We start from the raw sequence: 109764 nt of genomic DNA, 5'->3' as shown, positions 1-109764 counted from the left end.
GCGAAGAACTCCCGCGGGTGAGGTTCGAAGGTCAGGACCCCGAGCGGCGCCTCGGGCACAGCGTCGCGGGCCAGGTCGATGACCGATTGATGGCCGCGATGGACACCATCGAAATTGCCGATGGCGGCAGAGGCCCCACGATCCTTTGGATCTACGAATTGAAAGTCACGGATAATGCGCATGGCCACTGCCTAGCCGCGCCGGGGCGCGCTTGCAAGAGCCATGCCACGGGGCGCCACAGCTTGGCGGCCATCGCCTCAGTCGAACTTGCGTGACGGCGCCATCACCATGGCTTCGCCGACCAGCACCTTCTTGCCCTCCACCATGCAGCGGCAATCCAGCTTGACCCGGCGTTTGTCGATCTCGATGCCGGTCACCTCGACCTCCGCAAGCACGAGATCGCCGGGGCGGACGGGGGCAAGAAACTTCAGGGACTGGCTCATGTAGATGGTGCCATGGCCGGGCAGTTGCTCGCCAATTACGGCAGAGATCAACCCGGCAGTCAGCATCCCATGGGCGATGCGCCCCTGAAACATGGTGTCCTGCGCGTAATCTTCATCCAGATGCACCGGGTTATGGTCCGTTGAGACCTCGGCAAACATCTCGATATCCTTGTCCGTCACCTCTTTGCGCAGATAGCGGACCATCCCCATTTCGATATCTTCGATGCAGATCGTTCCGCGCGGAAAATTGTCCAACATATGCCTCTCCTGTTGCCGTTGCTCTGCGAAAAATTGCGCGGTGCTGTCTATGGGTTGCGGGTCGAACCTGAAACAATCGGGCAAATGCAGACTTGTTACGGCAACTTTATTACTTTGCAGTCGCAGAAAGGCAAGTGTTTTCTCCGTTAGCGCAATCTGCCGATAGAATAGGTCGGTGCAGATTTTTCCTTTTCCAAATAGGTGCTTAGAGCGGCTTCATCGGGCTGGTGGTCGGTTTTGGTCTCTTTTGCTGCAAGTCCACCTGTAATGAAGAGTGAGTCCAGACCTTCGCCCATTGCGCCCGAGATATCGGTGTGTGGGCCGTCACCGATCGCCAATATGTCACGGTCGGCGATATCCAGGCCCAGCTCCGCCAGACGCCGCCGCGCCAGATCGTAGATCGGCGGGTGGGGCTTGCCGAAGTACAGGCTCTCGCCGCCCATTTCCGTATAAAGCCGCGCCAGCGCCCCGGCGCACCATTCGCGCGTCTCGCCGCGATCAACCACGATATCGGGATTGGCGCAGAGTAGTTTCAGCCCCATCTGCTTGGCATAAAGGAAATCCGGGCGGTTCACATCCGGGTCGGCCTGAGTATCGAAGGGGCCGCAGCAGACAATACCCTCGGCCTCCTTCAACGGAACGCGGGTCACATCAATCGGATCGTCCAGCATCTTCAGCGGCTCAAAGAAGCCGGCATCGCGTTCCCATTCACCCATGAAATAGACCTTGCGGCCAACGGCACCGCTGAACATGGCGGCGCGTGCGGAATCGCCGGAGGTGGCAATGGTGTCATAGGCATCCTGAGGGACGCCGAAGTCGCCAAGCTGTGCCGCAACTCCCGCCCTTGGCTTTGGCGAGTTGGTCACCAGCACAACAACACCGCCTGCCGCGCGAAAGCCCTGCAAGGCAGCGACGGCCTCGGGGTAGGCGGTGATACCGTTGTGCACACAGCCCCAAAGATCGACAAACAGGGCTTTGTATTGGCTTGAGACCTCGGCGAGGGAGGCAATGAGTCGGGTCATGGGACAGGTCTTTCACATGGGATTTCGGCTGTTCAAGCTATGCCAGAGCCTGCGGAATTTGACCAGATCGGCGATGTTTCCGGTTTTTTAACAACAGAGGCGTAGAACAGGTCGAGGCTACAACCCAGAGGTGTGCGGTAATGTTTCGAACGATGTCAACAAAAACCCGATTTATTATTTCGGGTGCGGTATCCGTTTTTGCGATTGTTATATTGGCTCTGATATCTGTCTACAGCCTGTGGCAAAGCGAACTGGAGCTTGAGCGGCAGATTGATGTAACCAAAACGGTGCGCCACGAGCTGAAGGTCGACCTCCTGCATGAAGAGTTGCACGCGGAAGTGATCTATCTCGTGTTTGCCGGGGATCATGCGACCGCAGCCGAGAAAGAGGCGCTGCGCGCACGAGTGGTCCAGGCCAGCGAGGAGCTTCGCAAGAATCTGGAATTGCTGAAAAACGATTCCTTGCCACCAAAGGCGCTGGCGCAGGTCGAGGGGATGGTGGCGGAGGTTGATACCTTTGTCGGTCAGGGCGTCGCCCTGGCAGAGCTGGCCGTCACCGACCCGGTCGCCGCGGAGGCTGCTGTCGATGCCTTTCAGGACAGTTACGCGGCCCTCAATGAGAAATTGCACCCGTTGAGTGACTGGATTGAAACCTCGGCGGTCGAAACCGCAAAGGCGGCGCGGGCACATGACATGCTTCTGCTTTATGTCCTCCTGGGAACATCCGCCCTGTTGGTCTTGGTGACGCTCTATAACGCGCGCAAGATGACCATGAACATTGTGCGCCCGATTGATCGGCTGCGCGAAGCCCTGCGCGAAGTCGCAGAAGGGGATTTTGGCATCAAGGTCGCTGAGCGGATGCGCGGTGACGATTTTGGCGAGATTGCCCGCGATATCGACCGTGTGTCGGCCCGGGTCATCAGCGAGCTGGAGAAACAGAATACCCTGCGTGTGGAGGGTGAGCATGTCATCGACCGGCTGCGTCAGGGCCTGCAGGCGCTGGCGTCCGGGAACTTCAGCGTTCGCATCGCAGAGAGCTTTGGCGAGGCCTATGATCCGCTGCGGATGAATTATAACGAAACGGTCGATAAACTGAATGAGGTGATGGCCCAGGTGGTCAAGGCAAGCGCCGCGATCCAGGCGCAATCCGATGAAATCCGGTCCGGTGCTGAAGACATGTCTGCCCGCACCGAAAGCCAGGCGGCCACGCTGGAGCAAACGGCTGCCGCACTGGAAGAAATGACGGTCAGTGTCAACAACTCCGCCCAGAACGCCAAAGCCGTCGAAAGCGCTGTGGATTCCGCGCGCAAGGATGTTGAAAACAGCGGCCGGGTCGTGGAGGGCGCGATCGAGGCGATGAATGAGATCGAACGCTCGTCCGGGCAGATTTCGCAGATCATCGGCGTGATCGACGACATTGCCTTCCAGACCAACCTGCTGGCATTGAACGCTGGTGTCGAGGCGGCGCGGGCAGGTGAGGTCGGGCGCGGTTTTGCCGTCGTCGCCTCCGAGGTGCGCGCTTTGGCGCAACGGTCATCGGATGCCGCCAATGAGATCAAGTCGCTGATTTCGGCCAGCACCAGGACGGTGGAAGAGGGCGTGGAGAAGGTCGATAGCGCCGGCAAGGCCCTGTCGCAGGTTGTCGGCGAGGTGGTCAATATCGCCACGCTTGTCTCTGGTATCTCTTCGGAATCCGGTGAGCAGGCGCAGGGGCTGAACGAAATCAACATCGGTGTTGCCCAGCTGGACAATGTCACCCAGCAGAATGCCGCGATGGTTGAGGAATCCGGCGCTGCCATCCTGAAGATGAACAGCGAGACCTATGGTCTGAACCAGATCGTCAGCCAGTTTGTCCTGCTCTCAGCAGATGGTGCCGCAGGCCGCGCACCCTCAGCGGCGGAGCGCGCAGCGGCCGTTGTCGAAGCAGGTCACCCGGATGAGGAGCGTTGGGAAGACTATAACGAAGTCTCCGCCCATGGGCCTGTTTCCGGCGACGGTATCGATGATTGGGACACCGACCGCGCATCGCTGCACAAGTCCGTGGGGTCGAAAGCAGGGGGTGCCGGTGACGATTGGGCGGATCGGGATGCGGTTGCCAATTTCGCCTGATGGCCTGACGGCCTGAGCGCCTGATAGTCGTCTGTGGGGCACGGTAGGCAGCTGACCACGCGCCGGTTTCAGGCTTGCCGCCTGCCGCGCGTGGCGGCCTGTCACCTGGGATCGGGCGTCAGCTTCGCCTGGTGCAATCTGAACCGACCGGCCTCGGTCAGCCGATGCCTGTGAGCGAATCGGGCGCCCGCGACTTTATGGCAGGATTGCCTGCGCCAATGCCTTTGCATGACGGAAATGCCAATGCCGGTCGATAGATCCACGTCACCTCTGGCGGTGCTGTCTCCTTTGCCGAGGCGCTGACGCCGGTCGCGGCGCTTTGGCCCCTTTTGCACCGGGGCGGGCTGGGATGACTTAGGTATCCGTGGCTTACTTTCGCCCTGAGGCGTGATTTGCTGGAGTGTCATCCGGGGACCGCGACACGGGCAACCACAGCAATTGGTCAATGCGCACCGCAGATGCGGCAAACAGAGGTCCGCGGGGATCCGCAAGAGGGTGGCGATCGCTCTGCGCGTGCTACCAGCACCTGGTTGCCGGTCGATCGAAACGCGCGGTGGTATCACCCGGAGATCGGACTGCCGGATACTGCGGGTCCATCATAAAAGATGCGGGCCTCCTTAGAAGACCCGCATCTTTCGCATTTCATAGGCTCGAAGGCGCCGGGCCTTAGATTGTCAGATTGGGGATGATCTGTTTCTTGCGGCTCATGATCCCCGGCAGCACAACGCTATCGCCCTCCGCTGTGGCGCCAAAGCTCTTGGCCGCGAGGGTTTTCACCAGGTCGTTGGGCACCAGAAGGGTGGCTTCTTCCTTCAGGATATCCACCACAAAGAGCAGAACCTGATCAACGCCATCTTCGGCAGCGACAGTTGTCATGGTTTCCATCAGCGACGCCTTGCGATCCAGCACCACGGCGGGAGCGGTGGTTTCCAGAACCGAGACCCGGAATTTGGTGCCTTCGACCGCGTATTCCTTGGAATCCATCCGCAGCAGCTCTGCGTCGGAGAAGGCCGAAACATCGGATTTCGCGGCAAACATCTCGGCGGCATAGGTGGCGATATCGACGCCGAGATCTTCGGCCAGGCTATAGGCCACGGCTTTGTCTTCCTGGGTGGTGGTCGGCGAGCGGAATTCCAGCGTGTCGCTCAGAATGCAGGTCAGCATCGCGCCTTTGATCTCGCGTGGTGCCTGCGCCAGATCGCTGCCGATCATTTTCAACATGATGGTCGCGGTGCAGGCGACCGGCTCGATGCGGATGTCGATGGGGCCTTTGGTTTCCAGCCCGCCGACCAGTTTATGATGGTCGATGATCGCACGAACGTCAGCGCCATTGATATTGGCGGGCAGTTCAGCCGGGTTGTTGGTGTCGACGATGACGACAGGCTGATCATCGGCCACATCGCTGATGATCTCCGGCTTTTCCAGCCCCCAGTGTTGCAGCATGAAGGCCGCTTCGGTGTTGGGCTCGCCCAGCAATTTCGGAGCGGCTTCGACGCCTTTGATCTGGTTCAGATACCACGACCAGATGATGGCGGAGCCGGTGGAATCGGTATCGGGGGATTTATGGCCGAAGACGAAGGTAGTCATTGAAGTGTGTCCTATGCAGATGCCGGAATTTTGCGCGTCTTATAGGTGGGGGCGACGATCTTGTCACCCCGGCCCGTTGTCTCGTCAATGCAGCTATGCCGTCCGTGCAGATCAGGGCAGCGCAGGCGCGCCAAGAGCGCCAATGGCTGCGGATCATTGCCCTGATTTGGCGAATGGCTTTTCCTCGGCTGCGGCTGGGGGTAGCATTGCGCCATGACCCGCGAAGATCAGCTTTATCCGCCCGTGAAGGCCCTGTTGGAACAGCAGGGGTATACCGTGAAGGGGGAGGTGGGGGCCGCTGATGTGGTTGCCTGCCGGGGCGATGAACCACCGGTCATTGTCGAGCTGAAGTTGCGGTTTTCACTGTCGCTGTTCCATCAGGCGATCACGCGGCTTGCGCTGAGCGACCTCGTTTATATCGCTGTGCCGAAACCCGCTGGCCGCCAGGCGCGGCGGGTGCTGAAGGACAATCTGGCGATGTGTCGGCGTCTGGGGCTGGGGCTGATCACGGTTCTGCCGGATGGTCGGACGGAGGTCCAGTGTGATCCGGGGCCTTATGCGCCGCGAAAATCGGCCAAGAAACAGGCGCGGCTGCTGCGCGAATTCCAGCGCCTGCAGGGGGATCCGAATGCCGGTGGGGCCACTCGCCACGGGATCGTGACCGCCTATCGCCAGGACGCCCTGCGCTGTGCCGCCCATCTGGCAGACCACGGGCCGAGCAAGGGGGCCGCAGTGGCTAGGGCAGCGGGCGTCCCGCAGGCCACCCGGATCATGGCGAGCAATCACTATGGCTGGTTCATGCGGGTCGCCACCGGCATTTATCAACTGACCGAGGCCGGTCAGGCGGGGCTGGTTCATTGGGCGCATAGCTGGGAAGCGCTGGGGGCCGACGATGGGACAGCGGCCGAGGTGGGCCCTGCGTGATGGCCGCGGCAGAATATTGCCATAAAATTTCCCAACCAACCTGTTGACAGGACCGCACGCCCTGCCTAGCTATTCCTTCGTTAGCACTCGGCAGTATTGAGTGCTAACACCCTCTGCGGGGAGCAGGGGGGCGAGACAACAACCTTTGAGCCTTTAAGGAGCTACAAAGATGGCATTGAAACCGCTTCATGACCGCGTGCTGGTCCGTCGCACCGAAAGCGAAGAAAAAACCGCCGGTGGTCTGATCATCCCTGATTCCGCCAAGGAAAAGCCGAGCGAAGGCGTTGTCGTCGCAACCGGCGAAGGCGCACGCAAGGACAGCGGCGAGCTGATCGCAATGGCTGTTTCGGCTGGCGACAAGATCCTGTTCGGCAAATGGTCCGGCACCGAGGTCACCGTCGACGGCGAAGAGCTGCTGATGATGAAGGAAAGCGACATCATGGGCATCATCGAGTAAGACACCGGGTTTTTCCCAAGTCTGCTCTGATCTCTGATCGCCTAAACCCACAGAATTTCTCTAGGAGAGTAAAAAATGGCTGCTAAGGACGTCAAATTCGACACCGATGCCCGCAACCGTATGCTGCGTGGCGTCAACATTCTGGCCGACGCCGTGAAAGTGACCCTGGGCCCGAAAGGCCGCAATGTGGTTCTGGACAAATCCTTCGGCGCACCGCGCATCACCAAGGACGGCGTGTCCGTGGCGAAGGAAATCGAACTGGAAGACAAGTTCGAGAACATGGGCGCCCAGATGGTGAAGGAAGTTGCTTCCCGCACCAACGACGAAGCCGGTGACGGCACCACCACCGCAACCGTTCTGGCCCAGGCCATCGTCAAAGAAGGCCTGAAGCAGGTTGCAGCCGGTCTGAACCCGATGGACCTGAAGCGCGGCATCGACCTGGCAACCTCCAAGGTTGTTGAAGCGATCAAAGCCTCGGCCCGCGACGTGAAAGACAGCGACGAAGTTGCGCAGGTTGGCACCATCTCCGCCAACGGCGAAGCAGAAATCGGCCGTCAGATTGCTGACGCGATGCAGAAAGTCGGCAACGAAGGTGTTATCACCGTCGAAGAAAACAAGGGTCTGGAAACCGAGACCACTGTTGTCGAAGGTATGCAGTTCGACCGTGGCTACCTGTCGCCCTATTTCGTCACCAACCCCGACAAGATGGTTGCAGAACTCGACGACTGCATGATCCTGCTGCACGAGAAGAAACTGTCGTCGCTGCAGGCAATGGTTCCGCTGCTTGAGCAGGTGATCCAGTCGCAGAAACCGCTGCTGATCATCGCTGAGGACGTCGAAGGCGAAGCGCTGGCAACCCTGGTTGTCAACAAGCTGCGCGGCGGTCTGAAAATTGCTGCTGTCAAGGCACCGGGCTTCGGCGATCGCCGCAAGGCCATGCTGCAGGACATCGCAATCCTGACCGGCGGCCAGGTCATCTCCGAAGATCTGGGCATGAAGCTCGAGTCCGTCACCATGGACATGCTGGGCACCGCCAAGAAAATCGAAATCACCAAAGACGAAACCACCATCGTTGACGGCGCTGGCGAGAAGGCCGAGATCGAAGCACGCGTTGCCCAGATCCGCACCCAGATCGAAGAGACCACCTCTGACTACGACCGTGAGAAGCTGCAAGAGCGCGTTGCCAAACTGGCTGGCGGTGTTGCCGTGATCCGCGTCGGTGGCATGACCGAAGTGGAAGTGAAAGAGCGCAAAGACCGCGTCGACGATGCTCTGAACGCAACCCGCGCAGCCGTGCAGGAAGGCGTCATCGTTGGTGGTGGTGTTGCTCTGGTTCAGGCCGGCAAGGCACTGGACGGTCTGGAAGGTGCAAACTCCGACCAGAACGCCGGTATCATGATCGTTCGCAAGGCCATCGAAGCGCCGCTGCGCCAGATCGCCGAGAACGCCGGTGTTGACGGTGCCGTGGTTGCGGGCAAGATCCGTGAGTCCTCTGACAGCAGCTTTGGCTACAACGCCCAGACTGATGAATATGGTGACATGTTCTCCTTCGGCGTGATCGACCCCGCCAAAGTGACCCGCACCGCGCTGGAAGATGCAGCCTCGGTCGCAGGCCTGCTGATCACCACCGAAGCCATGGTTGCCGACAAGCCCGCCAAAGAAGGCGCGGCAGGTGGCGGCATGCCCGACATGGGCGGCATGGGCGGCATGGGCGGCATGATGTAATCACAAATCCCCTTGGGATTTGGGATGAGGCTAAAGGCGATTGGCTGCAGGTTTGTTATCTGGGCCAATTCGCCGGAAGCCCACCGCTGATGACTGGAAGAATTAGGGGCTGCCTTCGGGCGGCCCCTTTTCGTTTCGCGGGGAGAGAGAAGGCCCGCCTTGCGGGCCTGCCTCCGGCGGGAGTATTTTTGGAAAGGTGAATGAGGGGGGGGGCGTCGCAGCGTCGGCATGTTTGGCCAGAAAGAGGGGATGATGCCTCTTGTCTCTTCTCTTTTCGTTTTCGAAACAAAGGCCTAAAGTTGCCGCCATGGTCAAAGCAGTTTTTATTCAGTCCTCGCATTCGGGTTATGACGACCAGCCTGGAAAAGCGTATCATTTCCCGAAGAAGCTCTATTTGAGCCGGGTCGAGCAAACCGTGGGCGACTGGGTCATCTTCTACGAGGGGCGGCGCGGCGGCGGTAAAGGGTACCATGCTGTACAGCGTGTCCTGAAGGTGCAGGATGACCCTGAGGACCCAGCATTTGCCTATGCGCTGCTGGACACAGGCAGCGAGCTGTCCTTTGAGAATTTTGTTCCCCGATGGGTAGAGGGGCAGGGACCCTATGAAACCGGGCTGCCACGGTCGCGCGGCAGCAACACAAGCGCGGTGCGGCTGATCTCCGACGCGGATTTTGCGCGCATTATCAATGCCGGCCTGACTGCGCGCGAAGAGCCGAATGCCATTCCGCGAACCGGGGATTTCACCGCAGAGCCTGGTTTTGCCGAAGCACAGGTCGCTTTTGAATCCCCAAATGGACCTCGCGAAATGCTGCTGTCCCAGCGGGCCTTCCGGGATCGCAGTTTTGCAAGACAGGTCAAACATGCCTATGGCGGCCGCTGTTCGGTGTCGGGGCTGGAGTTGCGCAATGGCGGCGGGCGGCCGGAGGTCGAGGCCGCCCATATCGTGCCGGTTTCGGAATCTGGTCCGGACACGGTGCGCAATGGGCTGGCCCTGTCGGGAACGGTGCATTGGATGTTCGACCGAGGTCTTTTGTCGATCAGTGACGACAATGAGGTGCTTGTTGCGAAGAAGGCGGTGGATGACGCGACGCTGGATCGTTTGCTGCTGCCGGACCGGCGATTGATTGAGCCTGTGAACCCCGCATTCAAACCACACAGATCATATCTCCGCTGGCATCGGGAGAATGTCTTTAAGGGTTAGAGGCGCTTCGGGGGACATGTTCAGTCGAAGATAGATCTCTGACACGAAAATATCACTGGTCCGAAGTTGGTTTGCACGATAGCAGCCAGTTCATGCGCCTGTTTCTTCTTGTCTTCCTCACCATGGTGGCCTTTGCCGCCAATTCCATCCTCAGCCGACTGGCGATCGGAGGCGGGCATATGGAGGCTACAAGCTTTGGCCTTTTGCGCGTGCTGTCCGGGGCGGTCACGCTGGTTGGGCTCTGTGCCCTCAGCGGGCTGTCGCTGAGACGTGATCGACGCCAGACCTTCTGGGGGGCGGCGGCGCTTACGACCTATATCGTCGGGTTCTCCATCGCCTATGAGGACCTGGATGCAGGGCTTGGCGCGCTGATCCTGTTCGGCGTGGTGCAGGTGTCGATGTTCCTGTGGGGGGCGCTGCGGGGCAGTCCGGTCGCGCCGGGGCAGGTCGCTGGCGCGGCAATTGCTCTGGTCGGGCTTGCTGCGGTGGTCTGGCCGACCGACGGTGTGCCAGCGGCGCCGCTGGGGGCCTCATGCCTGATGGCGCTGGGCGGTCTTGGATGGGCGGGCTACAGTCTGCTCGGACGGGGCGCAAAGGCACCACTGGCGGCAACGGCTGTGAATTTCGCGGCGGCGAGCGTGATCATGGTGCCCGCGGTGCTGATCTTCGGCGCGGACATCGTCATCTCTCCATGGGGCGTGGTGCTGGCCATTGTGTCCGGCGCAGTAACCTCGGGCCTTGGCTATGCGCTCTGGTATCACGTCTTGCCACAGCTTGCGCCCGCCGTGGCTGCCACGGTTCAGCTGTCGGTGCCGGTGATCGCGATCCTCGCCGGTGCGGTTGTGCTGGGAGAGGTGATTGGCCTGCAGCTGACCATTGGCGCGATCGCTGTTCTGGCCGGTATTGCAATCGTCGTCCTGTCTGGGCCGGGGCGCAGGCGGGCGGCGGACATCCCGGCGGGCAAAGAGGGCTAAGGCGCCGCGTCACGGCTCCGGGAATCGCGGTCTGCTCTTTCCGTTGAGGTGAAATGCCCCTATCTGCGGTGTCACGACCCCTTGAGACCGCGAGCACAATGACCCGACATTCCACCACCTTCTTAGCCAGTATTTCGGCATGTGTCGCCGCGATCCTGTGTCTTGCTCCGGGATTGGCCCGTGCAGATTGCGCGATCCTGCTGCACGGTCTGGCGCGCAGCGAAATCTCGCTGGCGGTTATGGGGCAGGTGCTGGAGGCGCGCGGCGTCAAGGTCGTGACACCCGGGTACCCGTCAACCGACAAACCGGTGGCGGTGCTTGCCGCGGAGACGCTGCCGGATGCGGTCGGGCAATGTGCGGAGCAGATATCGCAAGGCGAGCAGATCCACTTTATCACCCATTCGATGGGCGGCATCCTGCTGCGCCACTGGTTGCGGGAAAACCGGCCAGAGGCGCTGGGGCGGGTGGTTATGCTGGCTCCTCCCAACCACGGCAGCGAATTGGTGGACGAACTGGGCGACTGGGAGGTCTTTGGCCTGTTGAACGGGCCTGCGGGGCTGCAGCTGGGAACCGGCGAGGACAGCCTGCCCAACCAGCTGCCTGCTGCCAGTTTCCCGGTTGGGGTCATCGCCGGGCGCTTCTCGCTCAACCCGGTGTTTTCGGCCATCATTCCGGGGCCGGATGACGGCAAGGTGTCGGTGCAGAGCACATATCTGGAGGGCATGGCGGATCACATCGTGTTGCCCGTGACCCATACTTTCATGATGAATAATCCGCAGGTCATTGCGCAGGCGTTGCATTTCCTCGACAGGGGGCGCTTTGACCCCGATCTGACATGGTTTGAGTCCATCACGGGTGAAATAGAGGAGGCCTGTGCCGGTGGTCGGTGCAGCGCCGATGGGGATCAGCTGCAAGAGGAGGCCCGGCCATGAGCACGCTTGAACTGACATTGACCGGTGCAGATGTACTGCGCCCGGACGGGATGGAACGCGGTGGCGTGCTGGCGCTGGCAGCAGGTCGGATCCAGGCCGAGCGGGCGGGGCGGCAGATTGACCTGACCGGATATCGGATCCTTCCGGGGATCGTTGACTGTCACGGCGATGGGTTCGAACGTCACCTCGCGCCCCGGCGCGGTGCCATGAAACAGATGGTCGAAGGGGTGATCGCCACAGAGGCAGAACTGGCGGCAAACGGCATCACAACCGGTGTTCTTGCCCAGTTCTACTCCTGGGAGGGGGGGCTGCGCGGTCCCGACTTTGCAGATCAGGTCTTTGAAGGGATCAAATCCGCAAAACCCCGTGTCGTTACCGATCTGATTCCGCAGCTGCGGTTTGAAATCCACCTGCTGGAGGCCTACGATGATCTGCCGTCACAGATCGCGGGGTGGCAGGTCCCCTATGTCGTCTTCAACGATCACCTACCTCATGACCGGCTTGCGCAAGGAAAAAAGCCCCCCCGGTTGACCGGCCAGGCGCTCAAGGCAGGGCGTAATCCGGAGGTTCACTGGCAGATGTTGCAGCAGATGCATGCCCGCAGACCCGAAGTGCCCGCGGCGCTGGATCAGCTGGCCGCAAAGCTTCAGGCCGCAGGCGTCTGTTTGGGCAGCCATGATGACCATACAGCGGATGACCGCATCACCTGGCGCCACCGCGGCGCGCGGATCTCGGAGTTTCCTGAAACAATGGAGGCTGCAGAGGCCGCGACATCAGCGGGCGACCCTGTCATCCTCGGCTCACCCAATGTGGTGCGCGGAGGCTCACACAAGGGCAATGCCTCGGCGCTGGATCTGATCGCCATGGGGCTCTGTGATGCGCTCGCCTCCGACTATCACTACCCCAGTCCGCGCCGGGCGGCTCTGATGCTTGAGAAAACCGGTGTTCTGGATTTTGCCTCAGCCTGGAGGCTGGTTTCAGCAGGCCCGGCGCGTATCCTCGGGCTGGAGGATCGCGGAGAGCTAAGGCCCGGACAACGCGCCGATCTCGTGATCCTTGACGCCCAGGGTGGTGTTGCAGCCACGCTCTCGGGCGGCAGGGTCAGCTATATGAACGGCGATGTGGCAGGCCGCTTTCTGGTCTGACAGATCCGCCGCGTCGCCGGGAGGGGAGCGCCGCGCATCAGGCCGGATGGCCCTCTTTGCGGCGCGTAAAACCGGCGGGGCCGCTTTTACTGCCCTGCCGCCATCTTCTGGCTCAAAATATCCCGGGGTTTGGGGCAGAGCCCCAATTGGTCAGGTCTGTGGCAGCTGCACCCGGTTCACATGGCCCATCTTGCGGCCCGGCTTGGCTTCGGTCTTGCCGTAGAGATGGATGGCGCAGCGGGTTTCCTGAGCCAGCTCAGGGATCCGGTCCACATCGGCACCGATCAGGTTCTCCATCACCACATCGCTGTGCCGCTGCCCATCGCCAAGGCTCCAGCCAACAATTGCGCGGATGTGTTGTTCAAACTGATCCACGGCGCAGCCATTCTGCGTCCAATGGCCGGAATTATGCACCCGGGGAGCGATTTCATTCACGATCAACCCCTGTGGCGTGACAAAGAGTTCGACCCCGAGGACGCCCACATATTCCAGCGCGTTCAGGATCTTGCCTGCCATCAGGACCGCGTCCATACGCTGTCCGGCGCTGAGGCGCGCGGGCACTGTCGTTGTATGAAGAATGCCGTCGCGGTGAACGTTCTCACCGGGATCAAAACAGGCGATCTCGCCGCTGACGCCGCGCGCGGCGATCACTGAAATCTCATGGCTGAAGGTGACAAACCCTTCCAGGATCGAAGGGGCGCCTGCCATCTCGCTCAGCGCGGTGGCTGCGTCTTCAGGCGCCTTGATCCGGGCCTGCCCCTTGCCGTCATAACCGAAGCGGCGTGTTTTCAGGATCGAGGGGGTGCCGATTGTTGCCAGCGCCGCGTCGAGGCTGGCCTGATCGGCAATATCGGCAAAAGCTGCGGTGCTTAGGCCGAGATCTTGCAGAAAGGTCTTTTCGGTCAACCGGTCCTGGCTGATCCGCAGGGCCTCACGGCCGGGGCGGATGGGTTTGTGCTGTTCCAGCAGGTCCAGCGCCGACGTCGGGATGTTCTCGAACTCATAGGTGATCACATCAACAGAGGCGGCAAAGCCTGCCAGCGCGGCCGCGTCCTCATAGCTCGCGGTTGTCACCTTATGGGCGACATCTGCGGCCGGGGGATTTGCACTCGGCTCGAAGATATGGGTGCGAAAGCCGAGGCGGGAGGCGGCGACCGACAACATGCGGCCCAGCTGGCCACCACCGAGAATGCCGATGGTGGCGCCTGTGTTCAAACGATCAGTCATCAACCGGTTCCTCTGGGATCGAAGCGGAAAGAGCCGCGCGCCAGTCGTCGAGACGCCGGGCAAGTTCGGGATCCTGCAAGGCCAGAATTCCGGCAGCCATCAATCCGGCATTTGCTGCACCGGCGGCGCCGATGGCCATGGTCGCAACCGGGAAGCCCTTGGGCATCTGCACGATGGAATAAAGCGAATCAACACCGGAGAGGGCGCGGGTCTGAACCGGCACACCAACCACCGGAACGCGGGTTTTCGACGCGACCATGCCGGGGAGGTGGGCGGCCCCGCCGGCGCCAGCGATGATCACCTGCAGACCACGTTCGGCGGCAGATTTGCCGTAGCTCCACAGCCGGTCCGGGGTGCGATGGGCCGAGACGATCTTTGCCTCATAAGGCACGCCCAGTTCGTCGAGGAGGGTGGCGGCTTCTTTCATGGTTGGCCAGTCGGACTGACTGCCCATGATGATGCCCACTTTGATGTCGGCGGTATGCTCTGGCATAGGCTCGGATCCTGTCATGCCGCGGGCCTGCGAACCCGCTGGGTTGGAGGAAGCGCGCACTATAGAGAACCCTGTGCATCGCGCAATGCGGCATTGGAGCTGTCGGGCGCGTTGGCTGGATGGGGGATCAGGCGATGATATCCGGTGTCAGCCGGTCTTCGATCAAGGCTATCTTGTCTTTCAGGATCAGCTTCTGCTTCTTCAATCGCTGAATGGTCAGCTGATCGCTGGTCCCGCGCTCCTGCAGGGCCACGATTGCTTCGTCCAGATCGCGGTGTTGCCTGCGAAAGACCTCCAGCTCCACCTGTAAAACATCATCGGTTTTCATGGAGATATCGGTTGGTGCGTTCATTGGCGACTCGTCGGCTGGCGGGTTAATCTTTGGCGAATATTACGCTTTTAGAGGCTTTTGCGCCAGCGCCGCGGTGCCTTGGGCTTGTGAAAACAGATAAAACATCCATATTCTTAGGGAAGCGGTCGCCATAATGGGGCCGTCGCCATACGTCGCTTTAGAATCAAGGACGAAACCCGTGTCTAAACTCACACTTGGCTCGTATCCGCATATGTTGGGATTTGAGCAGCTGGAACGCCTCTTGGAACGCTCGGCCAAATCCGGGAACGAGGGCTATCCTCCCTATAATATCGAACAAACCTCAGATCATTCCTATCGCATCACGCTGGCGGTGGCCGGCTTCGGCGAGGCGGATCTGGCGATCACTGTCGAGGACCGTCAACTGGTCATCCGGGGACGCCAGAGCGATGACAGCGATGGCCGGGTGTTTTTGCACCGGGGCATTGCCGCGCGGCAGTTTCAGCGCATGTTTGTGCTGGCGGATGGGGTCGAGGTGGGGGAGGCCATTATGGAAAATGGCCTCTTGCATGTCGACCTGACCCGATCGCGGCCCGAAACCGTGGTTCAGACGATCAATATCAAAAAGGGGTAAGACAGATGCATACAGCCTATCAGTTCAACGATGCCGACAGCCGCATTGTCTATGTCAAGGCGGTTGATGTCGCGGATCTCCCTGCGGAGGTTCAGGCCGGTGCCGCCGGTCGCAGCCACCTCTATGCGGTGCATGATGCCGCTGGTGAACAGCTGGCCCTGGTCAGCGACCGGAAAATGGCCTTTGTTCTGGCGCGGCAGCATGATTATGCGCCGGTGCCGGTGCACTAATAGATATTGCCGCACGGCGTGAGCAACGCCAGCGCAGGTGATTGCAAGCGGATCGGGCGCCATACCCATGGCGCCCTTTTTGTTGGGCGGGTGACAGCTGCGGCGGGGCTCTCAGGCTGTCCGGCAGGCGCTGCGCGCAGGTGCAATCAAAGGGGCAGGCGGCAACTCCGGACCCAAATCCGCTTGCGATGCCGCGTGCGGCGTGATCTTGCTGACGCAGGACCGTGATCACGCCGGGGAGGGTACATTGCGATACGATTTTGACTGGGTAGATGCCTTTTCGGGCCGGGCCTTTGGTGGCAACGGCTGCGCGGTGGTCCATGGCGGCGCCGGGCTGAGCGATGAGATCTGCATGGCCTATGTGCGCGAGACCTCGCTGGTGGAATGCACCTTCACCGGCCCGTCACAGGTTGCCGATGTGCGGGTGCGCTATTTCCTCGCCAGCCGCGAGATCCCTTTTGCAGGCCATCCGACCATTGCCACCGTGGCAGCCTTGCGCGACCGTGGCCTGATGGAGGGCGATGCGATCACGCTGGAGACCGGAGCCGGTCTGGTGCGGGTGAGCATGGCGGATGATCTCATTGAAATGACCCAGATCGCGCCAGAATTCGGCGCCTTTGCCGATCCGCAGCTGGTCGCGGCGGCGGTTTCGCTGCCGGTGGAGGCGATTGTTGGCCGACCGCAGCGGGTGTCGACCGGATTGCCGTTCTGTATCACGGTGTTGCGGGACCGTGCCGCGCTTGAGGCCGCGACGCTGGATGTGCCGGCGCTGGCCCGGCTGGGGACGGCAATGGGTGCCGACGGTATCGACATGATGGAACCGTTTCTGGTGACCTTGAGCGGTGCCACCGCCGAGGGGGACACATTCTCGCGGCTGCTGATGGCCCCGCCGAGCCCGCCGGAGGATCCATTTACCGGCTCGGCGACCGGCGCCATGGCCGCCTATCTGTGGCACCACGGTCTGATGGAGCGCGACCGTTTCATTGCCGAGCAGGGACATGGCCTTGGCCGTCCCGGTCAGGCTGTGGTGACGCGGGTTGGCCCGGCGGATGCGATTGAGGGCGTGCGGGTGGCGGGCCGGGGCTATGTTCTGATGCGCGGCACCGTAGATCTGCCAGACCTCGGCTGACAGAGGGCGGACTGTGACGCGCGAGCCTGCCATTGCGGTGGTGCCCTATGGGGCAAAGCTGAACCGGGCCTTTGCCAATCGCGAGCTTGCAAGCCTGCACTGGCCGTTCGGTTGCCCCGGCGATCTGATCGGCGGGCGGGTCTCGGATCTTGCAGCGCAAGACCATCTGATTGTCTGGGCAAAAACCGGAATGCACCTGCCGGGGCGCTGGCCCTGTCGGGCGGGGATCTCCATGATGGTGATGGAGCCCAAAATCATGTCGTCGTTGCACCACCGGCTGCTGCCCTGGACCTGGCGGCGGTTCTTTCGGGTGTTCAGCTATAATGAGGACTTGCTGGCGGGCATTGGCAACGGGCTTTTCCTGCCCTTCGGCACCACATGGGTGCCTGAGTGGCAGGAGCTGGCGATAGAGAAACGTGCCGATCTTTCGATCATCGCCTCAGCCAAGCGGGACCATCCGGGCCACAAGCTGCGCCATGACGTGGTCGAACATCTGAGGTGCAGCACGCCCGAGGTGGCCATCCTCGGGCGGGGATACCAGCCGTTTGAGACAAAATCCGACGGGCTGGCGCCCTACCGCTATAGTGTGGTGATCGAGAATGTCCGCGAACGGAATTATTTCTCAGAGAAGCTCATCGACGCGATCCTCTGCGAAACGGTGCCGATCTATTGGGGCTGCCCGAATATCAGCGATTTCTTCGATCCTGCCGGAATGATGATCTGCTCTACCGGCGAAGAGATACGCGCGGCCATCGCGATGATATCGCAGGATGATTACACGGCGCGGCTGCCGACGCTCAGGGCGCTTAAGCCGGAGGCTGCGCGATATGGCAGTATCGAGCGTCGCGCGGCGGAGGCGCTTCGGGCCAGCCTTTAACCCCATGCGTGAGTCGAAAAAGGCCGCCCGATCGGGCGGCCTTCTGTGAGTCTTGCGGGTGGATCAGCCTGCGATCAGCCCCATGTTCTCCAGCTTCAGCAGAACCTGATGAGCGCAGTTGTCGACGTCGACATTCTCGGTCTCGACACGCAGCTCCGGATCAACGGGGACATCATAGGGATCGGAAATCCCTGTGAATTCCTTGATCTTTCCTTCGCGAGCCAACTTGTAGAGACCCTTGCGGTCGCGGCGCTCGCATTCCTCGATCGAGGTCGCGACATGCACCTCCAGGAAAGCACCGAACTGCTCCACATCCTCACGCACGGCGCGGCGGGTAGTGGCATAAGGCGCGATCGGCGCGCAGATGGCGATGCCGCCGTTCTTGGTGATCTCGGAGGCCACATAGCCGATGCGGCGGATGTTGAGGTCGCGGTGCTCTTTCGAGAAGCCCAGCTCGGAGCTGAGGTTTTTCCGCACGATGTCGCCATCGAGCAGCGTCACCGGACGGCCGCCCATTTCCATCAGCTTGACCATCAGAGCATTTGCAATGGTGGATTTGCCGGAGCCGGAGAACCCGGTGAAGAACACGGTGAAGCCCTGCTTGGAACGTGGCGGCTTGGTCTTGCGCAGCTCGTTCACAACCTCGGGGAAGGAGAACCACTCGGGGATCTCCAGGCCTTCCTGCAGGCGACGGCGCAGTTCGGTGCCGGAGATGTTCAGGATGGTGACATTGTCGCGATCTTCAATCTCGTCGTTGGGTTCGTATTGGGCGCGTTCCTGCACATAGACCATGTGTTTGAAGTCGACCATTTCGATGCCGATTTCTTCCTGATGCTCGCGGAACAGATCCTGCGCATCATAAGGGCCGTAGAAATCTTCACCGGCGGAGTTCTTGCCGGGGCCTGCGTGATCGCGACCAACGATGAAATGGGTGCAGCCGTGGTTTTTGCGGATCAGCCCGTGCCAGACCGCCTCGCGCGGGCCGGCCATACGCATTGCCAGGTTCAAGAGCGACATGGATGTGGTGGCCGCCGGATATTTGTCCAGCACCGCCTCATAGCAGCGTACGCGGGTGAAATGATCGACGTCGCCCGGTTTGGTCATGCCGACAACCGGGTGGATCAGCAGGTTGGCCTGTGCCTCGCGCGCAGCGCGGAAGGTCAGTTCCTGATGTGCCCGGTGCAGCGGGTTGCGAGTCTGGAAGGCCACGATGCGGCGCCAGCCCAGTTTGCGGAAATAGGCGCGCAGCTCGTTCGGAGTGTCGCGACGTCCGCGGAAATCATAGTGGACGGGCTGCTGGATGCCGGTCACCGGACCGCCCAGATAGATCTTGCCTGCGGTGTTATGCAGGTAGTTGACCGCCGGATGGGCGTCATCATCAGCGCCGAACACCTTTTCGGCTTCGCGCGATTTGTTCGGCTCCCAGCGATCGGTCACGGTCATGGTGCCAAGGATGACACCTTCCTGATCGCGCAGGGCGATGTCTTCGCCGATTTCCAGCGATGCGGCAAAATCCTCGGACACATCCAGCGTGATCGGCATCGGCCAGAGGGTGCCGTCCGCAAGGCGCATGTTTTCGACAACGCCGTTGTAGTCTGCTTCGCTCAGAAACCCTTTCAGCGGGTTGAAGCCGCCGTTCATCAGCAGCTCCAGATCGCAGATCTGGCGCGGGCTCAGGTCATGGCTCTTCAGCTCTGCGGCCTCGACCTTCAGCTTTTGGGCGGAGTCATAGGAGACATAAAGCTCCGGGATGGGGGCAAGATTATTCTGCATCAACTTGGTCCTGTACTTGAAGGGGACGAGGCCACTGGTGGTCCCAGTGAGTTCAGCGTGAAGCGCGTCGTATTCGGCGAACTTGCGGGCGAGAAACTGATCGGTGAGCCGGATTTTTTCGGCAGCACCTCGGGTGGTAAGCGCATAGGCGAAGCGTTGACGTTTGTCGGGACCTGCGCGATGGCTGACCTTGACAAGACCGGCTTCTGCGGCTGCGCGTAGATGTGCATTGAGCCGCCCAAGTGATATCCCGACAGCCGTCGCCGTCGCCCGCTGCGAGGCGTCTGGCGCCTTGTCGAGCTGGCTGAGGATACGAAAGAGCAGGTCTTCGTCCTCATGGCTGAGTGGTGTGGATCGGGATGGCATCGGGTCGACTCAAAGTGTGTTCACGGGTGAACGCATGTCATGCTTTGCAGTCGCAGCAAAGTCAAAACCCTTTTGAGTTTCGTGAAAAAGACCGCCGTTCCCCTATTGCAACGCAAGCGGAACGGGCGGTCTGTTGTCTCCGGCGGGCCGGGACAGGGGTCTGGCAGCCGGGGCTGCCTTGGGCTCAATCCTCGGCAAATCCCCAGCCGTCTGGCCGAAACCCATGGTCAAGTGCAGTCCGGGTTGCGACCTCTTCGACCATCCAGATCGCTGCTGCGGACAGGATCTGTTCGGGCATCGTCGCGATCAATGTGGCGGGATCATCGCCCTCGGCCTCTGCCCATTGGGTATAAAAGCCCAGATCGGCCAGTGCCTCGGCAAGGGGCATCCAGTCCTTGGCCTCTTCAGCGACAAAGAACAGATCAAGATCCGCCTCAAACGGCAGGTCACCCTCGGCCTGCAAATCGGAGAAGGCCGAGAATGTCTCGGCCTTCTGGGTGTCGAAATCATGCGCCACCGCGCTCACTCCTGCTCTGCGAGGAAGCGTTCGGCATCCAGCGCCGCCATGCAGCCCATGCCGGCGGAGGTCACCGCCTGACGATATTTGTGATCGGTCAGGTCACCAGCGGCAAAAATGCCGGGGATGGAGGTTTCGGTGGTGCCGGGCGTTACCTTCACATAGCCGCCATTGTGGGTTTCCAGCACGTCCTTGACCAATTCATTGGCAGGCGCATGGCCGATGGCGACAAAGACGCCCTTGCAGGGGATTTCGGTGATTTCGCCGGTCTTCACGTTCTTCACCCGCACGCCCTCGACGCCCAGCGGGTTCTCGGTGCCGATCACCTCTTCCAGCTGGTGGAACCACAGCGGCTCAATCTTCTCGTTCTTCATCAGGCGGTCTTGCAGAATTTTCTCTGCGCGCAGCTCGTCGCGGCGGTGGATCAGCGTCACCTTGGAGGCAAAATTGGTCAGGAACAGCGCCTCTTCCACAGCGGTATTGCCGCCGCCGATCACCACAATCTCCTGGCCGCGATAGAAGAAACCATCGCAGGTCGCGCAGGCGGAGACGCCAAAGCCCTTGAACTTCTCCTCGGACGGCAGGCCGAGCCATTTGGCGCGCGCGCCGGTTGCCAGAATGACCGCATCGGCGGTGTAGACGGTGCCGCTGTCACCCTTGGCCACGAATGGGCGCGAGGTGGTGTCGAGATCGGTGATGATGTCCCCGATGATCTCGCAGCCCATCGTCTTGGCGTGCTCCTGCATCCGCACCATCAGATCCGGGCCCTGAACCTCGGTGTCGCCAGGCCAGTTCTCTACCTCGGTAGTCGTGGTCAGCTGGCCGCCCGGCTCAATGCCCTGAACCAGAATCGGCTCCAGCATGGCGCGGCTGGCGTAGACGCCGGCGGTGTAGCCTGCCGGGCCGGACCCGATGATCAGAACCTTGGTGTGGCGCGTGTCGCTCATCTCATTTCCCCAGTCGATGAAAGGGCGGTCTTGCCGCCGTCAGGCAATGCATATAACTGCACCCGGCGATGTCTTAAAGCCCCGGCTTCAGCGATGTCGGATGCCCCCGGTTTTGATGCCTGGGCTAAGATGCTGAGGTCTCATCTTATCAACGGCAAATATTGTTGCGCGCGTCTGAAATAATATTGCGTGCGCTACGGATGCTGGTATAACAAACGGAAAATTCAACAGGAGCTTCCAGATGGTCACAACACGCCTTGATCCGATTGATCGCAAGATTTTGTCGGAGTTACAGGCCGACGGTCGTATGACCAATGTTGAACTGGCCAAGCGTGTGGGTATTTCCGCACCGCCGTGCCTGCGCCGGGTGCGCTCGCTTGAGGAGGCCGGGCTGATCCGCGGATACCATGCCGAGGTCAACGCACGCGAATTGGGGTTCGAAGTGCAGGTCTTTGCCATGGTGGGGCTGGAAAGCCAGGCCGAGGCCGAGCTGAGCGCCTTTGAAGCGAAATGTCGCGACTGGCCGCTGGTGCGCGAGTGCCACATGCTGAACGGCGAGGTGGATTTCATCCTGAAATGCGTCGCGCCCGATCTCAGCACCTTCCAGAGCTTTCTGACCGGCGATCTGCTGACGACGCCGAATGTGGCCAGCGTCAAGACCTCGCTGGTGATCCGAGGGGCCAAGGACGAACCCGGCGTTCCCTTTGATGTGCTGGAGCAACGGCTCGCGCGCGAAGCCTGAGGGGCAGAGCCTCGCAGAAATCGGTCAGGCCAGTCTGATCAGAAAAAGCGCCTCGCAATGCGGGCGCTTTTTTCGTTTGGGGCGACCGCCGCAGCGGTCGGCGGACCCGGCTTAATTCATATCGGGATCTTGCAGCAGGATCCGGGGATAGGCCAGCGGGCCGAAGCCTGCGATCGATTCGACATGCGAAAACAGGTTCAGATAGAGCGTGCGGATGGCATGGCTCACCAGTTTCAGGGCCTCCGGGCCGGGGTGATAGGTTTCGAACGGCAGACCGCCGACACTGATCGCCGCATGGCGCGGCAGGCACAGATGAAAGAGGTCCACGGCGGTCGGGGGCGCGGTTTCGAAAATACTCATCCCGTCATGATATTGCTGCACCGGAACCAGCGAGGCGGCATTGTCCAGCTTGATCCCCGGCAGAGGTGCTCGTTGCAACAGCCGCGCGGCGGGGCCTGCGACAACCGTCGACATCGGCTTTGCCTCGCCAAGGCTATCGGCGGTAAAGCTGGTCAGCCGGTGGCTGCGACCGTGCTGCCCGCTGCGCGATGGGACAAGGCTGGTGCTGCCTTTCCACAACAGGGGGAGGGGATCGCCATCAAAGGTGATCAGCTCATCGCCCGGCAGCAGATCCTCGATTGCAATGGGCCCCTGCGTGGTCTCGATCAGGGATCCGCGGCAAAAGGCGGTAAAGGCGTCTTCGAACAATGGCAGCGACGGTGCGACATGGCGTGTCTCGGCGATCTGGCCGTTTGGCAGCAGGCTACAGACATCGTAACGGCGCAGCTGTGGACGCGTCCCGCCGCGCTGGGCAGCAGGGTCCTGTAGTAGAGCATTGGCTTCGACCGCATTGGCAGCTGCGCGTCGCAGCGACTGGGGTATGGTCATGGCGAACGTGCCTCTCTCATGACTGTACTTGCATCAACCCCGGCAGCGCGATGAGCAGAAGGCGCGCCGGAATCGCTTGGTCCCTGTCGGGCGCCCCGGTCGCAATACGCGCGGTCCGGGGCAATGCGCCCAATCGGGCAGGTAAATGCGGCGGTCCTGTCTTGGGCAGAGGCCGCCGCCGGAGGTGATCACCGGTGGACGGTGTCAGGCGGGTATTCCGGGCCCCGTCGTGAGAGCGGGCCGTCGAGATTGCAGGGACGCCTCTTCAATGATCTCAGGCGCTCTTGGCCTGGGCCGGGCGCCGGAGAGTCTCGCGACGCCGCTCAATCGCGATCTGCCGGGTGGCGCCACGCGTCCAGGGTAGGCGCACCTCTTCGGTCTTGGCGGCAGCTACAATGGATTTGATGAAGCGCGATTTTGGTTTCATGAGGCGTCTCCTGTAGGAGCGGGGCAGCATTCTGCGGCCCGCGCTTTAGTCCCGTCTTTTGTCGCCTGCCAATGCGCCGGGAATGTGGCCGATCTGTGGAAATCACAGGAACGCCGCAGTGATCCGCGCGCACTCAGCCCCCGCGCGGGCGCGCTTCGGTGGTCACATTGGGCCGCGAATTGCAGGTCGCGGCGCCTACAGGCGAATGCAGGAGATCAGGCGCCCGTAGTCGACCTCTTTTTGATGGGTCGCGCGGCGGAAGGAATAGAACCGTTCCGGGTCGGAGTAAGTGCAATGCCCGGTCCATGCGGCCTCGGCCACGCCGGCGCTGCGCAGTTTGTGCAGACCCAGAGAGGGCAGATCAAAGAGGTAGCGATCGCCCTCGCCATTGGCAAAGAACCGTGCGTTTTCCGGATCCTGCATCATGAAGTCGTCAAAGAACTCAGGGCCGACCTCATAGGCGCGCTGCGAGATCGACGGGCCGATAACCGCGCGGGTGGCCTGCCGCCGCGCGCCCAGCTGTTCCATCGCGTCCAATGTGGCCTCCAGCACGCCATCAAGCGTGCCGCGCCACCCGGCATGAGCTGCGCCGACCACATTGGCCTCCGGGTCGTGAAACAGAACCGGCTGGCAGTCGGCGGTCAGGATCGACAGCACCACGCCGGGCACATTGGTGACCATGGCATCAGCCTGAATATCGCCCTGAATATTGTCCTGCCGGGGATCGGAGATGGTCAGGACATTGGCGGAATGCACCTGATTCACCCGGCCAAGCGCCTCGGGCGATGCTTCCATCGCTGCGGCGACGCGCATCCGGTTGATCTGCACCGCTTCGCGCTGATCCGACGAGCCAAGCCCGCAATTCAATCCGGCAAAAATACCCGAAGAGGCCCCGCCGCGACGGGTAAAGAAGCCGTGTTTGGTGCCATTGAGCAGCTCGGAGATGAGAATTTCCAGCGTCATGCGTTCAATCCCGGTGGGGGTGCGGTCTCTTCGGGGAAAATCCCCAGTATCTTGAACAGGTTTCCCATTTCCTCAGGATGCGTCAACCGTCGATGCGCCGCAATCAGAGATTGCAGCGCGTCGCCGTTTAGCCGCGCCGCCAGCGCCTGTGCCCGATCGGTGATGCCCAGACGCTCCAGAAACACGCCTTGCGGGGTCAGCCGACTATAGGCACAGCCCGCAGATTTCGCAGCCAGTGCAAGCGCTTCGAAATCGACATGGGTGGTCAGATCGGCGCTGCCCGGATCCTTCAGCGGATCGCTTGGCGCATGGGCGCGCAGGGCCTGCAACGTATCCCCCAGCGACCGCCAATCGCCGTAATCGACAATAAGCGCGGTTCCGCCGTAGCGGGCGATCCGGGTGGCGATGGTCTGAACCATCGGTTGCGCGGCTTCACACAGCTCGACCAGATCACCGTCGCGGGTGTCCTCAAGGCGATGCGCCAGTGCAGGCTGTGGCGCCACCGCGCCAAGGCCAAAGCTGAGCGTGCCATCCTGAAGACCCACTGATTTTTCGCGCCAGCCATCGCCATCGCGCAGAAATTGCCGCACCGGCAGCGCATCAAAGAACTCATTTGCGATTAGAAACAGCGGTTGCTCGGGCAGTTCGGCGATATTCGGGTACCAGACCGGGTCATGGCCTGCCAGTTGCCTCGCCTGACGGGCGCGCAGGGTGGGGGAGGCCTCCAGCAGGGCAATCTGCATGGCGGCGTGAAACCCGGGCACGCCTTTTGTGGCGCGCAGCAGATCAGCCATCAGCGTGCCGCGACCGGGACCCAGTTCGGCCAATGTGAACCGCTGAGGTTGGCCCTGATCCAGCCAGCATTGTGCCAGCGCCAGCCCGATCAGCTCTCCGAACATCTGGCTGATTTCCGGGGCTGTGGTGAAATCCCCCTTGGCCCCCAGCGGGTCGCGGGTGGTGTAATAGCCATAGCTTGGATGCAGCAGCGCCTCGGCCATGTAATCCGCGACCGAAATCGGACCCTCGGCACGGATGCGGGCAGTGATATGGTCGCTCAGGCTCATGCCGGAATCACCGCCATGCGTCGGCTGCGCAGCACCAGAATGAGGCCGATGGCGATCATCGGCAGCGACAGCAGCTGTCCCATGGTCAGACCGTAGCCGCCTATATGCCAGGCCAGCCCCAGGGGGTTCTCTGCGGTTACGAATTGGGCGTCGGGCTGGCGCATGAATTCAACCGCGAAGCGCGCCGCGCCATAGCCTGCCAGAAACACGCCGGTCATCCGGCCTGGGTGGGTCAACGCCGCGCGCCGGTAGACCAGCCACAAGAGCACCGCACCAAGGATCAGCCCTTCCAGCAGTGCCTCATAGAGCTGGGACGGGTGGCGCGCACAGATCTCCCCCAGCGCCTGCCCGCAGGACTGCGCCGCGCGCCCGGGAAAGGCGACCCCCCAGGGCAGATCGGTTGCCCGCCCCCAGAGCTCGGCGTTGTTGAAGTTGGCAAGTCGGCCCAACAAGAGGCCCGGCGGCACCGTATGTGCCACCAGATCAGCGATCTGAAGGCGCGGGATCCGGTGGCGCAGCGCATAGATCCAGGTGGCAATGATCACCCCCAGGAGACCGCCGTGAAAGGCCATGCCCCCCTGCCAGATGCGCAGGATCTCGGTCGGGTTCTGAAGGTAGTAGCCGGGCTGATAGAACAGCACATAGCCAAGCCGTCCGCCCAGAATGACGCCGAGGATGATCCAGGTGAGCAGGTCTTCGACCTGTTGCGGTTTCATCGGGGGCTGTGTGTGGGGCCAGAGCGCGGGGCGTTGCAGCGCCGCGACCGCCAGCCGCCAGGCGATGACAATCCCGACGATATAGGCCAGCGCGTACCAGCGCAGCGCGAATTGGCTGCCGAACAGCTCAATTGTGAAGATTTCCGGGGTCAGATCGGGGAATTGGAGGATGAATGCGTGCATGTGCCGTCAATGCCTTTGCGGGGGCTGCGGTGTCAACGGCTTGCCGCCGCCGGTGTTGATGACCATATAGGGGTCAAGGCAGACATGGAGAAGACAATGCAGACGCGCAACAAGATCATGGATGATATTTCCCAGCTGATGACCAACGCGATGGGTGTGGCCCATGGCGCGCGGGAAGAGGCAGAGACCGCCATGAAGGGGCTGATCGACCGTTGGCTGGCCGATCGCGATTTCGTGACCCGCGAGGAGTTCGACGCCGTGCGCGCCATGGCCCAGAAGGCGCGTGAAGAAAACGAAGCGCTGAAGGCCCGGCTCGACGCGCTGGAAGCGGATAAATCCGCGTGATCCGGTTCCAGGGCTGAGCGGCAGGCACAGCCCGCCGCCCGGCGCTGAAATATCCGATCTGCAACATTTGCTGGCGTGCGGCCCGGTCCGGGTGGCGCGCCATTTTTGCGACCAAGCCCGCGTCGCAGACTCCCACCCGGCGCAGCAGGATCCCGCCGCGGCCTCTCTTCACAGCACTGTCACGATATTTTGAGGGTCATCGCCTTTCGTCCACAACTTATTGCAGTTATCCCCAAATAAAGGGTTGCCAGACGGCCTTGGTGCCTCCACCATATCTGGTAGGAGGACGGGTAAATCCCTCTCCTTATTGAGCAGGCCGCTAGCAATTGGGGGTGCCCCGCATCTCTTTTGCTAGAGATCAGAGAGGTGGCAACATGGCTCTTTCCGAACATTTTCTGGAAGACGAAATTCACCCTATCGACATCGTCGAACACTTGGCCTCGGACCACGATTGGGACTTTGACCGCATAGGCGACGATCAGATCGCCATGGCGGTGGAAGGCCAGTGGCGCACCTATTCGCTGACATTGGCGTGGTCCGGCTATGAAGAAACCCTGCGGATGGTATGCAGCTTTGAGATGGAGCCGCCGAAGGAACAGCTGCCGCGGCTCTACGAGCTGATCAACGAGATGAATGATCAGTGCTGGGCCGGTGGCTTTACCTTCTGGCCCGATCACAAGCTGATGCTGTATCGCTATGGGCTGGTATTGACCGGCGGACAGGTGGCAAGCCCGGAGCAGATCGACACGCTGATCAACTCCGCTGTCGCCAATTGCGAGCGCTACTATCCGGCAATCCAGCTGATGGTCTGGGGCGGACAATCGCCGCGCGACGCGCTTCAGGTCGCCATTGCAGAGGCTTACGGGCGCGCGTAAACCTTTCCCCGAACCGGCGCTGCATGGTGCCGGAGATCCGATCAGGGGAGGGGAAAGATGCAGGTATCACAGATCGCAGCGCGGGGCATCGCGCTCTTGGGCTGCGGCAAGATGGGGTCGGCAATGCTGGCCGGATGGCTTGACCGGGGTGTTGACCCGGATACCGTCTGGGTGATTGATCCCAATCCTTCCGACTGGCTGCGCCAGACTGGTGTGCATCTCAATGCGCCCTTGCCAGAGGCCGGTGACCGGGCGCCGGGGATCGTGCTGATTGCTGTCAAACCCCAGATGATGGGAGAGGCGCTGCCGCAGCTGCAACAGCTGGGCAATGGCGAGACGCTGTTTATCTCGGTTGCTGCCGGAACCTCGATCGCTACCTATGAATCGCTTCTGGGGGCGCAGACGCCGATCGTGCGCGCCATGCCGAATACGCCTGCCGCCGTCGGGCGTGGCATTACCGCGCTCATCGGCAACATGCGCGCGACCGAGGCGGATATAAATCGCGCCGATGCGCTGTTGCAGGCCATCGGCCAGACCGTTCGATTGCAGAGCGAGGCGCAGATGGATGCGGTCACCGGCGTCAGCGGCTCCGGCCCGGCCTATGTTTTCCATCTGATCGAAACCCTCGCCGCCGCTGGCGAGGCTGAGGGGCTGCCTGCCGATCTGGCGATGCAGCTGGCCAAGGCCACCGTCGCAGGGGCCGGTGCCCTGGCAGAAGCCTCCGAGGAAACGCCAACGCAGCTGCGGGTCAATGTCACCAGCCCCAATGGCACGACCCAGGCCGCGCTGGAGGTGCTGATGGATGAGACCGACGGCTTTCCGCCGCTGCTGCGCCGCGCCGTGGCGGCAGCCACCAACCGGTCGAGGGAGCTGTCCCGTGGCTGACATCAGTTTTGACGAATTTCTCAAGGTCGATGTGCGCGTGGGCGAGGTGGTGCGCGCCGAGGACTACCCCGAGGCTCGCAAACCCGCGATCAAGATGTGGGTGGATTTCGGCGATGACATCGGCATCAAGAAAACCTCGGCGCAGGTGACGGCCCACTACACGGCGGAAACGCTGCTGGGCAAACAGGTGATGGCCGTGGTGAATTTCCCGCCCCGCCAGATTGGCAAGTTCATGTCCGAAGTGCTGGTGCTGGGGCTGCCGGATGCCACCGGAGAGATTGTTCTGATTGGTCCGGATGGACCGGTCCCATTGGGAGGGCGGATGCATTGAGCGGCAAACTCTGGATTACCCGGCCAATGACAGCCGCGGTTGAGGCGCGTGCGCGGGCGGAATTCGATGTCGAGATCCGCCAGCAGACCAGCCCTTTGAACGCCGATGAGCGCCAGCGTGCGCTGCGTGATTTCGACATCGTCCTGCCGACCCTGGGGGACCAGTTCGACGCAGGCAGTTTTGCCGCCGTGCCGCAGCCACGGTGCAGGTTGCTGGCCAATTTCGGCGTCGGCTTCAATCATATCGACGTGGCGGCCGCGCGCCGGGCCGGGATCGTGGTCAGCAACACCCCCGGCGCCGTTACCGATGCGACCGCTGATATTGCGCTGACGTTGATGCTGATGACCGCCCGCCGTGCCGGCGAGGGCGAGCGTCTGGTCCGCTCCGGCGATTGGCAGGGCTGGCATCCCACCCAGATGCTGGGGATGCATCTGACAGGCAAACATGTGGGCATCGTCGGCTTTGGCCGCATCGGTGAGGCCATCGCGCGGCGCTGTCACTTCGGCTTTGGTATGTCGGTCAGCTATCTGGCGCGCAGCGACAAATCACCCGGCTTCCCGGTGTCGCGCGCGGAAAGCCTGACCGCTCTGGCAGCTCAGGTGGATGTGCTGGTGCTTGCAGTGCCCGGCGGTGCGGAGACGCGGCATTTGATCAGCGCGGAGGTTCTGGCGGCGATGCGCCCTCATGCCCTGCTGATCAATATCTCGCGCGGTGAGGTGGTGGATGAGGCGGCGCTGATCGCCGCCCTTCAGGCGGGCGCGCTCGGCGGAGCAGGTCTGGATGTCTATGAATTCGAGCCGGAGGTGCCGGAGGCCCTGCGGCAGATGGAGCAGGTCACGCTGCTGCCGCATCTGGGCACCGCCACCGAGGAGGTGCGCAGCGCCATGGGACATCTGGCGCTGGACAATGTCGCCGCCTTCCTTGCTGGTCGGCCGTTGATTTCGCCCGTGTAACTGTCGGTGTAACCGCCAGCGTATCGCGTCGGGGCGTCTGACGCCCCGCGCGGCGTCAGACGCGCCCGGCCTCCGCTCGGTGCAGGCCGTTTCAGATCAGCCCGCAGCAGAGGTGGGCTGATCGCCGGTGGCCTCGCGCCAGTGGCGACGGCAGAGGGATACATAGGTTTCATTGCCGCCGATCTGCACCTGCGCGCCTTCGGTGATGGTCTGACCGTTCTCATCCTGCCGGATCACCATGGTTGCCTTTTTACCGCAGTGGCAGATGGTGCGGACTTCGCGCATTTCATCGGCCAGTGCCAGCAGGGTGGCGGAGCCGGGAAACAGCTTGCCCTGAAAATCGACCCGCAGCCCGTAGCACAAAACCGGCACCCGCAGATCGTCGACCACCCGCGCCAGATCCCAGACCTGATCCGGCGACAGAAACTGCGCCTCATCGACAAAGATGCTGGCAACACTGCCCCTTGCCAGTCGCTCTGTCACTTTGTCGAACAGGTTCTCACCGGGCCGGAAGATGTCAGCCTCGGCACCGATCCCGATGCGGGAGGCGATCCGCCCCTGACCGGCGCGGTTGTCCAGCGCTGCGGTCAGCAGATAGGTGTCCATATCGTTCTCGCGGTAGTTATGCGAGGCTTGCAAGAGCACCGTCGATTTGCCGGCATTCATGGTGGAGTAGTGGAAGTAAAGCTTGGCCATGGCGCTGATTTAGCCGCAGAGCCGGTCGGAGGAAACGGTTTTCTTCACCAATTCTTCACCGATTGCCCGATGAGCCGACGGCATTTTCGGTCTGAGGATAAAACGCCCTGCGCGCGGATGCCGGTTCGCGGCGAAACAACCCGAGAAACGAACCACATGACACCTGCGGCAGGGCGCCAACTGGACGGAAATTGCCCACCAGCGAAGGCCCACGAAACACGCCTCCGCCCCCAGCGCGTTTCCCTGTCTCGCGACCCGGAACAGCGCGGTAAGTCCCTTAAAAACCTTAGGGATAGAAATAGCTTTGCATTTCCTTTAAGTGTCGTGAATGGGAAATTAACGCGTTTCTTCCCCGATGGGGTCGCGGTCATATGCAGGTAGATTTTATATGGCAGACATAGGTACTTATCTAAAAAAGCACACCGAGGCTCTGGTCAAGGATGTGGGGATCGAGGCGGCCTGCCAGATCACAGGAAAATCCAAGGCGACGTTGGGGCGGTATTACTCGGATAATGCCGAACATGTCGATCGGTTCATGCCCGTCGACGCCGTTGCCAAACTGGAAGCTGCGGCCTCCTTCCCGCATGTGACTTCCGGTCTGGCGGATCTGAAGAACATCACCTTGTCCTACTGTCAGGCCAGCCCGGCCTCAGAGGCGCGCCGCGGTGGCGTCAATGCGGATGTGATTGCGCTCAGCCAGCGCTTTGCCACATTGATGAGCGAATATCAGGAGGCCATGGCCGATGGGATCATCACCATCAATGAGGCCAAGCGGTTGCTGCGCGAAACGGTGATGCTGCAGCAGGTGCTTCTCGATATGAAACTGCACCTGGAAGAAGAAAGTGGCTGAGACACCGACGACCGGGCCTGCTGTTTCGGCTGACGGGCGTGTGGCGGAGGATCTGCCGGCGCTCATCGCCGAGGCCTTGCCGCAGATTGATATCGCCCGCCTGGCAGCGACAGGTGACCCGCAGCATCCGCCCCGGATCCTGCTGCTCTATGGCTCCCTGCGGGCCGTCAGCTACTCACGCAAGGTTGCCGAGGAGGCAGCCCGGATCCTGCGCGCGCTGGGCTGCGAGGCGCGGATTTTCGATCCGAGCGGGCTGCCATTGCCCGATGACACCGGCAGCGAAGATCACCCCAAGGTGAGCGAACTGCGCGATCTTGCGGTCTGGTGCGATGGAATGGTCTGGTCCAGCCCGGAACGGCATGGCGCTATGACGGGCATCATGAAGACACAGATCGACTGGCTGCCGCTGTCGCTGAAAGGCGGTGTTCGCACCACGCAGGGCAAGACGCTGGCGGTGATGCAGGTCTCCGGCGGATCGCAATCTTTCAACGCTGTCAACCAGATGCGTATTCTGGGCCGCTGGATGCGGATGCTGACCATCCCCAACCAATCCTCGATTCCCAAGGCGTGGCTGGAATTTGCCGAGGGGGACCGGCTGCCCGAAGGCCCGTTCTATCGTCGCGTTGTCGATGTGATGGAAGAGCTGGTGAAATTCACCTGGCTGACTCGCGGTCGCAAGGACTACCTGGTCGACCGCTACTCAGAGCGGGTTGAGGACGCCGAGGCCGTGCACCAGCGGGTGTCGCAGAAATAGCGCCGGACCCGAGCTGAAGGCGAGACTGAAAAAGGGCCTGCCAGGATCGGCAGGCCCAAATTCGTTTGGCAACTGGTCCGGCAGGCTCAGGCCGCGCGGCGCAGGATCACCGATCCCACCGAATAACCGGCACCGAAAGAGCAGATCAGCCCCAGATCGCCCTCAGCCAGATCATCCGAATATTTGGAGAAGGCGATGATCGACCCTGCCGAGGATGTATTGGCGTAATCCTGCAGGATATTGGGCTGTTCACCGGCCTCTGGCGTGCGGCCGAGGACCTTTTTGCCAATGAAATCGTTCATCGTCTTATTGGCCTGATGCAGCCAGAGCCGTTTCAGCTCGGTGTTGCTGACGCCCTCGGCCTCCATGTGATCCGCAATATGCTGGCTGACCATCGGCAGCACTTCCTTGAAGACCTTGCGCCCGTTCTGCATGAACTGCATGTCCCGACGATCTGCGACCCCATCCGGGCGCGACCGGCGCAGATAGCCATTGTTGTTGCGGATATTGTTGGAAAAGCTGGTGGCGCAGCGGGTCGACAGGATTTCGAAATGCGGGCCGCTGGCGTCTTCGCTGCGCTCGATCAGGGTGGCCGTTGCCACATCGCCAAAGATGAAATGGCAATCGCGGTCGCGCCACTCAAGATGGCCGGAGCAGATCTCGGGATTGACCACCAGCGCCGACCGAATGGAGCCGGAGCGCACCATATCGGCAGCCGCCTGAATCCCAAAGGTGGCGGAGGAACAGGCGACATTCATGTCAAAGGCAAAGCCTTCGATGCCAAGAAGATCCTGAATTTCGATTGCCAGCGCCGGATAGGCGCGTTCCATATTGGAGGCCGCACAGATGACGGCGTCGACATCCGCCGCAGTCTTGCCGGCCTGTTTCAGTGCTTTCTTGGCGGCATCCAGTGCCATTTCGGCCATGATGGATGGCTCGTCATCGTTGCGCTGACGCAGCAGCGGGTGCATCACCTCAGGATCAAGAATACCGCTCTTGTCCATCACGTAGCGCTGTTCGATACCGGAGGCCTTCAGGATGAAGTCTTCGGAGGAATGCGCCAGAGGATCCATCTCACCCGCTGCAATCGCCTCTGCGTTCTCGGCATTGACCTTATCGGCATAGGCATTGAAGGCTGTGACCAGCTCGGCGTTTGTGATCGTCTGTGACGGCGTAAAGACGCCCGTGCCGGTGATGGCGGGTGTATACATGAGCTGGACCTTCGGGTGGTTTTCAAAAGTGCTGCATATCTGGGCATCTTCCCCCGGTGAGGTCAAGGGCAAGGCCCTTGGCGTTACGGGCGCAGCCCCTACGTCAACCTGATCAGGGCGTCCCGGAGCATTGTTGATATGAATAAAATGCTTCCCTCCTTGAATGGTTCGAAATTTGAAGTATATGCGCGATGAAGGCGATGGTGGTATGATTCGACAAACCGGCAACGACAGCGACACCCAAACTGACGGCGATACCGCGACGGACGGCAATCAGGCTGAGACCTGCCCGGAGGTCTGCGCCATGCTGGGTGTCTTTGCGCTCTATTGGCGCATCGACTCCTGCATCGAAGACACCGTTGACCTGCCAGACCTGAGCCGGATGGAATGCCATGTGCTGGTGCGTCTGGGCACGCCTTGCCGGATGGGAGAGCTGGCGCGGATGTTGCAGACGGTGCCTTCGTCGGTAACCACGGCCGCCGACCGGCTGGAACGGCAGGGTCTGATCCGCCGCAGCAGGGATCCGCAGGACAGGCGCGCCTGGTTGTTGTCGCTCACCCCCGACGGCGCCGCTAAACGCCAGTATCTGGTCGAGGCGATGACGGATCTGTTCCAACGTATTTCCGGTTTGGACCCGGAGGAAATCAAACAATTTGCGGCCTTGTCGGCCAAGATTCATGACACAGTCATTAAAGCGGACGCGAAGCCGCGTCGGAAGGAGTAACCCATGCAGCTGAGTTCGAGAGTCATCGCCGGGGTCGCCGCGTTGCTACTGGTGGCCACGCCAACACTGGCCCAGAACGTCCTGAAACCCGTGAAACTGATGGAAACACGCTCAGGCGCGGTGCCGATCCAGCGCGAGTTCTTCGGTCAGGTCGCGGCAAAAGAGACGGTGGATCTGGCGTTTCAGGTCGGCGGACAGGTTGTGAAATTCCCTGTCACTGAGGGGGCTTTCCTGCCAAAGGGGGCTCTGGTCGCGGAGTTGGATCTGGAGCCGTTCGAGCTGAAACTGGGACAGGCCCAGCTGCAAAAAGAGCAGGCGGACCGAACCGTCACGCGGCTGGAAAAGCTGACCGGCACGGTCAGCCAGGTCTCCATCGACGATGCCGAAACCCAGGCCGGACTGGCCCGCATTGCGCTCAGGGATGCCGATTATGCGCTGGAACATGCAACGCTGAACGCGCCATTTGATGCCCTGGTGTCCAGCCGTGAGGTCGCCCTGTTCAGCACCGTCAGCGCCGGCAGCCCGATTGTGCGCCTGCACGACATGTCGGAGCTGCATATCGAGGTCGATGTGCCCGAGGTTCTGTTTCAGCAAGGCGAGGACAATGACGCGCTGACCATCACGGCAAGCTTCCCCGGCAGCGACAAGACCTACCCGCTGGAAATCCTTGAGTTCGACGCCGAGGCCAGCAGCGTTGGCCAGACCTATCGCGTGACCTTCCGTCTTGACCCGCCCGAGGACCGCCAGATTTTCCCCGGGGCCTCGACCTCTGTGCGGGTGACGGTAGATACCGGCATGTCTGCGATTGTGGTCCCGCCAACCGCCATCGTGCCCGCCGCCAACGGCGACACCGGGGTGATGCTGTTTACACCCAAGGGCGCGGATGAGGGCACCGTCACCTGGACCAGGGTCGAAACCTCGGCCACCGACGGCGGCCAGATCGAGATCGTCTCGGGCCTGAACGGTGGCGAAGAAATCGTGCTGACCGGTGGCAGCGCGCTTGCTGACGGGGCGGCCGTGCGTCGCTTCACCGGCTTCACCAACTGAGGGCGGATCAGATGGACATTGCACGCGGGTCGATCAATCGGCCGCTTTATACGTGGATCATCATGCTGGCCGCCCTGTTTGGCGGTATCTGGGGGTTCCTGAACCTCGGGCGGCTCGAAGATCCGGCCTTCACCATCAAACAGGCTGTGGTCATTACCCAATATCCCGGCGCCAGCGCCGAGCAGGTGGCGCTGGAAGTGTCAGAGCCACTGGAATCAGCGATCCAGAAGATGGGGGAGGTGAAGCAGATCACCTCGATGAACCAGCCGGGCCTGTCGCGCATCGATGTCGAAATGCAGGACACCTTTGACGGCACCGAACTGCCGGGCCTCTGGACCAAGCTGCGCAAAGAGGTCGAAGACGCGGCGCGGAACCTGCCCGACGGCGTCAGCGACCCTTTTGTGAACGATGGTTTCGGTGATGTGTTCGGGGTCTTCTACGCCGTTACCGCCGAAGGCTTCACGGATGCCGAACGCCACCAGCTGGCGACATTCCTGCGCCGAGAGCTTCTTGCGGTTGATGGCGTCGCCGACGTCGAAATCGCGGGCCTGCCGGAAGAGGCGATCTTTGTCGAGCCGAAGATGGCGATCACCGTCAACCAGAATATCCCGATTGGCGCGGTTTCGAACGCATTGGCCACCGCCAATTCCGTCCGCCCTGCCGGTCAGGTCGACAACGGGCCTGCCCAGACACGCATCAGCGCGCCCGAAGGCTCGGACTCGGTGACGGAAATCGCCGGGCTGACGATTGGCTCTCAGGGGGAGGTCATCAATATCATTGATATGGCGGATGTGCATCGCGGCCGCCTCGATGATCCCTCGCAGATCATTCGTTTTGACGGCGTCGAGGCCTTTACCATGGGGGTTGCGGGCCTTGCGACTGAAAACATCGTTGAGGTCGGCCAGCGGGTTGATGCCCGGCTGGCGGAGCTGAGCACACAGATCCCCTATGGTGTGGAGCTGAAGCCAATCTATCAGCAGCATGTGGTCGTAGACGAGGCCTCCAATGCCTTTCTCGTGAACCTCGCGATGTCGGTCAGTATCGTTGTCATCGTGCTGGCGGTCTTCATGGGGTGGCGCGCGGCTGTTGTTGTCGGCGCCACCCTGCTGCTGACGGTTGTTGGCACATTGATGTTCATGAATATCTTCGCCATCGAAATGGAACGGATCTCGCTCGGGGCGCTGATCATTGCGATGGGGATGCTGGTGGACAATGCCATCGTCGTGGCCGAGGGGATGCAGATCTCCATGGCCCGGGGCCGGACCTCACGCGAGGCCGCGCATGAGGCTGCATCGAAAACCCAGATCCCGCTGCTGGGCGCGACGGTGATCGGGATCATGGCCTTTGCGGGGATTGGCCTCAGCCCGGATTCAACGGGTGAATTCATGTTCTCGCTCTTTGCGGTGATCGGGATTTCGCTGTTGCTCAGCTGGCTGCTGGCGCTGACCGCGACGCCGCTGCTGGGGCATTACTTTTTCAAACAGGGTACCGGCGACGATCAGGATGCCTATTCCGGCCTCTTGTTCCGCACCTATGGCAATATCCTGCGCCTGTCCCTGCGGCTGCGCTGGCTTGTGGTGCCGGGTCTGTTTGCGATCACGGTGCTGTGCTTCATCGGTTTTGGTCAGGTGAAACAGCAGTTCTTCCCCAACTCCAACACGCCGCTGTTCTTTGTGCATTACAAGCTGCCGCAGGGTACGTCGATTGCGACAACCTCCGAGCATATGCGTGTGTTTGAGGACTGGCTGGCCGAACGGGACGATGTAGAGACGGTCGCGACCTTTGTCGGGCAGGGGGCCACGCGCTTCATGCTGACCTATGATTCCGAAGACCCGAACCCCAGCTATGGCCATCTGATCATCCGCGCAACGAGCCTTGAGGGCATCCCGGCTCTGCAGGCGGATCTGGAGGACTTCGGCCAGGGACGCTTCCCCGAAGGCGAATTCCGCACCAAGCGGCTGGTCTTTGGCCCCGGTGGGGGGGCGCCTATCGAAGTCCGTTTCGCCGGCCCTGATCCGCGCGTCCTGCGCCAGCTGGGCGACGAGGCCATGCAACGGCTGCAGGAGGCGTCGCAGGACATCCTGAGTGTGCGTCAGGACTGGCGCGAGCAGGAGATCACACTGAAGCCGATCTATGCCACCGATCGGGCACAGACAGCCGGTGTGTCGCGCGATGCCATCGCTGATGCGCTGCAATTCTCGACCGACGGTCTGCGCACCGGCGTGTTCCGGGAGCGGGATCGCCTGATCCCCATCGTCCTGCGCCGACCTGCCGACAGCTCCTATAATCTGATGGACCAGCTGGTGTTCTCAGAGGCGGCGGGCAAATTCATCCCGCTCGAGCAGATGGTCGACGGGGTCGATGTGGTGGTGGAGAACACCCTCGTGCATCGTCGGGACCGGGTGCCGACCTTGACCGTTGGTGCCGATATCCGGGCGGATCTGACCGCAGCCACCGTCTTTGCCCAGGTGAAGGACAGCATCGAGGCGATGTCGCTGCCGACCGGCTACACCATGGAGTGGGGTGGCGAGCATGAGAACTCAGCCGATGCCAATGCCAGCCTCGGCAAGCAGCTCCCGGTGACGATCCTGATCATGGTTCTTATCTCGGTACTGCTGTTCAACGCGATCCGTCAGCCGATTATCATCTGGCTGCTCGTTCCGATGTCGGTCAACGGGGTGGTGATTGGTCTGCTTGGCACCGGTATGCCCTTTACCTTCACGGCGCTTCTCGGCCTGCTCAGCCTCTCTGGCATGCTGATCAAGAACGGCATCGTGCTGGTTGAGGAAATCGATCTGGTCCGGGCCGAGGGCAAACCCCTGCGGGAGGCCATCGTCGAGGCATCGGTGTCGCGTCTGCGCCCGGTGATGCTGGCGGCGGTGACAACCATCCTTGGCATGGTGCCGCTGCTGACCGACGCGTTTTTCGTGTCGATGGCGATCACCATCATGGGGGGGCTGGCCTTTGCCACCATCCTCACGCTGGTGGCCGCGCCGGTGTTCTACCTGATCTTCTTTGCCCGCGATGAAAAGCGCGAACAGGCTGCCGCAGCCTGATCCCGCCCCGCTGAACTCTGAAAAAGCCCCGGTTGCAGAACCGGGGCTTTTTCTATGCGAATGATCTCGCTCAGGTTGTGCGCGACCCGGTGCGGCTGACAGCGTGTCGTCCGCATGATGCGTGCAGTGGCGTCAGATATCACGGGAGAACCCTGCCATCGCGGCCCCCGCAGCGCGTCAGGGCAGGGGCAAGGCAGAGGCGGAGGGTAGACATCTGCCTTAAGAGTTTCGCGCATTGAGCGAGTCGCCCGGTGGCGCCTCAATTGGGGAAATGGCCGACCCAATTCCGCCTCAATCCCGATGATTCCTTTCCAAATTCCGATGCGACATCAGCAGACACAGGAAAAAACCCACCAAAATCCTTGCTGGAAAAGTTACAATTATTCATGTGTTTAAGTGGAATTATTCTAAAAGTGTTCAGGAAGGTTAAGGAAAATATAGAGATGTGGCGCAGTGATGGCCGCAAATATCGGCCGCGTTAACCGGACGTTAATCACGTCACATTCTGCACCTCTTTCTGACAGCTCCCTACAACTCCAAGCCGCATTCCAGCCCCAGCAGACCCTGATGATGGCGATGTGGGAAAAACTGGAGTGGACCATGAAACGCATTATCGGACTTATCGCCGCCGCCTTTATTTCGAGTACAACCTTTAGCCTCCCTGCCGAGGCGCAATCCGCAGGCGTGCGCGCCGTCGAGGGCTGGGAAGCTGTCGGACGGCTTAATATTGGCGGGCGCAATATGTGTACCGGCAGCCTCATCGCGCCAAATCTGGTGCTGACCGCCGCACATTGTCTCTATAATCCGCAGACCGGGCAGGCGGTAAACCCGCGCAATATCAAGTTCGAGGCCGGCCTCAATGGCCGCCGGGCCAAGGCGTCACGCCGTGTGGTGAAGGCTGTTGTTCATCCCGGCTATCGTCACAGCTGGTCCAGCAACAGCGCAGCGGGCAGCGATATTGCGGTGCTGCGTCTGGACCGCCCGATCTCCGGCAGCGAGATCCGCCCCTTCGTGCTTGCCGCTGCGCCGACACCGGGGGAAAGCGTGGATGTACTGTCCTATACCGTGAACCAGGCCACCCGACCGGCCCGCGAAAAAGACTGCCAGATCCTGTCCACCCGCAGCGCGACGCTGGTGACCTCCTGCCGTGTCGAATATGGCGCCTCCGGCTCGCCGGTGTTGCAGATGCGTCCGGGCGGCACCCCGCGGCTGGTCTCGGTGATCTCTGCCAAGGCGCAGATGGGTCGCAAACGGGTTTCACTGGCCACCCCATTTGATGGATCGCTGCGTGCGCTGATGCGCCGCGCGGGCTGAGCACGGGCTGTCCGGCCTCCGCTCCGTTTCCCACAAAAGCGTTTGTAGGAGGCGGGCCATCCCTGATCAGCCAAAAACCCCGGAGCCTCGGCTCCGGGGTTTTCCTATGTCCGAACCTTTGCCCAGCCCTCCCAGCAGGCCGCCTGTTGCGGCGAGGGCAAAAGAAAAGGCCCCGACGCAGGTCCGGGGCCTTCCAATAGGTTCGATCTCTGCCAGCCTCGGCAGATCAGCCCTGCAAGCTCTTCACTTCAACGTCACCTTCTGCCTGCGCCTTGATCGCGCGGGCGGCGGCATTGGCACCGGCTGCGGTGGTGAAATAGGGGATCTTGTCATAGAGCGCGACGGACCGCATCTCCTTGCTGTCTTCAACCGCCTGCGCGCCTTCGGTGGTGTTCATCAGCAGCTGGACGTTTCCGTCCTTCAGCATATCCACCACATGAGGGCGCCCCTCATAGACCTTGTTGACCAGTTCGCAGGGCACGCCGTGCTCATCCAGCCAGGTCTGGGTGCCGCGTGTGGCAACCAGGGTAAAGCCCTGTTCCACGAGGATTTTTGCGGCGTCCAGCATCAAAGTGCCCTTGTCGGCATCCTTGATCGAGATAAAGGCCCGGCCCGAGGATGGCAGCACCATGCCAGCCCCCATCTGCGCCTTCAGGAAGGCGCGGGCAAAGCTGCGGTCCCAGCCCATGACTTCGCCGGTGGAGCGCATCTCGGGGCCGAGGATGGTGTCGACGCCGGGGAAGCGGGCAAAGGGAAGCACCGCCTCCTTGACCGAGAACCACGGCATGTCCGGGTCGGCCAGGGTCATCGGATCCGCCATCGGCACGTTGACGTCATAACCTGCGTCCGGCTCATAGGGCGGGCGCTTGGGGAAGTTCGACAGCGGCTCACCCGCCATGACACGCGCCGCGATGGAGGCGATGGCGCTGTCGGTGGATTTCGCCACAAAGGGCACGGTGCGCGAGGCCCGCGGGTTGACCTCGATCAGGTAGATCACGTCATTGCCGTCGGCGTCAGGTTTGACCGCGAACTGGATGTTCATCAGGCCAACCACATTCAGCGCCTTGGCCAAAGCGTTGGTCTGGGTCTTGACCTCGGCGATCACCTCTTTGGACAGCGAGTAAGGCGGCAGCGAGCAGGCGCTGTCCCCAGAGTGAACCCCGGCCTCTTCGATATGCTGCATGATGCCTGCGACATGCACGTCGGTGCCATCACAAATCGCATCCACATCCAGCTCCACCGCGCCCGAGAGATAGCTGTCGAGCAGAACCGGGCTGTCTCCGGAGACCACGACCGCCTCGGCGATGTAGCGCTTGAGCTGGTCCATATCGCGCACGATCTCCATCGCGCGGCCACCCAGGACATAGGACGGGCGGATCACCAGCGGGAAGCCGATTTCAGCCGCGATTTCAATCGCCTGCGCGTCGGTCGAGGCAATGCCGTTATGCGGCTGCTTGAGCCCCAGCTGGTTGACCAGCGCCTGGAACCGCTCGCGGTCCTCGGCCAGGTCGATCGCGTCGGGCGAGGTGCCAAGGATCGGGATGCCTTCCTCTTCCAGCGCATTGGCCAGCTTCAGCGGGGTCTGGCCGCCGAACTGCACGATCACCCCGTGCAGGGTGCCGTTTTCCTGCTCCTTGGTGAGGATTTCCATCACATGCTCAAAGGTCAGCGGTTCAAAATACAGCCGGTCCGAGGTGTCATAGTCGGTCGACACCGTTTCCGGGTTGCAGTTGATCATGATGGTCTCGAAGCCCGCGTCGGTCAGCGCGAAACAGGCATGGCAGCAGCAGTAATCGAACTCGATCCCCTGGCCGATCCGGTTTGGGCCACCGCCCAGAATGACAACCTTCTTGCGGTCGCTCGGCCGGGCCTCGCATTCCACATCGCCAAAGGCCGGGGCCTCATAGGTGGAATACATATAAGGCGTCTGGGCCTCGAATTCGGCGGCGCAGGTGTCGATCCGCTTGAAGACGGCCTTGACGCCCAGATCACGGCGGGCGCGGCGCACGTCGGTCTCGCTCTTGTCGGTGAGTTTCGCAAGGCGGGCATCGGTAAAGCCCAGCATCTTGACCCGGCGCAACCCATGCTCATCCTTTGGCAGGCCCTCGGCGCGGATCTCGGCCTCGGCCTCCACGATTTCGCGGATCCGGGCCAGGAACCAGGGATCGAACTTGGTGACGGCCTGGATTTCATCATCCGACAACCCGTGCCGCATCGCCTGAGCAATAGTCCGCATCCGGTCGGGGGTCTGCTTGCTGATGGCCTTGATCACCGCGGCCTTGCCATCGGTGCCATCCTCGGCGCCGGGAATGGCAACCTCGTCAAAGCCGGTCAGACCGGTCTCCATGGACGCCAGCGCCTTTTGCAGGCTCTCGTGGATCGTGCGGCCAATGGCCATGGTCTCACCCACGGATTTCATCGCCGTGGTCAGATAGGGCTCGGAGCCTGCGAATTTCTCGAAGGCAAAGCGCGGGATCTTGGTCACGACATAGTCGATCGTCGGCTCAAACGACGCCGGTGTCACGCCGGTGATATCATTGTCCAGTTCATCCAGCGTAAAGCCAACCGCCAGCTTGGCCGCAATCTTGGCAATCGGGAAGCCGGTTGCCTTGGACGCCAGCGCCGAGGACCGCGACACACGCGGGTTCATCTCGATCACGACCATGCGGCCATCCTCAGGGTTCACCGCCCATTGGACGTTGGAGCCGCCGGTTTCCACGCCGATTTCGCGCAGCACCGCAATCGAGGCAGAGCGCATCATCTGGTATTCTTTGTCGGTCAGCGTCAGCGCCGGGGCCACGGTGATCGAATCACCGGTGTGCACGCCCATCGGGTCGATATTCTCGATCGAGCAGACGATAATCGCGTTGTCGGCGGTGTCGCGCACCACCTCCATTTCATATTCTTTCCAGCCCAGCAGGCTCTCGTCGACGAGGATCTGATTGACCGGCGAGGCATCCATGCCGGAGCGGCAGAAATGGATGTAATCTTCGCGGTTATAGGCGACGCCACCGCCGGTGCCACCAAGGGTAAAGGCCGGGCGGATGATCGCAGGCAGGCCGATGTCTTCCAGCTCGTCCAGCGCCATCTGCACGCCTGCATCCAGGTCGGCGCTGCCGTTGGCTTTCTTCGGGGCGGTGATGATTGTGGCGCGGGGGTTTTCCAGTCCAAGCCGGTCCATCGCTTCGCGGAACAGCTTGCGGTCTTCTGCCATTTCAATGGCTTCGCGCTTGGCGCCGATCATCTCGACGTTGAATTTCGCCAGCACACCCATCTCTTCCAGCGCCAGTGCGGTGTTCAGACCGGTCTGTCCCCCCATGGTCGGCAGCAGCGCATCGGGACGTTCCTTTTCGATGATCTTGGCGACCACCTCCGGGGTGATCGGCTCGATGTAGGTGGCATCCGCCAGACCCGGATCGGTCATGATCGTTGCCGGGTTGGAGTTCACCAGAATGACCCGGTAGCCCTCTTCACGAAGCGCCTTGCAGGCCTGCGCGCCGGAGTAGTCAAACTCACAGGCTTGGCCGATGATGATCGGCCCCGCACCAATGATCATGATCGATTGGATATCGGTTCTTTTCGGCATGGCCTGAATCCCTCTGATTTGCGCGAGTCATGGGCACCCCCGTGCGCCCAAATTGTCCTGCGTTATAGGGACCGCACCGAAAGGTTCAAGGGGGATCGGAAACCGAATTGGAAATGCCGCATCCGTGGGTTTTGTTCGCATAGCGAACGGATATATGTGGAGAGGTCATAACGACGGAGCAGGCTGACGTGCGGATTCGCTTTGATCAGGGGCCGATGGGGGCCGGGACATGTTTTGAAACGCCGCTGCGCATGATCCGCGCAGAGCGGGCCGAAGACGTGCCTGCCGCGCTGGCGGCGCTGGATGCGGCGCGCGACGCCGGCCATTGGCTGGCGGGCTATGCGTCCTATGAGCTGGGCTATGCGCTGGAGCCAAAACTGGCGGGCCGGATGCCTGCGGGGCGGCGGCTGCCGCTCATTTGTTTTGGGGTCTATGCGGAACCGCGAGCGCAGAACATTGGGGGCCGGACCCGACCGCAGGCGGAAAGCGAAGCTGGTCTTGAAGGAATTACCCCCCGCTGGACTTTTGACCGCTACGCCGAAGCCTTCGCAGAGGTGAACCGCAACATTGGCCAGGGCGATATCTATCAGGCCAACCTGACCTTCCCGATTGATGCCGACGCTTATGGGACATCCGAAGACATCTATGCCGCGCTTCAGGCCAGACAGGCCGTCGGCCACGGTGCCTTGGTCCAACAGGAGGGGTTGCCGGACCTGTTGTCACGCTCGCCAGAGCTGTTCTTCCGCACGGATGCAGAAGGGGGCATCGAGACCCGCCCGATGAAGGGCACCCAGCCGCGCAGCGACGATCCGTTGGAGGATGCCCGCCGCCGCGACTTTCTGCGCCAAGATGAGAAGAACCGCGCCGAAAACCTGATGATCGTCGACCTCCTGCGCAATGACATCAGCCGCGTGGCGCAAACAGGCTCGGTGCATGTGCCGGAGCTGTTTGCGGTCGAGAGCTACGCCACGGTGCATCAGATGGTCTCCACCGTCCGCGCCAGATTGCGGCCCGACGCGGGGCTTGCAGAGATCTTTGCCGCGCTGTTTCCCTGCGGTTCCATCACCGGCGCCCCCAAGATTCGCGCGATGGAAATCCTCGCGGAACTGGAACCCTGGGCGCGCGACATCTATTGCGGCACCATCGGCTGGGCGGCGCCGGACGGCCGGGCAGAATTCAATGTGGCAATCCGCACGCTGATGCTGGACGCGGGCCGCGCGACGCTCAATGTGGGCGGTGGCGTGGTCTGGGACAGCACCGCAGATGCAGAATATGAGGAAGCCCTATGGAAAGCCCGCTTTGCCCGCGTGACACCCTCCAGAACGATCCCGCTTTCGGCCTGATCGAGACGCTGGGCTGGCATCCGGGGCAGGGCTTTCGTCACCTGCGGCTGCATCTGGCCCGGATGGCGCGCAGCGCGGCCCTGTTCGGGATCGCTTTCGATCCAAAGCGGGCGGAGGCGGTTCTGGCGGAAGCCACCGATGCGGCGCCGCTGCGCTGCCGCCTGACGCTGGATGCGGAGGGGCAATTGGCGCTGACCACGGCCGCTCTGGGAAACAGCCCCTCGGATTGGCGGCTGCGTATCGCGGAGGCCCGGCTGGAGGCAGGTGACATCTGGCTTCAGCACAAGACAACCCGCCGCGTGCTCTACGATGCCGCGCGGGCCGCGCTGCCGGAAGGCGTGGATGAACTCCTGTTCCTGAACGAGCAGGGCGAGGTTTGCGAGGGCACCATCACCAATATCTTTGTAACCCGCCCGGACGGGCAGGTGATCACGCCGCCGCTCAGCTGCGGCCTGCTGCCGGGTATCCTGCGGCAGGTGATGCTGGAGCGGGAGGAATGCACGGAGGCGGTGCTGCGTTTTGAGGACCTCAGGTGTGCCAAGGCCATCCATATGGGCAATTCCCTGCGCGGGCTGATCCCGGCACGTCTGGTGTGACGGGCGCGCTCCCGCGGACAAGCCGCCCTTCTGGCTGACGCCAGCGGGCCCTTGCCCTTTGGGCGTGGCAGCGCACCATTGGGTGCGCTGCGGTTCCGCAGAACGCAACCGACGCCGTGCCAGAGGCACGGCGCCCGGCCCAACGTCGGAGGCCTCAGCGCGTCCGCGATGAGACCGTAGAGCGCGGGAGGCCCTCGCTCGGGCGCGCAACAGGCACTATTGGTGGCTCGCGGCTGCCGAATCCGCCCAGTTTGCTTGACAACGGCGTCGCAACCTAGTGTACCACCCCGGACGAATTCCGCGCCGTTCTGGCGCATTTCCCGATTGACGGCCCTCCCGGACATGAGACCGGTATAATGAAAGGTCACCCCATGCACGACTATCGCAGCCATACCTGCGCCGAATTGAACAAATCCAACGTCGGTGAAACCGTCCGCCTGTCGGGCTGGGTCCACCGCGTCCGCGACCATGGCGGGTTGTTGTTCATCGACCTGCGCGACCATTACGGTGTGACCCAGGTCATGGCCGACCCGGACAGCCCGGTCTTTGCCGAGATCGAGAAGGTCCGCTCCGAATGGTGTATCCGCATCGACGGCAATGTCATGGCCCGTGATGAGAGCCTGGTGAACCCGAAAATCTCTACCGGCGAGATCGAAGTCTTTATCCGCGATATCGAGGTGCTGGGCAAATCCGAGGAACTGCCGCTGATGGTGTTCGGCGAGCAGGAATACCCGGAGGAAACCCGCCTGCGCTATCGCTATCTGGACCTGCGTCGCGAGAAGATGCAGCGCAACATGGTGCTGCGCTCCAACATGATCCGTTCGATCCGCAACCGCATGTGGGACATCGGCTTCAACGAATACCAGACCCCGATCATCACCGCCTCCTCCCCCGAGGGCGCGCGCGACTTCCTGGTGCCGTCGCGCCTGCATCCGGGCAAGTTCTATGCGCTGCCGCAGGCGCCGCAGCAGTTCAAGCAGCTGATGATGGTGTCGGGCTTTGACAAGTATTTCCAGATCGCGCCCTGCTTCCGCGACGAGGACCCGCGCGCCGACCGCTCGCCTGCGGATTTTTACCAGCTCGACATGGAAATGTCCTTTGTCACCCAGCAGGATGTGTTCGACACCATCGCGCCGGTGATGGCGGGCGTGTTCGAGGAATTCGGCGGCGGCCGCAAGGTCGACCCGGCGCATGACTGGCCGCAGATCTCCTACAAGGATGCCGCCAAATGGTACGGCACCGACAAGCCGGACCTCAGGAACCCGATCAAGATGCAGGACTGTTCCGAGCATTTCCGCGGGTCTGGGTTCGCGATCTTTGCAAACCTCTTGGAAAACGAAGGCACAGAAGTGCGCGCGATCCCGGCACCGACCGGTGGCTCCCGCAAGTTCTGCGACCGGATGAACAAGTTTGCGCAAGGAGAAGGCCTGCCGGGCATGGGCTATATTTTCTGGCGCGACGGCGACAACGGGATGGAAGCGGCTGGCCCGCTGGCCAAGAACATCGGCCCTGAGCGCACCGAGGCGATCCGCCAGCAGCTGGGCCTGGGCGTTGGTGACGCGGCCTTCTTCCTCGGCGGCAAGCCGAAGGCGTTTGAAGGCGTCGCGGGCAAGGCCCGCACCGTCATCGGCGAGGAGCTGGGCCTGATTGACAAGGACCGCTTTGCCTTTGCCTGGATCGTCGATTTCCCGATCTACGAGAAGGACGAGGAAACCGGCAAGATCGACTTTGAGCACAACCCGTTCTCGATGCCGCAGGGCGGCATGGACGCGCTGCTGTCCGATCCGCTGGCCGTGAAGGGCTACCAGTACGACCTCGCCTGCAACGGCTATGAGCTGGTGTCCGGCGCGATCCGGAACCACAAGCCGGAGATCATGTTCAAGGCCTTTGAAATCGCCGGCTACGGCAAGGAAGAGGTCGAAAAACGCTTTGGCGGCATGGTCAACGCCTTCCAGTACGGCGCCCCGCCGCACGGCGGCTGCGCGGCCGGTATCGACCGCATGGTAATGCTCTTGGCCGACGAGGCCAACATCCGCGAGGTCATCATGTTCCCGATGAACCAGCGCGCCGAAGATCTGATGATGTCGGCCCCGTCGGAACCGCTGAGCGAGCAGCTGATGGAGCTGGGGCTGCGGGTGATTCCACAGGACCAGTAACCTCTGGAGGTCAGTCTGAAACAGGCCCGGACAGATGTCCGGGCCTGTTTTGATTCGGCGGGCACCGCAGCTCCGTCGAGTTGTGGCGCGATCTTGGCGGCCCTCAGTGCGCCCATGAGCAGAGAGTTGCGTGCCTGAAGAAATTCAGCTGGTGTCGGCGCTGCGATATCCTACTCTTGTCGGGTTGCAACAGCTCATGAGCGGGGAAAGCGATGCGCTTTGACGGGGAATTGGCGGAGATCCGTTTCGGCTGCGGCCTGTCGCCGCTGCATGCCCCAGCCGCTGGGCCGGAGCGGCTGCTTGCTGACCTTCAGGCCCCGGATCATGCGGCGCAGACCTGGCCGATCCCAGGGTTTGACGCTGCGCTGGCGGATGCTCGGGCCTATTCCGCCGCCCGCCGCGCCCGCAAGGCGGCCGCTGGCAGCCCGGATTTCGAGATGCGCGACAGGGATCTGAAACACCAGCGCGCCCTGATGCGGGACCATCAGGCGGATTGGTTCGTTCGACGGCTGCTGCGCTGCGTGACAACGCCGCATGGGTTTCGCGAACGGCTTGCCCTGTTCTGGGCGGATCACTTCACCGCGCAGGGCAAGATTGCCGCGCTGCGCTACGCTGCCACCCCCTATGTCGAGACGTCGATCCGCCCGCATATTGCCGCGCGGTTCGAGGATCTGCTGATTGCGGCTGTGACCAGCCCGCTGATGCTGCATTACCTGGACCAGCACCGGTCCACCGGCCCCAACAGCCGCCGCGCCAAACGGGTCGCGCAGCGTCAGGGGCGGGTGGTCGGGCTCAATGAGAATCTGGCGCGCGAAGTGCTGGAACTGCACACGCTCGGCGTTGGCGGGCCTTATACGCAACAGGACGTGCGCCAGCTGGCCGAGCTGTTCACCGGCATGATCTACGACACCACCGAGGGCTTCAAATTTGCGCCGGGATGGGCCGAGCCGGGGGCCGAGACCCTATTGGGAAAGCGCTACGATGCCGAGGTCACCGGTCTGGCTGCGATCAAACAGGCGCTGCGGGATCTGGCGCGCCACCCGGCCACGGCGGATCATCTGGCGCATAAACTGGCGGTGCATTTCACCCGTGACACGCCGGACCCGGCACTGGTCGCCCATCTGGCGGCCCGCTACCGTGCGACATCGGGGGATCTGACGCAGGTCTATGCGGCGCTGCTGGAGCATCCGGCGGCCTGGCAACCTGACCTCGAAAACGTCAAACCGCCCTTTGCCTATCTCGCCTCGGCCTGTCGGGCGCTGGCGTTGCCAGCTGCCGCGCTGACCGGGCTGAGCCGGGCGCAGGTCAACCGGTTCTTCCTGCGTCCGATGCAGCGCATGGGCCAGCGCTGGGAGGTCTCCAACGGTCCCGATGGCTGGCCCGAGGCCGATGCAACCTGGATCACGCCGCAGGCTCTGGCGGAGCGGCTGCGCTGGTGCATGTCGGTGCCGACACAGGTGATGGTGCAGGGGCCGGGACCATTGCCCGCGCCGCTTCAGCTGCTGCGAAGCGCCCTTGGCGGGCGGGAAACCGCGCAGCTGCGGTTCGTCGCAACAGCTGCCGAAACCGAGCGGGAGGCGATAGGACTGATCCTGGCCTCACCCGCCTTTCAGCGGCGTTGAGAGGGAGATCGAGATGACCAAGACACCGCGTCATGGGTTCACTGGCCCATCCCGCCCTTCTGGCCTGACCCGGCGCGGTTTCCTCGCCCGCTCCGGTCTGATTGGCTGTTCGCTGGCGGCAAGCCCGCTGCTGACCCCCGTGAGCTTTGCTGCGGCCCCCTGGGACAGCCGGCTGGTGGTGATCATCCTGCGCGGCGGCATGGATGCCATTGATGTGGTCCAGCCCTATGGTGATCCGGCCTATGCCGGCCTGCGGTCGAGCCTCAGGGGAGGGCCGCAAAATGGCGGGCTCGATCTGGATGGCTATTTTTCCCTGCATCCGGGACTTGCCCCCTTGATGCCGTTGTGGCGGGCGGAGCAGCTCGGGTTTATTCACGCGGTATCAACGCCTTATCGCGACAAGCGCAGCCATTTTGACGGTCAGGACCTGCTGGAAGCCGGGACGCCGGGCCTGCACCAGCGCCGCGACGGATGGCTGAACCGGCTGTTGCAGATCACGCCCGGTGTCGAGGCGCGCACCGCCTTTGCCATCGGGCAGGGGGAAATGAAACTGTTGCAGGGCGCGGCCCCGGTGTCCGACTGGTCGCCGGATGCGGAAATGGCTCTCAGCCCGCAGGCCGAACGTCTGGCCGGTCTGATGATGGAGCAGGATCCGCTGTTTCATGCCGCTCTGGCAGAGGCGCTCGACCTTGCCGACAGCGCACCCATGGACGCGGGCGGCGCCGGGAGCGCAGAGGCAACGGGAAGCATGGGTCAGGCCAAGGCACGATCCCGACCGCATCAGCGGATTGCCAGCTATGCGGCCCAGCAGCTGCGCGGTGACAGCCGGATTGCGGCTTTCTCGATCAACGGCTGGGATACGCACAACCGTCAGACCGGCGCGCTCACACGGGCGCTGGGGCGCCTGTCCGATACCATTCTGACACTGTACCGCGATCTTGGGCCGGGGATCTGGGACAAAACCGCAGTGGTGGCGATGACCGAATTTGGCCGCACCGTGCGCGAAAACGGGACCAGCGGCACCGATCACGGAACCGGCGGTGCGATGGTGCTGGCCGGTGGCGCGATCCGGGGTGGCCGGGTCCACGGGCTGTGGCCGGGTCTTGAGGAGGCGGCGCTGTTTGATCGCCGTGATCTGATGCCCACCGGCGATGTGCGGGCCCATATGGGCTGGATCATGCGCGGTATGATCGGCACCGACGCCCAGCAGATTGCAGATGTGGTTTTTCCCGGCGTCGAGCTGGGCGCTGATTCGGGGGTGCTGCGGCGCTGACGGGGATGCGCTGACCGCTGCGGCGGCTTGCGGGTCCGCCAGTGGGCCGCCAGTCAGCGATCAATGGGAGCGGGGCCGAGAGTGTGTCGGCTCGCGCGATCTGTCGCCTTGCGCCGCTATGTGGGTGCTGCGCAGTTGCCGACCGCGATAGCGACCGTGCGATCTGTCATCCAATAGACTGACCGGGCTACCTGTCAGCAAGGATGCTCGCCCAACGATCTGTCAGCAAGGGGGCGGACGGGGTGACCTGTCAGCCAGGATCAGGTGGTCCCGTGGCACGGCAGATCAGCGGTCGCTGCGATCAAGGATGACCAGCGATCCCAATGTCCGGTCGCGGTTACGGCGGATTTCACGGGCCGAGAACCGCGCCTGAAGATATAGGACAATGCCCAAAGTGGTTGAGGCGATGAGAACGATTTCGATCATCTCAGATGGCGACTTTCTGTTTCAGACGTTCCTGAACCAGCCCGGCGACACGGGCGGCAATGGCGGCAACGGGGCGTCCGCTGCTGCGGGCATCGGCCAGATCTGCGGCGGCTCCAGCCAGATGTGAGTCGCCAACGCTGCGGGCCACACCACCAAGGAATTGCGCAACATAGTCCAATGTCTGCCCTTCCTCAGCTTCGTTCAGCACCTCTGCGGCATGGGACATGTCATCCTGAAAGGCGAGGAGATCCGGCTCGATCACCTCATCGGTCAGCTGGTTGGGGCCGGAGAGCTGGCGTTCGGCGGGTAGGCGCGACAGGATCGCGGATTGGAATGCGGCGAGCGATGTGATCGGTTTTGCCAGAAACCCATCAGCCCCGGCGTCCATCGCCATCGCCTCACCTGCTTCATCACCGGAGATCCCGAGGATCACGCCGACACGCGGCGAGGCCTCCGCCATGGAGCGGATCAGATCGGCGCCCGACCCATCAGGCAGGCCGAGATCGGCAATAACGACCGAGGGGCGGTAGACCTTCAGATGCCGGTGGGCGGATTTCAGACAATCGGCCCGGCGGATCCGCGCACCGCTGCGCAGGCACAGCAGACGCATCGCCTCGCAGGCGTATCGACTGTCTTCCACCACAAGAATGGTCAGCCCCAACAAAGGTCGTTTGGTGGTGGGCAGGCGGTGGGCAGCAGCAAACAGTTCCGAATCGTCCATGACTAAGGCTCCTGACTGGATACGACTCAACGCTAGGGAAACGGGGCTAACAGCTGGTTAACATCCAGGTCGCAGCCTAAGGTTGAATGGAATTACCGCGCAAAAATCGACGCAACGAAGCGTTATTGCTGGAAATATTCTGCCGCGCGGATTGGCGCACTTGTCCGCAGGCCATGGCTCTTTGATAAGTCTTGGCAATCAGTTCACTCAGGAGACCGCACCATGATTGGCCGCCTCAACCACGTCGCAATTGCCGTACCGGACCTTGATGCCGCCTCGGCACAGTATCGCAACACCCTCGGCGCCAAGGTCGGCGCCCCCCAGGATGAGCCCGATCACGGCGTCACCGTCGTGTTCATCGAACTGCCCAATACCAAGATCGAGCTGCTCTACCCTCTGGGCGACACTTCTCCCATTGCGGGGTTTCTGGAAAAGAACCCGGCCGGGGGTATTCACCACATCTGCTACGAGGTGGATGATATCCTGGCGGCCCGCGACCGGCTCAAGGCCGAAGGCGCGCGGGTGCTTGGATCGGGCGAACCCAAGATCGGCGCCCATGGCAAACCGGTTCTTTTCCTGCATCCGAAGGATTTCAACGGCTGCCTGGTGGAATTGGAACAGGTTTGACGCTATCTGCCCCTTAACCCTCCGCAGTGGGGCGGGGGTCTCAGAAGGACAGCTATCATGGGTGTGACATCCGGTTTGGTTCTCTATGCGGTGATCTGGTTCATGACGTTCCTGATCGTGATCCCGATCCGCATTCAGACGCAGGGCGACCTTGGCGAGATCGTGCCCGGCACCCACGCCGGTGCGCCCGAGCATCACTATCTGAAGCAGAAGGCTGTGATCACCACCATTGCCGCTGCCGTCATCTGGGCGATCGTTGCAACGATCATCCTTAGCGGCTGGATCACGGTGAATGATTTTGACTGGTTCGACCGGCTGCCGGATCCCGAATAACCCGGCGCAGCATATCTTTGGCATCACAACAGGCGGGCAGGGGTCCGCCTGTTTTATGTTTGTCCTCCGGTTTGCCGCCCCGGTTTGCTCCGCGCGGCTCAGCCTGCCGACAGTTCGTGCCGGGTCAGCCGATGGAAGAGATGGGTGAAGGTCGCCGCCCCGATGATCGGGATAAGCAGGTTCACCAGCGGAATCGACAGCGGCATGGCCATCAGCACACCGGCGATCCAGACCGCGCCCAGATGCTTGCGCCGCAGCCGTTTGGCTTCCGGCAGGCCAATGCGGCGCGCGGCGGCGAGGGTGAAATACTCCCGCCCCAGAAGGAACCCGTTCAGCCCCCAGAAGATAAACAGCGCAAAGGGGGCAAGCATCACGTAAAGCACCAGCGCCAGCACATTGGCGACGACAAGAACGCCGAGAAAATTGATGGTATCGCGCACGCCATCCCAGAACGGTGTCTTGGTCGCCGGTGGCAGACCGGGATAGTGGCGATCTTCTACCGCCTGTGCGACCTCATCCAGAAACATCGAGGTAATCGCCGAGGCCACGGGCACCATCAGGAACGCCGACAGCACCAGCATCAGCAGCAGCGAGGTGATCGAAAGGAGATCATCGACCCAGGTGACCGGGCCGATCAGCGGCAGCGTCGCATCCGGACCGACCAGCCATTGGATCAATGCCAGAAACGCCGCATAGGCCAGCACCAGCAGCGCGACGGTCAGGCCAATGCCCAGAAACAGAACCCGGCGAAAGCGGGGGTCGCCGATCTGGCTCAGCGCCTTTGAGAAATCTGTCAGAATCATTGGTCCATCCAGGTGGTCAGCGCCGCCAGATCAGGGCGGGGGCGGTCCGGCGGCGTGTTGGTTTCGGTGGCGATATGGATCAGGCCCGCAATCCGCTCATGCGACTGCAGGCCAAAGGCTTCGGCGCAGAACTCGGGATCATGGCTGGCCCAGCCTGACAGCCAGTTGGCGCCCCAGCCGGCCGCAAGAGCGGCGTTCAACAGCGCCAGGCAGACGGCCCCGGCTGAGTAGGTCTGCTCGATGGGCGGGATCTTCGGGCTCGCCTTCTGGATCTCCACAACGGCGACCGCCAGTTGCCCCAGTTCAAACTGGCTGCGGCCCTTGGCAATATCCTCGGCCGATTTGCCCAGTCGTTCGCCCGCCTTGCCGGTCAGCTCTGCCAGCCGCGCCATCGCGGGTTTCTCGATCACGATGAAACGCCAGGGCTCCAGCTTGCCGTGATCGGGCGTGCGTGCGGCTGCGGTCAACAGCGGCATCAGCGCCTCGCGGCTTGGGGCCGGGGCCACCAGCGTCTTGGCCGGGCGGGAACGGCGCGACAGCAGAAACGCCAGGGCAGCATCATTGCGAGGGGGCATATGTGAAACCTTTTTACATCTATCGCCCGATGTCGGCAGGGCGGCGCGGGATTTCAAGGGGGATCCGAGAATTTGGCAGAGCTGGCCTGCCCGGAGCGGGGACAGGCACGGACCGCAGCCGGATCCAAACATGAGGTGTGAGGCAGGAAATATCCCGGTCGTAGCGCCAAAGTCTATGGATTTTGCTCGCAATCCGCGCGATCACCCCGCTATGGGCAAGCCAAAGCAGAAAGACCTCCCCGATCTCAGCCATCTGGCCATCGCCGGTGCAGAGATTGCCGTCCGCGTCACGCCAAAAGCGTCGCGCAACGCCGTTATCCCTGCCGGGGCGGAGAGCTGCGGGCAGGCGGGTGTGCTCAAGATCAGGGTGACGGCAGCGCCCGAGAACGGCAAGGCCACGGCTGCGGTGCAGGTGCTGCTGGCCCGCGCGATGGGTATTGCCCCCTCGCAGCTGACACTGCTGCGCGGCGCGACCTCTCGGGAAAAGGTCTTTGCCTACCGCCCCTGAGGTCTCCGGGTCGGGGCCTGCGCCGCCAACCATGGGGCCAGCCCTCACCAGCTCCTGATGGATCTCAGCCCTTTGCCTCGGGTTCATCATCGCGGGCAAAGCGATAGACCCCCTCAGGAAGATCCAGCGCCGCTGCAAGATCGCGGACCTGATTGTGCGACAGGGTGATTGTCTGAACCCGGTCGGTACGCGGGTCCAGCTGTTCGACCGTGACGCATTCTGTGAAAATATTGATGGAGACATCTTCCATCAGCGGGGTGGCCTCGTCATCGACGAGCGTAACGACGGTGGCGTCGAATTCATGCTCAATGGTAAACATGTCCCCAGCTTGCCACCGGGCCGCCCCCGCTGACAAGGCTTTGTCGCATCACGTGATCTTGCAGCAGATTGCAGCCGCCGGAGCTTCATGCAATTGATCCTCGGTCCGCTGTCGCGATAAGATGGCACAGACAAAGCAAAGGAGATGTCATGCGTCGGGTGTTGCTGTTGATGGGATGTGCCATCACCATGGGTCTTGCGGCCTGTGATGTTGTGGTTGACACCGGGTCTGCGCCCACCGCGCGGCCCTCTGGCGCGCCGGTTCAGGGCCTGTCCCCGGCCGAGGGGCGCAGCGCCTTTGCGGCGGTCACCCGCGTGGTCGAGCCCGTCTCTGAACGGGAATGCCGGGCGCGTGCGCCGGGTCTGAACTGTGATTTCCTGATCCGCATCGACCCCAACCCCAATGCCCCGCCAAATGCCTATCAGAGCCAGGACCGGTCCGGGCGTCCGGTGATCACCTTCACCCAGCGGATGCTGGGGCAGATTGCCAATCGGGATGAGCTGGCCTTTGTAATGTCCCATGAGGCCGCCCACCATATTCGCGGCCATCTGGCGCGCAAACGACAAAGCGCGGTGGCAGGCTCGATCCTGCTGGCGGGACTTGCCAGCGTCTCTGGCGCCAGCGCGGCGGATGTGGCCCGCGCCCAGGATCTTGGCGCGGTGGTCGGCGCGCGCACCTATTCGAAGAATTTCGAGCTGGAAGCGGATGAGCTGGGTACCATCATCACCCATAAGGCCGGGTATCGTCCCAGCATCGGGGTGCGCTTCTTCAACCGGCTGCCGGATCCGGGCGATCGCTTTCTGGGCACACATCCGGCCAACCCGGACCGGGTGCGCGTGGTCAATCAGACGATCCAGAAATATAACCTGAATTGAGCGATCTGGACCAAGCCGTCGCCTCGCTGAGGCAGCTGGGCGTCGTGCTGACCGATCGCGGCTCGCGCTATGCGGTTAGCGGTGCGCGGGTCACCAGCCGCGAGCAGATCGACGCCGTTCTGGCGGCGCTGAAATCCGACCGCTCCTATGCCAAGGCGACCCATAACACCTGGGCCGCGCAGCTGCCCACCGGCGCGCTGAAGGCCGATGACGGCGAAAGCGGCGCCGGTATGGTCATCCTGCGCATGATGGAGCGCGAGGGGCTCTGCGATCACCTGATCATCGTCACCCGCTGGTATGGCGGCAAGAAACTGGGCGGCGACCGGTTTCGCCGGGTTCAGGACGCGGTGCGCGCCTATCTCGACCCGGCGAGGAGCAGCTGACCGCCGGGTACGCGCCCTTTTGACCTGCATCAAATCGCAATACGCCGGAGATGGCTAAGCTGCCCTCAGAATGACTGATTTCCGAGGGCGCCGAGATGACCACCTACACCGATCAGAGCCGCAGGGACAACCTGAAGACCCATGCCGATCTTTTCGACAGCATGGCCACAACCGTGGGGCTGGACCTACAGGAAGAAGCCATCTCGGGCCGGTTGAGATTTGACGAGATCGCCGAGGCGGTGCTGCGCTGCACCCGCTGCGGCGGCGTCGGTGCCTGCCGAAATTGGCTGGCGAAGGGGGGCCGCCCAGGCGCCGACGCGCCGGATTTCTGCCGCAACCGCGATCTGCTGGCCTTTCTGAACGATACGGAGACAGAGCAGGAGCGCTAGGATGCGGCCGCTGGGCGATCCGCTCCATCACCTGCGCCTGATGGCCCGGATGGGGCAGGCTGCGGGGGTTGAGCTGAGCACTGCGCTGGCCGCAGGCCGGATCCCTCCCGAGGACTGGGCCGCGATGATCACCCGCTGCCGCAGCTGCGACGCGACCCTGCACTGCGAGGCCTTCCTTGCCACCCGCGAGCGATCACAGGCGCCGATGCCCGGCTGCCGCAATGCCGATCAGCTGATGGTGCTGCGCGACTGACGGATCGCAGCTACGACCCGCGACGCTGCCGCAGGCGGTGCCAGCGATAGAGCGTCGGCGCCAGAAGGTGATCATATGCCGCCGATGCAAGCTGGCGCAGACCGGGCAACCCGACGATCCGTGCGACCCAGCGATATCCCGGCATCTGCGCCCAAAGCACCAGAAACGCCGGGATGCCACTCAGCACCTCGCCCCGATGGCGCACATGCAGCCGTCGCGCCGCGCTATCGGCATCCACGCCCCACAGCGCCAGATCCTGCGAGTTCAGATCATCAAACCTAAGCGGCAAATCCCGCCGCTCCGCCAGATTGGCATAATGGCGGATCTCGATACTGCACACCGGACATTCCCCGTTGTAGAGAACCTCCGTGCTGTCATCCTGAGGGGTCGGCATGGTGGGTGCCTCTTTGCTGAACACTGATACCTGACGATATAGCGGCGCCGCGCCGCCGGACGAAGGGCAGATGGTCACAGGCAGCCCAAAAAAGCCCGCGCGCCACAATCCATCCCGGTCCACCCCGTCCAACCAACAACGCGGCAAGCGGTAATGTTGCGGTGTCAGGGCATGGCTGGACGCTTTCCTAGGCTGGTAGCGGTTGGTGGAGAACGTAGCACGGATTTGGCGCGAGGGGGCGAACCCCAAGCCCGCGCAAAGCGCGGGCAGCTCCTGAACCTCCCGTCAAACCGTAGGTTTGCCTCCGGCAAAACGGAGAGGGCGCTTCGCACCCACCTAGGGTCAGGCGCTGGTAGTGACCAAATTCATAAACCCATTCTCGCTAAGCACAGAGAGTGCAAGAGCACTGTGGTGTTTTTCTAAGTCAGTTAAGTGTTCTTGACTAAGATTTCGGTGGTCGAAGGCCACGATCGTAGCTAATCCAGCCATGGCTAGCACGTGGCAATTGACCAGAAGTTCGCAGAAATTACGATTATATTGAGTTTCATATCTATAGGGACGACCGCCGGTGAGGTGGGATAGCCGGTCGTGCGACGTAAGATGGGCAATGCCGGACAACAACCCGTAGATTTTCCCTAATCCGAGATTGCGCAGTGCTTTTATACGTGGGTTTTTGCTATCGATCTGTTTGCCATCAAGGATACCACGCAAGACATCAAGCCCTTCAAGTTCCTGTCGTATTAGCGTCGAAGCGCCCACATACTGGCCATTTGCGATTGCGGCCTCAACCAACGCAAGATTCTGAAACATTGATGCAGCAACTGCGGCGCGGCGGTGCAAGTCTTTGTCGATTTGGAGCAAACAGATATTTTCAGCTCTCTCGAAGACCGAAACGACAGTAGAAAAAGCGCAGTCACATGCAAAAGCGAGATCCGGCAGATCAGTTCGCCAGTCAGGCAAATCTGATTGATGAATCTGAAGTACATGCCTATAGTGCTTTGCCTTCTGGAAGAATTCGAAGTCGCGCTCTTTAGTTATATCACTCGTCCCCACAGGTCATACTCCCCGGCCTCATCCACCTCGACCGTCACAAGATCACCCGCCTGCAACCCGTCGGTTCCCTCATCGATGAACAGGTTGCCGTCGATCTCCGGTGCGTCGGCCTTGGTGCGGCAGGTGGCGATGCCGTCCTCGTCGATGTCGTCCACGATAACCTGCATCGTCTGGCCAACCTTTGCCGCCAGCTTGGCCTCGGAGATCGCCTGGGCCTTCTCCATGAACCGCTCCCAGCGCTCCTGCTTCACCTCTTCCGGCACGTGGTCCGGCAGATCGTTGGAGCGCGCGCCGTCGACGTTTTCGTATTTGAAGCAGCCGACCCGGTCCAGCTGCGCCTCGTCCATCCAGTCGAGCAGGTGCTGGAACTCCGCCTCGGTCTCGCCGGGGAAGCCGACGATGAAGGTGGAGCGCAGGGTGATATCGGGGCAGGTCTCGCGCCAGGCGCGGATCTCGTCCAGCGTTTTGGCCGCCGCCGCGGGCCGGGCCATGCGGCGCAGCACATCCGGGTGGGCGTGCTGGAAGGGGATGTCCAGATAGGGCAGCAGTGCGTTGTCCGGGTCCGCCATCAGCGGGATCAGCTCGCGCACATGCGGGTAGGGGTAGACATAGTGCAGCCGCACCCACAGGTCCTCTGCCGGGGCCAGCCTGCCCAGCTCGCGGGAAAGGTCGAGGATATGGCTGCGCACGTCGGCGCCCTTCCACGGATGCGCGGAATACTTGCGGTCAAGGCCATAGGCGGAAGTGTCCTGGCTGATCACCAAGAGTTCGCGCACCCCGGCCTCCACCAGCTTCTCCGCCTCGCGCAGCACCGCGTGCACCGGGCGCGAGGCCAGCTTGCCGCGCATGTCCGGGATGATGCAGAACTTGCACTTGTGGTTGCAGCCCTCGGAGATCTTCAGATAGCTGAAGTGCCGCGGGGTGAGCCGGACGCCGGTTGCGGGCAAGAGGTCTACATATGGGTTCGGGCTGGGCGGCACCGCGGAATGCACCGCGTCCAGCACCTGTTCATACTGATGCGGGCCAGTGACCGCGTGGATGCGTGGGTGATGCTCGCGGATATAGTCCGGCTCGGCACCCAGGCAGCCGGTGACGATCACCTTGCCGTTTTCCTTCAGCGCCTCGCCGATCGCCTCCAGGCTTTCGGCCTTGGCGCTGTCGAGGAAGCCGCAGGTGTTGACGATCACCGCGTCCGCGCCCGCGTAGTCGGGCGAGATGCCGTAGCCTTCGGCGCGCAGCCGGGTCAGGATCCGCTCGCTGTCGACCAGCGCCTTTGGGCAGCCAAGCGACACCATGCCGAGGGTCGGCTGGCCGTCACGGGGTTTGTCGCGGAACTGCGGTTCCGGGGCAAGGTCGGGACGGAGGCTGGGCGGGTTGGCTGAACCGGGTGTCTGTGTCATGCGCGCGCATATATCAGGACTGCGGCAGGAGGCAAGGAAAACAGGGGTATTCAGCGTCACCACCTGCGCAGCGGGGCGGTGCAATATCGCGCTTCCTGTGTTGAAGGTGGCAGGCCAGAGCCCGTAACCTGCGGAACAGCCATAGTGATCCCGAGCGCAAGTGAGACGCGAAGAGTGGGCGATTTTGTGCTGTGACCTGTGCTGTCGCCCTCGCGCGTCTGGGCCTGCGCCAGCGGTTCCGGTTGCGATATACCTCTGATGCAAACATGCAAACCTTTGATGCTGCGCGGGGGCTTCCTGCATTGCACCCCTGCGCGCAGGCGGTAAGCTGCGCAAAACCCCGTGGGGAATACGGGGGCAAGGCAAGAGGAGTGGGGTGATGAGGCTGATAGTCCGGGTCATTGCGGCGCTGGTGGTGGCGCTGGTGCTGCTGCTGGCTGGGTTGTTACTGCTGCCAGGGGAGAAGCTGGCCCAGCTGGCGGCAACCCAGATCGAAAAGCAGACCGGCCGCACGGTCACCTTTGGCGGGCGCGTGGGCTATACGCTCTGGCCGACGCTGGGAGTGAAGGCAGACCGTGTGGCGCTGTCAAACGCGCCCTGGGCTGGGCCTGAGCCGATGCTGACGGCGGAACGGCTGACCATTGGGGTTGCGGCGGCGGATCTCCTGCGCGGTCAGGTCAGGATCACCGAATTGTCGGCTGTCCTGCCGCAGCTGAACCTCAGCACCCGCGCGGATGGCACCGGCAACTGGGTGCTTGAGCCACTCGCATCCGGCGCGGCGGAGACCCCGGCGGCCCCCTCCGGCACGATGGAGAGCCTGCCGATCAGCATCGAGGCGCTGACCCTCACCGGCGCCAGCCTGCGATACGCCCCCCATGGCGAAACCCCGATTGAGATGAAACAGGTCGACCTGGCGCTGCAATGGCCTGATCCCACGGGCACCGTGATTGCCGATGTGACGCTGCGCCCGGCCGGGGCGCCGGTGCAGATCGCCGCCGAAATCGGCACGTTCGAGGCCTTCCTCGCGGGTCAGGTGGCCTCGGTCGGGGCGTCGCTTAGCGCTGACGATACGGAGCTGCGCTTTGACGGGCGGGCGGATATCAATGGCGCCGCCACCGGGCGGGTGACCGGCAAGAGCACCGATCTGGCGCGCAGCCTTGCGGTGCTTGGTGCGGCAGAGGGGATCGAGACCCCGGTGGTGGACAGCTGGCTCATCGGGTCTGATCTCACCTATACCCCCGACGGGCGGCTGGCGCTGCGGGATCTGACGCTGGAGGCGGATGCCAACAGGCTGCGCGGAGCTGCCGACGTGGTGCTGGGCGATGTGCCGATGGTGACGGCGCGGCTCAGCGGGGATCAGCTGGATCTGTCGGCGCTGCTGCCCTCGGGAGAGGCCGATCTGCCGGCCGCCGCCGCTGCGGGCAATGGTGACGATCCGGTCAGCGATGGCTGGTCGCGCACGCCGATGGACTTCAGCTGGCTCGCCGCGCTCAATGCCGCGATTTCGCTGGAGGTGCAGGGGGTGGAGACCGGATCTGTCCGCCTCGGGCCCAGCTCGCTGGACCTGACCCTTGACCGGTCGCGTGCGGTTCTGAAATTCCAGCCCGCCACGGTCTTTGACGGTCAGTTGCAGGGGCAGCTGGTGGTCAACAACCGCAACGGGCTGTCGGTCGGCGGTAAGCTGGGCTTTCAGGATATCCGGCTGGAACAGGCGCTGGGGCAGACCATGGGCTATGACCGCCTCAATGGTGAGGCGCTGGGCGAGCTTGAGTATCTGGGTGTCGGCAATTCGGTGGCAGAGATCATGTCCTCGCTCAGCGGCAAAGGTTGGCTGGAGGTCGGCAAGGGGTTCTTTACCGGCTTCGATCTGGAAGAACTGATGCGCAGCGGCAGCGGCAATGGCGGCAGCACCCTCTTTGACCGGCTGACCGCCAGCTATACGATCGAGGGCGGCAATCTGCTCAATCAGGATCTGCTGTTGAGCCTGCGCGGGTTGCGCGCCGAAGGAGAAGGCCGCATCGGGCTGGGGGCTCAGGATCTGGACTACCTGTTCACCCCGAGCCTGCAACGCGGCGACGGCAGCACCCGTCTGTCGATCCCCGTTGCGATCACCGGTCCCTGGAGCGATCCCAAGATTCGGCCGGATCTGAAACGCGCGCTGGAGCCGGAAATCGACGCGGTGGAACAACAGGCCAAGGATCGCCTGCGCCAAAAGCTGGCCGAAGAGCTGGATACAGAGATCGCGCCGGAGCAGGACATCAATGAGGCCATCCGCGACCGGATCGAGAAAGAGGCCAAGGATCAGCTGTTGCGGCTTCTGGGCGGCGATTGATCCAGCCGCCAGATTCGAGTGGCCAGATCCCACAGTGCCGACAACATAAAAACGCCCGCCAATGGCGGGCGTTTTTATCTCAGCTGCCGGAATGATCAAAAGGTCTGATCGTAGTCCCCGACCAGCGGTTCGGTGCGGATGACCGCGTCAATCTCGGCAAAGATCTGGCGCAACTCGGCCTCGCTCTCGCTGCTTTCGCAGACCACAACAAGGTTCGGCGTATTGGAGGATGCCCGCACCAGCCCCCAGGAGCCGTTATCCAGGATCACACGCGCACCGTTCACGGTGACGACTTCCTTGATGGGGCGGTCTGCCAGCGTCTCGCCCGCCTCGGCCTTGGCGACCAGTTTCTCCACCAGCCGCTCCAGCACGGTATATTTCTCGGTATCGGCACAATAGGGCGACATGGTCGGCGTCGCCCAGGTCTTGGGCAGTGCTTTCCTCAGATCCGACATGCTCTTGTCGGGGTTGCGATCCATCAGCTTGCAGATCTCGACCGCGACCCGCATGCCGCAGTCATAGCCCCGGCCCACAGGTTCGGCGAGGAAGTAGTGGCCGGATTTTTCGAACCCTGCCAGCGCGCCGATCTCCTTCACCCGGCGTTTCATGTGGCTGTGACCGGTTTTCCAGTAGTCCGCCGTCACGCCATTGGCCTTCAGCTCGGGGTCGGAGGCAAACAGCCCGGTGGATTTCACATCCGCGACAAAGGTCGCATTCGGGTAAATCTTGCTCAGATCACGCGCCATTATGACGCCGACCTTATCGGCAAAGATCTCCTCGCCCTCATCATCCACCACGCCGCAGCGATCGCCGTCGCCATCAAAGCCAAGCGCCATGTCAGCGCCCGAGGCTTTTACGCTGGCGGACATGTCGTGCAGCATTTCCATCGCTTCAGGATTGGGATTGTAGTTCGGAAAGCTGTAATCCAGCCTGTTATGGCTATCGACCACCTCAACGCCCATGCGCTCAAACAGCTCCGGCGCAAAGGCCGAGGCGGTGCCGTTGCCGGTGGCGCAGACCACCTTCAGCGGGCGAGACATTTTGAAATCCCCGACCAGATCGTCCAGATAGGCCTCTTTTACGCCATCCACAAACTGATAGGAGCCGCCGGGACGGGCCACGCCCTCACCATTCAGGACGATATCGCGCAGCTCACCCATTTCGTCCGGGCCGTGGGTCAGCGGGCGTTCAAAGCCCATCTTGACCCCGGTCCAGCCGTTCGGGTTGTGGCTGGCGGTGACCATGGCCACGGCAGGCACATCCAGATGGAACTGCGCGAAATACGCCATCGGCGACAGCGCCGGGCCGATATCGCGTACCTCGATGCCAGCCTGCATCAGGCCGATGATCAGCGCCTGTTTGATGGCGACGGAATAGTCGCGATAGTCATTGGCCACGGCGATCACCGGCGGGATGCCGCGCTTGTGCATCTGCGTGCCCAGTCCCAGCCCCAGCGCAGTCATGCCGGGCAGGTTGATTTCCTCGGGGTATTTCCAGCGCGCGTCATATTCGCGAAAACCGGTGGGCGTGATCATCGGATCGCGCAGAAAGCTCCAGGTGTTCGGGCGCACCTCGGGGATGGGTTTGGTCATGTCACTCGGCTCTCTTGTCAATCAGATGCGGATGGGATCGGCCTTGGCCAGGGCATCAAAACGCATCAGCGTCTCGATCAGCTTCGGCATCTGGTCGAGGTAGATCATGTTGGGCCCATCGCTGGGCGCGTTATCCGGGTCTTCGTGGGTTTCGATGAACACCGCCGCAATGCCAAGCGATACTGCCGCCCGCGCCATCAGCGGCGCAAATTCGCGCTGCCCACCGGTGGAGCCGCCCTTGCCGCCGGGCTGTTGCACCGAATGGGTGGCGTCCATCACCACCGGGTAGCCGCCCTGCGCCATCTGCGGCAGCGAGCGCATGTCAGCCACCAGCGTGTTATAGCCAAAGGAGGTGCCGCGCTCGGTCAGAAGGATGTTCTCATTGCCGGTGCTTTCCACCTTGGCGACCACATTGGCCATATCCCAGGGCGCCAGAAACTGGCCCTTCTTGATGTTCACGGCCTTGCCGGTCCTGCCTGCGGCCAGCAGCATGTCGGTCTGGCGGCACAGAAACGCCGGGATTTGCAGGATATCCACGGCCTCAGCCGCCACCGCGCATTGCGCCTCGGTGTGGACATCGGTCAGCACCGGCACATCAAATTCGCGGCGGATGGTGTCCAGCACCTTCAGCCCCTCATCGACGCCCAGCCCGCGTTTGCCGGAGAGCGAGGTCCGGTTGGCCTTGTCGTAGGACGCCTTGAACACATATTGCGCGCCGTATCTGGCGCAGGCCTCTTTCATCTGGCCCGCGATCATGCGGGCATGATCGAGGCTTTCCAGCTGGCAGGGTCCTGCAATCAGGGTCAGCGGGCGGTCATTGCCGATGCTGAGATCGGCGACGGAAATATTTTTCATGGCGTTATGACGAAACCTGTTCTCGGAGGATGGACGCAGTAAGCGAGCACATCAGGTAGATACCGGAAAAGATCAGGAATGCCAAAATCGTATTTTCAAATCGGCGGGGATAGGTCGCTTCCTCGCTGGGAACGGGTTCTACCGCCGTGGTGAGATAGCGCACCTGGCGGTTTGCCTCCATGCGGGTCTGTTCAACCTGTTGCAGCGCCGATTGCAGCATCAGATCGCGGGTCGCCAGATCAGCCTGCGCCATCTGGATCTGCACCGTCAGGCTGGCAAGCGAGTTTTCGCCGGCCGAGGCGTCAATCATGCGATCGTTCAGCCGCTGGATCAGGCTGTTCAGCCGCGCGATATCGGCGCGCGCGCCATCCACCTTGGCCTGATTTGGGCGGGTATTGTCCAGCAGGGCCGCCAGCTCCAGCTCCTTTTCCTGGCGCTGCAGTTCAAAGGTGCTGATCTGCGAACGCAGCGACATGATCACGCCTTCGGGGTCCAGCACGGTGCCGCGCTGTTGCAGCCGCACCAGTGTTTCCTGGGCATTGCGGCGTTTTTCTTCGGCCATCTCCAGCGCGGTTTCGGCATCCCCCACCTGATCGGAGCGTTTTTGCACCGACAGCTGGTTCACCTTTTCCTGCGCATAGCTAATCAGCTTGCGCGAAAACTCCGCCGAGATCTGCGGATCGGCTGCGGTGACTTCCATGCGGACCACACCCTCGGTCGGGTCGTAACCGATCTTCACGTGGCGCGAATAGGTCTTATAGGCTTCCTCATTGGTGGGGTTGTCGTTCAGCCGTTGGATCGGATCGATCCACTCTTGGGTGAAATGCGACTTGAATCCGATCTCGCGGTCCAGCCGCAGCATCGCCTCCTTCGATTGCAGATAGCTCTGGACCGCGATCGAATCCTGGCTGGTGGCAAACTGGGTGCCGCTGAGCAATCCGCCAAGACCGCCACCACTGCCTGCGCTGTCAGCCTTGAGCACGAGGAACTCGGATTTCGCGGCATACATCGGTGTTGCGACGCTGTAGAAATAATATCCCGCAAGAAGCGTGGGCAGCATGACGAAAAACGCCAGACGCGCGCCCAGCAGAAGCAACCGGCGGCGACGGCGGCGCGCGATATCGCGCTGAATTTGCTTGATTTCCCGGTTGCGCCGCTCCGCAGGGCTCAGCTCTTGGGCGGGCAGGGATATCTTGCCGACGGGGACTGTCTGCGGCAGTTGCACGCCGCCCGGGGCAGGCGGGCTGCCCGTCGGCTGGGCCTTGTTGGGCTGGACCACAAGCTCCAGCATATTGGCGCGCTGGAACGGATCGATGCCCTTTAGTCGCAGCTGGCGGACCGCGTCGAAATCAGAGGTGGCGGCCAGGTTGTTCTTCTGGGCGATGCGGCGCGCCAGTCGCAATTGACGGCCGGTCAGCCCTTCCTTGCGGATGTCATCCAGATTGGTGGACGGCTTGCCGGGTTTCGCGTCGCCGGATTGCGCGGCGGCGGGTTCCTTGATGATGACAGGCTCATCTGCGGCTGTCGGTTTGACCGTAGCGCTATCCGGTGTAGCACTCGCCGCACTTGCAGACAGGGCGCCAGCGCCAGCCTGAGCGGCGCCCGGTGGCGGCACGGGGCGCGCGGCGGCAGGCTGCGCTGCCGTGGTGCCGCTCCGGCGGACGCGGAATTTACTCGCCTTGGGTTTGGTAGTCATAGAGCTGTTTCGCTTCTTCCAAGGTTTCAAACATATGCAACTGGCCATCAACCAGAACAGCCGCAGAGCGGACGAATTTCTCCAGCGTCTTGGGCTGGTGCGACACCATGATGATGGTGGTGGTTTCCAGCCGCTCCTGCAGGATGGCGCCGGCCTTCTTGTTGAACTCCACATCCGTGGTGCTGGGCATCCCCTCGTCGATGAGGAAGATATCAAAATCCAGCGCCAGCATCAGTGCAAAACTGAACCGCGCCCGCATCCCGGAGGAATAGGTGCCGACCGGTTGGTCGAAATATTCCCCCAGACCGCAGAGCCAGCGGCAGTAGGCCTCAACATAATCGGGATCCAGCCCATAGAGATTGGCGATATAGCGGGCATTGGCCATCGCCGAGAGGCGGTTGATAACGCCACCCATGAAGCCGAGGGGGAAGGAAATCCGGCAGCCCCGGCGGATATCGCCCTCGTCGGGTTTTTCCAGCCCCGCCATCATATTGATCAATGTGGTCTTGCCGGTGCCATTCGGCGCCAGCACCCCCATGGATTTACCAAGTTCAACGCGAAAGGACACCCGGTCAAGGATCACCTTGCGCTGGGTGCCGGTCCAGAAGGACTTGCTCACGTTTTCAAACTCAAGCATCGCGGGTTCCGGTGCTGCTCTCGGCCCCGTTCGGGGTCTCTGATCCTCATCATGCGCCAGGCGGATCCCGGCGGCCTTATGACTGCACTAACAGATTTGTGTTAACGACATAGGCTGCTATTTGGACCATATTATGTCCAATTGTTACGGGTTTTGGCAACGCTCCCATAACCAAGTGACGGGGCTTTGATCGGAAGATGGCGGTCGATGCCGGATGACAGAGGCCCTGGACGCCGGTTACGCGGGGCGAAAAACGGGGCCTGAGGCGTGGATGGCAGGGTCGGATATGACGACAATTGATCAGCTGCGACAGGAGATTCGCGCCTGCCGCCTTTGTGCTGCGCGTTTTGCCGCCACCAGCACCAGACACAGCCCGCGTCCGGTCGCCTGGTTCGACAGCGCCGCCCGCATCCTGATCGCAGGTCAGGCGCCCGGCGCGCGGGTCCATGACAGCGGCCGCCCCTTCACCGATCCTTCCGGGGATCGCCTGCGTGAGTGGCTGGGCCTCAGCTCCGCCCAGTTCTACGACCAGGCGCTGGTGGCCATTGTGCCCATGGCCTTTTGTTTTCCGGGTTATTCGCCGAAGAAAGCCGACCTGCCGCCGCCTGCCATCTGTCGCAATACCTGGCACGACCGGGTGATGACCAACCTGCCCAATATCGGCCTGCGTGTGCTGGTCGGGGCCTATGCCCACAGCTATCACCTGGGTGGCAAACAGCCGGTTCAGGCGCGGGTGGAGAGCTGGCGGGACCACGCGCCGCAGGACTTCCCCTTGCCACATCCGTCCTGGCGCAATACCGCATGGCTGAAACGCAATCCCTGGTTCGAGACCGATCTGCTGCCGGTCCTGCGCGCCCGGGTTCAGGAGCTGATAACATGACCGAAGCCACCCCTCTGGACACCAGCCATGCCGCGATGCTGGCCGCGCCGCAGGATGACGCGGCCCGCCTGCGGTTCTACGAACGGCTGGCTGATAGCGAGCTGTTCCTGATGCTGGCCCGCGAGGCAGAGGGCGACAGTATCGCGCCCGAGCTGTTCGAGACGGAGGAGGGCACCTTTGCGCTGGTTTTTGACCGTGAGGACCGGCTCGCGGAATTCGCCGGTCGCATCGTGCCCTATGCCGCGCTGTCGGGGCGGGTTGTGGTGCAGATGCTGGCAGGGCAGGGCGCAGGCGCAAACATCGGCCTTGGCGTTAACCTGGATGTGGCACCTTCGGCAATCCTGATCCCGGCCGAGGCGGTGGCCTGGCTGCATGAGACGCTCGGCCAGATGCCTGCCGAGGTTGATGCCGAAATCGAGGCGATCACCGCCCCCGGAGGCCTGCCGGAAGTGCTGGTCACCGCGCTGGACACCAAACTGGCCACCGCCGTTGGGCTGGCTCAGGCCGCCTATCTGGTCGGGCTGAACTATCGCGGCGGCGGGCAGGGGCATCTGCTGGGCTTTGTCGATGCCAGGGACGCCGCGCAGCCCGCGCTGGCCAAGGCGGTCGGAGAGGCGCTGACCTTCTCCGGGGTTGAGGCGGGCGCGCTGGATGTGGGTTTCTTTGCCAGCAGTGATGCGATGGCGGCGCGGCTGGCGCAGGTGGGACTGCGGTTCGATCTGCCGCAACCGGCAGAACCGAAACTGCCCTCCGCCCCCGGACGGGACCCTGAAAATCCGCCCCGGCTCAGCTAGGGCGGCAGGTCTCAGACAGAAACATCGCGACGCCGTTAGGTACCGCGATGCCCAGTGTCTTTAGCCGTGGTGGCAGGCGGGGCCGACCCCGCCCGCGGTCAGCTGTCGGCTTCTGCCGGTTCCAGTTTGTCCTGCGTCTTGGTGTCGAAATCCGACGCATCATGGCGTTCGCGCAGCTGGGTGTGCAACTCGCCAAAGGCACGGTTCACCATGCGGCCACGGGACACGGCCGGACGCACATCGATCTCCTTGGCCCAGCGGAGCACATGGGTATAGCTTTCCACATCCAGGAATTCCGCTGCCTCATAAAGCCGCCCGAGCACCAGCTGACCATACCAGGCCCAGATCGCCATATCGGCGATGGTGTAATCCTCACCGGCGATGAAACGGGTCTCGGCCAGCTGGCGGTCCAGCACATCCAGCTGACGCTTGGCCTCCATCGAGAAGCGATTGATCGGGTATTCGTATTTTTCCGGTGCATAGGCGTAGAAATGGCCAAAGCCGCCGCCGAGATACGGCGCGCTGCCCATCTGCCAGAACAGCCAGTTCATCACCTCGGCGCGCGCGGCCCCGGACTTTGGCAGGAAGGCATCGAATTTTTCCGCCAGATGCACCAGGATCGAGCCGGATTCAAACACCCGCACCGGCGTGTCGCCGCTGCGATCCATCAGCGCCGGGATCTTTGAATTGGGGTTCACCTCGACAAAGCCGGACCCGAACTGGTCGCCTTCGCCGATATTGATCAGCCAGGCGTCATATTCAGCCCCCTTGTGACCTGCAGCCAGCAGCTCCTCCAGCATCACCGTGACCTTCACCCCATTGGGCGTGGCCAGCGAATAAAGCTGATAGGGGTGTTTCCCGACCGGCAGCTCCTTGTCGTGGGTGGCACCGGCGATCGGGCGGTTGATCGAGGCAAAGCGGCCACCGCTCTCCTGGTCCCAGGTCCAGACTTTCGGTGGGGTATAGGTTGTGTCACTCATCTGTTGGCCTTGTTATGAAAGGGTTTTTGAATGGATCAGGTGATGGTGGCGCAGCGTCCCCCAGCAGGGGGGCCGCGCCGTATCCTGCAACAGATAATCAGGTCGCGCAAAATTCCAATGACTGGAAGGTCTGCGGCATACACTTTTTCTTGACCGGGGAGGGCTGCGGCCTGCCGGTTGTAACAAATCCCCGCGTCAGATCACGGCGGCTCCGCACTGGACACAGGGACGTGAGCCCCCCTTCGCATCGCCTGCGATCTCTGGCTAGTGTCTGAACAGCCCGGCCCGGATGGTCGGCGTTCCGCTTCTGTCGGGTCCGATGGCCCGCGCCTTTGAAAAGGATAGTCTATGAAACGCATTCTCTTTGCCGCCCTGGCCGCTGCCTCTTTTGGTCTGCCTGCCTTTGCCGGGGATCAATATGTCGACAACACCGGCTTTGCCGTTTCGGGCTACGATGTGGTGGCCTATCGTGATCTGGCGCAGAACCCTGTCGGCAACGCCCAGCCCGCAGCGGTGCCCGGCAATGCCGCCTTCACTGTTGAGCATAACGGCGCCACCTTCGCCTTCGCCAGCGCCGAGAACCGCGATAAATTTGCTGCCAACCCCGAGTATTACGCGCCGCAATATGATGGCCACTGTGCCTATGGCGTTTCCAAGGGCGGCAAGGTTCCGGGCAACCCGAACCTCTGGCGCATCGTGGATGACAAACTCTATCTCAACATCACCAAGAACGTCGTCGGCTTCTGGGAAGCGGATATTCCCGGCAACATCAACCTCGCCGAGGGCAACTGGCCCGAAATCGAACCCGCCGATGCCTCCAAGAGCGTGATCCCCAACTTCACATCCTCGGCGCCGGAGAAAGGCTGATCTGATCCGATCTGATCGCCCGCCTGCGGGCGCGGGGGGGAGGGGCCTCGAACCGCTCCCCCCAAGCATGAAAACAGCGCCCCGGAGACATCCGGGGCGCTGTTTTACATCACACGACCTGCCGCTCAGACCCAAGGCCAGCTGGCAGGTGGTTTCAGGCACTTCAGCGTTTGCGGTCGCGGCGCGCGCTCATCGGCTGGAAGGCCACGCCAACATGCGCTTCGCAATAGGGTTTGCCCTGCTGGACCGGCAGGCCACAGAACCAGAAATCTTCGGTCGCGGGGTCACCTACGGGCCATTTGCAGGTCCGCTCGGTCAGCTCCATCAGCGACAGCTTCTTGGCCTTCTTCTCGATCTCATTGACCTTGGCCAGCGCTTCTGGGCTGATCTCATTGGCCGAGGGCTGCGGCGGCAGTGGCTGTCCGGCCGGGATGATCTGACGGCGCGCAGGCGTCGCGCTCCGGGCGTCGCCGGTGGCCGCAGGCTCGGGCGTTACCGGGCGGGCCGGTTCGGTCTTGGGCTGCGGCTTGGGCTTGGCCGGAGCCGCAGCGGCGGCGGCTGGCGCTGGCTTTGGCGCGGCGGCGGGCTTTTCCTTGGGCTCGGCTGCCGGTTTGGCCGTACCGCTGTTGCGGTTGGACAGTCCCAGGCGATGCACCTTGCCAATCACGGCGTTGCGGGTCACGCCGCCGAGTTCCTTGGCGATCTGGCTTGCAGATTGCCCTTCGCCCCACATTTTCTTGAGCAGTTCGACGCGCTCGTCTGTCCAGGACATCTGTTGCCTTTCCAAGCTAAAAGCGGCCCCAGGAACCTGCGGCCGCCATCGAATTCCGTAACAAGCCCCTATTCTAATCACTGCGCCCCGAGTTACAAGAGCGTCTTGCGCTTGTCAGGGGTCTGCCGGGCCATCTGCGGCGACAAGCCTATCCATCAGGCTCGACGATCAGCCCCGGCAAAGGGCGCAGCACGGGTTGACGCGCGCCTGCGACCGGTTACGAAGGCCGTGACCACCCCCGAGGTCGCCGGACCGGTGGGGGATTGGCCCGCACAGAGTGAAAGAGGTCGGACATGGCACAGGATACACCGCAGACCCCGGCAGGGGCCGCAGCACAGGCAGAGTCACCTGTCTCACCGGGTATCGCCCTCGGAGAACGCCGGTTCGGGCGGGTGAACTGGCTTGGCCTGCGCACCCTGGCACGGCGCGAGATCACCCGGTTTCTGGTGGTCTGGACCCAGACCCTGCTGGCGCCAATGGTCACTGCCGCGCTGTTCCTGATGATCTTCAACATTGCCATCGGGCCGGGGCGGGGCGATGTGATGGGCGTGCCCTTCATCGTATTTCTGGCCCCCGGCATCATGATGATGACTGTGATCCAAAATGCCTTTGCCAATACCTCCTCCTCCATCGTGATCACCAAGGTGCAGGGCAATATCGTCGACACGCTGATGCCGCCGCTGTCCGGGGTTGAAATCCTGCTGGGCTATCTGGCCGGCGCGGTCGCGCGGGGCGTTCTGGTGGCCCTCGGCATCGGCACCGGCCTCATGCTGGTGCTTGGCGTGGTGCCGGAACACCCTTTGGTGGCGCTGCTCTTTGTGGTGCTGGGCGCGGTATTCCTCGGTGGGCTTGGCATTGTTGCGGGGGTCTTCGCCGAGAAGTTCGACCAGATGGCAGCGATCACCAATTTCATCGTGACGCCGCTCGCCTTTCTCTCCGGCACGTTCTACTCGGTGCAGTCGCTGCCACCAGTGCTGCGGCTGCTGTCGCATCTCAATCCGGTGTTCTACCTGATCGACGGCGTGCGATTCGGCGTGATCGGCACCTCCGACAGTTCGCCGGTGCTCGGGCTTGTGGTCTGCAGCCTCGCAAGCCTCGCCATCGGCACATTGGCCTGGCTGATGCTGCGCAGCGGTTACCGGCTGAAATCCTGATCCGCCTGCACGCCCGGATCCACGTGCAGGGTCGGGGGGCGCTGTCGTCCCTCGCGCCAGGCCAGTAGCGCCGCGCCCGCCAGAATGATCACCGCCCCCAACATGGTGACCGCATCCGGGACCACCGCGAACACCGCAAGATCATAGAGCGTGGCAAAGATCAGCGTCGCATAGCTGAAAGGCGCCACAAATGACGCATCCGCCCGCGCGATTCCGTTGATGAAACAGCCCTGAGCGCAGGCCATCATACAGCCGAGCGCCGCCATCAGCGCCCATTGCTCTGCCGAGGGAGGCTGCCAGACCGCGACCACCGCGCTACAGGCAATCACCGTGCCCAGAAGATTGTTGACCCACAGGATCTGCAACGGCCGCTCGCGCCCGGCCAGCCGCTTGATAAAGATCAGCTCCAGCCCCATCACCGCAGCCGCCGCCAGCGCCAGCAGGCTGGCGGGCTGAAAACTCGCCGGGGTCGGGCGCAACAGGATCATCGCGCCCAGCAGCGCAATCGCCGCCGCCGCCCATCGCCAGGGACCAACCCGCTCTCCCAGCAGCGGAATCGCCAGCAGCATCGCAAAGACCGGGTTCAAAAAGGTGATCGCGGTGGCATCCGCCAGCGGGATATAGGCCACCGAGGCAAACATCAGCGTCACCCCCATCCAGCCAAAGCTGGTGCGCCCGAGATGCAGCCCCCAATGCGGGCGGGTGAACCGGGGTCGCCGCAGCGCGACCACTGTCGTGATCGCCAGAAACGCAAAGGCAAAGCGCCCGAAACTGATCTGAAGCGGATGCAGCGGCACACCCGATGCCTCGGTCCCCAAAGCCTTTGCGATCAGGGTGGTGCCTGCGATGAAAACTGTGGCCACCAGGATGAAGACGGCGGCAAGAGCGGGATTGGGCGATATGGTCCGATGCATGGGCCAGCGATGCGCCAGCGGTGCCGCCTTGGCAAGCCAAAACGGGTTGCTCAGCGTCGAAACGGTGCCGCCTCCAGCGCATCGCGGGCCTGGCGCAGGCTGGTCAGGAACCGCTCTGCCCGCTGGATACGGGCCTCGACCTCGGCATGGGTCGGCTTGATCGCTGGCGGCGCGCATAACACCGGCAAAGCGGCCGGCCCCGAGCAAGAGCGCCGACTGTGGCACCCCGGGGTGCCGCTTTGTCGCATATGGCTTCACAAATGGTCTTTTCTTTTGTCAAAACCTCCGTTATGGACGCGGTCATGATCACCGCTGCACATATCTCCCTGCTGCGACGCCGACGCCAAAGCGCGTAACCGGCCCCGATCCCGCGTGCCTGATCAAAGCTCATCGGCATGCCTCAAGACCTCAAGAATCACGCCCAAAATCGTTGACCCTGCGGCCCGGCTGCGTCACTGCTTGGCCCATCATGCCCAAAAGGAAGATCCAGATGATCCCCTCCGTTCTGCCAACCTATAATCGCGCGCCGCTCAGCTTTGTGAAGGGCGAGGGCGCCTGGCTGATCGAGGCTGACGGGCGACGTTTTCTGGACCTCGCCGCCGGCATTGCGGTCAATGCGCTGGGCCACGCCCATCCGGCTCTGGTCAAGGCGCTGACGGAACAGGCCGAAAACCTCTGGCATGTCTCCAACCTCTACCACATCCCGCAGCAGCAGGCGCTGGCCGACCGGCTGGTGGAGCACAGCTTTGCCGACACCGTGTTCTTCACCAACTCCGGCACCGAGGCCTGCGAACTCGCCGTGAAAATGGCGCGCAAGTATTTCTATGAAAACGATCAGCCCGAGCGGGTGGAGATCATCACCTTCTCCGGTGCCTTCCATGGCCGCTCCGCCGCAGGCATCTCAGCCGCGGGCTCTGAAAAAATGACCAAGGGCTTCGGCCCGATGCTGCCCGGCTTTGTCCATCTTACCTTCGGCGATCTCGATGCGGTCACCGATGCCATCAGCGACAAGACCGCCGCGATCCTGATCGAACCGGTGCAGGGCGAGGGCGGCATCCGCCCGGTGCCGGATGCAGAGCTGAAGGCGCTGCGTCAGATCTGTGACGATCACGGCCTGCTGCTGATCCTCGACGAGGTGCAATGCGGTGTGGGTCGTACCGGCAAGCTGTTTGCCCATGAATGGGCAGGCATCACCCCCGACATCATGATGGTGGCCAAGGGCATCGGCGGCGGTTTCCCGCTGGGCGCAGTGCTCGCCACGGAGGAGGCTGCGAGCGGCATGACCGCAGGCACCCATGGCTCCACCTATGGCGGCAACCCGCTGGGCTGTGCGGTGGGCTGCGCGGTGATGGATCACGTCTCCGACGCTGCCTTTCTGGCCGAGGTCAACCGCAAGGCAGGCCTCCTGCGTCAGAAACTCGAAGGGCTGGTGGCCGCCCATCCCGAGGTCTTCGAGGAGGTGCGCGGCACCGGCCTGATGCTGGGGCTGAAATGCGTGGCGGCCAATATCGACGTGGTCAATGCCGGCTACGCGGCCGAGGTGGTCACGGTTCCGGCCGCCGACAATGTGATCCGCCTGCTGCCGCCGCTGACCCTCACCGATGAGGACATTGGAGAGGCCTTCGCCCGTCTCGATCAGGCCGCCACCGCGCTGACCGCCAGCGCCGAGGCCTAGCCGTCATCTTTCCCGAAATACTCCGGGGGTGCGGGGGCTGGCCCCCGCCTTGACCGGCCCAGGGATGCGGTGCCGCCGCCTCCAAAGACAACCGAAAGCGATATCCGACATGAACCACTTTCTCGACATTCACAAAACCGATGCCGCCGATCTGCGCGGGATCATCGACCAGGCCCGGATCACCAAGGATGCCCGCCAGGGTCGCCCGAAGGCCGCCCTTGACGATGAACTGCCGCTGAAGGACCGGATGGTTGCGCTGATCTTCGAAAAACCCTCGACCCGGACCCGCGTCTCCTTTGATGTGGGCGTGCGGCAGATGGGCGGGCAGACCATGGTGCTGTCGGGCAGCGACATGCAGCTCGGCCATGGCGAAACCATCGCCGACACCGCCCGCGTGCTCAGCCGCTATGTCGATATGATCATGATCCGCACCTTTGATGAAACCGTGCTGACCGAAATGGCCGAATATGCCTCGGTGCCGGTGATCAACGGGCTGACCGACCGCACCCACCCCTGCCAGATCATGGCCGATGTGCTGACCTATGAGGAGCATCGCGGCCCCATCAAGGGCAAGAAAGTCGTCTGGTGCGGCGACGGCAACAATGTCTGCGCCTCCTTCCTGCATGCGGCCGCACAATTCGGCTTTGATTTCACCTTCACCGGTCCGGCCCAGCTCGACCCGGAGCCTGAGTTCATCGGCCTCGCCCGCAACGCAGGCTCGCAGGTCATCATCGAGCGCGACGCCCTGAAAGCGGTCGAGGGCGCCGATCTGGTGGTGGCCGACACCTGGGTCTCGATGCACGACAGCCAGTCGTCCAAGGAGCGCCGCCACAATATGCTGCGCAGCTATCAGGTGAACGATGCGCTGATGGCCCATGCCAAACCCGATGCGCTGTTCATGCACTGCCTGCCGGCCCACCGCGAAGAGGAAGTCACCTCCGCCGTGATGGATGGCCCGCAATCGGTGATCTTTGACGAGGCTGAAAACCGCCTGCACGCACAAAAGGCGATCATGCGCTATTGCCTCGGGGCCTGAACCACTCGCCTCAGCCTGCGAATAGGCCAACAAAAAACCGCCGCATCCGGCCAGGATGCGGCGGTTTTTCCATTTCAGGCTGGGGCTTCGGGCCGGGGCTTCGGGCCGCGACTTCAGCCCAGGGCCGGGATCACATGGTGATCGCGGTCAGCGCCAGGAACACGCAGCCCGACAGCAGTGCCGCGGCGGGCACGGTGATCACCCATGCGGCAGCAATGGTCATGAAATGGCTGCGGCGCACCAGTTTGCGGCGACGGCGCTCTTCCGGTGCAATCCGCTTGGTTTCGGGTTGGGTGGCGGAGCTGTTGCGCAGGCGGCGCTCCATATGCCATTCGCGGAAGAAACCGACGCCAAACACAGCCCCCACCGCAATGTGGGTGGAGGAGACCGGCAGGCCCAGCCAGCTGGCCACGATCACGGTGATCGCGGCCGACAGCGATACGCAATAGGCGCGCATCGGATTGAGCTTGGTGATCTGGCTGCCGACCATGCGGATCAGCTTGGGACCAAAGAGGAACAGGCCAAAGGAGATGCCAAAGGCCCCGATCACCATGACCCAGGTCGGAATCGCCACTTTGGAGGCGATATCGCCAAATTCCGTTGTGTGCACGATCGCCGCCAGCGGACCCACCGCATTGGCCACATCATTGGCGCCATGAGCAAACGACAGAAGTGCAGCCGAGATCACCAGCGGGATCGAAAACAGCACCTTCAGCGATTTGTTGCGGTTCTCCATCCCCTCCGACTGGCGCTTGATCAGCGGTGCGGTGATCACATAGCTCATCGCGCCGACAGCGGCCCCGATCAGCAGCGCAATCTCCAGGTCGATCTTGATGATCTTCTTCAGCCCCTTCAGCGCCAGATAAGAGGCAAAGGCCCCCGCCATGATGCCCACCAGTACCGGAACCCAGCGCCGTGCAGCGGCGATCTTGTCGTCCTGATAGATGATCTTGGCCTTGATAAAGGCGAGGAACCCGGCCGCAATCAGCCCGCCTAGCACCGGTGAGATCACCCAGCTGGCAGCGATTTTGCTCATCGTGGGCCAGTTCACGGCGCCGAACCCGGCTGCTGCGATACCAGCGCCCATGACGCCGCCCACAACCGAATGTGTGGTCGAGACAGGCGCGCCGATCCATGTCGCAAGGTTCACCCAGAGCGCCGAGGAAATCAGCGCCGCCATCATGGCCCAGATGAACACATCGGCGCTGGCAACACTTGCCGGATCAATGATGCCCTTGGAGATGGTGGAGACCACATCACCGCCTGCCAGCAGCGCACCGGCGCTTTCGGCGAGGGCGGCAATCACGATGGCGCCGCCCATGGTCAGCGCGTTGGCGCCCACCGCCGGGCCCATGTTGTTGGCCACATCATTGGCACCGATGTTCAGCGCCATATAGGCCCCGAAGGCCGCCGCCGCGATCACCACAAAGCTGGAGGGCGTGGAGCCGAGGAACACCGCCGCGCCAACGCCGGCCAGCGCGATAAAGACCAGCGCGATGCCGGGGGCCACCAGCGGGCGCGACACATAGGATGTCGCCAGTTCAAGTTGAGAAATCCGGTTAAGATCCCGGTCCAGTGTCTTCCACTGCGGTCGCTGCGGTGCGTCGCTCATTGTATCGATCCCGATTCAAAAGTTGCGCACGCGCCTAGCGTCCCCTCTGCAGTCATGCAAGGGGTTTGTCATATTTCCATCACGGAACTGTTACAATTGACGCAGTAATTCGCTCAATTCAGGCTCGGCCACCAGATCCGCAGCGGCGGCCGGCGACATCCATTTGCGGGTCCGCTCGGATTGTTCGGGGTAATCCTTGGCCAGCTCAATGACCTCTGCCGCATAGACCAGCGTGTGCACGGTTTCCTTCGTGCCATTGTCCTGCAATTTCACATATTCGTAGGTGCCGACCGGCTCACCCTCGATCCGGGCCTCACGCACACCGGCCTCTTCCCAGGCCTCCTGCAGCGCGGATTGCGGGCCGTTCTTGCCCTTGATCGGCCAGCCTTTGGGGACAATCCAGCGACCGGTGCCCCGGCTGGTGATCATCAGCACTTCTCGGCCCTCGGCACCATCGCGATAGCACATGGCGGCGACTTGCAGCCGTTTGGGGCGGAAAAACATTGGCCGGAGGTACTCCTCCCAGGCACTGGACATCATATGCTTCATTGCTGCTCAGCTTTCTGCTGCCGGCGCTTGGATGCCCGGCACATTTTTGCTTTGGAACAATCTTGGCATGATGGGGCCGGAATTCAAGAGGCCGAGATTGCGAAACGGCGGGTTTTTGCGCCAAAGAGGCGCAAAGTTCCGTGAATTCGCGGGGAAATCACGCGTTCCGGCATCAGTTTTGGCTATTTCCGGGGTTTCGCGCGCAGGGTCGGATCCGCCTGCGTGGGGTCCTCGGGCCAGGGGTGTTTGGGGTATTGGGCGCGCATATCCTTGCGCACATCGGCATAAGAGCCGGACCAGAAACCGGGCAGATCGCGGGTGATCTGGATCGGCCGCTGCGCCGGTGACAGCAGCGAGACCTTCAGCGCCACGCCACCCACGCTAGGGTGGCGGGTGACCCCGAACATCTCTTGCAGGCGCACGGAGATCTCCGGGATCTCCTCGGCATAATCAATCGGCACCCGACGCCCCAGCGGCGTGGTGAAATGCGGCGGCGCCAGCTGGTCCAGCCTCTGCGTCTGCTCCCAGCTGAGCGCCGCGCGCAGCGCAGGCAGCAGGTCAAAGCGTTTCCAGTCCTCGGCGCTGCGCACCCCGTCCATCATCGGCAGCAGCCAATCCTCCAGCGTCGCCAGCAAAGCCTCTTCGCTGAAATCCGGCAGATCCTCGCCATCGGCCTGCAACAATCGCACCCGCGCCACAAACCGCGCCGCCGCACCGCTGAGCCGCAGGCCCAGTTCGCGCACACCGTCCAGCATCGCCGTCGCCACAGCCTCTGCCGGAACATCCTTCCAGATGTGATCCTCCAGCACGATGGCGCCCAGACACTGCTGACGACGCGCCACCACCCGGCGGTCGCGTTTGGACCAGGCGCAGGTCAGCTGCGGTTTGATCTGATCGGCAAATTCGGCGCGCAGCTCCGACAGGGCGATCGGTGCGGCCAGCCGCAGCCGCGCCTCACGCGGGTTGCCATCGCTGTCGAGCCCCACCAGAAACGGCGTCGCCGCCAGACTGTCCTCGGGCGGCAGCACCGCGCCCTTGCCACCGGACAGCACATAGCGCGGCGCATCGCCCTTGCGGCGCTGGCCGATCCGGTCGGGGTAGGCGGTGGCGGCCATCACCGCAGCGCTTGCCGACGCAGAGGATGCCCCACTGCGCGCCTGCCGGGCCAGCCGCTTGGTCTCGCCCTTGATGCGTTCCAGCGTCGGGAGGTTCAGCTGATAGCTCCGGCGACGCTGAAACCCCTTGGCATCCCTCAGGGCCTCCAGCCGCAGCGCCAGATCCACCGGCGCGCCGCGCAACGGGTCGCGTTCCGCCAGCAGCGCCGCCAGCGGTGCCGCATCAGCGCCAAAGCGCGCCAGCATATGCCCCAGGCGCGGGTGCAGCGGCAGCCGGGCCAGCGCCTTGCCATGGGGGGTGATCCGCCCCTCGTCGTCCAGCGCCCCGAGCATCCGCAACAAGGCGCGCGCCTCCTGCAGGGCGCCATCTGGCGGTGGCGTCAGAAACGGGAGATCGCCCGGGTCCGCCCCCCAGAGCGCCAGTTCCAGCGCCAGCGCGGTAAGGTCGGCGGCCTGAATCTCCGGCGGCGGAAACGCGGCCAGCGCGCCATCCTCGCCCTTGGTCCACAACCGATACCCAACACCAGCTGCAACCCGGCCCGCACGGCCCTGCCGCTGGGTAGCCTCGGCACGGGTCACCCGTTCGGTCACCAGCCGCGACATGCCGGAACCGGGGTCGAACCGGCTGCGCCGCGCCAGCCCCATGTCCACCACCACGCGAATGTCCTGAATGGTGAGCGAGGTTTCCGCGATCGAGGTCGCGAGCACGATTTTGCGCGCCACAGGATCCGGCTGGATCGCGGCGCGCTGCTCGGCAAAGGGGAGCGCGCCATATAGCGGACGCACCACGCAATCTCCCGGCAGCCGGGTCGCCAGCGCGGCAGCGGCCTTGCGGATCTCGCCCTCGCCGGGGAGGAACACCAGAATGCCGCCACCCTTGGCCTCGGACCCGCCTTTGCCGCCGGATCCGGGCGGGCGTGTCTCCGCCTCTGCGCGCAGCACCAGATCCACCAGCGCATCCAGCCGCCTCGGACCGCGTCCGCTGCGGCTGTCGGCGGGCAGGGGGGTGTCCAGCCAGCGGGTCTCAACCGGATAGCTGCGCCCCTCGGAGGTGATCAGCGGCGCCGCCATCAGTTCCGCGACGGGTGCGGCATCCAATGTGGCAGACATCGCCAGCAGGATCAGATCGTCGCGCAGCGCTCCGGCCACCTCCAGACAGAGCGCCAGACCAAAATCGGCATTGAGCGACCGTTCGTGGAATTCGTCAAAGATCACCGCGCCGATACCGGGCAGATCAGGGTCCGATTGCAGCATCCGGGTCAGGATCCCCTCGGTCACCACTTCGATCCGGGTCTCGGCGCTGACCTTGGCCTCGCCGCGGATCCGGTAGCCGACGGTTGCGCCGACCGGCTGGCCCAGCGTGTCGGCCATACGTTCCGCCGCGGCCCGCGCTGCCAGCCTGCGCGGCTCCAGCATGATGATCCGCCCCTCGCAGAGCTGCTCTTCCAGCATCGCCAGCGGCACCCGCGTGGTCTTGCCCGCGCCCGGTGGCGCCTGCAACACGGCACGCGACTGGCGGCGCAGGGCAGCGATCAACTCGGGCAGGGCGTCATCAATGGGCAATCTGGTCATGCCGCCTTATCGCCAATGGCGCGGGCGTGGTCCAGCGCCGAGCGCACCGGCTTTGTCCTCCTGCGACGGATGTTCACTGGACAAGCGCCGCCCGGCTGCGCCATCAATGCCCAAACCTAGGAGCGGGGAGAGGGCCACCATGGCAGCAGCAGGCAATTCCGGTGGAACAGGCGGCACAACGGCAGATCGCAGGGGTCCGCTGGATATCGACGATCTGGCCGCGCGGATCCTGAATGGCGAACGCCGCGCCCTGGCCCGAGCGATCACGCTGGTGGAAAGCGGGCGCGCCGACCACCGCGAGGCCACCACCCGCCTGCTGGACCGTCTGGCCCGCGAAAACCGTCAGGCTCTGCGCATCGGCCTGTCCGGCACGCCGGGGGTGGGGAAATCCACCTTCATCGAAAGCTTCGGCATGATGCTGATCGCGGCAGGCCTGCGGGTCGCGGTGCTTGCGGTTGATCCCAGCTCGACCCGTTCGGGCGGATCGATTCTGGGCGACAAGACCCGGATGGAACATCTCAGCCGCGAAAAAAACGCCTTTATCCGCCCCTCGCCAAGCCAGACCCATCTGGGCGGCGTTGGGCGCCGCTCGCGCGAAGCGGTGGCGCTGTGCGAGGCGGCGGGCTTTGACGTGGTGCTGATCGAAACCGTCGGGGTCGGGCAGTCAGAAACCGTGGTTTCGGAAATGTCCGATCTGTTTCTCTTGCTGCTGGCGCCGGCGGGGGGCGACGAATTGCAGGGCGTCAAACGCGGCATCATGGAAATGGCCGACATCATTCTGGTGAACAAGGCCGACGGCGATCTGAAACCGGCCGCCACCCGCACCTGCGCCGATTATGCCGGGGCGCTGCGCCTGCTGCGCAAACGTCCGCAGGATCCCGATGGCTTCCCCAAGGCGCTGATGGTCTCTGCCGCGACGAAGGACGGGCTGGAGACCGCATGGGACGACATGCAGGCGCTGGCCGACTGGCGTCGCGCCAATGGCCACTGGCAGCGCCGCCGCGCCGAACAGGCCCGCTACTGGTTTGGCGAGGATGTGCGTCAGGCGCTGCTGGCACGGCTGGAAACCCCTTGGGCGCGGAGCCGTATGGCGGAACTCTCCGAAGATGTGGCGGCAGGGCAGATCACGCCGGCGGCGGCGGCCCGGGATCTGCTGGCCGGGCTGGGCGTCGGTTGAGGTCCGCACCGGCCGCCGGGAGGGGATGCTGCGGCAGGCGCAGATGCTGTGATAAACGCTGGAGTCCGCGCCTCAGACAGGCTATGAGGGCGCAGACCTTGGGTGCTGAAACAGCCCGCTGGGAGGTTGTGCACGGGTTGTCCCATAAATCCGTTTCATATGGCTTGACCCTGCACGCGATTCCTCCTAAACGCATCCAACCAGTTTTCGGGCGCAGCCAATGGCCGCGCCCCTTGTAATTTGGTGCTCGATTCGAACAATGATCCACGGGCGCCCCAGATACGAAGGATGAACCTATGTCGCGCCGTTGCGAACTGACCGGAAAAGGCCCGATGACTGGCAACAATGTCAGCCACGCCAACAACAAAACCAAACGTCGCTTTCTGCCGAACCTGAACGACGTGACCCTCCAGTCCGAGACTCTGGGTCGTGGTATCAAGCTGCGCATCTCCGCGGCTGCTCTGCGCACCGTTGATCACCGTGGTGGTCTGGACGCATTCCTGGCCAAAGCCAAGGACGAAGAGCTGTCCACCGCAGCGCTGAAGGTCAAGAAAGAGATCGCCAAGGCACAAGCCGCCGAGGCCTGATCGCCAGACCCGGCCCGCAGCGGGCAGGGACAAGATTTCGAAACGCCGTGCATGACCCTCATGCGCGGCGTTTTCATGTGTGCCACTGGCGTGCGTGCTGGCCTGTCTCGCCGGTCTCGCCTGCTTTGCCTGCGTCCCTTTTTCGCCTTGCAGCGGCGCGGTCGCGGGCGCATATCTCGCGGCACAATGACCTTGCTGCGTTCATATCTGGCTCTGGCCCTGATCGCTTTGATGGCCGTCACCGGCGTCAGCGCGCAGGCGGGTATGCGCGATGCTACGGGGCAGATGGTGATCTGTACCGGCACCGGGCCGGTGATGGTCTATATCGACAGCGACGGCCAGCCGGTCTCGCCGCCGATGGACTGCCCCGAATGCCTGACCTTCACCGCCGATCTTGCGCTGTCGCTGCCGCTTCCGGCGCAGAGCACCCTGCCGCGACAGCTGACGCGCGATCTGGGCGAATCCGCCGCGATCCTGCCCATGGTGCGGCTGGCGGCCTGGGCCCGTGGGCCACCGGAACTGGTGCCTCTGCGCGCGGTCTGAGCGCGCTCCACCAGACCCGAATTCCAAAGCCTACGTATCAAGGATCACGACCAATGACCTTCAAGACCACTTTTGCCGCCAGCGTCGCTGCCATCTGTTTTGCCGGTGCCGCCTTTGCCGCCGACATCACCGTGACAGACAGCTATGCCCGCGTCTCCTCCAAAGCCGCCAAGAGCGGCGCTGCCTTTATGATGATCGAAAACGCCTCCGACAGCGACGACCGCCTGATCGCAGCCCATAGCGACGCCGCAAAGCTGGTGCAGCTGCACACCCATAAGGAAGGCGAAAACGGCGTCATGCAGATGCTGCACGTCGAGGAGGGCTTTGCCGTTGCTGCCGGTGCCACCCATATGCTGCAACGTGGCGGCGATCATGTGATGCTGATGGGGCTGACCAGACCGCTGGAGCATGGCGATACGGTCGATCTTACCCTCGTGTTCGAAAAGGCCGGTGAGGTCACCGTGACCGTGCCCGTCGATCTGGAGCGCAAGGCAGATCACGGTGCGATGAAACACTCGCATTGATCGCCCGTCTGATCTGAAACCACAGCCCTTTTTTGGCCAGCCCGCGCAGACCGCCGCATGGGCTGGCCATTTTCTTTTTCTGCGGGCGCGTTACCATGGGCCTCTCCCCTCGCGCCAAATCGCGGCGCATCCAGCAAAGGCCGCATCCGTGACGCAGAACATTCTCTTTGTCTGTCTTGGCAATATCTGCCGCTCCCCCGCCGCCGAAGGCGTGTTTCGACTGCTCTGCCCGCAGGTCGGGACCGACAGCGCCGGCACCGCAGGCTACCATGTGGGCGCGCCGCCCTATGGCGCCATGCAGGCCGCAGCCGGGGCGCGGGGGATTGATCTGTCGGATCTGCGCGCGCGTCAGTTCACACCACAGGATTTCGCCCGCTTTGATCTGATCATCGCAATGGATGGCGACAATCTCGCCGATATCGAAGCGCTGCGCCCCGAGGGAGCCACGACGCCGGTCAGGCTGTTCACCGATTACGCCCCGGATCATGGCGCCGATCACGTGCCGGATCCCTATTACACCCACGACTTTGACGGATGCCTCGATCTGATCGAAGCCGCCGCAGCCGGGCTGGCCAGAACATTGCGCTAAGGCCGGTTCAGTCCTCCAGCACCTTCAGCTCACCGGCCAGCCAGGTCAGGCGGTGCACCGCAGGGTCAATCATATGGCCCTGCACCAGCCGCCGCATCGTCTGCGCCACGTCGCGCGGCACCCGGTCGGCCCAATCGGCACTGGAAAACAGCGAAATTCGCCGCGAGAACGCCCCAAAGGGCAGCGGAAAGGCCTCGATCTCATCATGGAACCGGCCAGCCCGCATATAGCCCAGCGGCGTGGTGATCGCCCAGCCGATCCGCCGCGCCACCAGCGCCATCAGCGACAGATGCGAGCCGATTTCGAACCGTTCCTCAAACAGCAGCTTCTGGCGCGCCAGATGGGCCTCGATCTGCTGCGAAATCAGCTGGCTGCTCTCATAGCGCAGAAACGGCAGGGCGCTGAGGATATCCATCTCCGCCTCCGGTTTGCGCAGCATCCCGCGCGGCGCGACCAGCATGAAGGGATCGCGCACCAGCGGGTATTCGGTGATCCCCTCGCGCAGCGCACCGGAGGTGGCCGCCACGGCAATATGCAGCTCGCGCGCGTCCAGTGCGTCCAGAATGTCGTGGCTGCCTGCGGTGATCATCTTGAAACGGCAGTTGACCAGGCTCTCGGCCAGCGTGGTGGCCAGACGCGGGGTCAGATCATTGTCGAAATCATCAATCAGACCGATGGACAGCGTCGACAGGTGGTTGAGGTCAACCACGCTCAATTCGCTCTGCGCCAGACGCAGCTCGGTCAGCACCGCCTCCGTCCGCGCCAGGAAATTGCGCCCCGCCGGGGTCAGCACCATCGGACGGCGGCCGTGGTTGACCAGCTCCGCCCCCAGCGCGCTTTCCAGATTGCGCAGCTGCTGGCTGACCGCAGGCTGGCTCAGCCCGGTGAGCGCGGCCGTCTGTGCCACCGACCCGGTCTTGGCCAGCGCTTCGAACACCTCAAGCCCGCGCAGCGTCACCCCTTTCATCAACATATCTGCGGTCCTGCCTGATGGTGCGGGCGCCGTTCTGCGTCCCGTCGATGGGAAAGGGGAGGGGCGATGCGCATCGTCTGCTCAGCTGCGGTCCGTGATAGCCTCTGCCTGCGGGGCGTCTTATCCGATGTCACCCGGTGTCATCCGGGCGCAGGGTTGGACGTGATGAACTCACCCCGCCGCAGCGGATCAGCTACAGACCCGGGCTGCGTTTTCACCGAAGGATTTGTACCGTTTCCACAGCCGCTCGTCCGAGCTGCGGCTCGACTGGCGCACGACTTGGGCCTGATGCGGATCGCTGAACCATTTCGACACGGTCTTGCGTTCGCTGCGGTTGAGGCTGGCATTGGCCACCGACTGAATGCAGCGGCAGAGTGACGGCGAGGCTGCGGCGCGGTTGGACTGGCGACAGGCCTTCTCGATCGCGCCGGCGTCGACGGGGGCAGGCATCGCACCGGTGATCATCACAGCGCATAGCGAGGCAGTCAGCAGTAGCTTCATCTTCATTGTCCCTAGAAATCTGCAAGTGCTCTGATCTGAACGGGTCTGTTGCCCGCACTTGCCGGGACTATGCCGCAAGCGGCGGGGGCTTTCAATCTAGGTAAACAGCTGGTTGACCCTCGGCGGAAACCCGCCAATGGGCAAGAGGGCCTCCGCCGCGGCCCGGGCACAGCCCAGCAGCCGCCGCGCCTATCGGGCGCCGGCCCCTCGGGTGATCTGCTATGGCGACGCGGCCCTGTCCGACAGTCCGGCCCCCGTTCGGGCAGCTGTTCGACCGAGCGGCCAGCGGGCGCAGGTCAGGACTGATTTGGCCCGCGCAGGGACAGGATCATCTGGCGGACCGACTTCCAGTCCTCGGCTTCGGCGGTTTTGCCAGCCTCCTGACAGCGCCGCATTTTCTGCGCCACTTCGGCCTCGGCCTTGTCCCCATGCGCTGAATAGAGCGCACGGGCATATTCAGCAGTTCTGATGGCGTCCATTTCGGTGTCCTCCTGAGCAGTGAGATCCCCCGCAGCGGGGGCGCGCGTCTCGCGGAATGGCCGCAGTATAGCGTATTTTCGACCCGCCCGCAGGAGGTCAGACGAATTTGCGGCGTTTTGGCGAGGATGCGCTGAGGGGCATGCCTGAGCTTGGGGATGCGCAACGCGCCTTTCCGTTTTGCCGGAGGCAAACCTGCGGTTTGAGGGGAGGCAGGCGCGTCCCGACCTTGCGGCCGACGGGTTGCTAGATTTCTATGGCGGCTTCTATTTCTGCCGTTGAGTGAGTTAGAGCGGCTCCGCTAGGTGAAGAAACCTCTCCAAAAATCATGTCCCGATAATGAGAGATGTCCTCCAGACGCCGCTGCATGCCTTCGATGTCTCCACTCACGAACCAGATGCTCGTGAAAAGTGCCGCATACAGTTTCCAGTCGCCCAAGCTTGTGCCCAGTTGTTTCTTGAAGGCATCGGAAAAAACTGAGGGTTTTGAATCGCTCGCTTGCCTTAGTTCTTCTTGAAGTTCAGCGACTTTTGCATTCAGGCGGCCAATCTCTGCCCGCAGCTGATCCTCCGTTTCGCTCGGAATGGTCCCCTCGTGCGGGGCCGTTTGAATTGTCGAGTTCACTGTGAGCAGCAAAGCGGGTAAAGCTGTCAGAGGTTCCAGCGCTTCAGGAAGCGTGTTGGCACCGGTTTCTGCGTGAAAGCGTTCGATACTATGAGTGACCTGCGTGGCGAGGCCTTGCAGACTTGCGGAGGCAATAACCCGGTTATCGAATAAGTGGCTTACCGACTTGGGTTCGTGCTTGGGGAACCTGTCCTCACCCGATGGTTGTCCGCTGAATTCAGCCCTGATCCGCTCGATTTCGGCGGCAACCGCTTCGGGGCCTGCGTCCCAGAACGTATCGTCAATCAGCGCAACGCGGCGTTGGAGCTCCCAGTCGAGCGGTTTGCCGTCGAGGAAACCCTGATACCAATCGCGCCAAAAGAGCCAATGACTATGTTTCTTGCAATGTTCAATGAAACTTTCCCACTGAACTTGCAGCTGCAGTATGGGAGCGTCTTCGTTCCATAATTTGTTTCCGAGAAGTTGGGCATTTGTAGACACCGTTGCGTCAAAGAACAAAGATTTGCGCAAGATATCTCGGACTGCCTTCCCGGATTGATGCGTCTCACCAACAGATGTGACTGCGAAGGCAGCTACTTCAAGCGCGGCATCTGCGCTTGTTCGGCCTGCAAAGTCTAGTGCCGCGTGTGATGCAGAGATCGCATGGTAGATACTATCGCCAAGCTTACTTGGCGAATTTAGATATACATGTGACGATAGTACATTTCTGCGACTGAAAGCGGCGCTTTGATATGTTAAATCGCTAGCGACCACGAGTGCGCAGATGCTTGAGCGAAAGCAATCCAACAGTAAATACTCGTCGTCCATATCGGATGTGGTCAGCTCCATTGCGCTCGGTAGACTTCTGAGCGAAATGCGGCAAGCGAGTTGTCGTGATAGCTGAGTGCTTTGCCCTCGTAACCAAGTGTGAAGGTCTTCGTTTGAAGCTATTCTTGATAAACGTGCCATACCGTACTTTTCCGAGTTAAAATTCTGGTTGCAAAGCTACACGCCCGCTTGACCAAACCCCGAATCCAAATCATATCCCCTTGCATGACAGACCTCGCTCACATCCGCAATTTCTCCATCGTCGCCCATATCGACCATGGCAAATCCACCCTCGCTGACCGGCTCATTCAGGAGACCGGAACGGTTGAGGACCGCGATATGAAGGAGCAGCTGCTCGACTCCATGGATATCGAGCGCGAGCGCGGCATCACCATCAAGGCCAACACCGTCCGCATCGACTACAAGGCCGATGATGGTGAGACCTATGTGCTGAACCTGATCGACACCCCCGGTCACGTCGATTTCGCCTATGAGGTCTCCCGCTCCATGCGCGCGGTCGAAGGCTCGCTCCTGGTGGTCGACAGCTCGCAAGGGGTCGAGGCGCAGACGCTGGCCAATGTCTATCACGCGCTTGACGCCGACCATGAAATCGTGCCGGTCCTGAACAAGATCGACCTGCCGGCCTCTGACTGTGACCGCGTCGCCGAACAGATCGAGGATGTGATCGGCATCGACGCCTCCGAGGCGATCCGGGTTTCGGCGAAGACAGGGCAGGGCATCCGCGAGACGCTGGAGGCCATCGTCCAGCACCTCCCCGCGCCGACCGGCACCCGCGACGCCCCCCTGAAGGCGATGCTGGTGGACAGCTGGTATGACGCCTATCTCGGCGTGATCGTTCTGGTCCGCATCATGGACGGCGTGCTGAAAAAGGGCATGCGGGTGAAGTTCATGTCGAACAACACCCTGCACCATGTGGACCGCATCGGTGTGTTCCGCCCGGCCATGCAGGTGGTGGATCAGCTGGAACCGGGCGAGATTGGCTTCCTCACCGCGTCCATCAAACAGGTGCGCGACACCCGCGTCGGCGACACCATCACCAATGACCGCAACGGCACCGAGGTCGCCCTGCCGGGCTTCAAACCGGCACAGCCCGTGGTGTTCTGCGGTCTCTTCCCGGTGGATTCCTCCGAGTTCGAGGACCTGCGCGACGCCATCGACAAGCTGGCGCTGAATGACGCGTCCTTCTCCTTTGAAATGGAAACCTCCGCGGCCCTCGGCTTTGGCTTCCGCTGCGGCTTCCTTGGTCTGTTGCACCTTGAGGTGATCCGCGACCGGATCGAACGCGAATATAATATCGAACTCATCACCACCGCGCCCTCCGTGGTCTACCATGTCTATATGAAGGGCAAGGAAGGCGTTGAGGGCGAGATGATCGAGCTGCACAACCCCGCCGACATGCCCGATATGTCCAAGGTCGACCACCTTGAGGAGCCGCGCATCAAGGCGACCATTCTGGTGCCCGATGAATACCTCGGCGATGTGCTGAAGCTTTGTCAGGACCGTCGCGGCATTCAGGAAGACCTGACCTACGCCGGCTCCCGCGCCATGGTGGTCTATGACCTGCCGCTCAACGAGGTGGTGTTCGACTTCTACGACCGGTTGAAATCGGTGACCAAGGGCTATGCCTCCTTCGACTACCAGATGACCGGCTACCGCGAGGACAATCTGGTCAAGATGTCGGTGCTGGTCAACGACGAGCCGGTGGATGCGCTGTCGATGATGGTGCACCGCGACCGCGCCGAATTGCGGGGCCGCGCCATGTGTGAAAAGCTCAAGGACCTGATCCCGCGCCACATGTTCAAGATCCCGATCCAGGCCGCCATCGGCGGCAAGGTGATCGCGCGCGAGACCCTCTCGGCGCTGCGCAAGGACGTGACCGCCAAATGCTACGGCGGCGACGCGACGCGTAAGCGCAAGCTTCTGGACAAGCAGAAAGCGGGCAAGAAGAAGATGCGCCAGTTCGGCAAGGTGGATATCCCGCAAGAGGCGTTCATTTCCGCCCTCAAAATGGACAGCTAAAGCTGGCCATTTTAGGGGCGGCGGGGATGCGCGGTTGGCAAAGCCAATTGCGTGCCCGCACCCCGGCAATGACGCGGTGACTATGCGACACCTTCAAACGCATGCAACACGGGGCTTCGGCCCCGTTTTCTGTTTCTGGCGATTGTCAATCTCCCGCCCGGCCGAGAGGCCGGGCAGCGCCCGATCCGCCCCCACGGGCGGGCGCTTTGCACCCACCCTCGGACCGGGCGCTGCCCTTTTGACATTGTGCAAACATTTGTCGCAAATTTCCGTTGATTTTCCGCGGGTAAACCCACAGACTCCCCCTAAGATTGAATTTTGGTGGCGAAAAGCAATTATGGACGGTGTAATTTCTCATGAGCATTTTGAGCATTCGAAGGTAGTGCTCACTCTTACTCTGGATAATAGCCAGCCAATAGAGCTTGGTGCCTTTGTAAGCGCTTTCACCTCTCTCGCTTCGGACTATAGAAAGGGGCTGGAAAACAAGGGACTAGATGCTGAGGCTAAGCTTTACATAACAGAAGTCCGGTCTGGTTCAATTGTTGCGGATTTGATGCCTGTGGTGGCTACAGCTTTCCCGGTGGTTGCAGCTAGTGTCGAGCAATTGGGGCAAGCTGTTGACTTCGTGAACACTTGGGCTGATCGGCTTACAAAATTAAAAGACGGCTTAGTTCCTGAAGGCCTATCAAAGACCGAACTGAAGACTTTCACAGATGCGGTGCAGGCCGTCGCGAGTGATCCTAATGCAAATCAATTGCTGGAGGCTGCTACTTTCGAGGATGGAAAGCGACAGGTTAAGGCAGCCTTCAAGTTTACCACTAGCGACGCACGAGCAATCGAAAAAACAATTGAGGGTGAATTTAAACGCTTGGAGCAGCAAACCGAGCAGGTTCATAAGCGAGTGCTGATGTACTTTACCCGATCAGACATTGGCAACGCGCCAATTGAAAAGCGAAGTGGAGAGCGGGCTATTATTAGTACAATCTCAGAAAGAGACTTGCCGATTATGTATGCATCTGAACTAGCAGAGGAAAAAATTAAGCACGAAATCCGCGAGCCTGACGAGAATATCTACAAGAAAGGCTTCAATGTTGACGTCTCGGTGCAGTTTCGAGGTGACAAAGCAATTGTTTACAAGGTGTTGGCGGTTCACCAGGTGATCGACCTACCTGACGAATGAAGGGTATGGCCCGGCCGCAAGGTCGGGCAGCGCCCGGCGTGCTGGTCTGATGTCGGGCAAACTCCATTAAGCGGGCAGGCTCGCCCTGCGACCTTCGGCCAACCGCCGCTCCTCTCCAAACCCCCTGCGCCACTCTCCGCCCATCCGCGGCGTCTCCGCACCAACCCGCTGAAAACGCACCCGTTCCATGCTATCCTCCACCCCGTTCATCTGGGGAGGAGAACACCATGAAACAGCTGACTTTAGCCGCCGCGATCACCCTCTTGGCCGCGCCGCTTCTGGCCGGGCAGTGCCCTGCCGATATTGCCGCCATCGACGCGGCACTTGCCGCGGGCACCGAACTGTCGGAGGCGGATCTGGCAACCTTTCAGGAACTGCGCGACGAGGGGCAGAGCCTGCATGACGCGGGCGACCATGATGCCTCGGTTCAGACCCTGGCCGAGGCCAAGGCGATGCTCGGCATCTGAGGCCCCGCAGGGCAAACAAAAACGCCCGGCGGCAAACCGGGCGTTTCCACATCTTTCGCATCCCGTCGTCAGAAGCTGTTCTGCACGTCCTGTGCGGCGCCGCTGATGGCTTGGCCGGCTTTGGAAATGTCGCGGCCGGCGCCTTTGGTGGTTTCGCAGGCGGTCAGGCCAAACAGCGCGCCCGTCAGGGCGAGGGCGGTCAGGGCGGTTCGGATCATCGCATGTCTCCCGTGGTCGATCTTGCCCAACAGATAGCAAGCGCGCGGCGCGCGTTCCAGTGGTTTGCGGGGCGATATATCGGCGGCATTTTTGCGACCGCCGCCGCCCCGGCCGCCCGTCGCCCGCGCCGACCCCATCCCCCATATCCGGTGAGTACCACTTTCGGTCAAAACCGCATAGGTTGAGTCGGGTCGATCAATTTTCGTCAGCACAACCTGTCACCGATCCGGGGAGGATTTCTCAATGAACCACGCCGCTCAAAAAGACATACTGACACATCTTCGCAATGGCCTGCCTGCCGTTGGCGCCGCTTTCGGGGATGCCGCGGGCAACGTCGTGCCGATGACGCCGCGCCGCGCCAGCCCGGCAGTCGCGCAGCCGTCGGAGGCGCTGCTCAGCCGCAAATGGCTGGAACTGCGCCGGGATATCGACTGCGCTCTGGCCCGGCTTGACGAAGGCTCCTATGGCTACTGCCAGATCTGTGGTGATCGCATCACCGACAGCCACCTGCGCGAGCATCCGACCACGCCGTTCTGCGCCTCCTGCGCAGGCTAGCCGCCCGCGCCGGCGATACAGGCCGGAGATGCAGGCCGGAAATGCAGGCCGGGTCCCTCCAACCGAGCCCGCATTCCCCCGCCTCCGCAAGTTCGCGTTTACGAGTACCCCCGTTCCCCTGTGGACCCGCAGCAGGTCTCCGTGCTGCATCCCAACTCGCCCGCGCCTCCACGCGGGCGCTTTTCTTTCGCGGTTTTCATTGTCGGTCCGCTCGCCTAAAGCAGGGGCAACCCTGTCCTGAAGGAGCTTTGCCGATGTCCTGCGCCCTATGTGCCGCCGAAACGCCGCTTGTCACCCATGAGGTCGCTGGCGCCCCCGAGGGCCAGCTGGGCGAGGTTGCCATCTGCCAGACCTGCGCTGCGCAGGTGACGGGCGATCCGGATCCGGCACATATGCGCTGCCTGTCCTCGGCGATGTGGTCAGAAACGCCTGCGGTTCAGGTGCTGGCGGCCCGTCTGCTGGCGCGGTTGTCGGATCAGGACTGGGCGCGGGATCTCTCCGATCAGCTCTGGCTTGACGAGGACACGCGCGCCTGGGTCGACGCGGCACCTCAGCCCGGCGCCCACCGCGACAGCAATGGCGCGCCGCTGGCCCATGGCGACAGCGTGGTGCTGATCAAGGATCTGCCGGTGAAGGGCGCAGGCTTTACCGCCAAACGTGGCACCGCCGTGCGCAATATCTCCCTTGTTGCCGACAACCCCGAACATATCGAAGGCCGGGTCGAGGGGCAGCGCATCGTCATCCTGACCAAATTCGTGAAAAAGAAATAGGCGTCTCACCCGCCACAATGCAGCAGAAATGCGCGCCCGCCCGTTGCCGCCCTGTCCCGGATGTGGCACAACCACAGCAACTGACTGAACAGATGAGTTTAGCATATGACTGACTTTGCCGAACGTCGCCGCATGATGGTCGACACGCAGATCCGCCCGTCGGATGTCACCAAGTTCCCGATCATCGAAGCCATGCTGGCCGTGCCGCGCGAAGCCTTTGTTGCCGATGCGCAGCGCGAGGCGGCTTATGCCGATGGCAATCTGGATATCGGACCCGGTCGGGTGCTGCTGGAGCCGCGCACCCTGGGCAAGATCCTGGATGCGGTTGACGTGCAGCCGGATGAGCTGGTGCTCGATGTGGCCTGCGGTTTGGGCTATTCCACCGCGGTGATCGCGCGGGTGGCGCAGATGGTGATCGGCGTCGAGGAAGACGAGACCCTGGCGAGCGAAGCGCAGGGCCAGCTGTCGGCCGTTGGCGCCGACAATGCGATCGTGCACACCGGTGCGCTGGTCGAGGGCGCCGCAGAACACGGCCCCTATGATGTCATGATCGTCGAGGGGGGGGTGGAAACCCTGCCGGAGGCGCTGCTGGATCAGCTGAAGGATGGCGGCCGGATGGCAGCAATCTTCATGTCCGGTCCGCTGGGAGAGGTCAAAGTCGGCCATAAGACCGGCGGCCAGATCTCCTGGCGTCTGGCCTTTAATGCGGGCGCCCCGGTGCTGCCCGGTTTTGCGGCTGTTGAAGAATTCGCTCTCTGATCCGTCAGAGAGTTCACAGGTGATCCGCGCTGACCTTGGTCCGGGCGGATCGTGACAGATCGGCGCCTGAGACCCCTGTGCGCCAGAGAGAGCAGAACGGCACTGCCGCGTCGGTAGGCCGGATCACAAGAGGCTTAAGATGCGCAATAAACTGACGGCAAACCTGGTTAAGGCCTTCGTCTTCGCAGGAAGCGCGGCATTGCTGCTGGGTGCTCCGAAACAGGCTGCTGCCGACAATCTCTCGGATGCGATGATCGGCGCCTATAAGACCAGCGGCCTGCTGGAACAGAACCGCGCTCTGCTGCGCGCGCAGGACGAAAACGTTGCCGCCGCAGTGGCGCGCCTGCGTCCGGTGGTCGACTGGGTTGCCCGGGCAGAGCGTCAGTATGTGCGCAATGGCAATGGCACCATTGCCAGCTCCAACCATGATTCGACCCTGTCTACCGGTATTGATGTCAGCTGGCTGCTGTTTGACAACGGGGTCTCCCGGCTCAGCCAGCTCGCCGCGCAGGAGACCGTTCTGGCGACGCGTCAGGCCTTGCTCGACGTTGAACAGCAGGTGCTTTTTGCCGCCGTCCAGGCCTATGTGAACGTGCTGCTGCAACAGGACACCGTGGCGCTGCGCAGCAACAACCTGCGGCTGCTGCGCGAGGAACTGCGCGCCGCCAATGACCGCTTTGAAGTGGGCGAAGTCACCCGGACCGATGTGGCTCTGGCCGAAAGCCGCGTGGCCGGCGCGCAGGCCAGCCTGATCGAAAGCCAGGGCGACCTGCGCAATGCCCGTGCGACCTATGTTCAGGCTGTTGGCAATGCGCCGGGGACGATTGCCGGCCAGCCGCCGCTGCCGCAGCGCGTGGCCTCGCTGCAATCGGCAGAAGCCATCGCGATGCGCAATCACCCCAGCCTGCTGTCGCAGCAACACGCGGTAAAGGCTGCGGATTACGCCTCGCAGAGCAACACCCGCAACCTCGGGCCATCGGTCACATTGCGAGCCAATGCCACCCATGCCTCTGACGCCAGCGGGCCGGGGACGCGCGACACCTCCGGCGCCAGCGTGACGCTGTCACAGCGGCTCTATTCCGGCGGCTCTCTGGCCTCGGCGCGCCGTGCCAGCATTGCCCGTCTTCAGGCCGAACGCGGTGCCCTGATCACCACCCAGCGCGGCGTGACACAGGATGTATCGGCGGCCTTTGTGGCACTGGAAACCGCGCGCGCCAGCCTGGTGTCCTCGAATGAGCGCGTCCGCGCCGCGCGGGTCGCCTTTGACGGTGTCCGCGAGGAGGCAACGCTGGGCGCGCGAACCACGCTCGACGTGCTCGAAGCCGAGCAGGAGCTGCTGAACGCCCAGACCGACCGCGTGCAGTCCCGCGCCAATCAGGTGCTGGCGGCCTATGCGCTGTTGCAGGCGCAGGGGCTTCTGACCGCAGAACACCTTGGTCTGGCTGTCGAAATCTACGATCCGACGCTCTATTACAATCTGGTCAAGGATGCGCCGGCCCATGTCAGCCAGCGCAGCAAGGATCTGGACCGCGTGATGCGCGCTCTGGGCAAGAACTGAGACCTCGCAGAGCGCTCGACCGGGGGTCCGCAGCGGCGGGCCTCCTTAAAAACCGCTTAATTCACACGGTTGTCTGAACCGGGACAGATCGCTACACTCAGCCTCAAGAGGCGAGAGTGATAAGCAAAAATGTCCGAACCGGTTACCCAAGCTGAAATTGAAGACGTCCTGTCATCGATCCGCCGTCTGGTGAGCGAGGACAGTCGCACGGCTGATCCCCGGCTTGGCAAGGGGGGCGAGGTGGCATTGGCCGCCCAGATCGCCCAGCCGCAGCGGATCCACCGCAACACGGGCGTGCAGCCGAAAGCGGACACCGCCAACAGCAGTCAGCCGGTAACACGGCTGGTTCTGACTCCGGCCCTGCGCGTCCCCGAGAGCAAGCTTGCGCCCATCGCCGATAAGCCGATTGCCGATACATTCGTGGCTGACAGGCCGATCACCCAGGATGCCGAGGACGCGGACACCGCACCGGTTTCGCAGCAGGCCTCTGATGCCGCGACATCCGGCAAGGCGCGTTTCGGGGCGCTGATGGCCGTTGATGCGATTGAGTTCTGGGATGAGCCGCAGGACCGTATCGCGCAGGGGTTGGCGCTGCATGACAATGATCCCGGCCATGAGGATCTGGCGTTTTTCAACGGTATCGCCGCCGCAACCGCCGCTGATGCCGCCAAGGCTGCCGCTGATGCGGCCAAGCCCGCGCCGCAACCGGCTGCTGCTGCGCGCAGCGCCGACGCGCCTTGGACCGACCCCGCTGCCACGCTCTATCAGGCGGCCGCCACCACCGAACACGCACCCGAACGCCGGCCCGAGACAGAGGCGCCAGCGGTTGTGGTGAAACCTCATGCCCAGCTGAACCCGAAGGTGGGCGCCGTGGTGCAGAAACTGGCCGAGATGGAGGCTGCAAACTCAGCCCGCCCCGTGCTCTGGGAGCCGGATGGTTCCCGCGATACGCCCTATGCCGGCAGCGATCTGGAGACCCTCGCCTGGGAGGATCAGGACAGTGACGCGGAGGCCGCTGAAGAGGTTCATCTGGCCGCTTCGGCACCGCAGGCCGAGACCCCGGAGGAGAATCAGATCGCAGAACCGGAGACGGGGATAGAGGCTGATAGCTCGCACCGCGAGGCGCAGGAGACGCCCGTCAGCGAAGACCCGGAAGAGATCACGGAGGAGGTCACGGAGGGCGCAGTTGCGGCGCAGGCCCCTGACAGTCCCCCCGACGGTCACCGCGATCTGGCCGAAACCGCTGTCACCGACACCGCGCTGGAGGCGCTGGCGGGGTTCAGCGCCGACGAGGGCATTCTGGATGAACAGGCCCTGCGCGAGCTGGTCTCTGAAATCGTCCGCGAGGAGTTGCAGGGCGCCCTGGGTGAGCGGATCACCCGCAACGTCCGCAAACTGGTGCGCCGCGAGATCCACCGCGCCCTGTCGGCCCAGAACCTGCTCTGATCAGATCCCGACCGATCCACTGGCGCGCGTCTCTGGCGACACCATAGCTGCGCTCATCGCGCCTATGCGCCCCGGACCGGTTCGGCCAGCGCCAGCAGCGCGTCCAGATCCATGCAGTCCTCCAGATGGGCCGCCAGCGCATCCAGCGTGGCCTCGACCCCGTCGTCATAGCCTGCAACGCTCTCATGCCCCAGACCAGATAGGACCGACGCCCGGAACGCATCCGAGCTGAACAGACCATGCAGATATGAGCCACGCACGCGCCCATCCGGCGATACGGCCCCTTCCAGACGGCCCTCAATGCTGAGCCAGGCGCGGGCGCAATCCGCGCCATCGGTGCGGCCCATGTGGATCTCGTAACCGCTGACCGGCAGATTGCCGTCGCGGGTCACCGCTTCGGTCAGCGTCACCCGCTTTTCGCCCGCCATCACGGTATGCACATCCAGCAGGCCCAGCCCGGCCACCTTGCCCGGTCGGCCATCGACACCATCAGGATCATCAATTGTCTGCCCCAGCATCTGGTAGCCGCCGCAGAGCCCCATCACATGGCCGCCGCGCCGGTAATGCGCCAGGATATCAATGTCCCAGCCCTGCGCCCGCAGATAGGTGAGATCGCCAATGGTGGATTTGCTGCCGGGGATCAGAACCAGATCCGCGTCGCCGGGCAGGGCGCGCCCGGCGGGCACGATCTCAACCGTGACATTGGGTTCTGCCGCCAGCGGGTCGAGGTCGTCGAAATTCGCCATCCGCTCCAGCTGCGGCACCACGATCTTGCAGGCGCCCCCCCGGTGCGAGGCGATGTCCATCATGTCCTCGGCCGGCAGTTTCCAGGCCTCCCAGAACCAGGGGATCACCCCCAGCGACGGCCAGCCGGTGCGTGCGGCGATATCATCGCGACCGGCATCAAACAGGCTGCGGTCGCCGCGGAACCGGTTGACGGCAAATCCCTTGATCCGCGCCAGATCCTGCGGCTCCAGCACCGTATGGGTGCCGACGATCTGTGCAATCACGCCGCCCCGGTGAATGTCGCCCACCAGCACCACCGGCACATCCGCCGCGCAGGCAAATCCCATATTGGCGATATCACCCCGGCGCAGGTTGGTCTCCGCCGGGGATCCGGCGCCCTCGATCAGGACCAGATCGACATCCGCCGCCAACCTGCGAAAGCTCTCCAAGGCGGCCTCCAGCAGGCCGGTCTTATCGCGCATGAAGGAGCCTGCCGCCTGGGTGCCGCGCCGCTTGCCCTGTACGATCACCTGCGCGCCGGTCTCCGTCTCCGGTTTCAGCAGCACGGGGTTCATATCGGTATGAGGCGGGCGCATCGCGGCCCGTGCCTGCAACGCCTGCGCGCGGCCGATCTCACCGCCCTCGGGCGTGACCGCGGCATTGTTGGACATGTTCTGCGGTTTGAATGGCGCCACTGACAGGCCCCGGCGCACAAAGGCACGCGCCAGCCCCGCGACAATCATTGATTTGCCGACATTGCTGCCGGTGCCTTGGATCATGATGGCCCGTGCTGTCATGGCCGCCTCTTTCCCGCTGTTGCTGGTGTGATCTGTCACCTGTCAGCCATGGCGGATTTTTCGGGCCATGAAAAGCCCGGCGAGCGGCCGATTTCGCCATGAAACCGCCATCGCCAAAAGAAAAAACGCGCCCCCCAGGACGCGCTTTTCTTTGACGGTTAACTGTCCGTCAGACTGGCAGGTCTGATCAGGCCGCTTCGGCCTGTGCCGCGTTGCGGCGTTCGCTCTCTTCGCGCGACAGTGCAACAGAGGTACGGACACCCCGGCCCACAAATTCCATCAGGCCGCCGACCACACGTTCGTTCGGGTCGATGCCTGCACAGCTCAGCACTTCGCGCCCGTCGCGCGACCGTGCCCACCGAGCGATCTGCTCGGGGCCGTTACCGTATTTCTTGTCATCAGCAATCGCATCGTCCAGCGCAGCCAATACCACCGCCGCAAACAGCTTGCGTGCCCGGTTGCCTTGCTCGTTGTTATATGCGGTGCCGTCAACGAAATCTCGCATCGTGCTTCCTTTTTGTTCTTGCTATTGCAATTTCGGCGTAGCGCTCCTTATGGCGGAATTGTGACGATTCGGATAGCCTTCATACGCATATCTTTTATGCGCAATTTGCATGGCTCCCCGGTCCCTCACACGACATATCGTTGTCTTGCCAGCCGACTCCCTGCCAGATATAGGGGCGGTTAACAGTTCATCAACCACCCGAGAGGGATTTTTGTCATGCCCAAAATCAACGGTAACGAGATCCGCCCCGGCAATGTTCTCGAACACAACGGCGGTCTGTGGGCCGCTGTCAAAGTCGATCACGTGAAGCCCGGCAAGGGCGGCGCCTTTGCCCAGGTCGAGATGCGCAACCTGCGCAACGGCTCCAAACTGAACGAGCGGTTCCGCTCCGCCGACAAGGTCGAAAAGGTCCGTCTGGAACAGAAGGACCAGCAGTTCCTCTATGAGAGCGACGGCATGCTGGTGTTCATGGATGCTGAAACCTATGAGCAGATCGAGCTGCCCGCCGATCTGCTGGGCGATCGCCGCCCGTTCCTTCAGGACGGCATGACCATCGTTGTGGAATTCCATGAATCCGAGGCGCTGAACGCAACGCTGCCGCAGAAAGTCACCTGCAAGATTGTCGAGACCGAGCCGGTGGTCAAAGGTCAGACCGCTGCCAACTCCTTCAAGCCTGCGATCCTGGACAATGGCGTTAAGGTCATGGTGCCGCCCTTTGTCGGTCAGGATGAGATGATCGTCGTCAATACCGAGACCATGGAATATTCTGAGCGCGCCTAAGCGGTTAGCGCCAACAGTTCCAGCAAATGAATAACCCCCGCAGGCTGTCCTGCGGGGGTTTTTCATGGTGTCACAACAGGTGGCAGAGCCGATCAGTTGTAGTCGATTTCAATCTTGCGCAGTTCCAGGCTGTGGCCGCATTCGTCCATCATCTTGCCATAGGCAGCGGTGAACCCGGCCAGAGAGGCATCCAGAACCATCTCGCCCGCGCCATAGGGCACCACGGTCCGCACCTCCATCCGATCGCCGTCCTGCATCCAGAGAATGGTGTTCAGCGCATCCATCCAGCGGACCATGGCGCGCGCTTCGGCAATGCCTTCCTCGTTGATCTCGGCATCGGCGATACCGTAGAACACCGCCTTCTGGTCGATGATAAAGCCGATGGCCTGACCGTTCTGAACCTGCGTCGGATAATGGCGCGCGGCGCTCTCAAACAGCTCAAGCTGGGGGTAGGTTTCAGGCGGGCCGACATCGCCCTCGGTCACCGTGAGGCGCAGCAGCGGCAGCCCGTCGCCGCCGGTCCAGGCGGTGCAATCGCGCCAATCGTGCTCTTCGGTGACGCGCATATCGGCGGCGACGGACCAGTCCTGATATTCCCAGTAGTCACTGGAAAACGCGGGCAGGGGCAGCAGCGTCAGGGCAAGGCAGGGGAGCAATCGCATGAAATTATCCTCGTGAAATGATGTCTGAGACATAGCCGCCCGAGACAGCGATCCCGATGTGACGTCGCGTCACGATCTCGGGTGGCGGCCACGGAATCGCCTCAGGTCTTAACCTGCCAATGAACCCGTGCGTCCTGCGCGCACATATCGTCGCCCGCACGGTCGAATCGCAGATAGGCAATCGCGTGTTCGCCCGACTGGGTGAACAGCGTCCCGACGGCTTTGTCGGCGCGGCGGATCTCGGTGCCGATGGGCGCGCTGCCCTCGATGGCGACGGTGGAAAGACCCTTGCGCAGGGTGGTCTTGTGTTTCATCCGGGCGGTGACCTCCTGGCCGACATAGCAGCCCTTGCGGAAATCGACGCCGTTCAGCCGCTCAAACCCGGCTTCCAGAATGTAGCTCTCCGGCCCCAGCTCGATGCCGGTTTCGGGGATGCAATGGGCGACCCGGATGGCGTCCCAGTTGCTGCCGTCCTCGCCGCTTTCGGTGCCATAGGCGCGCCAGCCCAGATCCGGGTGGCGCGGATCCGCCAGCGCGCCCTCAGGCGCCGGCCCGGTGCCCCGGCGCACGGCCAGATCGGTTTCCTCGATGGTGACCTTGGCGCGCAGCCGGTACATTGTCAGCCGTTTCGCCAGCCCCGCGGCGAGGCTTTCGTCCACGTCCACCAGCAGGTCATCGCCATCAGCGGCGACAAAGAAATCCGCCAGATATTTGCCCTGCGGGGTCAGCAGGGCGGCATAGACCAGCCCCTGATCCACCTTGGCGACATCATTGGTGATCAACCCCTGAAGGAAGTCGCGGGTTTCAGCGCCGGAAAGACGCAGGATGCGGCGGTTGGTCATGGGTCAGGCTCCTGAAAGATCACGAAGGCAATGTAGGTCGCGAAGTGGGCAAGGCCTAGCCGAACATGCGCCGGGCCAGTTTCTGGAACCAGCGCGGCTGGTCGCCGCCTTCGCTGAACTGTCTGGGCGCCTGCGCGGCGACGCCTGCGCGGTCCACCAGCGTTTTGCCGTCCTGAAACTGCAACCGGTAGAGATCTGCATAGATGCCGCCACGCTCCAGCAGTTCCTCGTGGGTGCCCTGATCCATCACACGGCCACGTTCCATCACCACGATTTTATCGGCATTGCGGATGGTCGACAGCCGGTGTGCGATCACCAGCGTGGTGCGCCCGCCCGAGAGTTTCTCCAGCGCCTGTTGCACCACCTTTTCAGATTGCGCATCCAGCGCCGAGGTCGCCTCATCCAGCAGCAGGATCGGCGTGTCACGCAGCAGCGCGCGGGCAATCACCACCCGCTGACGCTGGCCACCGGACAGGGCCGAGCCACGCGGACCCACCAGCGTATCCAGCCCATTGGCGAGCTTTGGCAGGAAATCGGCCACATGCGAGGCTTCCAGAACTTCCTGTAGCCGCTCATCACTCACATCAGTGCGCCCCAGCAGGATGTTTTCGCGCAGGGTCTCGTCAAACAGCAGCGCCTCTTGGGTCACCACCGAGAACAGCCCGCGCAGATCATCCAGATCCATGTCCCGCACGGCGACGCCGCCCACGGTCACTGATCCCTCCTGCGGGTCCACCAGCCGGGTGAGCAGGTTGAAGATGGTGGATTTCCCGGCCCCGGAGGCGCCAACCAGCGCCGTGGTCTTGCCGGCCTCTGCCACCAGCGACAGTTCGCGCAACACATCCGAGTCGCCATAGCGCAGGGTGACATCGCTCAGCGCCACCTCGGGCAGGCCCTTGGGGGCGGGCACCGGCGTCTCCGGCGACACCAGTTTGATCGGCGAGTCCATCAGTTCCTTGATGCGTTCCATGGCGGCGGCCGCGGCCTGCCAGGTGCCGCTGATCGAGGCCAGCCGGCGCATCGGGTCAAAGGCCAGACCGATGGCGGTGAAAAAGCTCATGAACTCGCCCACGGTCTTCTTGCCCTCGATGATTTCGGCGCCGCCATAAAGCACCACGCCCATCACGCCCAAGCCGGCCATGATGTCGATCATCCCGGTGGTTGAGGCCACACCAAAAGAGGCGCGCACTTCGGAGCGGACAAACTGGTCCATATGGCCGCCGAAACGATCGGTCTGGTAGTCTTCGAGATTGTTCAGCTTGATCGGCACGATCCCGTGAAAGATCTCGTCGAGCCGGGTCGACAGCGAGGCCCCCAGATCGCGCGCCTGCGAGGCCTTGCGGCGCACATAGCGCTGTACGGCGGCCAGCGGCAACAGCAGCATCGGCAGGCCGACCAGCATGATCGCGGTCCAGCGCCAGTCAACGCTGATCGCCACAGCCAGAACGGCCACCATCTGCGTGACATCGCGGCCGGCACCGGTGATCAGCGCCTGCCAGACCGAATTGATCGCCATCACATCGCTCTGCACCCGCTGGATCAGGAAACCGGGCGGGTTCACCTGATGAAAGGACGGATCCTGCCGGATCAGCCGCGCCAGCATGTCCTTGCGCATATGGGCAGCGGAGGTCTGGGAAATCTTGCTGAGAATGACCTTCTGACAGACGCTGGAAATCCCGCGCATGGAGAAGATGATCAGAAACGCCAGGCTGACCCAGAACAGCGCAGTGGTATTGCCCGCCACAAATACCAGATCGAACATCGGCTGCATCATGTAGCTGAGGCCGCCGACGGTGCCGCCTTCGATCAGCATGAAGACGATCGCCAGTCCCAGAAGGCCCATGTAATGGCGCAGATAGCCGCGCCACAGCCAGCCCAGCAGCTCGCGCGAGGACATGTGCTCGGGCTTTGACTTGATGGCCGGGGCCTCTGCCGTGGCGGGTGCCACCGCCCGCCTGGGCGAGGGGGCGGCATCCACCGCAGGGGCGTCCGGCGTGTCCGGCGTTGCGGATGGGGGCGTCGTCTTGGGGTCAGTCTGGGGCAAGGATCACAACCGATGTGGTTTTTTCTGGCGCTGACATCCACGTCAGGCCTGAGCCATTTAAGCAGCTGGGGGAAAAGGTGCAAGCATGGCGCGGGTTTCGCAGCCGATGGGCCAGCTCTGGGCGGCGGTAAAACCGCTGCGTCAAATGCGCGTGCGGCGCCGTTGCAAGGGGTTGCAGCCACCGCAGACCCGCGTCACAGTTTGCCCAGATAAACATAGGAGTGCAGCATGACAGCGGGTGTTTCCCTTGCCGCGGGACGCGGATATCTGGCCATTCCCGGCCCCTCGGTCATGCCGGACGCGGTGTTGCAGGCGATGCACCGCCCGTCGCCGAATATCTACGCCGGTGAACTGGTGGAGATGACGGCAACCCTGATCCCGGACCTGCGCCGGGTGGCGCGCACCGATCATGATGTGGCGATCTATATTTCCAACGGTCACGGCGCCTGGGAAGCGGCGTTGCTGAACACCCTTCAGCCGGGTGACACGGTGCTTGTCGCCGCCTCGGGCCGTTTTGGCATTGGCTGGTCGGAAATGGCGGAGGCGCTCGGCATCAAGGTGGAGCTTTTGTATTTCGGCACCGGCTCGGCCTGGGACATGGACCAGATCTCCAGCCATCTCGCCGCCGATACCGCCCATCGGATCAAGGCGGTTCTGACGGTGCATGTCGATACCTCCAGCGCGATCCGCAATGATGTGACGGCAATGCGCGCGGCACTGGATGCCTGCGGCCACCCGGCGCTGTTGATGGTCGACTGCATTGCCTCGCTTGGCTGTGACCGGTTCGAGATGGACGACTGGGGCGTGGATGTGATGGTCTCGGCCTGCCAGAAGGGGCTGATGGTGCCTGCGGGCATGGGGTTTGTCTTCTTCGGGCCAAAGGCGGCGGAGGCCCGCGCCCGCCTGCCACGGGTCAGCCGCTATTGGGACTGGCAGCCGCGTGCCAACCCGGAGGAATTCTACCAGTATTTCGGCGGCACCGCGCCCACGCATCACCTCTATGGTCTGCGGGCCGCACTGGATCTGATCCACGGTGAGGGGATGGAGGCCGTCTGGGCGCGCCATCACCTGTTGGCGCAGGCGATCTGGGCGGCCTGTGACCGCTGGGGCGAAGGTGGCCCGCTGCGGATGAATGTGCAGGAGGTCGCTTTGCGGTCAAACGCGGTCACATCGCTGCATATCGACGGCGATCGCGGCACGCGCCTGCGCAATTGGGTGGAACAGACCCTTGGGCTGACGCTGGGCATCGGCCTTGGCATGGCGCCGCCGAACAGCCCGGAGTGGCACGGGTTCCTGCGGCTGGGCCATATGGGCCATGTGAACGGTCAGATGATCATGGGGCTGCTGGGCGGGGTTGATGCCGGTCTGAAGGCGCTGGAGATCCCGCATGGTTCCGGCGCGCTGGAGGCGGCCTCACAGGTGATCGCCGGGGGTGGCGCGGCATCTGTTGCAGACACATCAGAGAGAGGCAGCTGCTGCGGGTGATCCGCAGCAGGCCCTGACGCAGCCTCAGCCGTTGCGCGCCCGCTCCAGCGCGAGGGGCAGCGCGCGGGCAAAGGCGTCCAGCTGATCTTCCGGCCCGCAGCTGACCCGGATGCAGCGGTTTTGCGGCGCCGCAAAGGGCATCCGCACAAACACGCCCTGATCCACCAGGCTCTCCAGCACTGATTTGGCAAAGGCACCGTCACCGCCACAGTCGATGGCCACGAAATTGGTGGCTGAGGGCAGGGGCGTTAGCCCATTGTCGCGGGCAATCTGCGCAATCCGGTCGCGTGCGGTGGCAATGCGGCCCAGCACCTCGGCCAGCCACGCCTGATCCCGCAGGGCCGCCAATGCGCCGATCTGAGCGGTGCGGTTCATGCCGAAATGGTTGCGCACCTTGTTGAAGGCGCTGACCAGCCCGGCCTCTGCCAGCACGTAGCCCACCCGCGCACCGGCCATGCCATAGGCCTTGGAAAACGTCCGAGTGCGTATCACGCGGGGATCGTCGATATCTATCGGCAGGGCAGTGCCCTCGGGGGCGCAGTCGATATAGGCCTCATCCAGCAGCAGCAGGCAGCCCTCTGGCAGGGCGTCCATCGCGGCCAGCAGATCAGCGCCGCTGTGCCAGCTGCCCATCGGATTGTCGGGATTGGCGAGGTAGACCAGCTTGGCATCCACCTCGGCCGCCTTTGCAAAGAGCGCGGCGGGGTCTTCGTGGTCGTCCTTGTAGGGGACGGTATGCAACAGGCCGCCAAAGCCCGCGACATGGTAGTTGAAGGTCGGATAGGCGCCAAGCGAGGTCACCACCGCATCGCCTTCGCCAATCAGCAGCCGCACCAGATAGCCCAGCAGCCCGTCGATACCTTCGCCGATCATGATGTTCTGGGGCGCAACACCGTGATGCGCGGCCAGCGCCTCGCGCAGGTCATGGCTCTCGGCGTCGCCATATTTCCAGATTTCGCCCAGCGAGGCCTGCATGGCCGCAATCGCCTTGGGCGAGGGGCCAAAGATGTTTTCATTGGCGCCCAGCCGCGCCGTGAAGGGCGCGCCGCGCTGGCGCTCCTGGGTTTCCGGCCCGACAAAGGGGACAGAGGCGGGGAGGGAGTGGGCAAGCGGGGTGTAGCGTGGCTGTGTCATGGGCTGAGATAACGTGATCCGGTGCGTCCGGGCAAGCGCGTCGCTTTGCCCCGGCGTTACGCTGGATCACTGCCGGGATCCGGGGCAGTCTGCCGCCAACGAAAATTCCAAGAAGGAGGGCGCCGAGATGGCACGGGTATCGGTAGAGATCGAAGACCATATTGCACGGGTGACATTGACCCGCGGTGACAAGATGAACGCGCTGGACAGCCAGATGATCGAAGAGATCATTGCCGCTGGCGAAAGCCTGATGGACAGCAAGGCGCGGGTGGTTGTGCTCTCGGGCGAGGGCAAGGCGTTCTGCGCCGGCCTTGATCTGATGAGCTTTGCCCAGATGGGGATGAAAGACCCGACAGAGTGGCTGATGAGCCGCTCTCATGGCGATGCCAATCAGGTGCAGCAGGTGGCAATGGTCTGGCGTCGCCTGCCGATGCCGGTGATTGCGGCGATCAACGGCGTGGCCTTTGGCGGCGGTCTGCAACTGGCGCTGGGGGCCGATATCCGCATTGCTGCGCCCGATGCGCGGTTTTCAGTGATGGAGATGAAATGGGGGATCGTGCCGGATATGGGCGGCATGGTGCTCTTGCCGCGGCTGCTGCGCTCCGATGTGCTGCGGCGGCTGACCTATACGGCGGAGAAAGTGTCGGCGCCGCAGGCGCTGGACTGGGGGCTGGTCACCGAGCTGGCCGAGGATCCCATCGCCCGCGCCCATGAACTGGCGTCATTGATCGCCGGGCAAAGCCCCGCCGCCATCCGCGCGGCAAAAACGCTGATCGAGACGGCCGAGGCCAGCGCGGATCGCGCCGAGGTGCTGCTGGAGGAATCCCGTGTTCAGGTCGGTCTGATCGGCAAGCCTGAGCAGATGGAAGTGGTCGCCGCCCAGATGCAGAACCGCGCGCCTAAATTCGACTGAGGCCGACGTCAGCCAGTCAGTGCAATGAAAGAGAGCCGCGCCGGGATCTGACCGGCGCGGCTCTTTACCTTGTTGTCTGTCCCCGTCAGGGGCGGCGTGATCGTCAGATCGAGGCGCGGTAGATCTTGTCGATGTTGGAGCCAAGCGCTGCGTTGTAGTCGCTGTCGCTCATCGCGACATTCAGACCTTCGGTCAGGGCGCGGCTGAAGGAGGCGATCATCGTGCTGTTCTTGGCCAGCTTTTCGCAGGCGTCATCGGTGGTGTAGCCGCCGGACAGCGCAACAACGCGCACCACATTGGCATGGGCGGCGAGATCGTCATAGAGACCGGCCTCGGTCGGGATGGTCAGTTTCAGCGCCACTTTGGTGTCGGCGGGCAGGGCGTTCAGCTCGTCCAGAATCGCAGCCTTCAGCAGGGTTTCCGCCTCGGCTTTGGTGGCGGAGTTGATGTCCACTTCGGGTTCGATGATCGGCAGCAGACCGGCAGCGGCAATCTGGCGGCCGACGATGAACTGCTGGCCGACGACGTTCTTGATGCCGGTGGCATTGGCGCCCTTGATCACCGAGCGCATCTTGGTGCCGAAAATCCCGGCCTGTACCGCGCGCGACAGCAGCTGATCAAGATCGGGCATCGGTTTCATGGTCTGGGCGTCGTCCGCCTCATCCGCGAGGCCCTTGTCGACCTTGAGGAAAGGCACTACGCCGCAATTGTCCCACAGGTAGGCAGGCACCGGGATGCCGTCGATTTCGGCATCCATGGTTTTTTCAAACAGGATCGCGCCGAGGATCTTTTCGCTGTTGAAATCCGGTGCGGTGATGATGCGGGCACGCATTTTCTGGATTTCGCCGAACATCTCGTCGTCATTGCTGTAGGCGTCTTCGGTCACGCCATAAAGCGCCAGCGCCTTCGGGGTTGACCCGCCGGACTGATCGAGCGCCGCAATGAAGCCCTTGCCGTTTGCGATGCGATCGAGCTGAGCAGTCTGGGTCGAGGTTTCTTGCGCCATAGGTCGGGTCTCCACGAAAAGGGATTGTCTGTCTGGCATCGTCTATACCGCGCCTGCGGTGGGAAACAACTATCTGTATCAAGTGGTTGCGCTAACGCCTCCGCTAACAGTGACGCGACCGGGCGGCGGTTCGGCGAAACATCGCAGGCAGGCATATCCGTCAGGCGTTCGCACGCAAAAAAGGCAGACCGGGGCGGTCTGCCTTTTGGTGTGTTTCAGTCAGGCCCGATGCGTCGGGCGCTGTGCCGGTCAGACCAGCCGCGAGGCTTCCTTGGCGGCGCGGACGAAATCGTCAAACAGCGGGTGCGGCTCAAACGGTTTCGACTTCAGCTCGGGGTGGAACTGTACGCCGATGAACCACGGGTGATCCGTCCATTCGACGATTTCCGGCAGGCGACCATCCGGCGACATGCCGGAGAATTTCAGGCCACAGGCTTCCAGCTGCTCGCGGTATTTGGTGTCCACCTCATAGCGGTGACGGTGGCGTTCCTCGATCCGGGTGGTGCCATAGACCTCGGCCACCTTGGAGCCTTCGGCCAGCGTGGCGTTGTAGGAGCCCAGACGCATGGTGCCGCCTTTGTCGTCATCGACCTTGCGCGCCACGGTGTGGTTGCCCTGCACCCATTCCTTCAGGTGATAGACCACCGGTTCAAAGCGTTTCTTGCCTGCCTCATGGTCGAATTCCTCGGAGCCTGCCTCCGCGATGCCCGCGACATTGCGCGCAGCCTCGATGACGGCCATCTGCATACCCAGACAGATGCCGAGATAGGGCAGCTTGTGCTCGCGGGCATATTGAGCGGCCTTGATCTTGCCCTCGGTGCCGCGCTCGCCAAAGCCGCCGGGCACCAGAATGGCGTTATAGCCTTGCAGGTAGGGAGCGGCGTCTTCCTTGTCGAACAGCTCGGCATCGACCCATTCGATCTTTACCTTCACGCGGTTGGACATGCCGCCATGGGTCAGCGCCTCGGCGATGGATTTATAGGCGTCTTCCAGCTGGGTGTATTTGCCGACGATGGCGATTTTGACCTCGCCTTCGGGGTTGTAGATGCGATCGGCCACATCTTCCCAGCGGGTCAGATTGGGTTTCGGGGCCGGCGCAATGCCAAAGGCATCCAGAACCGCCTGATCGAGACCTTCGCGGTGATAGGCCAGCGGGGCCTCGTAGATGGACTTCAGATCCTGCGCGGCAATCACGCTGTCGGCGCGCACATTGCAGAACAGCGCCAGTTTTTCGCGTTCCTTGTGCGGGATCGGCCCTTCGGAGCGGCAAACCAGGATATCCGGTGCCAGACCGATGGAGCGCAGCTCCTTCACCGAGTGCTGGGTCGGCTTGGTCTTCAGCTCGCCGGAGGCCTTGATATAGGGCAGGAGGGTCAGGTGCATGAAGATACACTGGCCACGCGCCTTGTCATTGGCGAACTGGCGGATCGCTTCAAAGAAGGGCAGCCCCTCGATGTCGCCGACGGTGCCGCCGATTTCGCAGAGCATGAAATCAACCTCATCTTCACCGATGGAGATGAAGTCTTTGATTTCATTGGTCACATGCGGAATGACCTGAATGGTCTTGCCGAGGTAGTCGCCGCGACGTTCCTTTTCCAGCACGTTGGAATAGATCCGGCCCGAGGAGACCGAGTCGGTCTTGCGGGCGGCCACGCCGGTGAAACGTTCGTAGTGACCGAGGTCGAGATCGGTTTCGGCACCGTCATCGGTGACGAAGACCTCGCCATGTTCGAAGGGGCTCATCGTGCCCGGATCGACGTTCAGATAGGGATCCAGTTTGCGCAGGCGGACGGAGTAGCCGCGCGCCTGCAAAAGTGCCCCAAGAGCGGCGGATGCCAGCCCTTTGCCCAGAGATGATACAACACCGCCAGTAATGAAAATGAAACGCGCCATGTCTGTTCGGCTGCCCCCGTGAGAAGTCAGAATTCAGCTGCCCGGCGGTTGCAGAAACCGCAGCATCACGGGGCTTTACATATAAAGGATTCGCGCAAAATGCGCAAGCAAGCCGCAAGATGCTGTTACGGCTGCTTTTGTTCATTCTAAGTGTAGTGGATCCTCGCGAATCCCGCGTCAGACGCTCTGGTCTTGCCGGATCTGCCCGAAGCGCAATTGGCTGTCGGGCTGATCCGAGGGTCCTCCGGGCCGGGTGGCCGGATTAGTCTGCGCTGGGAACCAGCGGTGCATTGTCACCCTGCACCGGCGGCAGCAGGTCGCTGCCCAGCGGGGTGTCGGGTGTGTCGGCAGCGCCTTCTGCGGCAGGCGCCGAGAGGCGATCTGCAACCGAAGAGCCTGCGGATTTCTGTGCTGCCAGAATGGTCAGCGTGATGGATGTGGCGATGAAGGCCACGGCCAGGATCCAAGTCACCTTGCTCATCGCGGTGGCTGCTGCACGGCCGGACATGGCCCCGCCGCCGCCGCCGCCCATGCCAAGGCCGCCGCCTTCGGAGCGCTGCAAGAGGACAACGGCAATCAGCCCCAGGGCCAGAAGAAGATGGATGATGAGTACGACGTTTTCCATAGGATCCTACGGCGGTTGGCTGAGTATCGGGCGGTAAATAGGGAAGATTGCTCTGAGGGGCAAGGGCTCAGTTTGCCGAAGGGCGGAGAAGGCGGACCTGCGGCGTTTCGGGCGCATCAAATCCGCAGAAAACGGCGCATGAGAGGTCCGGCTGCCGCGGCTGCGCGCGGGCATCACGGCTGGTGATCGGGATCATGACGGATTGTGACTGGACAGCTTTGCGCCGCTGCGGGCAGTCTCGCCCTATGCCTCATGATCACGCAGACGCCCCGCATAGCCTGTTGCCCCCGGACCCCGCCCTGCGCGTCAAGGCGCTGGAGACGGTGCTGACCCGAAAGGGGCTGATTGATCCGGCGGCGCTGGATGAAATTATCGATACCTATCAGAACCGTATCGGCCCGGCCAATGGCGCCCACGTGGTGGCGCGGGCCTGGGCTGATCCTGAGTTTCGGGCGCGTCTGCTGGCTGATGCCGATCCGGTGCTGGCGGAGCTTGGGTATTATGGCCGTCAGGGTGAACATATGGTGGTGGTCGAGAACACCGCGCAGCAGCATAACATGGTCGTCTGCACCTTATGCAGCTGTTA

Annotated in this window: 111 protein-coding genes (2 of these 111 cut by a window edge); 60 read left to right on the top strand and 51 right to left on the bottom strand. The window is 62.7% G+C overall.

Going from position 1 to position 109764, the window contains the following annotated elements; genetic code table 11:
• The 3 genes from VWY60_RS17725 to VWY60_RS17715 form a co-directional block, all read right to left on the bottom strand.
• Nucleotides 1–182 carry the 5' end (the start) of a bifunctional riboflavin kinase/FAD synthetase gene (locus VWY60_RS17725; RefSeq protein ID WP_340546243.1) on the bottom strand. Its footprint begins 751 nt before the window's first position, so 182 of the gene's 933 nt are visible here — the first part of the coding sequence; it begins with the start codon at nt 180–182; the stop codon falls past the left edge of the window.
• 75 nt (nt 183–257) lie between these two features.
• Nucleotides 258–701 (bottom strand): MaoC family dehydratase, encoded by a 444-nt coding sequence (locus tag VWY60_RS17720; RefSeq protein WP_416534992.1) that lies wholly within the window; start codon nt 699–701, stop codon nt 258–260.
• A gap of 146 nt (nt 702–847) precedes the next feature.
• The gene (locus VWY60_RS17715; RefSeq protein ID WP_416541310.1) at nt 848–1723 is read right to left on the bottom strand and encodes a TIGR01459 family HAD-type hydrolase; all 876 of its coding nucleotides are present in this window, start codon (nt 1721–1723) and stop codon (nt 848–850) included.
• Nucleotides 1724–1863: 140 nt separating this feature from the next.
• Between VWY60_RS17715 and VWY60_RS17710 the strand changes: the two genes are divergently transcribed.
• Nucleotides 1864–3831 (top strand): methyl-accepting chemotaxis protein, encoded by a 1968-nt coding sequence (locus VWY60_RS17710; RefSeq protein ID WP_416534994.1) that lies wholly within the window; start codon nt 1864–1866, stop codon nt 3829–3831.
• Nucleotides 3832–4497: 666 nt separating this feature from the next.
• Here VWY60_RS17710 and VWY60_RS17705 read toward each other — a convergent pair.
• A complete protein-coding gene (locus VWY60_RS17705; RefSeq protein WP_416541309.1) occupies nt 4498–5418 on the bottom strand; it encodes a manganese-dependent inorganic pyrophosphatase in 921 nt (306 codons plus the stop codon).
• Between the two features lie 213 nt (nt 5419–5631).
• Between VWY60_RS17705 and VWY60_RS17700 the strand changes: the two genes are divergently transcribed.
• The 7 genes from VWY60_RS17700 (at nt 5632) to VWY60_RS17670 (ending at nt 12776) form a co-directional block, all read left to right on the top strand.
• Complete coding sequence (locus VWY60_RS17700; RefSeq protein WP_416541308.1) at nt 5632–6342, top strand: DUF2161 domain-containing phosphodiesterase; 711 nt, start codon at nt 5632–5634, stop codon at nt 6340–6342.
• Between the two features lie 169 nt (nt 6343–6511).
• Complete coding sequence (locus tag VWY60_RS17695) at nt 6512–6799, top strand: co-chaperone GroES (protein ID WP_340546237.1); 288 nt, start codon at nt 6512–6514, stop codon at nt 6797–6799.
• 75 nt (nt 6800–6874) lie between these two features.
• A complete protein-coding gene (gene groL / locus VWY60_RS17690) occupies nt 6875–8524 on the top strand; it encodes a chaperonin GroEL (protein ID WP_416534997.1) in 1650 nt (549 codons plus the stop codon).
• 307 nt (nt 8525–8831) lie between these two features.
• Complete coding sequence (locus tag VWY60_RS17685; protein ID WP_416541307.1) at nt 8832–9725, top strand: HNH endonuclease; 894 nt, start codon at nt 8832–8834, stop codon at nt 9723–9725.
• 92 nt (nt 9726–9817) lie between these two features.
• Complete coding sequence (locus VWY60_RS17680; protein ID WP_416541306.1) at nt 9818–10699, top strand: DMT family transporter; 882 nt, start codon at nt 9818–9820, stop codon at nt 10697–10699.
• 98 nt (nt 10700–10797) lie between these two features.
• Nucleotides 10798–11631: an esterase/lipase family protein gene (locus tag VWY60_RS17675; RefSeq protein WP_416541305.1), complete on the top strand. Its 834-nt coding sequence runs from the start codon at nt 10798–10800 to the stop codon at nt 11629–11631.
• Nucleotides 11628–12776, top strand: coding sequence for an alpha-D-ribose 1-methylphosphonate 5-triphosphate diphosphatase (locus VWY60_RS17670; RefSeq protein WP_416541304.1), 1149 nt, complete (start codon nt 11628–11630; stop codon nt 12774–12776). The genes VWY60_RS17675 and VWY60_RS17670 overlap by 4 nt, the downstream gene beginning before the upstream one ends.
• A gap of 150 nt (nt 12777–12926) precedes the next feature.
• On the opposite strand, the gene VWY60_RS17665 is transcribed toward VWY60_RS17670, so the two are convergent.
• From VWY60_RS17665 to VWY60_RS17655, 3 genes are all read right to left on the bottom strand, one after another.
• Nucleotides 12927–14003: a 5-(carboxyamino)imidazole ribonucleotide synthase gene (locus VWY60_RS17665; protein ID WP_416541303.1), complete on the bottom strand. Its 1077-nt coding sequence runs from the start codon at nt 14001–14003 to the stop codon at nt 12927–12929.
• Nucleotides 13996–14496: a 5-(carboxyamino)imidazole ribonucleotide mutase gene (purE, locus tag VWY60_RS17660; RefSeq protein ID WP_340546230.1), complete on the bottom strand. Its 501-nt coding sequence runs from the start codon at nt 14494–14496 to the stop codon at nt 13996–13998. Before purE ends, VWY60_RS17665 begins: the two co-directional genes overlap by 8 nt.
• A gap of 127 nt (nt 14497–14623) precedes the next feature.
• Complete coding sequence (locus tag VWY60_RS17655; RefSeq protein ID WP_340546229.1) at nt 14624–14848, bottom strand: YdcH family protein; 225 nt, start codon at nt 14846–14848, stop codon at nt 14624–14626.
• A gap of 178 nt (nt 14849–15026) precedes the next feature.
• On the opposite strand from VWY60_RS17655, the gene VWY60_RS17650 reads away from it, so the two are divergent.
• The 4 genes from VWY60_RS17650 to VWY60_RS17635 all read left to right on the top strand — a co-directional run bounded on the left by VWY60_RS17650 (nt 15027) and on the right by VWY60_RS17635 (nt 17676).
• Entirely contained in the window at nt 15027–15440 is a 414-nt protein-coding gene (locus tag VWY60_RS17650) for an Hsp20 family protein (protein ID WP_072505182.1), read from the top strand.
• A 5-nt stretch (nt 15441–15445) separates the two neighbouring features.
• Nucleotides 15446–15670, top strand: a complete 225-nt coding sequence (locus tag VWY60_RS17645) for a DUF1150 family protein (protein WP_340546228.1) — start codon at nt 15446–15448, stop codon at nt 15668–15670.
• A gap of 247 nt (nt 15671–15917) precedes the next feature.
• Complete coding sequence (locus VWY60_RS17640; RefSeq protein WP_416541302.1) at nt 15918–16799, top strand: PhzF family phenazine biosynthesis protein; 882 nt, start codon at nt 15918–15920, stop codon at nt 16797–16799.
• Between the two features lie 13 nt (nt 16800–16812).
• Complete coding sequence (locus VWY60_RS17635; protein WP_416541301.1) at nt 16813–17676, top strand: hypothetical protein; 864 nt, start codon at nt 16813–16815, stop codon at nt 17674–17676.
• A 63-nt stretch (nt 17677–17739) separates the two neighbouring features.
• Here the strand turns inward: VWY60_RS17635 and VWY60_RS17630 are convergent, their stop codons facing one another.
• From VWY60_RS17630 to trxB, 3 genes are all read right to left on the bottom strand, one after another.
• A complete protein-coding gene (locus VWY60_RS17630) occupies nt 17740–19815 on the bottom strand; it encodes a bifunctional sulfate adenylyltransferase/adenylylsulfate kinase (protein WP_340546225.1) in 2076 nt (691 codons plus the stop codon).
• A gap of 184 nt (nt 19816–19999) precedes the next feature.
• Nucleotides 20000–20332, bottom strand: coding sequence for a ribonuclease E inhibitor RraB (locus VWY60_RS17625; RefSeq protein ID WP_340546224.1), 333 nt, complete (start codon nt 20330–20332; stop codon nt 20000–20002).
• 5 nt (nt 20333–20337) lie between these two features.
• On the bottom strand, nt 20338–21279 hold the full coding sequence (trxB, locus tag VWY60_RS17620; RefSeq protein WP_416541300.1) for a thioredoxin-disulfide reductase: 942 nt from the start codon (nt 21277–21279) through the stop codon (nt 20338–20340).
• Nucleotides 21280–21520: 241 nt separating this feature from the next.
• Between trxB and VWY60_RS17615 the strand changes: the two genes are divergently transcribed.
• Nucleotides 21521–22021, top strand: coding sequence for an Lrp/AsnC family transcriptional regulator (locus tag VWY60_RS17615; RefSeq protein ID WP_340546222.1), 501 nt, complete (start codon nt 21521–21523; stop codon nt 22019–22021).
• Between the two features lie 111 nt (nt 22022–22132).
• Here VWY60_RS17615 and VWY60_RS17610 read toward each other — a convergent pair whose 3' ends face one another.
• The 5 genes from VWY60_RS17610 to lgt form a co-directional block, all read right to left on the bottom strand.
• Nucleotides 22133–22909 carry a Hint domain-containing protein gene (locus VWY60_RS17610; RefSeq protein ID WP_416535008.1) on the bottom strand — a complete coding sequence of 259 codons (777 nt, stop codon included), beginning with the start codon at nt 22907–22909 and terminating at the stop codon, nt 22133–22135.
• A gap of 274 nt (nt 22910–23183) precedes the next feature.
• Nucleotides 23184–23336 carry a hypothetical protein gene (locus tag VWY60_RS17605; protein WP_340546220.1) on the bottom strand — a complete coding sequence of 51 codons (153 nt, stop codon included), beginning with the start codon at nt 23334–23336 and terminating at the stop codon, nt 23184–23186.
• Between the two features lie 195 nt (nt 23337–23531).
• Nucleotides 23532–24299: a peptidoglycan editing factor PgeF gene (pgeF, locus tag VWY60_RS17600; protein ID WP_416541299.1), complete on the bottom strand. Its 768-nt coding sequence runs from the start codon at nt 24297–24299 to the stop codon at nt 23532–23534.
• Nucleotides 24296–25363, bottom strand: coding sequence for a class I SAM-dependent methyltransferase (locus tag VWY60_RS17595; protein WP_416539131.1), 1068 nt, complete (start codon nt 25361–25363; stop codon nt 24296–24298). Before VWY60_RS17595 ends, pgeF begins: the two co-directional genes overlap by 4 nt.
• Nucleotides 25360–26262, bottom strand: a complete 903-nt coding sequence (lgt, locus tag VWY60_RS17590) for a prolipoprotein diacylglyceryl transferase (RefSeq protein ID WP_416541298.1) — start codon at nt 26260–26262, stop codon at nt 25360–25362. The genes VWY60_RS17595 and lgt overlap by 4 nt, the downstream gene beginning before the upstream one ends.
• Before the next feature lie 96 nt (nt 26263–26358).
• Between lgt and VWY60_RS17585 the strand changes: the two genes are divergently transcribed.
• The 5 genes from VWY60_RS17585 (at nt 26359) to VWY60_RS17565 (ending at nt 29651) form a co-directional block, all read left to right on the top strand.
• Nucleotides 26359–26607 (top strand): accessory factor UbiK family protein, encoded by a 249-nt coding sequence (locus VWY60_RS17585; RefSeq protein WP_340546216.1) that lies wholly within the window; start codon nt 26359–26361, stop codon nt 26605–26607.
• Between the two features lie 374 nt (nt 26608–26981).
• Complete coding sequence (locus tag VWY60_RS17580; protein ID WP_340546215.1) at nt 26982–27482, top strand: YbjN domain-containing protein; 501 nt, start codon at nt 26982–26984, stop codon at nt 27480–27482.
• Between the two features lie 57 nt (nt 27483–27539).
• Entirely contained in the window at nt 27540–28367 is an 828-nt protein-coding gene (gene proC, locus VWY60_RS17575) for a pyrroline-5-carboxylate reductase (RefSeq protein WP_416541297.1), read from the top strand.
• A complete protein-coding gene (locus VWY60_RS17570) occupies nt 28360–28698 on the top strand; it encodes a tRNA-binding protein (RefSeq protein WP_340546213.1) in 339 nt (112 codons plus the stop codon). The genes proC and VWY60_RS17570 overlap by 8 nt, the downstream gene beginning before the upstream one ends.
• 26 nt (nt 28699–28724) lie before the next feature.
• Nucleotides 28725–29651: a 2-hydroxyacid dehydrogenase gene (locus VWY60_RS17565; protein WP_416541323.1), complete on the top strand. Its 927-nt coding sequence runs from the start codon at nt 28725–28727 to the stop codon at nt 29649–29651.
• A 96-nt stretch (nt 29652–29747) separates the two neighbouring features.
• Here VWY60_RS17565 and VWY60_RS17560 read toward each other — a convergent pair whose 3' ends face one another.
• Nucleotides 29748–30347, bottom strand: coding sequence for a thymidine kinase (locus VWY60_RS17560; RefSeq protein ID WP_340546212.1), 600 nt, complete (start codon nt 30345–30347; stop codon nt 29748–29750).
• Nucleotides 30348–30735: 388 nt separating this feature from the next.
• Between VWY60_RS17560 and VWY60_RS17555 the strand changes: the two genes are divergently transcribed.
• Nucleotides 30736–31197, top strand: a complete 462-nt coding sequence (locus VWY60_RS17555; protein WP_340546211.1) for a hypothetical protein — start codon at nt 30736–30738, stop codon at nt 31195–31197.
• A complete protein-coding gene (arsH, locus tag VWY60_RS17550) occupies nt 31190–31951 on the top strand; it encodes an arsenical resistance protein ArsH (RefSeq protein WP_374015560.1) in 762 nt (253 codons plus the stop codon). Before VWY60_RS17555 ends, arsH begins: the two co-directional genes overlap by 8 nt.
• An 86-nt stretch (nt 31952–32037) precedes the next feature.
• On the opposite strand, the gene VWY60_RS17545 is transcribed toward arsH, so the two are convergent.
• Nucleotides 32038–33162: a beta-ketoacyl-ACP synthase III gene (locus VWY60_RS17545; RefSeq protein WP_416539128.1), complete on the bottom strand. Its 1125-nt coding sequence runs from the start codon at nt 33160–33162 to the stop codon at nt 32038–32040.
• A 208-nt stretch (nt 33163–33370) separates the two neighbouring features.
• Here VWY60_RS17545 and VWY60_RS17540 point away from each other — a divergent pair, with 208 nt between their 5' ends.
• The 4 genes from VWY60_RS17540 (at nt 33371) to VWY60_RS17525 (ending at nt 39303) form a co-directional block, all read left to right on the top strand.
• Nucleotides 33371–33886: a MarR family winged helix-turn-helix transcriptional regulator gene (locus tag VWY60_RS17540; RefSeq protein WP_416541296.1), complete on the top strand. Its 516-nt coding sequence runs from the start codon at nt 33371–33373 to the stop codon at nt 33884–33886.
• A gap of 3 nt (nt 33887–33889) precedes the next feature.
• On the top strand, nt 33890–34933 hold the full coding sequence (locus tag VWY60_RS17535; protein WP_340546208.1) for an efflux RND transporter periplasmic adaptor subunit: 1044 nt from the start codon (nt 33890–33892) through the stop codon (nt 34931–34933).
• Nucleotides 34934–34944: 11 nt separating this feature from the next.
• Nucleotides 34945–37989, top strand: coding sequence for an efflux RND transporter permease subunit (locus tag VWY60_RS17530; RefSeq protein ID WP_340546207.1), 3045 nt, complete (start codon nt 34945–34947; stop codon nt 37987–37989).
• A gap of 600 nt (nt 37990–38589) precedes the next feature.
• Nucleotides 38590–39303, top strand: a complete 714-nt coding sequence (locus tag VWY60_RS17525; RefSeq protein WP_340546206.1) for a trypsin-like serine peptidase — start codon at nt 38590–38592, stop codon at nt 39301–39303.
• Nucleotides 39304–39529: 226 nt separating this feature from the next.
• Here the strand turns inward: VWY60_RS17525 and carB are convergent, their stop codons facing one another.
• Nucleotides 39530–42889 carry a carbamoyl-phosphate synthase large subunit gene (carB, locus tag VWY60_RS17520; RefSeq protein WP_416541295.1) on the bottom strand — a complete coding sequence of 1120 codons (3360 nt, stop codon included), beginning with the start codon at nt 42887–42889 and terminating at the stop codon, nt 39530–39532.
• 188 nt (nt 42890–43077) lie between these two features.
• Between carB and VWY60_RS17515 the strand changes: the two genes are divergently transcribed.
• The 5 genes from VWY60_RS17515 (at nt 43078) to VWY60_RS17495 (ending at nt 49879) form a co-directional block, all read left to right on the top strand.
• Nucleotides 43078–44232: an aminodeoxychorismate synthase component I gene (locus VWY60_RS17515; RefSeq protein ID WP_416541294.1), complete on the top strand. Its 1155-nt coding sequence runs from the start codon at nt 43078–43080 to the stop codon at nt 44230–44232.
• On the top strand, nt 44175–44828 hold the full coding sequence (locus tag VWY60_RS17510; RefSeq protein ID WP_416541293.1) for an aminotransferase class IV family protein: 654 nt from the start codon (nt 44175–44177) through the stop codon (nt 44826–44828). The genes VWY60_RS17515 and VWY60_RS17510 overlap by 58 nt, the downstream gene beginning before the upstream one ends.
• A 371-nt stretch (nt 44829–45199) precedes the next feature.
• Nucleotides 45200–46984, top strand: coding sequence for an aspartate--tRNA ligase (gene aspS, locus VWY60_RS17505; RefSeq protein WP_340546345.1), 1785 nt, complete (start codon nt 45200–45202; stop codon nt 46982–46984).
• Between the two features lie 212 nt (nt 46985–47196).
• Nucleotides 47197–48606, top strand: coding sequence for a DUF1800 domain-containing protein (locus VWY60_RS17500; RefSeq protein WP_416541292.1), 1410 nt, complete (start codon nt 47197–47199; stop codon nt 48604–48606).
• Nucleotides 48607–48619: 13 nt separating this feature from the next.
• Entirely contained in the window at nt 48620–49879 is a 1260-nt protein-coding gene (locus VWY60_RS17495) for a DUF1501 domain-containing protein (RefSeq protein WP_416541291.1), read from the top strand.
• 285 nt (nt 49880–50164) lie between these two features.
• On the opposite strand, the gene VWY60_RS17490 is transcribed toward VWY60_RS17495, so the two are convergent.
• Entirely contained in the window at nt 50165–50305 is a 141-nt protein-coding gene (locus VWY60_RS17490) for a hypothetical protein (protein ID WP_340546200.1), read from the bottom strand.
• A gap of 1 nt (nt 50306) precedes the next feature.
• Nucleotides 50307–51026, bottom strand: a complete 720-nt coding sequence (locus tag VWY60_RS17485; RefSeq protein WP_340546199.1) for a response regulator — start codon at nt 51024–51026, stop codon at nt 50307–50309.
• A gap of 222 nt (nt 51027–51248) precedes the next feature.
• On the opposite strand from VWY60_RS17485, the gene mce reads away from it, so the two are divergent.
• The gene (gene mce / locus VWY60_RS17480; RefSeq protein WP_340546198.1) at nt 51249–51653 is read left to right on the top strand and encodes a methylmalonyl-CoA epimerase; all 405 of its coding nucleotides are present in this window, start codon (nt 51249–51251) and stop codon (nt 51651–51653) included.
• A gap of 57 nt (nt 51654–51710) precedes the next feature.
• A complete protein-coding gene (locus tag VWY60_RS17475; RefSeq protein ID WP_340546197.1) occupies nt 51711–51986 on the top strand; it encodes a DUF1467 family protein in 276 nt (91 codons plus the stop codon).
• Nucleotides 51987–52084: 98 nt separating this feature from the next.
• Here VWY60_RS17475 and VWY60_RS17470 read toward each other — a convergent pair whose 3' ends face one another.
• Together VWY60_RS17470 and VWY60_RS17465 are read right to left on the bottom strand one after the other, a co-directional pair.
• The gene (locus VWY60_RS17470) at nt 52085–52789 is read right to left on the bottom strand and encodes an EI24 domain-containing protein (RefSeq protein WP_340546196.1); all 705 of its coding nucleotides are present in this window, start codon (nt 52787–52789) and stop codon (nt 52085–52087) included.
• Nucleotides 52786–53364 carry a nitroreductase family protein gene (locus tag VWY60_RS17465; RefSeq protein WP_340546195.1) on the bottom strand — a complete coding sequence of 193 codons (579 nt, stop codon included), beginning with the start codon at nt 53362–53364 and terminating at the stop codon, nt 52786–52788. The genes VWY60_RS17470 and VWY60_RS17465 overlap by 4 nt, the downstream gene beginning before the upstream one ends.
• A 211-nt stretch (nt 53365–53575) precedes the next feature.
• Here VWY60_RS17465 and VWY60_RS17460 point away from each other — a divergent pair, with 211 nt between their 5' ends.
• Complete coding sequence (locus VWY60_RS17460) at nt 53576–53872, top strand: DUF167 domain-containing protein (RefSeq protein WP_416541322.1); 297 nt, start codon at nt 53576–53578, stop codon at nt 53870–53872.
• A 64-nt stretch (nt 53873–53936) separates the two neighbouring features.
• On the opposite strand, the gene VWY60_RS17455 is transcribed toward VWY60_RS17460, so the two are convergent.
• Nucleotides 53937–54191: a hypothetical protein gene (locus VWY60_RS17455; protein WP_340546194.1), complete on the bottom strand. Its 255-nt coding sequence runs from the start codon at nt 54189–54191 to the stop codon at nt 53937–53939.
• A gap of 149 nt (nt 54192–54340) precedes the next feature.
• Here VWY60_RS17455 and VWY60_RS17450 point away from each other — a divergent pair, with 149 nt between their 5' ends.
• The 4 genes from VWY60_RS17450 (at nt 54341) to VWY60_RS17435 (ending at nt 56091) form a co-directional block, all read left to right on the top strand.
• Nucleotides 54341–55066 carry a M48 family metalloprotease gene (locus VWY60_RS17450; RefSeq protein ID WP_340546193.1) on the top strand — a complete coding sequence of 242 codons (726 nt, stop codon included), beginning with the start codon at nt 54341–54343 and terminating at the stop codon, nt 55064–55066.
• Nucleotides 55063–55449: a YigZ family protein gene (locus VWY60_RS17445; RefSeq protein WP_340546192.1), complete on the top strand. Its 387-nt coding sequence runs from the start codon at nt 55063–55065 to the stop codon at nt 55447–55449. Before VWY60_RS17450 ends, VWY60_RS17445 begins: the two co-directional genes overlap by 4 nt.
• Nucleotides 55450–55544: 95 nt before the next feature.
• The gene (locus VWY60_RS17440; protein ID WP_416541290.1) at nt 55545–55838 is read left to right on the top strand and encodes a DUF6455 family protein; all 294 of its coding nucleotides are present in this window, start codon (nt 55545–55547) and stop codon (nt 55836–55838) included.
• A 1-nt stretch (nt 55839) separates the two neighbouring features.
• Nucleotides 55840–56091: a DUF6455 family protein gene (locus VWY60_RS17435; protein ID WP_416541289.1), complete on the top strand. Its 252-nt coding sequence runs from the start codon at nt 55840–55842 to the stop codon at nt 56089–56091.
• 10 nt (nt 56092–56101) lie between these two features.
• Here the strand turns inward: VWY60_RS17435 and VWY60_RS17430 are convergent, their stop codons facing one another.
• The 3 genes from VWY60_RS17430 to rimO form a co-directional block, all read right to left on the bottom strand.
• Nucleotides 56102–56485: a thiol-disulfide oxidoreductase DCC family protein gene (locus VWY60_RS17430; RefSeq protein WP_340546189.1), complete on the bottom strand. Its 384-nt coding sequence runs from the start codon at nt 56483–56485 to the stop codon at nt 56102–56104.
• 342 nt (nt 56486–56827) lie between these two features.
• Nucleotides 56828–57538, bottom strand: coding sequence for a hypothetical protein (locus VWY60_RS17425; RefSeq protein ID WP_416541288.1), 711 nt, complete (start codon nt 57536–57538; stop codon nt 56828–56830).
• Nucleotides 57520–58938: a 30S ribosomal protein S12 methylthiotransferase RimO gene (rimO, locus tag VWY60_RS17420; protein ID WP_416541287.1), complete on the bottom strand. Its 1419-nt coding sequence runs from the start codon at nt 58936–58938 to the stop codon at nt 57520–57522. Before rimO ends, VWY60_RS17425 begins: the two co-directional genes overlap by 19 nt.
• A gap of 379 nt (nt 58939–59317) precedes the next feature.
• Between rimO and VWY60_RS17415 the strand changes: the two genes are divergently transcribed.
• Nucleotides 59318–61270, top strand: a complete 1953-nt coding sequence (locus VWY60_RS17415; protein WP_416541286.1) for an AsmA family protein — start codon at nt 59318–59320, stop codon at nt 61268–61270.
• 95 nt (nt 61271–61365) lie between these two features.
• On the opposite strand, the gene VWY60_RS17410 is transcribed toward VWY60_RS17415, so the two are convergent.
• Genes VWY60_RS17410 through VWY60_RS17395 form a run of 4 tightly spaced genes read right to left on the bottom strand, consistent with a single transcriptional unit; the run spans nt 61366 to nt 66050 of the window.
• Nucleotides 61366–62862, bottom strand: coding sequence for a phosphomannomutase/phosphoglucomutase (locus tag VWY60_RS17410; RefSeq protein WP_340546185.1), 1497 nt, complete (start codon nt 62860–62862; stop codon nt 61366–61368).
• A 21-nt stretch (nt 62863–62883) separates the two neighbouring features.
• Entirely contained in the window at nt 62884–63717 is an 834-nt protein-coding gene (kdsA, locus tag VWY60_RS17405) for a 3-deoxy-8-phosphooctulonate synthase (protein WP_416541285.1), read from the bottom strand.
• A gap of 4 nt (nt 63718–63721) precedes the next feature.
• Nucleotides 63722–65413 (bottom strand): capsule biosynthesis protein, encoded by a 1692-nt coding sequence (locus VWY60_RS17400; RefSeq protein WP_416541284.1) that lies wholly within the window; start codon nt 65411–65413, stop codon nt 63722–63724.
• Nucleotides 65388–66050, bottom strand: a complete 663-nt coding sequence (locus VWY60_RS17395; RefSeq protein WP_340546182.1) for an ABC transporter ATP-binding protein — start codon at nt 66048–66050, stop codon at nt 65388–65390. The genes VWY60_RS17400 and VWY60_RS17395 overlap by 26 nt, the downstream gene beginning before the upstream one ends.
• Before the next feature lie 286 nt (nt 66051–66336).
• Here VWY60_RS17395 and VWY60_RS17390 point away from each other — a divergent pair, with 286 nt between their 5' ends.
• Together VWY60_RS17390 and VWY60_RS17385 are read left to right on the top strand one after the other, a co-directional pair.
• Nucleotides 66337–66930: a uracil-DNA glycosylase family protein gene (locus tag VWY60_RS17390; RefSeq protein ID WP_416541283.1), complete on the top strand. Its 594-nt coding sequence runs from the start codon at nt 66337–66339 to the stop codon at nt 66928–66930.
• Entirely contained in the window at nt 66927–67724 is a 798-nt protein-coding gene (locus VWY60_RS17385; RefSeq protein WP_340546180.1) for an SseB family protein, read from the top strand. The genes VWY60_RS17390 and VWY60_RS17385 overlap by 4 nt, the downstream gene beginning before the upstream one ends.
• 98 nt (nt 67725–67822) lie before the next feature.
• On the opposite strand, the gene yghU is transcribed toward VWY60_RS17385, so the two are convergent.
• On the bottom strand, nt 67823–68704 hold the full coding sequence (yghU, locus tag VWY60_RS17380) for a glutathione-dependent disulfide-bond oxidoreductase (protein ID WP_416541282.1): 882 nt from the start codon (nt 68702–68704) through the stop codon (nt 67823–67825).
• A 348-nt stretch (nt 68705–69052) separates the two neighbouring features.
• On the opposite strand from yghU, the gene VWY60_RS17375 reads away from it, so the two are divergent.
• Nucleotides 69053–69571, top strand: coding sequence for a YHS domain-containing (seleno)protein (locus tag VWY60_RS17375; protein WP_416539114.1), 519 nt, complete (start codon nt 69053–69055; stop codon nt 69569–69571).
• A 163-nt stretch (nt 69572–69734) separates the two neighbouring features.
• On the opposite strand, the gene VWY60_RS17370 is transcribed toward VWY60_RS17375, so the two are convergent.
• Nucleotides 69735–70343 carry a GcrA family cell cycle regulator gene (locus VWY60_RS17370; protein WP_340546177.1) on the bottom strand — a complete coding sequence of 203 codons (609 nt, stop codon included), beginning with the start codon at nt 70341–70343 and terminating at the stop codon, nt 69735–69737.
• Between the two features lie 293 nt (nt 70344–70636).
• Between VWY60_RS17370 and VWY60_RS17365 the strand changes: the two genes are divergently transcribed.
• Nucleotides 70637–71497 (top strand): ABC transporter permease, encoded by an 861-nt coding sequence (locus VWY60_RS17365; protein ID WP_416541281.1) that lies wholly within the window; start codon nt 70637–70639, stop codon nt 71495–71497.
• Here the strand turns inward: VWY60_RS17365 and VWY60_RS17360 are convergent.
• Nucleotides 71479–72411, bottom strand: coding sequence for a DMT family transporter (locus tag VWY60_RS17360; RefSeq protein ID WP_416541280.1), 933 nt, complete (start codon nt 72409–72411; stop codon nt 71479–71481). The two genes, VWY60_RS17365 and VWY60_RS17360, sit on opposite strands and share 19 nt — an antisense overlap.
• 50 nt (nt 72412–72461) lie before the next feature.
• The gene (locus VWY60_RS17355; protein WP_416541279.1) at nt 72462–72599 is read right to left on the bottom strand and encodes a hypothetical protein; all 138 of its coding nucleotides are present in this window, start codon (nt 72597–72599) and stop codon (nt 72462–72464) included.
• Nucleotides 72600–72901: 302 nt separating this feature from the next.
• On the opposite strand from VWY60_RS17355, the gene VWY60_RS17350 reads away from it, so the two are divergent.
• On the top strand, nt 72902–74086 hold the full coding sequence (locus VWY60_RS17350; protein ID WP_416541278.1) for an aspartate aminotransferase family protein: 1185 nt from the start codon (nt 72902–72904) through the stop codon (nt 74084–74086).
• Between the two features lie 109 nt (nt 74087–74195).
• Entirely contained in the window at nt 74196–75122 is a 927-nt protein-coding gene (gene argF, locus VWY60_RS17345) for an ornithine carbamoyltransferase (RefSeq protein WP_416541277.1), read from the top strand.
• A 130-nt stretch (nt 75123–75252) separates the two neighbouring features.
• Here argF and VWY60_RS17340 read toward each other — a convergent pair whose 3' ends face one another.
• The 3 genes from VWY60_RS17340 to hrpB all read right to left on the bottom strand — a co-directional run bounded on the left by VWY60_RS17340 (nt 75253) and on the right by hrpB (nt 79970).
• Nucleotides 75253–76734, bottom strand: coding sequence for an inorganic phosphate transporter (locus tag VWY60_RS17340; protein WP_416535030.1), 1482 nt, complete (start codon nt 76732–76734; stop codon nt 75253–75255).
• A 90-nt stretch (nt 76735–76824) separates the two neighbouring features.
• Nucleotides 76825–77283 (bottom strand): NUDIX hydrolase, encoded by a 459-nt coding sequence (locus VWY60_RS17335; RefSeq protein WP_340546169.1) that lies wholly within the window; start codon nt 77281–77283, stop codon nt 76825–76827.
• 182 nt (nt 77284–77465) lie between these two features.
• Nucleotides 77466–79970 carry an ATP-dependent helicase HrpB gene (gene hrpB, locus VWY60_RS17330; protein ID WP_416541276.1) on the bottom strand — a complete coding sequence of 835 codons (2505 nt, stop codon included), beginning with the start codon at nt 79968–79970 and terminating at the stop codon, nt 77466–77468.
• 139 nt (nt 79971–80109) lie between these two features.
• Here hrpB and meaB point away from each other — a divergent pair, with 139 nt between their 5' ends.
• The 5 genes from meaB to VWY60_RS17305 all read left to right on the top strand — a co-directional run bounded on the left by meaB (nt 80110) and on the right by VWY60_RS17305 (nt 83390).
• Entirely contained in the window at nt 80110–81147 is a 1038-nt protein-coding gene (gene meaB, locus VWY60_RS17325) for a methylmalonyl Co-A mutase-associated GTPase MeaB (RefSeq protein ID WP_416541275.1), read from the top strand.
• Nucleotides 81148–81443: 296 nt separating this feature from the next.
• Nucleotides 81444–81734: a 50S ribosomal protein L28 gene (gene rpmB, locus VWY60_RS17320; protein ID WP_260088093.1), complete on the top strand. Its 291-nt coding sequence runs from the start codon at nt 81444–81446 to the stop codon at nt 81732–81734.
• A gap of 186 nt (nt 81735–81920) precedes the next feature.
• Nucleotides 81921–82277 carry a DUF2946 family protein gene (locus VWY60_RS17315; protein ID WP_340546167.1) on the top strand — a complete coding sequence of 119 codons (357 nt, stop codon included), beginning with the start codon at nt 81921–81923 and terminating at the stop codon, nt 82275–82277.
• A 53-nt stretch (nt 82278–82330) separates the two neighbouring features.
• On the top strand, nt 82331–82801 hold the full coding sequence (locus VWY60_RS17310; RefSeq protein WP_416541274.1) for a copper chaperone PCu(A)C: 471 nt from the start codon (nt 82331–82333) through the stop codon (nt 82799–82801).
• A 148-nt stretch (nt 82802–82949) separates the two neighbouring features.
• Nucleotides 82950–83390, top strand: a complete 441-nt coding sequence (locus VWY60_RS17305; protein WP_416541273.1) for a low molecular weight protein-tyrosine-phosphatase — start codon at nt 82950–82952, stop codon at nt 83388–83390.
• Between the two features lie 7 nt (nt 83391–83397).
• On the opposite strand, the gene VWY60_RS17300 is transcribed toward VWY60_RS17305, so the two are convergent.
• The 4 genes from VWY60_RS17300 to VWY60_RS17285 all read right to left on the bottom strand — a co-directional run bounded on the left by VWY60_RS17300 (nt 83398) and on the right by VWY60_RS17285 (nt 86793).
• The gene (locus VWY60_RS17300) at nt 83398–84363 is read right to left on the bottom strand and encodes a LysR family transcriptional regulator (RefSeq protein WP_416541272.1); all 966 of its coding nucleotides are present in this window, start codon (nt 84361–84363) and stop codon (nt 83398–83400) included.
• A 189-nt stretch (nt 84364–84552) separates the two neighbouring features.
• Nucleotides 84553–84864 (bottom strand): hypothetical protein, encoded by a 312-nt coding sequence (locus tag VWY60_RS17295; protein WP_416541271.1) that lies wholly within the window; start codon nt 84862–84864, stop codon nt 84553–84555.
• Nucleotides 84865–85160: 296 nt separating this feature from the next.
• On the bottom strand, nt 85161–85343 hold the full coding sequence (locus VWY60_RS17290) for a hypothetical protein (protein ID WP_027246833.1): 183 nt from the start codon (nt 85341–85343) through the stop codon (nt 85161–85163).
• Nucleotides 85344–85587: 244 nt separating this feature from the next.
• On the bottom strand, nt 85588–86793 hold the full coding sequence (locus tag VWY60_RS17285) for a hypothetical protein (RefSeq protein WP_416541270.1): 1206 nt from the start codon (nt 86791–86793) through the stop codon (nt 85588–85590).
• A gap of 204 nt (nt 86794–86997) precedes the next feature.
• Between VWY60_RS17285 and lepA the strand changes: the two genes are divergently transcribed.
• From lepA to VWY60_RS17270, 3 genes are all read left to right on the top strand, one after another.
• On the top strand, nt 86998–88812 hold the full coding sequence (lepA, locus tag VWY60_RS17280) for a translation elongation factor 4 (protein ID WP_416541269.1): 1815 nt from the start codon (nt 86998–87000) through the stop codon (nt 88810–88812).
• Between the two features lie 337 nt (nt 88813–89149).
• Nucleotides 89150–89992 (top strand): hypothetical protein, encoded by an 843-nt coding sequence (locus tag VWY60_RS17275; protein ID WP_102855018.1) that lies wholly within the window; start codon nt 89150–89152, stop codon nt 89990–89992.
• A gap of 227 nt (nt 89993–90219) precedes the next feature.
• Nucleotides 90220–90459, top strand: coding sequence for a hypothetical protein (locus tag VWY60_RS17270; protein ID WP_416541268.1), 240 nt, complete (start codon nt 90220–90222; stop codon nt 90457–90459).
• Nucleotides 90460–90527: 68 nt separating this feature from the next.
• On the opposite strand, the gene VWY60_RS17265 is transcribed toward VWY60_RS17270, so the two are convergent.
• On the bottom strand, nt 90528–90677 hold the full coding sequence (locus VWY60_RS17265) for an entericidin A/B family lipoprotein (protein ID WP_340546158.1): 150 nt from the start codon (nt 90675–90677) through the stop codon (nt 90528–90530).
• A gap of 244 nt (nt 90678–90921) precedes the next feature.
• On the opposite strand from VWY60_RS17265, the gene VWY60_RS17260 reads away from it, so the two are divergent.
• From VWY60_RS17260 to VWY60_RS17240, 5 genes are all read left to right on the top strand, one after another.
• On the top strand, nt 90922–91233 hold the full coding sequence (locus VWY60_RS17260) for a TraR/DksA family transcriptional regulator (protein ID WP_340546157.1): 312 nt from the start codon (nt 90922–90924) through the stop codon (nt 91231–91233).
• A 254-nt stretch (nt 91234–91487) separates the two neighbouring features.
• Nucleotides 91488–92003, top strand: a complete 516-nt coding sequence (locus VWY60_RS17255; protein ID WP_340546156.1) for a PhnA domain-containing protein — start codon at nt 91488–91490, stop codon at nt 92001–92003.
• Nucleotides 92004–92108: 105 nt separating this feature from the next.
• Nucleotides 92109–92762: a protein-L-isoaspartate O-methyltransferase family protein gene (locus VWY60_RS17250; protein ID WP_416541267.1), complete on the top strand. Its 654-nt coding sequence runs from the start codon at nt 92109–92111 to the stop codon at nt 92760–92762.
• A 139-nt stretch (nt 92763–92901) separates the two neighbouring features.
• Entirely contained in the window at nt 92902–94320 is a 1419-nt protein-coding gene (locus VWY60_RS17245; protein WP_416541266.1) for a TolC family outer membrane protein, read from the top strand.
• Between the two features lie 129 nt (nt 94321–94449).
• The gene (locus VWY60_RS17240; RefSeq protein WP_416541265.1) at nt 94450–95766 is read left to right on the top strand and encodes a hypothetical protein; all 1317 of its coding nucleotides are present in this window, start codon (nt 94450–94452) and stop codon (nt 95764–95766) included.
• A 62-nt stretch (nt 95767–95828) separates the two neighbouring features.
• Here the strand turns inward: VWY60_RS17240 and VWY60_RS17235 are convergent, their stop codons facing one another.
• The gene (locus VWY60_RS17235) at nt 95829–97289 is read right to left on the bottom strand and encodes a cobyric acid synthase (protein ID WP_340546152.1); all 1461 of its coding nucleotides are present in this window, start codon (nt 97287–97289) and stop codon (nt 95829–95831) included.
• Nucleotides 97290–97476: 187 nt separating this feature from the next.
• Nucleotides 97477–97794, bottom strand: coding sequence for a DUF6280 family protein (locus VWY60_RS17230; RefSeq protein WP_008207990.1), 318 nt, complete (start codon nt 97792–97794; stop codon nt 97477–97479).
• 216 nt (nt 97795–98010) lie between these two features.
• Between VWY60_RS17230 and efp the strand changes: the two genes are divergently transcribed.
• Nucleotides 98011–98574 (top strand): elongation factor P, encoded by a 564-nt coding sequence (gene efp / locus VWY60_RS17225; protein ID WP_340546151.1) that lies wholly within the window; start codon nt 98011–98013, stop codon nt 98572–98574.
• A gap of 92 nt (nt 98575–98666) precedes the next feature.
• Here the strand turns inward: efp and VWY60_RS17220 are convergent, their stop codons facing one another.
• The 3 genes from VWY60_RS17220 to VWY60_RS17210 all read right to left on the bottom strand — a co-directional run bounded on the left by VWY60_RS17220 (nt 98667) and on the right by VWY60_RS17210 (nt 101975).
• Complete coding sequence (locus tag VWY60_RS17220) at nt 98667–99236, bottom strand: hypothetical protein (RefSeq protein ID WP_340546150.1); 570 nt, start codon at nt 99234–99236, stop codon at nt 98667–98669.
• A 101-nt stretch (nt 99237–99337) separates the two neighbouring features.
• The gene (locus tag VWY60_RS17215; protein WP_416541264.1) at nt 99338–100078 is read right to left on the bottom strand and encodes a YgfZ/GcvT domain-containing protein; all 741 of its coding nucleotides are present in this window, start codon (nt 100076–100078) and stop codon (nt 99338–99340) included.
• A 55-nt stretch (nt 100079–100133) separates the two neighbouring features.
• A complete protein-coding gene (locus VWY60_RS17210; protein WP_416541321.1) occupies nt 100134–101975 on the bottom strand; it encodes an ABC transporter ATP-binding protein in 1842 nt (613 codons plus the stop codon).
• A 375-nt stretch (nt 101976–102350) separates the two neighbouring features.
• Between VWY60_RS17210 and VWY60_RS17205 the strand changes: the two genes are divergently transcribed.
• The gene (locus VWY60_RS17205; protein WP_416541263.1) at nt 102351–103607 is read left to right on the top strand and encodes a pyridoxal-phosphate-dependent aminotransferase family protein; all 1257 of its coding nucleotides are present in this window, start codon (nt 102351–102353) and stop codon (nt 103605–103607) included.
• Nucleotides 103608–103631: 24 nt separating this feature from the next.
• Here VWY60_RS17205 and VWY60_RS17200 read toward each other — a convergent pair whose 3' ends face one another.
• On the bottom strand, nt 103632–104741 hold the full coding sequence (locus VWY60_RS17200) for a pyridoxal phosphate-dependent aminotransferase (protein WP_416541262.1): 1110 nt from the start codon (nt 104739–104741) through the stop codon (nt 103632–103634).
• 127 nt (nt 104742–104868) lie between these two features.
• Between VWY60_RS17200 and VWY60_RS17195 the strand changes: the two genes are divergently transcribed.
• A complete protein-coding gene (locus VWY60_RS17195) occupies nt 104869–105654 on the top strand; it encodes a crotonase/enoyl-CoA hydratase family protein (protein WP_416541261.1) in 786 nt (261 codons plus the stop codon).
• Nucleotides 105655–105757: 103 nt separating this feature from the next.
• On the opposite strand, the gene VWY60_RS17190 is transcribed toward VWY60_RS17195, so the two are convergent.
• From VWY60_RS17190 to secG, 3 genes are all read right to left on the bottom strand, one after another.
• Nucleotides 105758–106660 (bottom strand): fructose bisphosphate aldolase, encoded by a 903-nt coding sequence (locus VWY60_RS17190; protein ID WP_416535046.1) that lies wholly within the window; start codon nt 106658–106660, stop codon nt 105758–105760.
• A 249-nt stretch (nt 106661–106909) separates the two neighbouring features.
• A complete protein-coding gene (locus VWY60_RS17185; RefSeq protein ID WP_340546144.1) occupies nt 106910–108553 on the bottom strand; it encodes a CTP synthase in 1644 nt (547 codons plus the stop codon).
• Nucleotides 108554–108815: 262 nt separating this feature from the next.
• Entirely contained in the window at nt 108816–109178 is a 363-nt protein-coding gene (gene secG / locus VWY60_RS17180) for a preprotein translocase subunit SecG (protein WP_340546143.1), read from the bottom strand.
• Between the two features lie 245 nt (nt 109179–109423).
• Here secG and nthA point away from each other — a divergent pair, with 245 nt between their 5' ends.
• On the top strand, nt 109424–109764 hold the 5' portion of the coding sequence (nthA, locus tag VWY60_RS17175) for a nitrile hydratase subunit alpha (protein WP_416541260.1). 286 nt of this gene lie beyond the right edge of the window; the window shows 341 of its 627 coding nt (coding positions 1–341); the start codon lies at nt 109424–109426; its stop codon lies beyond the right edge, outside the window.

The organism is Phaeobacter sp. JH20_26 (assembly GCF_048056275.1).
Lineage (GTDB): Bacteria > Pseudomonadota > Alphaproteobacteria > Rhodobacterales > Rhodobacteraceae > Phaeobacter > Phaeobacter bryozoorum.
Note: the sequence above shows the minus strand (reverse complement) of the source record. Positions and strands in the feature narration are given on the sequence as shown.

What these genes read in the sequence shown, in the direction of transcription:
- VWY60_RS17720 (WP_416534992.1), bottom strand. Translation starts at nt 701, where the DNA reads ATGTTGGACAATTTTCCGCGCGGAACGATCTGCATCGAAGATATCGAA.
- VWY60_RS17715 (WP_416541310.1), bottom strand. Translation starts at nt 1,723, where the DNA reads ATGACCCGACTCATTGCCTCCCTCGCCGAGGTCTCAAGCCAATACAAA.
- VWY60_RS17710 (WP_416534994.1), top strand. Translation starts at nt 1,864, where the DNA reads ATGTTTCGAACGATGTCAACAAAAACCCGATTTATTATTTCGGGTGCG.
- VWY60_RS17705 (WP_416541309.1), bottom strand. Translation starts at nt 5,418, where the DNA reads ATGACTACCTTCGTCTTCGGCCATAAATCCCCCGATACCGATTCCACC.
- VWY60_RS17700 (WP_416541308.1), top strand. Translation starts at nt 5,632, where the DNA reads ATGACCCGCGAAGATCAGCTTTATCCGCCCGTGAAGGCCCTGTTGGAA.
- VWY60_RS17695 (WP_340546237.1), top strand. Translation starts at nt 6,512, where the DNA reads ATGGCATTGAAACCGCTTCATGACCGCGTGCTGGTCCGTCGCACCGAA.
- groL (WP_416534997.1), top strand. Translation starts at nt 6,875, where the DNA reads ATGGCTGCTAAGGACGTCAAATTCGACACCGATGCCCGCAACCGTATG.
- VWY60_RS17685 (WP_416541307.1), top strand. Translation starts at nt 8,832, where the DNA reads ATGGTCAAAGCAGTTTTTATTCAGTCCTCGCATTCGGGTTATGACGAC.
- VWY60_RS17680 (WP_416541306.1), top strand. Translation starts at nt 9,818, where the DNA reads ATGCGCCTGTTTCTTCTTGTCTTCCTCACCATGGTGGCCTTTGCCGCC.
- VWY60_RS17675 (WP_416541305.1), top strand. Translation starts at nt 10,798, where the DNA reads ATGACCCGACATTCCACCACCTTCTTAGCCAGTATTTCGGCATGTGTC.
- VWY60_RS17670 (WP_416541304.1), top strand. Translation starts at nt 11,628, where the DNA reads ATGAGCACGCTTGAACTGACATTGACCGGTGCAGATGTACTGCGCCCG.
- VWY60_RS17665 (WP_416541303.1), bottom strand. Translation starts at nt 14,003, where the DNA reads ATGACTGATCGTTTGAACACAGGCGCCACCATCGGCATTCTCGGTGGT.
- purE (WP_340546230.1), bottom strand. Translation starts at nt 14,496, where the DNA reads ATGCCAGAGCATACCGCCGACATCAAAGTGGGCATCATCATGGGCAGT.
- VWY60_RS17655 (WP_340546229.1), bottom strand. Translation starts at nt 14,848, where the DNA reads ATGAACGCACCAACCGATATCTCCATGAAAACCGATGATGTTTTACAG.
- VWY60_RS17645 (WP_340546228.1), top strand. Translation starts at nt 15,446, where the DNA reads ATGCATACAGCCTATCAGTTCAACGATGCCGACAGCCGCATTGTCTAT.
- VWY60_RS17630 (WP_340546225.1), bottom strand. Translation starts at nt 19,815, where the DNA reads ATGCCATCCCGATCCACACCACTCAGCCATGAGGACGAAGACCTGCTC.
- trxB (WP_416541300.1), bottom strand. Translation starts at nt 21,279, where the DNA reads ATGAGCGACACGCGCCACACCAAGGTTCTGATCATCGGGTCCGGCCCG.
- VWY60_RS17615 (WP_340546222.1), top strand. Translation starts at nt 21,521, where the DNA reads ATGGTCACAACACGCCTTGATCCGATTGATCGCAAGATTTTGTCGGAG.
- VWY60_RS17610 (WP_416535008.1), bottom strand. Translation starts at nt 22,909, where the DNA reads ATGACCATACCCCAGTCGCTGCGACGCGCAGCTGCCAATGCGGTCGAA.
- VWY60_RS17605 (WP_340546220.1), bottom strand. Translation starts at nt 23,336, where the DNA reads ATGAAACCAAAATCGCGCTTCATCAAATCCATTGTAGCTGCCGCCAAG.
- pgeF (WP_416541299.1), bottom strand. Translation starts at nt 24,299, where the DNA reads ATGACGCTGGAAATTCTCATCTCCGAGCTGCTCAATGGCACCAAACAC.
- VWY60_RS17595 (WP_416539131.1), bottom strand. Translation starts at nt 25,363, where the DNA reads ATGAGCCTGAGCGACCATATCACTGCCCGCATCCGTGCCGAGGGTCCG.
- lgt (WP_416541298.1), bottom strand. Translation starts at nt 26,262, where the DNA reads ATGCACGCATTCATCCTCCAATTCCCCGATCTGACCCCGGAAATCTTC.
- VWY60_RS17585 (WP_340546216.1), top strand. Translation starts at nt 26,359, where the DNA reads ATGCAGACGCGCAACAAGATCATGGATGATATTTCCCAGCTGATGACC.
- VWY60_RS17580 (WP_340546215.1), top strand. Translation starts at nt 26,982, where the DNA reads ATGGCTCTTTCCGAACATTTTCTGGAAGACGAAATTCACCCTATCGAC.
- proC (WP_416541297.1), top strand. Translation starts at nt 27,540, where the DNA reads ATGCAGGTATCACAGATCGCAGCGCGGGGCATCGCGCTCTTGGGCTGC.
- VWY60_RS17565 (WP_416541323.1), top strand. Translation starts at nt 28,725, where the DNA reads ATGACAGCCGCGGTTGAGGCGCGTGCGCGGGCGGAATTCGATGTCGAG.
- VWY60_RS17560 (WP_340546212.1), bottom strand. Translation starts at nt 30,347, where the DNA reads ATGGCCAAGCTTTACTTCCACTACTCCACCATGAATGCCGGCAAATCG.
- VWY60_RS17555 (WP_340546211.1), top strand. Translation starts at nt 30,736, where the DNA reads ATGGCAGACATAGGTACTTATCTAAAAAAGCACACCGAGGCTCTGGTC.
- VWY60_RS17545 (WP_416539128.1), bottom strand. Translation starts at nt 33,162, where the DNA reads ATGTATACACCCGCCATCACCGGCACGGGCGTCTTTACGCCGTCACAG.
- VWY60_RS17540 (WP_416541296.1), top strand. Translation starts at nt 33,371, where the DNA reads ATGATTCGACAAACCGGCAACGACAGCGACACCCAAACTGACGGCGAT.
- VWY60_RS17535 (WP_340546208.1), top strand. Translation starts at nt 33,890, where the DNA reads ATGCAGCTGAGTTCGAGAGTCATCGCCGGGGTCGCCGCGTTGCTACTG.
- VWY60_RS17530 (WP_340546207.1), top strand. Translation starts at nt 34,945, where the DNA reads ATGGACATTGCACGCGGGTCGATCAATCGGCCGCTTTATACGTGGATC.
- VWY60_RS17525 (WP_340546206.1), top strand. Translation starts at nt 38,590, where the DNA reads ATGAAACGCATTATCGGACTTATCGCCGCCGCCTTTATTTCGAGTACA.
- carB (WP_416541295.1), bottom strand. Translation starts at nt 42,889, where the DNA reads ATGCCGAAAAGAACCGATATCCAATCGATCATGATCATTGGTGCGGGG.
- VWY60_RS17510 (WP_416541293.1), top strand. Translation starts at nt 44,175, where the DNA reads ATGGAAAGCCCGCTTTGCCCGCGTGACACCCTCCAGAACGATCCCGCT.
- aspS (WP_340546345.1), top strand. Translation starts at nt 45,200, where the DNA reads ATGCACGACTATCGCAGCCATACCTGCGCCGAATTGAACAAATCCAAC.
- VWY60_RS17500 (WP_416541292.1), top strand. Translation starts at nt 47,197, where the DNA reads ATGCGCTTTGACGGGGAATTGGCGGAGATCCGTTTCGGCTGCGGCCTG.
- VWY60_RS17495 (WP_416541291.1), top strand. Translation starts at nt 48,620, where the DNA reads ATGACCAAGACACCGCGTCATGGGTTCACTGGCCCATCCCGCCCTTCT.
- VWY60_RS17490 (WP_340546200.1), bottom strand. Translation starts at nt 50,305, where the DNA reads ATGATCGAAATCGTTCTCATCGCCTCAACCACTTTGGGCATTGTCCTA.
- VWY60_RS17485 (WP_340546199.1), bottom strand. Translation starts at nt 51,026, where the DNA reads ATGGACGATTCGGAACTGTTTGCTGCTGCCCACCGCCTGCCCACCACC.
- mce (WP_340546198.1), top strand. Translation starts at nt 51,249, where the DNA reads ATGATTGGCCGCCTCAACCACGTCGCAATTGCCGTACCGGACCTTGAT.
- VWY60_RS17475 (WP_340546197.1), top strand. Translation starts at nt 51,711, where the DNA reads ATGGGTGTGACATCCGGTTTGGTTCTCTATGCGGTGATCTGGTTCATG.
- VWY60_RS17470 (WP_340546196.1), bottom strand. Translation starts at nt 52,789, where the DNA reads ATGATTCTGACAGATTTCTCAAAGGCGCTGAGCCAGATCGGCGACCCC.
- VWY60_RS17465 (WP_340546195.1), bottom strand. Translation starts at nt 53,364, where the DNA reads ATGCCCCCTCGCAATGATGCTGCCCTGGCGTTTCTGCTGTCGCGCCGT.
- VWY60_RS17460 (WP_416541322.1), top strand. Translation starts at nt 53,576, where the DNA reads ATGGGCAAGCCAAAGCAGAAAGACCTCCCCGATCTCAGCCATCTGGCC.
- VWY60_RS17455 (WP_340546194.1), bottom strand. Translation starts at nt 54,191, where the DNA reads ATGTTTACCATTGAGCATGAATTCGACGCCACCGTCGTTACGCTCGTC.
- VWY60_RS17450 (WP_340546193.1), top strand. Translation starts at nt 54,341, where the DNA reads ATGCGTCGGGTGTTGCTGTTGATGGGATGTGCCATCACCATGGGTCTT.
- VWY60_RS17440 (WP_416541290.1), top strand. Translation starts at nt 55,545, where the DNA reads ATGACCACCTACACCGATCAGAGCCGCAGGGACAACCTGAAGACCCAT.
- VWY60_RS17435 (WP_416541289.1), top strand. Translation starts at nt 55,840, where the DNA reads ATGCGGCCGCTGGGCGATCCGCTCCATCACCTGCGCCTGATGGCCCGG.
- VWY60_RS17430 (WP_340546189.1), bottom strand. Translation starts at nt 56,485, where the DNA reads ATGCCGACCCCTCAGGATGACAGCACGGAGGTTCTCTACAACGGGGAA.
- rimO (WP_416541287.1), bottom strand. Translation starts at nt 58,938, where the DNA reads ATGACACAGACACCCGGTTCAGCCAACCCGCCCAGCCTCCGTCCCGAC.
- VWY60_RS17415 (WP_416541286.1), top strand. Translation starts at nt 59,318, where the DNA reads ATGAGGCTGATAGTCCGGGTCATTGCGGCGCTGGTGGTGGCGCTGGTG.
- VWY60_RS17410 (WP_340546185.1), bottom strand. Translation starts at nt 62,862, where the DNA reads ATGACCAAACCCATCCCCGAGGTGCGCCCGAACACCTGGAGCTTTCTG.
- kdsA (WP_416541285.1), bottom strand. Translation starts at nt 63,717, where the DNA reads ATGAAAAATATTTCCGTCGCCGATCTCAGCATCGGCAATGACCGCCCG.
- VWY60_RS17400 (WP_416541284.1), bottom strand. Translation starts at nt 65,413, where the DNA reads ATGACTACCAAACCCAAGGCGAGTAAATTCCGCGTCCGCCGGAGCGGC.
- VWY60_RS17395 (WP_340546182.1), bottom strand. Translation starts at nt 66,050, where the DNA reads ATGCTTGAGTTTGAAAACGTGAGCAAGTCCTTCTGGACCGGCACCCAG.
- VWY60_RS17390 (WP_416541283.1), top strand. Translation starts at nt 66,337, where the DNA reads ATGACGACAATTGATCAGCTGCGACAGGAGATTCGCGCCTGCCGCCTT.
- VWY60_RS17385 (WP_340546180.1), top strand. Translation starts at nt 66,927, where the DNA reads ATGACCGAAGCCACCCCTCTGGACACCAGCCATGCCGCGATGCTGGCC.
- yghU (WP_416541282.1), bottom strand. Translation starts at nt 68,704, where the DNA reads ATGAGTGACACAACCTATACCCCACCGAAAGTCTGGACCTGGGACCAG.
- VWY60_RS17375 (WP_416539114.1), top strand. Translation starts at nt 69,053, where the DNA reads ATGAAACGCATTCTCTTTGCCGCCCTGGCCGCTGCCTCTTTTGGTCTG.
- VWY60_RS17370 (WP_340546177.1), bottom strand. Translation starts at nt 70,343, where the DNA reads ATGTCCTGGACAGACGAGCGCGTCGAACTGCTCAAGAAAATGTGGGGC.
- VWY60_RS17365 (WP_416541281.1), top strand. Translation starts at nt 70,637, where the DNA reads ATGGCACAGGATACACCGCAGACCCCGGCAGGGGCCGCAGCACAGGCA.
- VWY60_RS17360 (WP_416541280.1), bottom strand. Translation starts at nt 72,411, where the DNA reads ATGCATCGGACCATATCGCCCAATCCCGCTCTTGCCGCCGTCTTCATC.
- VWY60_RS17350 (WP_416541278.1), top strand. Translation starts at nt 72,902, where the DNA reads ATGATCCCCTCCGTTCTGCCAACCTATAATCGCGCGCCGCTCAGCTTT.
- argF (WP_416541277.1), top strand. Translation starts at nt 74,196, where the DNA reads ATGAACCACTTTCTCGACATTCACAAAACCGATGCCGCCGATCTGCGC.
- VWY60_RS17340 (WP_416535030.1), bottom strand. Translation starts at nt 76,734, where the DNA reads ATGAGCGACGCACCGCAGCGACCGCAGTGGAAGACACTGGACCGGGAT.
- VWY60_RS17335 (WP_340546169.1), bottom strand. Translation starts at nt 77,283, where the DNA reads ATGAAGCATATGATGTCCAGTGCCTGGGAGGAGTACCTCCGGCCAATG.
- hrpB (WP_416541276.1), bottom strand. Translation starts at nt 79,970, where the DNA reads ATGACCAGATTGCCCATTGATGACGCCCTGCCCGAGTTGATCGCTGCC.
- meaB (WP_416541275.1), top strand. Translation starts at nt 80,110, where the DNA reads ATGGCAGCAGCAGGCAATTCCGGTGGAACAGGCGGCACAACGGCAGAT.
- rpmB (WP_260088093.1), top strand. Translation starts at nt 81,444, where the DNA reads ATGTCGCGCCGTTGCGAACTGACCGGAAAAGGCCCGATGACTGGCAAC.
- VWY60_RS17315 (WP_340546167.1), top strand. Translation starts at nt 81,921, where the DNA reads ATGACCTTGCTGCGTTCATATCTGGCTCTGGCCCTGATCGCTTTGATG.
- VWY60_RS17310 (WP_416541274.1), top strand. Translation starts at nt 82,331, where the DNA reads ATGACCTTCAAGACCACTTTTGCCGCCAGCGTCGCTGCCATCTGTTTT.
- VWY60_RS17300 (WP_416541272.1), bottom strand. Translation starts at nt 84,363, where the DNA reads ATGTTGATGAAAGGGGTGACGCTGCGCGGGCTTGAGGTGTTCGAAGCG.
- VWY60_RS17295 (WP_416541271.1), bottom strand. Translation starts at nt 84,864, where the DNA reads ATGAAGCTACTGCTGACTGCCTCGCTATGCGCTGTGATGATCACCGGT.
- VWY60_RS17290 (WP_027246833.1), bottom strand. Translation starts at nt 85,343, where the DNA reads ATGGACGCCATCAGAACTGCTGAATATGCCCGTGCGCTCTATTCAGCG.
- VWY60_RS17285 (WP_416541270.1), bottom strand. Translation starts at nt 86,793, where the DNA reads ATGGAGCTGACCACATCCGATATGGACGACGAGTATTTACTGTTGGAT.
- lepA (WP_416541269.1), top strand. Translation starts at nt 86,998, where the DNA reads ATGACAGACCTCGCTCACATCCGCAATTTCTCCATCGTCGCCCATATC.
- VWY60_RS17275 (WP_102855018.1), top strand. Translation starts at nt 89,150, where the DNA reads ATGGACGGTGTAATTTCTCATGAGCATTTTGAGCATTCGAAGGTAGTG.
- VWY60_RS17270 (WP_416541268.1), top strand. Translation starts at nt 90,220, where the DNA reads ATGAAACAGCTGACTTTAGCCGCCGCGATCACCCTCTTGGCCGCGCCG.
- VWY60_RS17265 (WP_340546158.1), bottom strand. Translation starts at nt 90,677, where the DNA reads ATGATCCGAACCGCCCTGACCGCCCTCGCCCTGACGGGCGCGCTGTTT.
- VWY60_RS17260 (WP_340546157.1), top strand. Translation starts at nt 90,922, where the DNA reads ATGAACCACGCCGCTCAAAAAGACATACTGACACATCTTCGCAATGGC.
- VWY60_RS17255 (WP_340546156.1), top strand. Translation starts at nt 91,488, where the DNA reads ATGTCCTGCGCCCTATGTGCCGCCGAAACGCCGCTTGTCACCCATGAG.
- VWY60_RS17250 (WP_416541267.1), top strand. Translation starts at nt 92,109, where the DNA reads ATGACTGACTTTGCCGAACGTCGCCGCATGATGGTCGACACGCAGATC.
- VWY60_RS17245 (WP_416541266.1), top strand. Translation starts at nt 92,902, where the DNA reads ATGCGCAATAAACTGACGGCAAACCTGGTTAAGGCCTTCGTCTTCGCA.
- VWY60_RS17240 (WP_416541265.1), top strand. Translation starts at nt 94,450, where the DNA reads ATGTCCGAACCGGTTACCCAAGCTGAAATTGAAGACGTCCTGTCATCG.
- VWY60_RS17235 (WP_340546152.1), bottom strand. Translation starts at nt 97,289, where the DNA reads ATGACAGCACGGGCCATCATGATCCAAGGCACCGGCAGCAATGTCGGC.
- VWY60_RS17230 (WP_008207990.1), bottom strand. Translation starts at nt 97,794, where the DNA reads ATGCGAGATTTCGTTGACGGCACCGCATATAACAACGAGCAAGGCAAC.
- efp (WP_340546151.1), top strand. Translation starts at nt 98,011, where the DNA reads ATGCCCAAAATCAACGGTAACGAGATCCGCCCCGGCAATGTTCTCGAA.
- VWY60_RS17220 (WP_340546150.1), bottom strand. Translation starts at nt 99,236, where the DNA reads ATGCGATTGCTCCCCTGCCTTGCCCTGACGCTGCTGCCCCTGCCCGCG.
- VWY60_RS17215 (WP_416541264.1), bottom strand. Translation starts at nt 100,078, where the DNA reads ATGACCAACCGCCGCATCCTGCGTCTTTCCGGCGCTGAAACCCGCGAC.
- VWY60_RS17210 (WP_416541321.1), bottom strand. Translation starts at nt 101,975, where the DNA reads ATGTCCTCGCGCGAGCTGCTGGGCTGGCTGTGGCGCGGCTATCTGCGC.
- VWY60_RS17205 (WP_416541263.1), top strand. Translation starts at nt 102,351, where the DNA reads ATGACAGCGGGTGTTTCCCTTGCCGCGGGACGCGGATATCTGGCCATT.
- VWY60_RS17200 (WP_416541262.1), bottom strand. Translation starts at nt 104,741, where the DNA reads ATGACACAGCCACGCTACACCCCGCTTGCCCACTCCCTCCCCGCCTCT.
- VWY60_RS17195 (WP_416541261.1), top strand. Translation starts at nt 104,869, where the DNA reads ATGGCACGGGTATCGGTAGAGATCGAAGACCATATTGCACGGGTGACA.
- VWY60_RS17190 (WP_416535046.1), bottom strand. Translation starts at nt 106,660, where the DNA reads ATGGCGCAAGAAACCTCGACCCAGACTGCTCAGCTCGATCGCATCGCA.
- VWY60_RS17185 (WP_340546144.1), bottom strand. Translation starts at nt 108,553, where the DNA reads ATGGCGCGTTTCATTTTCATTACTGGCGGTGTTGTATCATCTCTGGGC.
- secG (WP_340546143.1), bottom strand. Translation starts at nt 109,178, where the DNA reads ATGGAAAACGTCGTACTCATCATCCATCTTCTTCTGGCCCTGGGGCTG.